Source organism: Streptomyces sp. URMC 127 (assembly GCF_051386535.1).
GTDB lineage: Bacteria > Actinomycetota > Actinomycetes > Streptomycetales > Streptomycetaceae > Streptomyces.
On sequence record NZ_JBPQTW010000006.1, the window covers coordinates 1 to 88,869 of the forward strand.

Sequence of the window (88,869 nt, forward strand, 5' to 3'; positions counted from 1 at the left end):
GTCCCCGGCCGCCCCGGCCGCGTGCTGCTCGCCCTGGAGTTCCTCCAGCACACCGGGTCCTTCAAGGCGCGCGGCGCCTGGAACTTCCTCGCCGCCCACCGCGAGGCCGGCACCCTGCCGGAGGCCGGCGTCGCCATCGCCTCCGGCGGCAACGCCGGGCTGGCCTGCGCCTGGGCCGCCCGGCAGCAGGGCCTGCCCGCGACCGTCTTCCTGCCCCGGAACGCCCCGCGGGTGAAGGCCGACCGGCTGCGCGGCTACGGCGCCGACGTCCGCCTCACCGGCACGGAGTACGCCGAGGCGCTCGCCGCCTGCGAGGAGTTCACGCGCGCCACCGGCGCCCTCGCGAGCCACGCCTACGACCACCCGCTGATCGCCGCGGGCGCGGGCACCCTCCTCGGCGAGCTCCGCGCCGCCGTCCCCGGCCTGGACACCGTCGTCGTCGCGGTCGGCGGCGGCGGGCTCTTCGCGGGCGTCGCCACCGCCGCCCGGCAGCACGGCATCCGCACGGTCGCCGTCGAGCCCGCCGGCAGCCGGGCCCTCCACGGCGCCCTGGAAGCCGGGCGGGTCGTCGACGTCACCGTCGACTCGGTCGCGGCGGACGCCCTCGGCGCCCGGCGCGTCTCCGGGACGGCCCTGGCCGCGGCCCGCCACGCGGATGTCACCTCCCTCCTCGTACAGGACGAGGCGATCACCGCCGCGCGGCAGGCCCTGTGGGACGAGCGCCGCATCGTGGTCGAGCCTGCCGGCGCGACGGCCCTCGCCGCACTCGCGCCGGGAGGCCCGTACGTGCCTGCGGAGGACGAAACGGTCGCAGTCGTCCTGTGCGGCGCGAACACGGACCCGGCGGACCTGGCCTCCTGACGGCACCTGACGGCGGCGGGCGGGCGCGCGGGCCCTCCAGGCGGCGGGGCCGGAGGGAGCCGCGTCCGTTCCCGGCTCCACGCGTGCGCTTCCGCCGCCGTGAGCCACCTTCCGGCGGTGCCGCACCTACTCCCGCCCGAGGTATCCCGATCCGCCCGCAGGGCCACCGCGGCGCACCTGGGGCGACAGCAGCGCGGCCGCCGTCGCCGTGGTCACCACGGCCGCGCAGCACAGCAGCCCCGCGCGGGGGCCGGCCGCCGCGGCGAGCGGGCCCGCCGCCAGCGTGCCGAGCGGGGCGCAGGCCAGGGAGCCGAACCAGTCGTAGGCGCTGACGCGCGAGAGCGCTTCGGCCGGCACGTCGCGCTGCAGGGCCGTCGCCCACAGCACCCCGAAGACGTCCCCCGCGACGCCCGCGGCGAACGCCGCCGCCACGGTCGGCCACACCGGCGCGTGTATCCCCAGCAGCACCATCGGCAGGGCCGCGGGGAAGGTCGCCAGCACGGCGACGAGGACGGGCCGCCGCGGCCGGAGCCGCGCCGCCAGCCCCGCGCCCGCGACCGTCCCCACCGCCTGCGCGGCGACGACGCAGGACCACTCCCGCACCCCGCCGGAGTCCTCCTCGCTCGCCAGCGGCCCGAGGACGCCCACCGCCGCGCTCTGGGCCGCGACCACGAAGGCGTACTGCAGCACTACCGCCCACAGCCACTGGCGGGAGGCGAACTCCCGCCAGCCCTCGCGCAGATCGCGCAGCCCCGGACCGCCGCCGCGCGGGTGCGCCCGCACCGGCCGGATGCCGGCGATCAGAGCGGCGCTCGCCAGGAAGGTGAGGGCGTCGAGGGCCAGCGCCCAGCCCGCGCCGAGCCCGGCGACGACCACGCCGGACAGCGAGAGCCCGAGCACCATGGCGACGTTCATGCCCATCCGCAGCGCGGCGTTCGCCTCGGTGAGCCGCTCGCGGGCGACGATCTCCGGGACCACGGCCGTCATCGCCGGCGCGAACAGGGCGGTGGCGGTTCCGGCCGCCGTGGCGAGCAGGGCCACCGCGGCGATCGGCGCGTGCCCGGTCAGGCTCATGGCGGCGAGGGCCCCGTAGGCCGCGGCGCCGGCCAGCTCCGCCGCGACCATCAGCCGTATCCGCGGTATTCGGTCCGCTATCACCCCGCCCACGAGCACGAACAGCACCTGCGGGACCACCTGGCAGGCCAGCACCAGGGACAACTGCCCCGGTGCGGACCCCGGCAGGTCGAGGACGGCGAAGGCCAGGGCCACGCGCGCGAACCCGTTGCCCAGGACGGAGACCGCCCGGGCCCACGAGAGCAGGACGAAGTTGCGGTCGCGCAGCGGGGGAGGGGCGGCCGCAGTTGCAGGCGGAACAGGAGGCGACGGCAAGGGCGTTGACGGCCGTTCGGCGGGAGGGCTCACCCTTTCAGTGTCCGGTACACCGAGGAACAGAGCCGCCGAATACGGGGCAGAGCGGCGCTTTCCGGCCATTCGCGACTGACGCGTCCGTACCTGCCGGAAGCGGCATCCGGCCTCTACGATGGGGAATCGCGCATGCGGAACGACGATCCGGAAGGCCGGTGCCGCACGACCGGCCCACGGAAGGGGGGCCGATGGGAGCGCGCGGCACAGTGGTGCAGGACCATGCGATCGCCGCCTACTACGAGCGCGTCCAGGAAGCGCTCGACCACCTGGCAGCCGGCCGTCGCCACCCACCGGAAGGCTTCTCTCCGGGTCCCCGGCTGCCTCCCCTCACCGACCGGCTCCGCGCCTTCCTGTCCGTATCCGGCCTCGCGGCGACGGACCTCGGCGCGCACCACGGCACCCGGCTCCTCCTCCTCGACCTCATGCGCAACCCGGGCACCCGGACCACCAAGACCATGGCCTCGCTCGTCATCGTCGCGCGCGCCGTCCACCACGTGCACGAGACCGGCGAGCCCCTGATGCTCCTCACCCCCTCCTCCGCGAACAAGGCCACCGCCCTGCGCGACGCCGTCGAACGCGCCCTCGCCCACGGCCTCGTCACCGCTGATCAACTGGCCGTCACGTGCGTGGTCCCCGAGGACTCGGCCGCCAAGGTGTGGCGGACCGCGCTGGCCGGCGATCCCGGGCTGCGGCGCCGCAACCCGGTCCTGGTGCACGCCGGTTCCGGCGCTGCCGTGAAGGCCCTGGCGAGAGAGGGAGCGGCGCGGTACGCGGCGGAGGCCGAGCGCCTGACCGGGGTCCGCGTCTGGCACACCCTCGGCCTCGACAACTACCGGGCCGCCGACACCGTGCGCGCCTGCTTCGAGGACGCGCACCTGCCCCGGGCCGCGGGCAGCACGCGGTGGCACGCCCACGCCGTCTCCAGCGCCTTCGGGCTGCTCGGCCACCACCTCGGCACCACCCTCCTCGGGGAGCGCGCCGGCAGGCCCTGCGGCTATCTGCTTATCCAGCACCTCGCCACCCCCGACATGGTCCTCGACCTGCACCACGCCACCGTCCCCGGCTACCGGCGCGACGCGTCCACCGGCCTGTTCACCCAGGACGCCGACCCGCGCTTCCCGGCCGTCACCCACGACCCGGCGGAGGTGCTCGACCCCACCTTCTACACGAGCTCACCCGCCACGGCGCCCGCGATGAGCGAGCTGATCCGGTCCCACGGGGGCGACGGCCTGGTGGTCTCCCGGCACGAGTGCCTCGCCCGGTACGACGAGGTGCGCGCCGTGGTGGCGCCCGCGGGGATCGACCTGCCGGCCGACCCCGGGCGGCTGCGCGAGTGGTCGCTGGTCATGGTGGTCACCGGCACGCTCCTCGCCGCGGAACGGGGCCTGGTGAAGGCCGACGAGGTCGTCGTGCACGCCTCCGGCTCCTACACGTGCGACGACTACAACCCCCTGCCGCCCGCCGCGCAGCAGCCCGTGGCCGGTGCCGGCGACGTCGCCGGGGCCCTCCGCGCGGCCGTACGCCGGGAGGCGGCCTGATGCGTACGGGCCTCGTCCTCCTCCCCGAGCACCCCTGGCCGCAGGCCCGCCGGCACTGGCAGCGCGCCGAGGAGCTCGGCTTCCACCACGCCTGGACCTACGACCACCTCGCCTGGCGCTCCCTGCGCGACGCACCGTGGTTCGGCGCGCTCCCCCTCCTCGCCGCGGCCGCCGCCGTCACCCGCCGCATCCGGCTGGGCCCCCTCGTGGCCACCCCCGTCCTCCGGCACCCGGTGGTGCTGGCCAAGGAGCTGATGACGCTCGACCACATCGCGGACGGCAGGGTCACCGCGGGCCTGGGAGCCGGCGCGCGGGGCTACGACGAGCACACCCTGGGCGGTCCGCCGCTCTCCCCGGCCGCGCACCACCGGCGCTTCGCGGAGTTCGCCGCCCTCGTCGACCGCCTGCTCCGGCAGGAGGTCACCGACCACGACGGCCCCGCGTACACCGCCCGCGGCGCCCGGATGATCCCCGGCTGCGTACAGCGCCCGCGCCTCCCGCTGGCCGTCGCGGCCACCGGCCCGCGCGGCATGCGCCTGGCGGCGCGCCTCGGGCAGGCGTGGGTGACGCACGGCGCGGCCGCCGCCCCGCCCGGCGCGCACACCGAAGCCGGCGCGCTCGCCCTGCTCAAGCGCCAGGCCCACGCCTTCGAGGAGGCGTGCGAGGAGGCGGGCCGGGCGCCGGACGGCATCGACCGCATGGTGCTGGCCACCCGGCTGGTGCCCGGCCTCGCGGCCTCGCCCGGGCGCCTGCTCGCCTTCGCCGGCGCCTGCGCGGCCCTGGGCTTCACCGACCTGATCCTCCACCGGCCCCGGCCCTCCGGCGTCTTCGGCGGGGACGCCGCCGCGTTCGAGGACGTCGTGGCCGGTGCGATCCCGGAGATCGAGCGGCTGTGACGGGCGGCGGGGAGAGCACGCGGCCCGGCTCCGGGCAGGCCCCGGACGCCTACGGGAGCACCTTCGGTGCCGTCTACGACGACTGGTACCCCCCGGAGTTCGCCCACGGAGCGGAAGCCGTCGCGGCCCTGGCCCGGTACGCGGGCCGCGGCGAGGCCCTCGAACTGGGCGTCGGCACCGGCCGCATCGCCATCCCCCTCGCCCGGCGCGGCGTGCGCGTCCACGGCGTCGACATCTCCCCGGACATGCTGGAGCGGCTGCGGGCCAAGCCCGGCGGGCACCTGGTCCGCACCGTCCTCGCCGACATGGCCGACCCCGGCGGCTGCGACCTGGGCCGCCGCTTCGCCCTCGTCTACTCCGTCTTCAACAGCCTCTTCTGCATCCCCGGCCAGGCCCGGCAGGCCGCGAGCCTCGCCGTCGCCGCCCGGCACCTGGCCCCCGGCGGCCGCCTCGTCGTCGACCACCAGATGCCTTCGCACGTCGCGCCCGGCCTCTCCGTACGGCACTTCCACGCCACGGACGACGAGGTGCGCTTCACCCTCGTCGACTGCGACCCCGTCACCCAGGTCATGAAGCGGCGCACCGTGGCCGTCACCGACGACGGCGTCACCTCGTACCCCTCGGTCATCCGCTACGTCTGGCCCGCGGAGCTCGACCTCATGGCGGCCGCCGCGGGCCTGGTCCTGGCCTCGCGCACGGCCGACTGGGCGGGCACGCCCATGCGCCCCGGCAGCCCGGGCTGCGTGTCCGTCTACCGCCACCGCACCGACCGAGGAGAGGTGCCGCATTGACAGCCCGTGCCTTCCCCGGCGACCGCCGCGCCCCGGCCAGGGCGGCGGCACCCCGCCGCGCGGCCCTGCGGACGCGGTACGCGTGGGACACCGACCCCCGCCTGGCGCCCCTGCGCCTGCGGTGGGACGCCGCCGTGCACACCGCGCGCCCCCTCACCGCCTGGTCACCGCCCGGCAGCCCGCTGCGGCTGCGCTACACCGGGCTGCACGACGGCGCCCGCCACGTCCTGCCCTTCCTCGCCCGCCAAGGCGTGGCGGCCACGACGGCACCGGCCGGAGCACCGGGGGAGCCGCCGGACATCGAGCTGTCCGGTGTCCCCGCCCGGCAGGCCGGCCCGCCCGGCCCCGCCACCGTCGTCCTGCCCTTCCGCATCCAGCTCGCCGTCCCGGTCGGGGACGGCCCCGAGGCGCTGCGCGCCCGCATCTCCGAGCGCGAGCGCCGCGCCTTCAAGGCCCGCCGGACCGCGGCGCGGTGGACCTGGCAGACCGGCACCGGCCCGCACGCCTTCGACCACTTCTACGAGCAGATGCACCTGCCCACCATGCGCCGCCGGCACGGCGCCGCCGCCCGCAGCCTCCCGCCCGGCCTCGCCTACGAGTGCCTCTTCCGGCGGGGGATCCTCTTCTTCCTCGTCCAGGACGGGGTCCGCGTCGCCGGGGTGCTGTGCGCCCTGCCGCGCGACGGCCGCGTCCTGACGATGCGGCTCCTCGGCGTCCTCGACGGGGCCGTGCAGTACTACACCGGCGGCGCGGTACGGGCCCTCACGCACTTCGCCCTGGAGTGGGCCTGCGAGAACGGCTGCGCGTCCGTCGGCCTCTCCGGCTGCGAACCGTTCCTGAGCAAAGGCATCTTCCAGTTCAAACAGCGCTTCCACCCCGAGTGCCGGCTGCCGGACGACCACTTCGGCGGCAAGCGCCTCGTCCTGCGCGTCCTGCGGGACACCCCGGCCGTACGGGACTTCCTCACGGCCAACCCCCTGATCGCGCTCGGCGACGGCGGCCTCGAAGCCCTCTACTTCCACGACGAGGACCGGCCGCCCCGCACCGACCTGGCCTGGCGGTGCCCGGGCATACGCCGCGCCCGCCACGTCCCGCTCGACACCTTCGCCCGGGGCCTGCCCCGGGCGGACGGCCCACCCCGCGGAGGCAGGCCATGACGACGCACGCCCGGCCGCAGCACCACCCCTGGTTCGGCTCCCACGCCCTCTCCCGGCCGCCCCGGCTCGGCGCCGCCGGAGTCCGCGACGTCCTCCTCCGGGAGATGGACGACATCGGCTTCCACGGCGGCCTCGTCTCCGCCCGGCCCCTGCTCGTGCCCCCGCACAGCGCCGCCGAGCTCTACGGCGCGGCCGCCCGGCTCCTCGCCCTGCTCCGCAAGGCCCTGCTCGCGAGCGGCCCCACGGCCCGGCACCGGATGGCCGCGCTGGGAGCCGACGAGTCCCTGCACCCGCTGTTCACCGACGACCGGACCGAAGAGCGCTACTGCGCCTGCATGGCCCGCCCGGACGCCGTCATCGGGGAGCACGGCCCGCAGTTCCTGGAGTTCAACGTCGGCGGCGCGGTAGGCGGCGCCGTCCACACGCACATGCTGACCCGCGCCTGGCGGCAGGTGCACGCGGACGGGGACCGGCTGCCCTTCGACGCGCCCTCGCTGTTCGCCGCCCGCCGCCGCCTCTTCGCCGCCGTCCGCGACGAACTGCGCGTGGCCCCCGGCGTCGCCCTGCTCGGCACCCTCCGCGACCTGCCCGGCGTACGGACCAGCCGCTACTTCGACGCCGAGGTCCGCCACCTGCGCCGGCACGGCTTCGCCGCCGAGTTCTTCGAACCGGAGGAGCTCGACCGCGGCCACGGCCCCGGCGGCCGCTTCCGCTACCCCCTCGGGCTGCGCCACTTCACGATCAGCGAATGGCGCGCCCACGGCATCGACCTCGCCCCCGTCCGCCGGGCCCTCGACGCAGGATGCACCTTCCTCGCCCCGCAGACCGCCTTCCTCGTCTCCAACAAGAAGGTCCTCGGCTGGGTCTCGGAGGGCCTGCCCTGGATGACCTCCGCCGAACGCGCGCTCGTGCGCCGCTACCTGCCCTGGACCAGGGTCGTCCGCGACCGCCGCGTCACCTGGCGCGGCCGCGGCACCGGCCTCGGCGAGCTGCTGCTGCGCCGGCAGCGGCAGTTCGTCCTGAAGAAGGCCGTCGGCATGTGCGGCGACGGCGTGCTCCTCGGCCCCTCCACCCGCCCCGCCGAGTGGCGGCGCGCCGTCGAGGCGGCCCTGCGGGACGAGGACAGCATCGCCCAGGAGTACGTCGAGCCCGGCCGCTGCGCCGCGGAGGTCACCGACGGGACGGAGGCCGGCACCCGCCCCGTCACCATCGCCCCGCTCCTCGGCCCGTACCTCATGCGCGGCGAGCCGGCGGGGTGCCTGGTGCGCTACTTCGCCGACGGCAGCAGCGGCATCATCAGCATGTACGGGCACGGAGCCCTCATCAACACCCTGATGGCCGCCCGCTAGCCGCCTCCGGCCCGGCCGCGGCCGGCGCCCGCCGCCCCGCACGGGCTCTCCGCACGGATGTGCGCCGGCTTGGGACGTTCCGCCTTCCCGCGCGGGGCGGAGCCACTAGGGTCGGCCGGGTGCGCAGTCGCCTGTACGTCGCAGCGTTCCTGGCCGCCCTCGCCCTGACGGCCTGCAGCAGCTCCGAGGCCCCGCGCCCGCCCGGCCCGTCCGGCGGGCGGACGGACAGCCGGCCCGACGGCGCGCAGCTGCTCTACCGGGGCGAGGGGCGGGCCAGCGCGCAGAACCCCGCCTTTTCCCCGGACGGCACGTCCGTGCTCTTCACGCTCTTCGAGGACGGCTACAACGAGGGCGCCGCCGCCCTGCGCGTGCTCCCGTTGAACGGCGGCGGGGCCTCCGGCCGCCCGAAGACCCTGCTCGACGAGGCCGACAAGGCCGCGGTCAACCTGCCCGGCTCCAGCTGGCACCCCTCGGCCGGGGTGGCCTTCGCCTCGGACCGGGCGGGCGGGGGCCGCGACGAGGTGTGGGTGATGCCGCCCGGCGGGCGGCCCTCCCGCGTCACCGAGCACGGCGGCGACTCCGGCTACCTGGAGCCCAGCTTCTCGCCCGACGGGTCGTGGATCGTCTTCCAGGAGATCCGCGAGAAGGGGGCGGGGGACGGCGGCGGCGCGCTCGGCTCCCTGTGGAAGGTCCGGCGCGACGGCACCGGCCGCACCCGCCTCCTGGACGGCCCCGGCACCGGCACGGACAACCGCCAGCCCAACTGGTCGCCCAAGGGCGACCGGCTGGTCTTCCAGCGCCGCGAGCGGGGCGCGCGCGAGTGGGCGCTGTACGTGATGAACGCCGACGGCAGCGGCCTGCGGCGGCTCACCGGCGGCCCCGGGGAGCACACCGACCCCAGCTGGTCGCCCGACGGCAGGTCGGTGGTCTTCTCCTCCACCGCCGGCGGCCTGGAGGTGCCGCAGATCTTCGTGATCCCGGCCGCCGGCGGCCGCCCCGTCCGGGTGACCACGCGCGACGGCGACTACGACGGCGCGCCGAGCTGGTCACCGGACGGGCGGTGGATCGCCTTCGAGTCCCACCCGGGGGACGAGGACCGGCCGGCCTCGCTGTGGCGGATCCCCGCCCCCGGAACCGACGGCCCCTGAAGGGGCCGGCCGGCGCCGGGGTCAGCCGGTGGTGACGGTGACCAGCGAGTACTGGGACACCGTCAGGGACAGCGTGGCGGTGTCGCCCGCCGTCTGCCAGGTGACCGGCTGCGGAGCCGGCGAGGCCCCGTCCGGCGAGCTCACCGTGGCCGCCAGCACCTGCTTGCCCGCGGGCAGCTTCAGGGCGACCGAACACGCGGCCGGTTTGGTGCTGAAGGCCGCCGGAGTGTCACCGAAGCAGGTGAAGTTGACCAGCTGGACGATCGTGTCGGCACCGAGCCTGCTGACCTCCATGTGGATGCGCCGGTCGCCCGTGAGCTCCACCGCCGGCGGCGCCGCCGCCCGTACGGGCGCGAGCAGCCGGTCGGCGCTCGCCTGGTCCGTCCGGGCGAGGTAGCTGTGGCCGGGCAGGTCCTTGACGTACCAGCACGTCCCTTGGCCGAAACGATTCTGCTTGCTGGCGGGCAGCGCATCGCCCTTGCGGAAGCCGAGCACGTCGGCGAGGGCGTACTCGCCGCGGGGCGTGCCCAGCTCGTCGAGGCCGGTCGGCGCGGGGCCCGTCACGACGACCGTCCCGCCGCCCGACACGTACTCCCGCAGGACCGCCGCCTCGGCGTCGGAGACCGCCTGGAGGTTCGGCAGCATCAGCACGCGGTACGGGGCGAGGTCGGCGGCGGACAGGTGCGGGCTCGGGACGGTGGCGAACGGTATGTGGGCGTACACCAGCGCCTTGACCGTGCCGCGGAACTCGCCCAGCCAGGCCTGGGTCGTGCAGCTCTCCTCCGCGCTGCCCGACGCCCACCAGTCCTTGACCCCCGACGGCGCCTTCGCGTTGGCGTACATGCCCGTGCCGGCGGAGGGGCTGACGTAGTCCCGGGAGGCCGAGGAGTGGTAGACGCCCACCTCGGCCGCCGGCACCGCGTCGTAGAGCTTGTGCTGGTTGGCGGCGACGAAGGCGTACATGCGTGTACGCATCGCCTTGTCGGTGGTCTCGTTCTTGAACGGGCTCTTGACCTCGTACGGATTGCAGCCGGCCGCCAGCAGCTCGGCCATCACCAGCGACGCGTCGTCGGCCTTCCAGCCGTAGGAGAACGCCCACGCGGGCTTCGTGCCGCTCGCGGCGCGCGCGTACTTGTACATCGAGATCAGACAGGTCCAGTCCGTCGCCGTGGCGTGGCGCATCCCGTCGTAGTTGCCGAGGATGTCCACCTCCCAGACGTGGCTCACGCCCTCGGCCCGCCGCAGGTACGCCCCGTCGAGGCCGACCAGCGTGGCGTACTGGTAGTCCATGCTCACCGTCTCGGCGAAGGTGACCAGGTCCGGGTTGACCGACCGGCCGGCGGCGGCGATGTCGAGCTGCCACTGGTTGAGGTTGCGGTGCCGCCACTCCACGTAGCGGCGGAAGGGCAGGCTGGAGAAGTCGGCCTTCGCGGGCAGCGCCAGACCCGTGTCGGCCTTGAAGGCGTCCGCCGCCCAGGTGGAGGCGTCGCACCAGCTCAGCGCCCCGTCGAAGTAGATCGGCACGTCCGGCCAGATGGCGTCCACACCCGTGGCGGCCAGGGCCTTGACGCGGCCGAGGTAGTAGTCGCGCCAGGGGGAGTTGGGGCTGAGCCAGCAGCTCTCGTCGCCCGGGTCGACCCAGACGACCAGGCTGCCGTAGAAGACGTTGGGCTTGCCGTCGAGGGAGCGCTGCACCCAGGACTTCCCCTCGCCGTTCTTGTAGAACGACGGGCCGTTCTCGCCGCCGACGCTGATGAGCTCCAGCGACGGGTAGTACATGACCACGCGGATCCCGGCGGCGTGCGCCAGCTCCACGAAGCTCTTGACCTTGCCCATGTGCTCGGTGAACTCCGCGGGCGTCAGCCAGTTCGACAGGACGGTGTCGAGCTCGATGACGCTGACGTTCTGCGCCTTGAGCGCCGTGATCACGGGCTTCATGTCGCGCAGCGGGTCGGCGTCCTCGTCGAAGGTGCCGTCTGCCAGCCGGGCGAAGCGGCTCCACTCGGGGAAGAGCCCCTGCCGGACCGCGGCCGGCGCCCACGCGGGCTCGGCGCCGGGGAGGCGGGGGAGGAGCTGCGCGGCGAGCGCTGCGCCGCCGGCCCCCAGGCCGGTGCGTAACAGGGCTCTGCGGCTGAATCTTCGCATGGTGCTCATGGATGTCCCCTCGGTTTCACAGCGGTGTGACGGGGTCTGCACGGTGCCCGCAAAGTCTGCCCGATCGGCCTCGCGGGGGCGGAGGGATTCCGGATACCGCGGTGCGGTGGCGCGGCGAGGACCCGCGCCCGGCCCGGGGCGTCCGCCATCAGCCGGTGCGTCTGCCATCAGAAGGAAAACCGGCCGATATCGCTCCCGTACGGAGTAGCCGCGGGGGCACCTTTCCGGCCCGCGGTTAACACATCTCCAGAACGACCGAACCGCGAGGAGTGCTGGCATGGCCGAAGTGAAGCTGACCGCCGAGAAGCGCACCGACTTCGGCAAGGGCGCCGCCCGCCGCATCCGCAGGCAGGACAAGGTCCCCTGCGTCATCTACGGCCACGGCGCCGACCCGCGGCACGTGTCGGTGGACGGGCACGCCCTGCTGATGGCCCTGCGGACGCCGAACGTCCTGATCAACCTGGACATCGACGGCAAGAGCGAGCTCGTCATCCCCAAGGCCGTCCAGCGCGAGGCCATCCGCGGCTTCCTGGTCCACGTGGACCTGCTGATCGTCAAGAAGGGCGAGAAGGTCACCGTGGAGATCCCGATCCACACCGAGGGCGAGCTCGCCCCCGGCGGCAACCTGCTGGAGTACATCCTCAGCGCCCTCCCGGTCGAGGCCGAGGCCACGCACATCCCCGAGGGCGTCACGATCTCCATCGAGGGTCTGGAGGCGGGCCACACCGTCCACGCCAAGGACATCCCGCTGCCGCGCGGCACCACCCTCGCGGTCGACGGCGAGGACGCCGTCCTGCAGATCGTCGCGGCCCAGACCGAGCCGGTCGAGGAGGAAGCCGCGGAGGAGGAAGCCGCGCCGGCCGAGGCCGCTCCGGCGGCCGCCCCCGAGGGCGAGGGCGGCGGCTGAGCCGTACGGACGGAGGAGCGACGCTGGGCCCACCCGGGGGCACGGGCACCCGCCCGCGCCCCCGGGCGGCGGTATCAGGCGGCGCGCGGCAGCGGCTTGAGGACGCCGAAGACGGCGCCGAACCGGTCGGCGGCCCAGGCGATCCGGCCCACGTCGGGCACGTCGGCGGCCGGTGCGACGACCGAGCCGCCGCTCTCCCGCACCCGGGTGAGCGTGGCATCGGTGTCCGTGACCAGGAAGTACGGGATCCAGCGGGACGGCCCGGCCGCCTCGCCCCCGCCGGGCGCCGGCGCGATGCCGCCGAACGCGGCGTCGTCGCCGCTCGCGCCGGCCGTGGAGATCAGGGTGTACGTGCCGACGGAGAACTCCCTCTCCTGCGTGCCCCAGCCGAACAGGGCGCGGTAGAAGGCCCCGGCCGCAGCCGGGTCCGCGGTGTGCAGCTCGACCCACAGCAGGGTGTCCGGCTCGCAGACCTTCTCCAGGCCCTTGACGGCGCCGGGCTGCCAGAGCGCGAACTCCGCGCCGCCGGGGTCGGTGAGACACGCCAGCCGGCCCGCGTCCATGACGTCGGTGGGCGCGACCCGTACGGCGCCCCCGGCCTGCTCGGCCGCCTTGACCGTGGCGTCGGCGTCGGGCGTCTGGAAGTACACGGTCCACGCGGGGCTCGCGCCCTCCTCGGTCAGCGGGCCGAGCGCCGCGACGTCCTTGCCGTCCTCCTGGAAGAAGGCGTAGCCGCCGGTGTCGGGCCCGGCGGACTGCACGTCCCAGCCGAAGACCGCCCCGTAGAACTCGGCGGACCCCGCGGTGTCCGGGGTGCCGAGGTCGAGCCAGTTGGGCGATCCGGTCACGAAATCTGTGCTGAGCATGGTGGGTGCTCCTCCGGCGGATGCACGCGGGGGCAACGGATGCGCACGAGCCCCGCCGCCGCGGGCGCGGTGCCCGGCGTCCCCCGACGCGTCTCAGTCTTCCACCGCTCCCGGGGCGGCGCGCGACGCGTCGGCCGGGGGAACACCGGCGTGCGGAGTCGTTACCGGCGCGGGGCGGGGGGGCCGGAGGACGCGCCTCCGGCCGCCCGGCCGGGCGCGGGTGCCCCGCGCGGCGCGGAGCCTCTCCGCGCGGGCCCGCTCAGATCGTCGCGGCGTCGATGACGAAGCGGTAGCGGACGTCGCTGGCCAGCACCCGCTCGTACGCCTCGTTGATCTGGTCGGCCCGGATCAGCTCGATGTCGGCGCCGATGCCGTGCTCGCCGCAGAAGTCGAGCATCGCCTGGGTCTCCGGAATGCCGCCGATCATCGAGCCGGCCAGGGACCGGCGCCGGGTGATCAGGGCGAACGAGGCGACCGGCTGCGGGTTCTCCGGGGCGCCGACCTGCACGAGCGTGCCGTCGGTCTTCAGCAGGCCCAGGTAGGCGCCCAGGTCGACGTCGGCCGAGACGGTGTTGACGATCAGGTCGAAGCTGCCCGCCAGCCGCTCGAAGGTCGCCGGGTCGGAGGTGGCGTGGAAGTGGGCGGCGCCCAGGCGCAGGCCGTCCTCCTGCTTGCGCAGCGACTGGCTGAGGACGGTGACCTCCGCGCCCATCGCGTGCGCGATCTTCACGCCCATGTGGCCGAGGCCGCCGAGGCCGACGATCGCGACCTTCTTGCCCGGCCCCGCCTGCCAGCGGGCGAGGGGGGAGTAGAGGGTGATGCCGGCGCACAGCAGCGGTGCCGCCTGATCCAGCGGAATGCTGCCGGGGATGCGCAGGACGTAGTTCTCGTCCACGACGATGTGCGTGGAGTAGCCGCCCTGGGTGACCTCCCCGTCACGGCCGGTCGCGCCGTAGGTGCCGACCATGCCGAGCTCGCCGGTGCAGTACTGCTGCAGGCCTGCCTTGCAGTTGCCGCACTCGCGGCAGGAGTCCACGAAGCAGCCGACGCCGACGCGGTCGCCGACGCGGTAGCGGGTGACGCCGGAGCCGGTCGCGGTCACGACGCCGGCGATCTCGTGGCCCGGGGCGAGCGGGAAGTGGCCGTCGTCGCCCCACTCGCCGCGGACGGTGTGGATGTCGGAGTGGCAGATGCCGGCGTACTTGATCTCGATGAGGACGTCGTGCTCACCCGGCTCCCGGCGCTGGACGGTGATCCGCTCCAGGGGAGCCTTGGCCGAAGGGGCCGCGTATGCGGGAACAGTGGTGCGGTTCATGCCCGCCATCGTGCGCCCGTGCCGCGGAACCAGCCAGAACCCGGCCGAACGTACGCTTGCGTTTCCTACCACTGGCAGTGTCACCCTGGCCCCGCCCGCGGCCCCCGCGGCCTGCGCATACTGGTGGAATGGACCAGCGCACCGAACTGAGCGAGTTCCTCCGCAGCAGGCGGGCCCGGCTGCAGCCCGCGGAAGTGGGGCTCACGCCCTACGGCGGGCGGCGCCGGGTGCCCGGCCTGCGGCGCGAGGAGCTGGCCCAGCTCGCGGGCGTCAGCGTCGCCTACTACACGCGCCTGGAGCAGGGGCACGGCCAGAACGTCTCCACCGCCGTGCTGGAGGCGATCGCCGACGCCCTGCGGCTCACCCGCGCCGAGCGCGACCACCTCACCCACCTCGTGCGCCCGAGCGTGAAGAAGACGCGGCCGTGCCGCCCCGCCCGGCCGCAGCGCGTGCGCCCCTCGGTGCAGCACCTCATGGACAGCATGGAGAACACCCCCGCCTACGTGGTCGGGCGCCGGCTGGACATCCTCGCCTGGAACCGGCTGGCCTGCGCCCTGCTGGGCGACTTCGGCAAGATGCCCGCCGGGCAGCGCAACCTGGCCTGGCAGCTCTTCCTGGAGCCGGCCACCCGCGAGCTGTACGTGGAGTGGGAGAAGAAGGCCGCCGACGTCGTCGCCTTCCTGCGGCTCGACGCCGGCCGCTGCCCCGAGGACCCGCACCTCGCCGCCCTCGTCGGCGAGCTGTCCGTCAAGAGCCCGGAGTTCCGCACGCTGTGGGCCGCGCACAACGTGGAGGACAAGGGCTTCGGCGTCAAGGAGCTGCACCACCCCGTGGTGGGCCCGCTGACCCTGTCCTACGAGACGCTCGTGCTCCCCGCCGACCAGAACCAGCAGCTGATCACGTACCACGCCGAGCCCGGTTCGCCCTCCGCCGAGTCCCTGCGCATCCTGGCCAGCTGGGCGATGGAGAGCGCGGACGCGTAGCCGGCGCCGCGCCGGGGCGTCACGGGCGCGGCGCCCCCATGGGGTTGGGCACCGGCAGGACGCCGCTGTCGACGAGGTGCCGGCTCAGCGGGACGGCGAGGCGGATCGCCTCCTCGGTCCCCTCCGCGCCCAGGGCGGCCAGGGGCGGGGCGGCCAGCCGGTCGGTGTCCTCCTCCAGCCGGCGGCGCAGCGCCCCGCCGGCCCCGGTCAGCCGCCCTTCGCCGTCGAGCACGCCGCGCTCGGTGAGCCTGCGGCGGCTCTCCTCCCACTCCGCCTCCGTCCAGCCCCGGTTGTCGCGGACGGCCTCCAGCGGCACGCCGCCGGCGGCCACGTGCGTGAGCGTGGTGTCCAGCCCGCCGAGGCCGGCGTGGACGGCGGCCAGGACGTGGCCGTCGCCGCGGTGCTCGCGCAGCACGGTGGCCGCCAGCCACACGCGCGCGGCGGCGCCGGCGGGCCGGGGCACCCGGGACCAGGCGGCGGCCAGCGGCCTGCCCTCGAAGCCGCAGCCCGCCACGGCCGTCTCCAGGAGCTCGGAGAGCCGTGCGAGGGAGCGGCCGGATCCCGCCGGCAGCGTACGGGCCAGCGTGGCGCGTACGGCTTCGGTGCGGCTCTCCAGGACCGCCTCCGGCGAGGCGTACGCCCAGGCGTCGGGCAGCGAGCGGGCCACCATGGACGGCGCGAAGACGTGGAACATCGCCGCGACGGGCGCCGGCCCGAGCGCCCCGAGCGGGGCCGCACGGCCCGCGAAGTACCCCATCCACCAGCTCGGCAGGCCCAGCGCGCGGGCCGCGGCGGCGGGTTCGGGCGCGAAGTAGACGACGGCGTGCAGGGGTTCGACGGCCTCCCACAGCCGGCGGGCGGGCGAGGGCTGCTGCACGGTGGACTCCTCCGTCGAACGGCGTCGAACCGACCCGTCAGTGTCGAACCGACCCGTCGGTGTCGAACTGACCCGTCAGTGCTGTGCGTTGGCGAATCCTATGCCGACCGCGCCCCACCAGCACACCTGCGAGACGAAGGCCGTGGCCCCGCCCCAGGCCGCCAGCCGCCGCCCGGGCGGGGCGGGGGAGCGCTGCGCCAGGCGCCGGGTGAGCACCCCGGCCTGGAGGCCGTTGAGGGTGAGGACGACGATCAGCACGAGCTTGGTGCGGGTGAGCGGCGAGGCCGGGTCCGGGTGCAGGAAGGCGCCGCTGGCCAGCAGCCCGGCCAGCCCGGCCCAGACCGGCACGTGCAGCCGGCCGACGGCGCCGAGGGCGTCGGCGAGCGCGATCCGCCGCGTGACCCACAGCAGCCCGAACCAGTCGGCGGCCAGCACCGCGCCGAAGCCGAGCACCAGGGAGGCGAGGTGGACGAAGAGCGCCCCGGTGTGCAGGGCCTGGTCGGCGCGGACGTGGAGGGAGACCCAGAGGCAGCAGGCCAGCCCCGCGCACGCCAGGAGCGCGCCGGCCGCGACGGTCCACCACGAGTCGTACAGGCGGAGCGGCCGCGGCTGGGCGGGCGGCGGGGGAACGGGCACGGAACCTCCAGGACGGGTGAAGAATTAGGGAAGGCTTACCTAAATCGATCGAGCTTCGTCAAAGCCCCTCGGCGGCTTTGTCCCGATCCGGGGAGAAGCGTGACCGCCCCGAGACCGCGCCGAGACCGGCCGTCCGCCCGCTCACCCGTCCGGGGGGCGCCGGCGCGGGGCGAGGCCGCGCCCACCGACGGGTGATTCCGCCGGACGGAGCAGCGTCCGTGGATAGCTGGAGGCACCGCACAGCTGCACCACCACTCCACCACCGCGAAAGGAATCCCGTGCGCATCCGCCACGCCCTCGGCACCGCCGTCTCCGTGCTCCTGCTGTCCACCGTCGCCTCCGCCCCCGCGGCGCACGCCGCGAACGGCACCCTGACCGTGGACTACTCGCGCTGCAGAGCGGGCACCGGCATCCCCGGGGTGGCCTGCTACCGCGAGGACGTGAGCAGGACCGAGAAGGACCCGCAGGACGGCAAGTGCTTCAGCCTCCTCACCGAGAACCGCGCGAAGATCCGCAAACTCACCAACGGCACCAACCGGACCGCCGTCTACTACACGGACCGCCACTGCACCCGCGGCGCCCGCGCCCTCGCCCCCGGCCGCTCCCTGACCAACCCCCCGGTCCGCAGCGTGCGCTACCCGATCTGACGCCGCCCCTCCTGCCCCGGCCGCAGGGGAACGGGGGAGGATGGTCCCCATGACCATGATCACTCTCGTCCGGGGCGACATCACCGAACAGCACGTCGACGCCGTCGTCAACGCCGCGAACTCCTCCCTCCTCGGAGGCGGCGGCGTCGACGGCGCCATCCACCGCAAGGGCGGCCCCGCGATCCTCTCCGCCTGCCGCGACCTGCGCGCCTCCCACTACGGCAAGGGCCTCCCCACAGGCAAGGCCGTCGCCACCCCGGCGGGCAACCTCCCGGCCCGGTGGGTGATTCACACGGTGGGCCCGGTGTGGTCGGCGGAGGAGGACCGCTCGGAGCTGCTGGCGTCCTGCCACCGCGAGTCGCTGAGGGTCGCGGACGAACTGGGCGCGAAGACGGTCGCGTTCCCGGCCATCTCGACGGGCGTCTACAGGTGGCCCGTCGAGGACGCGGCCCGCATCGCCGTCGAGACGGTGAGGCGGACGGAGACGAACGTGCAGGAGGTCCGCTTCGTCCTCTTCGACGACGTAGCGTACGAAGCCTTCGTGTCGCAGGCGCGCTGACGCACCCCTCCGTCCGGAGCGTTTACTGACGCCCGGGAAACACGTCTGCGTCTGCTGCCCGACGCCCTGGCCCCGATCCGCTCAGCGTGACCGGAACGGACGTGACGGTGTTCCGCCAACGCGCCTGCCCTGGCGGTAAGTTCAAAGGCGGAGGCGCACCGTGAACTCTCAGATTGCCGCGTTCATTCACGATCTCACCTTCACGGACCTGCCCGAGAAGGTGGTACACCAAGCCCGGCGCTGCCTGCTCGACCTCGTGGGCGTCGCCGCGTCGGGCGCGCAGACGGTGCTGTCGGCGAAGATCTACCACCACGCCGCCCGGTATCACCGCACGGACGGCCCCCAGGCGCGTCTCCTCTTCGACGGTCGCGGGGTCGGACCGCCGGGGGCGGCGCTCGCCAACGCCGCCACCATAGACAGCGTCGACGGGCACGATGGGCACCGGCTCACCAAGGGCCACGCCGGTGCCGCCGTCCTGCCCGCCGCACTCGCCTTCCTCGACTCCGGCGCCACCGCCACTGCCACTGCCCGCGAGCTGACCACCAGCCTTGCACTCGGCTACGAGATCGCGACACGAGCCGGGATCCACCTGCACGCCTGCGCGGCCGACTACCACAGCTCGGGAGCCTGGAACGCCCTGGGAGCCGCCGCAATCGGCGCCCGGATCCTCCGTCTCGGCGGGGACGCCACCGCGCACGCGCTCGGAATCGCCGAATATCACGCCCCCAGGTCTCCGATGATGCGGTGCATCGACCACCCCACCATGGTCAAGGACGGCTCCGCGTGGGGAGCCCTCGCCGGGGTCTCGGCGGCCCTGCTGGCCCACGACGGTTTCACCGGAGCACCGGCGGCACTGGCCGCCTCGGGCACTGAGGACGGAACCGATGTCTGGGCTGACCTGGGCCGCAGATGGCTGATCCTCGATCAGTACTTCAAACCCTTCCCGGTCTGCCGATGGGCGCACCCGGCCGTACAGGCCACCCTCGACATAGTGAGGGAGTACGGCACCAAACCCGGACAGATCGACCGGGTTGTCGTGACCACTTTCCATCCGGCCACGAGGCTGACGTCCAGGACACCCCGCACCACCGAGGAAGCCCAGTACAGCCTCCCCTATGCCGTCGCGGCCGCTGCCGTTCACAGGGAAGTGACCCCGCACATGGTGATGCAGCCGCACCACGCCGACGAGCACATGCACAGGCTGGCTTCCAGCATGCGAATCCGCGAATCGGCCGCCATGACGAGGGCCTTCCCCGCAACGCGCCAAGCCGATGTCTGTCTGATCCTTACTGACGGGAACCGCCTGCGGTCGGGGCCGACGGCCGCGACCGGAGACCGCGAAGAACCCCTGTCCGACGCTGCCCTGGAGGCCAAGTTCCTCACCTCGGTCGTGCCGGTGACCGGCAAGGAGCACGCCACCGGACTCCTGGCGGCTTTACGTGACGTCGAGAATCACGACCTCCGTGAGGTCCTCGATGCGCTGTTCCTGCCTGCCGCGCCGACTGCGACTGGATGACGAAGACCACCGGGCCGAGGGCACCTGCGTCGTGCGCTGAGGTTCCGCAGCGAGGCCGTGCCGGCCCGGCGCCGGGCCCGGGCCGGCAGCGCGGCCCTGCGCGGCGTGCCCCGGCGGGACTCGGGGGTGCGGTCGGCAGGTGCCGGCTCGTAGGCTGCGGGTATGAACGAGATCCAGGCCCTGACGCCTTCCGAAGCCTTCGAGCTGCTGCTGGCCGGTAACCGGCGCTTCGTCGCGGGCACCCCCGAACACCCGAACCAGGACGCCGTCCGCCGCGCCGAGATCGCGCCGGGCCAGCAGCCCTTCGCGGTGCTGTTCGGGTGCTCCGACTCCCGCCTGGCCGCCGAGATCATCTTCGACCGGGGCCTGGGCGACCTGTTCGTGGTGCGCACCGCCGGGCATGTCGCCGGTGCGGAAGTGCTCGGATCCATCGAGTTCGGCGTGAGCGTCCTCGATGCGCCGCTGGTCGTCGTCCTCGGCCACGACTCGTGCGGCGCCGTCGCCGCGGCCTGCTCCGCCCTGGAGAACGGGAAGACGCCGGGCGGTTTCGTCCGTGACGTCGTCGAACGGGTGACCCCGAGCGTGCTGGCAGCCCGTGCCGCCGGACGCGACCAGGCCGACGAGATCCTGGCCGAGCACATAGAGCACACCGTGGACCTGCTGCTCGAACGCTCCCGCGTCCTGGCCGAGCGGGTGGCCGCCGGACAGGCCGCCGTGGTGGGCCTGTCCTACCGCCTGGCCGACGGCAGCGCGCAGCTCATAGCGTCCCGCGGCCTCGACGTGGCGGCCCCCACCGCATCCTGACCGCTTCGACCGCCGGCGGTCACGGGGAGAGCCGGGGGCCCGCGGCGCGGCGGAGCCGGTTGGCGATCGCGAGGCCCAGGCCCTCTTCGGCTGGCAGGGAGGCGACGATGAGGTCGCATCCTTGCTGGTCGAGCTCGCGCAGGAACCCGTACAGCCCGCGCGCGTAGGCGTCCGGCGCAGCGGGGACAGGCACGACGGCGTGCGCCTTGACCGGAGCGTCGGCGAAGGCGGGGGGAAGAAGGATGCCCACCCGGTGTCCGAGCTGCTGCGCGCGCTCGGCTTCGGCGACGGCCTGCTCAGGCTCGGCCAGGACGACCCGTGCGCGGGGCGCGTAGTGGGAGGGGTGCTGGCCCGGCACCCGGACGTGGCTGGTGGAGGGGAGGGCGACCGGGCGGCCCAGTACCGCTTCGATCTCCTCGCGGGTGACTCCGCCGGGCCGCAGGATGCCCGGGGCGTCGCCCGTGACATCGACGATGGTCGACTCGACGCCGACGCCGCAGGGGCCGCCGTCCAGCACGAAGTCGACGGTGTCACCGAGCTCCGCCCGGACGTGCTCTGCCGTGGTGGGGCTGACCGAGCCGAAACGGTTCGCGGAAGGAGCCGTGATGCCGCCGCCGAAGGCCGCGAGCAGAGCGAGCGCGGCGGGGTGGTCGGGCACGCGCACCGCCACCGTCTCCAGCCCACCCGTGGCTTCCAGGGGCACCCGCCGTCCGCGGCGCAGGACCAGCGTCAGCGGTCCCGGCCAGAAGTGTCCGGCCAGCAGGCGCGCGGTCGCGGGCACCTCCTCGACCCAGTCGTCCAGCTGGTCCGCGCCGCCGATGTGGACGATCAGCGGGTGGGTGGGCGGCCGCCCCTTTACCTGGAAGATCCGCGCGACCGCCGCAGGATCCTCGGCGTTGGCGCCCAGACCGTAGACGGTTTCCGTCGGCAGGGCCACCAGGCCCCCGGCGCGCAGCACCTCGGCCGCCTTCTCAATGACACGGGTTACTACCATCACTCTCGCGATTCTCCCACTGCCGCGGGTGCCGCCACCTCCGCAGGTCCGTCGCGGTGGGGTGCGCGCCCGGTCAGGTGGGCGGTGATGCGGCGGGCGGCGAAGGCGGTGCCGGCGACGAAGCGGAGCATGGGGCCGAAGGTGGGGGCTGCCAGTGAGCCGGTGAAGTACAGGGCCGGGAAGGAAGACTCGAACGCGCCGGTCAGGCGGGGGGCCTGCGAGCCGGGGACGCGGTCGAGCCGGTGGCGCAGGTCCGGCGAGAGGAACGTGAGGGCTTTCAGGTCGAGGCGGTAGCCGGTGGCGGCCAGGAGATGGTCGACGCACAGCTTCTGCGGGCCTTCCCCCGCGCCCGCCAGCGTCAGATGCGCCTGCCCGCCGCGGAGGTGGGCGTGGGTGATGCGGCGGGAGCAGTGCACGGGCAGGACGCCTTCGACGCGTTCGCGCAGCCACCATCCACCCGACGGTCCCAGGGCACGCCGGTGGAGCAGGAGCCGGGCAGGAGCCGGCAAGCGGCGTACCGCGTGGGGCGCGTGGCAGACGGTCGCCAGGGCCCAGCCGGTGCCGAGGGGTGATGACGGCTTGATGAGCCGCTGCAGCACAGGGCGGTGGAGGACCGGGGTGTCGCCCCAGCGAATCCGGGGACCGCGGACCAGGACACGGACGTCGGCGCCTGCTTCGTGCAGAAGTGCCGCGCTTTCCAGGGCGGACTGCCCGCCGCCGAGCACGGCCACGCGCCGTCCCGCGTAGCGCGAGAGGTCGGTGTGCTGGCTGGTGTGCGACAGCACGGCATCGGGCCCGGGTCCGTCCGGTGCCAGATGACGGAGCCCGGGAGGAACGTGGGCGAGGGCGCCCAGCCCCGTGGCCACGACCACGGCCGCCGCGTCGATCTCCTCGCCACCCTCCAGACAGACCCGGTAGCCGGTGCGGGAGCGCTCGACGGTCCGCACGGGGGTGTTCTCCACCTCGCCGACGTATCGCTCGGTGAACCACAGGCCGTACCGGACGAAGGTCGTGCACGGGATGGGCGTCAGCTCCGTCAGCACGCTCTCACCCACCGCCCGGCAGAAGTCGGCCAGCGTCCCCCCGGGCACCGGCGCGGACAGGTCCGTCGCCTGCGGTGTCGACTTCAGAAACATGCCCGTGGCCATGGCGTGCCGCCAACTGCCCATGACCTCACCGAAGACGCGTACCTCCACCCCCACGGCACGCAGATGCGCGGTGACCGACAGGCCGTACGGCCCCGCACCGATCACCACCACAGGACCATGCCGCCCCGGCCCGCGCAGCGCACGGCGCGACGAAACCACCTGCGTCATCCAACCCCCCGACCCTTTGACTCACGCTCTCCCCGGACGTGGACAGACCGGGTTGGACGCATACGCTCAGAATGCCGCATACGCCCTCTCCCGAAGGTCCAGTGTGCCCTCGGACGGGAGCGCTCTGCCGGACTATCGGCAGACGCGCACCGACTTTCCGGACCGGGCAGGAACCAAGGGCCCGGTGACCGCACAGGCGGCGCCCACGACGCAGGCTCGGCCTCCCGCCGGTCAAGCAGCCGGCCGGCGTCCCGTCAGCTTCGGCGTACAGCCAACCGCTCGATACCGGGGCGCAGCGGGCAATCAGCGCAACCGGCCATGATCCCCCCTTGAGCGCTCTTACCAATCCTGTGCGCCAACCTCAACTGCTGTTCCAGGAATTGGCTGGTTATGATCGGCACCCACTCCGGAACGGCAGGGCGTCACCGTCGCTGCTGCGTGTGACGAGGACTGATGACCCCCACAGGATCCGAAGACCCGGGCGAGCCGGTACGAAGAAGCCGACGACGGCCCGTGCGCCTGCGCACCCTCCTCGTCTGGCTCGCGGTGGTGCCCGCCGTGGCGATGGGCGTTCAGGTCCTCATCAGCTCCGACCGGTCCGTGCAGGAGTTCCGGCACCTGCGCAAGGACGTGGCGGCAGGCCGGCAGACCGGCGTACCTCTGTATCAGCTCATGACCAGCCTCCAGGCCGAGCGCGCGATCACCGCCGCATGGTGGGCGGGCATGCCCGTCTCCGGCGCCGAGCTGCACGACCGCCGGGCCGGCACGGACCGGGCCGTGGCCGTCTTCATGAAGTCGTCGGACCCCGCTCAGCTCCACTCCGACCGGGCCCAGGACCGCCTCCGCGACGTCGCGGGGCGGCTGGCCGAGCTGGGCGCCCAGCGCGAACGCGCCGACGCACGCCACGGCAGCCCGGACCGTACCGTCGACTACTACACCGACCTGATCAGCGGAACGATCCGGTGCTACGGAGACTTCAGCCACGTCGACGACGGCGGGCTCACGCAGGAGACGACATCGCTCGTGGCCCTGTTCTCGGCAGCGGAGGCGGTGGCCCGCGAGGACTCCATCCTCGCGCTGGCGGGACCTTCCGGAAAGCTGACGCCCACCAGGTTCCGTGAATTCGTCGAGGCCGTCGGCGCGAGCGACTACCTGTACGACACGGTCAGCCGCGATCTCCCCCTCGACGACCAGGACGCCCTCCAGCGGATCCTCACCTCGACCGCCTGGCAGACCAAGTCCCGCATCGAGAAGGCGGTCATCTCCGAGCACCAAGACGTCCTCTCCGGTGTCGTGCTGCCGCCGGAGGTCAGCGACTGGCGGGCTGCCCACACCACCTTCTCCGCCCAGCTGAACACCCTGGACGAGAGCGAGCTGCAGGAGCTGCTCGCCCACGCCGACGACCGGGCGGCGCAGCTGGAGGACGAGGTCGTCGTGCTGGTGGCCGCCAGTGGTGCCGCCCTCCTGCTGGTCGTCGCCGTCGTGGTCTTCACCACCCGTTCGGTCCTGCGCCGCCTGCGCTCCCTCCACGACCGCACGGTGGTGGTCGCCGAGCAGACCCTGCCGGAGATCGTGGACCGCCTCCAGCGCGGAGAGGCCGCCGGCACCGGCGCACTGCCGCAGCCCGGGGGCGAACAGGACGAGGTCGGACGGATCAGCGACGCCTTCGCCCGCGTCGTCGCCGTCTCCGTCGAGGGCCACCGGACGCTCGCCGACGAGCGCCACGGCTTCGGCGTGTTCGCCTCCGGCATCGCCGCACGCACCGGGAACCTGGTCAGCCGGCAGCTCGCCCTCACCGAGCACATCCAGGACACGTTCGGGCAGGACGAGGCGCTCCTCGCCGAGCTCATGAGGTCCGATCAGCTCACGGTGGGCATGCGGAGGCAGATCGAGAACCTGCTCATCCTGGCGGGCGGCGAGATTCCCGACCCCCACATGGAGCCCATGCGCATCGCCGACCTGCTGCGGGAGGCGGCCGCCGAGGTCGAGGACTTCCGGCGCATCGACCGGCACGCCATGGACGAGGCCTGTGTGGAGGCCGGCGTGATCAGCCAGCTCAGCCACCTCCTGGCGGAGCTGCTGGACAACGCCACGCGCTTCTCTCCGCCGACGGCGAGGGTCGCGATCCGCTCGGAACTGGTGGGCGACGGCCTCTGCATCGAGATCGAGGACCGCGGCCCGCGGGTGACCGCCGAGAGGTACGAGGAGATGAACGGCCGGCTGCACTCGGCCCCGCCGTACTCCGTACTGGCCCGGAACGCGCACCGGCTCGGCCTCTTCGTGGTCGGCCACCTCGCCGACCAGCTGGGGGCGACGGTCACGCTGCGCCGGTCGGCGTTCGGCGGGACGTCCGCCGTGGTGATCGTCCCGGGCGAGCACCTCGTCCCGGCCCGGGAGGGCAAGGAGGGCAAGGAGGACACGGTGGTGCGCGGGCCGGCGAAGGAGCCCGCGCCCGTACTGCAGCCCGTACCGCCGCGGTCCGTGCCGCAGTCCGCCGAGGAGCGGTGGCCGAGGCTCGTCCCGCAGAAACGATCCGGCGATCCGGCGGACGCCTCTGCCTCCGCCTCACCCTCCGCCCCCGCCTCCGGCACGCCGGCCCTGCCGCGCCGCCCGCGCAAGGAGCAGGCGCACAAGGAGCAGGCAGGACAGGCCGGGACCAGCGCGGCGGAGGCACCGCCCCCGTCCGGCTCCGCTGACCTCCCCGGCCGGCCGGCCCTCCCCGAGCGCGTCCCGCAGACCCACCTGACCCGGCGGCTCCGCGAGCCGCGTGAGGCCGAACCGGTGGGCCGGGACGCCGCCACGCCCGAAGAGGTGGCCGACGCCTGGGCGGACTACGAAGACGGCACCAGGCAAGTGGAACTCGAACTCGGACAGGACCAGCCATGACGACGACACAGAACGATGCGATCTACAGCATCCTGGACAACAACCTGAGCAGGATCGCGGGGATCCAGGGGGCCGTCCTCCTCTCCAACGACGGCATCAAACTCAGCGCCTACATGCTGGAGCGCGACCAGGCCGAACGCGTGGCCGCGGCGGCCTCCGGCATCGCGTCCACCATGAAGGCCGTCTCGCGGGAGATCGACGGCGGCGGAGTGGTCCGCCAGCTCGTCGAGATGGAAGAGCGGTACCTGTGCCTCGTCGGCTGCGGATCGGGCAGCACGCTGATCGTGGTGGCCTCCCGCAAGGCACGGCTCGGGGAACTGGGCGGCGAGACCGTCCGCGCCGCGCAGGCGCTCGGCGAATGGCTGGACACCCCCGAACGCTCCCAGGCGCCCGCCTCGTCATGATGGCCGACCCCCGGCCCGGACGGCGCCGGCCGCGGCTGTACGCCCTCACCGACGGGCGTACAGCCGCCTCCCGCCACGGCCTGACGATGGACACCGTGATCACGGCGGACGCCGGCGCCGGCGACGGTCACGGCAGCCTGCCCACGGAGTGGCGGGAGATCCTCGCCATGTGCCCGCCGCCGGGCGGACGGGCGGTCGCCGAGATCGCCGCCCGGATGCGGATGCGCCTGACTCCCATGGTGGTCCTGCTCGGCGAGATGCTGGAGCGCGGTCTGATCCGCCACCGGCCACCGCTGGACGCCTCCGAGACCTCCAATGTCCACTTGCTCATGAAAATCAGGGACAACCTTGCCCGCCTCTGACACCACCGGCACCTCCGGCACTGCCGCCACTGCCGACACCTCCGCGCCGGAAGCGTCCCCCGTCAAGATCCTCATCGCCGGGGGGTTCGGAGTCGGCAAGACGACTCTGGTGGAAGCGATCTCCGAGATCGATCCGCTGCGCACCGAGGAGCGCCTGACGTCCGCGGGCGTCGGGGTCGACGACCTCGACGGCATCGAGGGCAAGACGGCCACCACGGTCGCGATGGACTTCGGCCGCATCACCCTCACCGACGCCGGAGTGGTCCTCTACCTCTTCGGCACACCGGGCCAGGAACGCTTCTGGTTCATGTGGGACGACCTGCTCTCCGGGGCGCTCGGGGCGGTCGTCCTGGCCGACACCCGGAGGCTGGACCGCAGCTTCCCCGCGATCGACTTCTTCGAGAGCCGCGGACTGCCGTTCATCGTCGGCGCGAACTGCTTCAACGGCGAGCAGCCGTACACCGTCGAGGAGATCAGGGCGGCCCTGCACCTGAAGGATCCGGACACCCCGGTCCTCCTGCTCGACGCCCGCTCCCGGGAGGATGTCCGCGGCTGCCTGCTCGCGCTGCTGGACCGGCTCATCACCCGGGCGCGCGTCACCGCGCCCGCCGGCCTTCCCGACCGGGCCCGGAGCTGACAGCGGCTGCCGCCACCCTCGCCGTCGCCTGAGCAGGGGACCGCCCGCGCCGCAACTTCGGGCCGCTTCGCGCCGTTTGCCGGGCATGAAGGAAGTGCGACGGCCCCGGGCCCACACAGCGGCGCAGCGGATCACGACGGACACGAAGGATGCGAAGGACGCGAAGGACAAGGGGAACACGGAGAGCGCCGCGCCCGCGCCGGCCGGGGGCGGTGCCTGATGCCCGAGCCCTCGGACCCGCAGGACGCCGCCGCGGAACAACCGCTCGTCTCGCCGGTCAGCTCGCACAACGAGTGGGACCCGCTGGAGGAAGTCATCGTCGGGCGCCTCGAAGGCGCGACGATCCCCTCCGGCCATCCGGTCGTGGGCTGCAACCTCCCGCCCTGGGCGGCGCGGCTGCAGGGACTCGCCGCCGGCCGCAGGTATCCGCGGATGCTGGTGGAGCGCGCGCAGCAGGAGCTCGACCAGTTCGTCGCGCTCCTGCAGTCCCTCGGGGTCACGGTCACCCGCCCGCAGGCGGTCGACAACAGGCGCCGCTTCGGCACGCCGGACTGGTCGTCGCAGGGCTTCTGCAACGCTTGCCCGCGCGACAGCATGCTCGTGGTCGGTGACGAGATCATCGAGACCCCGATGGCATGGCCGTGCCGGTACTTCGAGACGCATCCCTACCGCGAGGTCCTCAAGGACTACTTCCGGCGGGGTGCGCGCTGGACGGCCGCGCCGAAGCCGCAGCTGACCGACGACCTGTTCGTCGCGGACTTCCGTGTCCCCGGGCCCGGTGAGCCGGTGCGCCGCATCCTCACCGAGTTCGAGCCGGTCTTCGACGCCGCGGACTTCATGCGCGCCGGACGCGACCTGTTCGTCACGCGCAGCAACGTCACCAACCGCATGGGCATCGACTGGCTGCGCCGCCATCTCGGGCCGCGGTACCGCGTCCACGAGATCGAGAGCCGCTGCCGTACGCCCATGCACATCGACACGACGTTCGTCCTGCTCGCCCCCGGCAAGGTGATGGTCAACCCCGAGTACGTCGACGCCGACCGCCTGCCCGCGGTGCTGCGGTCCTGGGACGTCCTCGTCGCGCCCGAGCCCGACCCGATCGAGGATCGCCTGCTCAAGTTCGCCTCGATGTGCGGCAAGTGGCTCAGCATGAACGTGCTCATGATCGACGAGGAGCGGGTGATCGCGGACCGGCACCACACCGGCATGCTCCGCGCGCTCAAGAAGTGGGGATTCGAGCCGATCCCGTGCGACCTGCTGCACTACGCACCGTTCGGCGGGTCCTTCCACTGCGCGACGCTCGACGTCCGGCGCCGCGGCACGCTCGAATCGTACGCCGGCTGACGGGGCGAATGGGGCGCGGTGCCGCCGGAGGACGCCGGTTCACCTGACGCGTCAGCTGCCGGTGCGGCGGAGTCCGAGCCGTGGCTGGAGGGTGAGGCACAGTCCGGCGACGGCCCGGTCCGGGGTGATGGGCCACGGGCACGGCTGGTTCTGGGCGATCCCCCTGCACGACCGCACCCTCAGCGTGGGCCTGGTGACCGACAAGGCGTCGTTCGCCGCCGCGCACGCCACGGCGGGAGGCACGGACGCGCTCTACGCCGGCCGGATCGGTGGCCGGGCAGGGAGAACACGCCGATCGCGCCGTCGGGCGCGCCCTCGATCGCCCGGGCGCCCCGCCAGTACTCCCACGACGCCTCCACCGCGCGGCCTTCCCGGAAGGCGATCCGCCGGACGCCGGCGCCCTCCCGCACCCGCGCGCCCTGCTCCCGCGCGTGGTCCAGCAGTGCCGCGTCGAAGCCGGCGCGCGGCACCTGGAAGCTGTACGGAGCCTGCTGCCCCAGCCCCTGGAAGGCCAGGGACCACTGCTGCCCGCCCCAGTCGTAGTACGCGCCCCGCTTGCGCACGAACCCCAGGGCCTCGACACGCTCGCGTGCGCCGAGGAGGTCCAGGAGCGGCAGCAGCGACGGCAGCAAGGACTCGCCGATGTGGTAGCGGGGAAAGCGCGCCCGCTCCAGCAGGACGACGTCCAGCCCCTGCCGCGCCAGCAGGGCCGCGGCCGTCGCCCCGGCCGGGCCGCCGCCCACCACCAGGACCTCCGCCGAAGCGGCGGGCTGCTCGTGCATGGAACCTCCCCGGTCACGGAGGCGAACGCGGCCGCGTCCAGTGAAACGCACCGCGCCGCGGCCCGGACAGACCGCATCCGGACCGCCGGTGCCGCCGCGGGTCACAGCGCGGTGCCCGGGGCGGGTGCGGACGCGTGTTCCTTTACCCTCGTGCAGTCGGGTCGTCCCACGCCTTACGGAGCACGATGGAATCTCGTACCGCCTCGGCCGGCGGGGCCGCCGGCCTCCTGCTGGAGGACTTCTCCCTCGAAATGACCGGCAAGGACGTCCCGGCCCTGCGGGAAGCCGCGCACCTCCTCCCCGCGGGCACGCGCGTCAACGTCACCTTCCTGGGCAACGAGGACCTGTCGATGCGGCTCACTGCCGCCCGCGCGGTGAAGACGCTCGGCTTCGAGCCCGTCCCGCACCTGTCGGCCCGCCGGATGCCCTCCCGCGCGGCGTTCGAAGAATTCCTCTCCCGGCTCCGGGCGGACGGCACGTCCGGGCAGGTGTTCGCGGTGGGCGGCGACCCGGCCGTGCCGGAGGGGCCGTACGAGGACGCCCTGGCGCTGATCCGGTCGGGGCTGCTGGAGCGCTACGGCGTCCGGCAGGCCGGCATCTGCGGCTACCCGGAGGGGCACCCGGCCATCACCGGCCCGCGGCTGTGGTCGGCGCTGGAGCAGAAGGCCGCCGCGCTCGCCGAGCGCGGCATACCCGGCCACATCATCACGCAGTTCGGCTTCGACCCGGATCCGGTCCTCGGATGGATCGAGGAGGCGCGGGAGCGCGGCATCCACCTGCCCGTCAGGATCGGTGTGCCCGGGCCTGCCGGGGTCCGCAGGCTGCTGGGCTACGCGGCCCGGTTCGGCGTCGGGACCAGCGCGGGCATCGCCCGCAAGTACGGCCTCTCCCTCACCCACCTCATGGGAACGGCCGGCCCGGACCGCTTCCTCCACGCCCTCGCCGAGGCCTACGACCCGCACCGGCACGGCGCCGTCAAGCTGCACTTCTACACTTTCGGCGGCCTGCGGGCCACCGCGGAGTGGGTGACAGGCTTCCGCGAGGCGAGCACGCCGGTCGCGTAGCGCAGCCCCGGCCCGGCGACCGGGGCCGAGCGCCTCGTCACACCCGGGTGATCGTCACGGTCGTCGGGCCGGAGGCGGAGGTGAGGCCCTGGGGGGTCAGGCAGGCGGTTTGCCGGGAGGCGAGCAGGGTCACCTCGGTGACGACTGCCGCCCCCTTGAACGCGCCGCCGGTGATGGTTCCCGTGCTCACGGTGACGATGTTTCCGTTCGGGCGTACGGCTGCCACGCTGCGGATCGAAGCGGTCGACGTCGCGCCGCCGGGGTGCCCGTGACGGGGGGACGCCTTCGCGGCCCCCTCGTCCTTCTTGCCGCCCCAGTGGAACGTAAGGGTGCCGCTCGCGGGCCCCAGGAGACAGGACAAGGTGCCGGCGGAGTCTCCGCCGAAGGTCGCGGAGGCGAACCTGCTGTCCGTCGAGAGAGGGCATCCGACGACCGCCCGGGACGTGATGGCGGTGGCTTTCGGTGCCAGGGTCAGCCCCGGTGCGTAGGAGGCGGCTACGGTGCCGGCGCACGTCAGGAGGACGCCGGCCGGCTCGTCGTCGGCATGTGCCGTCTGCGTCGTGGGCGTGAGCGCCGCCGCCATGACGGCGACCGCCGCGGCAAGTCTGCGGGCTTTGCGCGGTCCTGCGGTGTTCATGCAGTCCATGCGGTTCATGCGGTTCATGCGGTCCCCTTCTTCCTCGGGCCCTGGTTGTCAGGTGCGGTGAACGGTGACGGTGACGGTGCTCTGCTGCTGGTCCGCCGCCGTGTAGACACAGCCTTCGTTGCCGGCTCCGAAGGGGGTCAGGTCCACCAGGCTGCGGGTCAGGTGGGCCCCCTCGACGCGGACCTCTGCGAGGTCCGGGCAGGCGTCCAGCACGGCGGCGCCCAGGTGGTGGAAGGTGTGCTGACCGGAGCGGCTTGTGTGCTCGCTGAAGGCCTTGACGACGGCCTGTTCTGCGCGGGCACGGCACTTGCCGTGGCCGGTGTCCGTCCCGGAGTGCCGCCAGGTCACGTTCATCCGCGCGCCGAAGACCCGGTCGGTGAAGGTCTGCGTGGTGGTGTAGGCGTTGCGGGCGAAGCCCGCGAACGTCGCGCCGCCGGTCGTGAAGAGTTCCATGTTCAGCAGGCCGCTGCGTACGACGGGTTCGCCGTGGCGGGGGAGCGTGAGGTGCGTGTGATCCTGGTGGCGGGCGAGTGCGGAGAAGTGCTGGGCCGCGGACGGCGGCCGGTCGGAGGCGAGCGGGGCGAACTCGGTGGCGGTCAGCCGCACATCGGCGGTCAGGACGCACCGGTCGGCGGTGAGGAAGTGCTCGGCGAGCGCGAGCGCATAGGTTTCCGGCTCTGACGCGGTGTGCCGGGCGCCGAGCGCCAGTACGGAGTTGCTGATCGAACTCACGGGGATGAGACGGGTGTTGTCCCCGTCCCGGTAGACCTCGGGATGGTCCATCAGCAGGCGGATGTCCGCCCGGAACCGGCGTACCCGCTGCTGCGGCCCGGACCGGTCCACGAGGAGGAATTCGATTCCGCGTTCGCCGTAGGCGTGATCACCGATGGAATGGCCCATCGTTCTCCGTTCGGCTGGACGAGGCGTGCGCGAACGTGCCGCGGTCACCTTGGCAGGAGCCGCACGGGTGGTCAACGGGTCAGATGTAATGATGAAAATCCTATGAATCGTGATCCCGTTGGCCGGGCCGAGCCGGTCTGGACACCCGCGGAGCCGGCTGTCAGCCTGGACCGGTCAACGGGAGGACGGACGAAGGAATTCGCCGGATGACCGACGTCACGCCCTTGCCCGATGCGGTTCAGGTCGCCGTGGTCGGAGGCGGCCCGGTCGGTCTGCAATTGGCCGGGGAACTGGGCCTTCGGGGTATCAGCTGTGTCGTGCTCGAACGGGATGTCCGGCCGCCGCAGGCGACACGTGCACTTGTCCTGCATTCCCGTACCCTGGAATTCCTCGACATGCGCGGAAACGCCGAGCCGTTTGTCGCCCAAGGCCACCGCTACCGGCACTACCCCCTGGGTTCCGAAGGATCAGTCGCGCCTTTCTCCGGACTGAACAGCTCCTTTCCGTATGCACTCGCTCTGCCTCAGCACCGGACCACGGAGCTCCTGGAGGAGTACGCCCTCAAGAACGGCGCACTCATCGCGCGCGGCACGGAAGTCATCGGAATGCGGCAGGACGAGGAATGTGCCGAGCTGACCGTCCGGCGTCCGGGCGGCACGCGGCGGATACGCGCCGCCTACATCGCCGGATGCGACGGCGCCCGGAGCGCCGTGCGCCGGCTGTCGGGCATAGCCGCGTCGCGCACCGTGCACCCCTACGACGTCATCTCGGTCGACGCGCGGCTCGACTTCGAGCCGCAACAGCCGTGGAGCCGCTGGGGGCTGGACGGCATGGTGCTGCTCCTGCCGTTCGGCGACGGACGCTGGCGCGTCATCCTCTACCCCTACCGCGACCCCGGGGCCCGCGACGCCCGGGCCGGCGCCTTCGGCACACAGGCCGGCGCTTCCAGCACACGGGCCAACACCTTCGGCACACAGGCCGGCGCCTCCAGCACACAGGCCGGCTTCCGCGACGCGGCCCCGGTCCAGGAGCTGCTGTGCCGGATCGCGGGCCGCGAGCTCGCGCTGCGCGAGATCGAGTGGCTCAGCCGCTATCGCTGCGAGCACCGCCACGCGGCCCGGTACCGGCACCACCGCGTCGTGCTGGTGGGCGACGCCGCCCACGTTCACCCACCCACCGGCGGGCAGGGCCTCAATACGGGCCTGGCCGACGCCATGAGCCTGGGGTGGCGCCTCGCAGCGGCAGTCACGGAGCCTCGTCACGAGGTACTGCTGGACGCCTACGCCGAGGAACGGCGCCGCTCCGCCGCCCACGTCATGCGGCTCACCGCCGCCATGCTCCACTTCAACGCGCTGCCCTCGCCCTGGGGGCACGCACTGCGCGCCACCGTCCTCACCGCCCTTCGCCCACGCCTCCCGCGACGACGCCTCGCCGCGCTCCTGGCCGGTCTGCCGGAAAGCGCCACGCGGCGCGGAACGTGCATCCGCAGTGGCGCGGCAGCCCCTGACGTGCCGCTCCTGGTCACGGCAACCACCGCCCCCGGAAGGCTGTTCGAGGCGCTCAGGGCGGGCCACCACGTGCACCTGACCCCCGTCCACGGCACGCCGGACGCCCGGGCACCCGGCATCACGCTGCCCATGGTGACCGTCCGGTCCGCGGCCCGGCGGCAGCCGTGCATCGTCCGTCCGGACGGGCACTACCTGTGAGTCCCGGCGCACCGGACGGCGGCCGGGCCCCGGCAGAGGCGCCCGGCCGCGTACGGTACCTCGCCCCCTTCGCCTGCTACGCGGCGCTGCTCTGCGGGGCGCTCGCCATCGCCTCGGTCACGGCGGCCGTGCCCGCAGTCGCGGCCGACCTGGAGATGGGCGCCGTCCGGACCCAGTGGTTCGCCGCCGCCTATCAACTCACCTGCGGCCCCCTGCAGCTCGGGGTGAGCCACCTCGCCGACCAGTACGGTGCCCGCCGTATCCTGCTCGTCGCCTTGACCGCCTTCGCCGCGGCAAGCCTGCTGGCCGCCGCGGCCACCACCGCCGCCGTCCTCATTGCGGCCCGGCTGGTCCAGGGCATCGGTGGCGCTGCCCTCTCGCCCGTCAGCCTCGCCCTCCTGCTCACCCTGCGCCGGAGAACGGAACACGAGCCGCATGCCGTTGCGGGGTGGGTCTCCACCGCCGCCGCGGCCTCCTGCCTCGGGCCGGTAGCCGGTGGCCTGCTCACCGGCCTGCTGGACTGGCGGGCGGTTTTCGGTGCCCTCGCCCTCCTCGCGACCGTCAGTGCGGGCTGCGCCCTTCACGCACTCGGCGAAGCCGGACCCTCGGCAACACCGCCTCGGCAGCCTGTGGACATCGCCGGCATCACCCTGTGCACCGCGGCCGCCGTCACTGCGCTGATCGCGCTGACCGCTCCCACGGTCACCGCTTCCGCACCGGCACGGGCGTCGACGGGGCTGCTGACCGCCGCACTGACCGGTCTTCTCGTCTTCCGAACGCGACGTGGCCCTCAGAGCCCTCGGGGCGCCCTGGACGCCGGGTTGCTGCGACAGGCGACCACGCGCCGGGCGTTGCTCGTCCTGCTGGTGCTCTTCGGCGCGAACTCGGCCTTCACGTTCCTCACCTACTTCACCCTCACCCGCGCACACGGTCTGAGCCCGCTCTCGGCAGCGCTCATCGCCCTGCCTGCCGCGGTCCCCGCCGTCTTCACCGCCCGCCTGGCCGCCCAGCGGACCGGTGAACACCGCGACGGCTCACGCCTCATGCGAACCGGGCTTGTGTGCATCGCGGCCGGAATGCTCATCAGCGGCTGCGGACAGGGGCACCCCGCGCCGCTGTGGTTGCTCAGTGCCGCCTGCGCTTGCGTGGGATGCGGCCTGGGCCTGGCCAACGGCTCTGCCATGACCGTCGTCAGCCGCAGTCACGCGTCCCACCGCACCGCGCAATCGGCCGCAACGGCGACGACGTTCGCCATGCTCGGTGGCGCGACGGGGCCGGCGGCAGCAGGAGCCGCACTCGTCCTGGCCGGGCATCCTCCCCGCACCTGCGGGGCATCGGTCTGCGATGCGCTCGGCACGCCACCGGGCACCCAGCCGGCGGTTTCTCTCCTGGGACTGCTCACTGCGGCCGCGGCTTTCGCGCTGACGGGACGGCGACACGAAGGGAGGAGGAGGCAAGGTGACGAACCGCTTGCGTGAGCACTTCTGCGAGAACCGGCGGCGCCGGTTCCGTGCCGGGAGGGACGCGGTCGGGCCGGGGCGTGTTGACGGGCTTCCGCGCCGCCCGGGGGCGCCGTGCTGCTGCTCGTCACCGGCTTCCGCGTCGTGCGCCGGACGTGCTGCGGGCCGGAGCGGAAGGATGCTGCCGTCGGTACGTGACGGCTTTGCGGGAGGGGCTGGGCGGATATGGGCGGACGGTTCTCGTGGGGCAGGAGGCTCGGGTGCGTGGTGGCGGCGTCGCTCGCCGCACTGGTGCACGTGGCGCCTGATGCGCTGGCGCATCCCTCGCACGCTGCTGCTACCCCTGCCGTGAGCTGCGCGGGGAGCAACACCATCTCGTTCTCGCCCGGTCTGTCGTTGGCCGCGCAGCGGACCCGGATCGGCGGCAGCGGTGCGTACAGCTGTCTTTCCACGGACCCGGCGCTGCGGTCGGGGACGTCCTCAATCAGCGGTGGCGGGCGGAACGGCTGCTTCTTCTCCGATGCGACCACCGTGGAGCGGATCGTCTGGAACACCGGGGAGCGGACGACGGTCGTCTACCACGTGGGGAACGTCCAGCAGGTCGCCGGCCAGGCGGTCGTCCTGGTCGCGGGCCGGGCGGTGGAGGGGAGGTTCAAGGGACGGACGGTGGCTTCGCCCGGGGTCCAGGCCACGCTCGATCCGCTGAAGTGCGCGTCGAAGGGCGGGGTGGAGCTGATCACCGGGCCGTCGACGCTGGTGATCGCCTGAGCGGCCGACCGAGCGGCCCGGCCCCTCCCGTCCGGGGGCCGCATCGCGTCAGAGGTCGCGGCCGTAGCGGATGACCAGGTCCAGCACGTACGCGGCGTCGGCACGCGTGCTGGTGGGGTTGATCGTGCACATGCGCAGCACAGTGGCCCCGCGCACCGTCGTGGTGAGCAGGACCGCCCCGCCGTCGGCGCACACCCTCCGGCTGATGCGCGCCTGCGCCGCGTCGGCGTCCCACGTCGCGGGCGCGTCGCGAGGCCGGTAGCGGAAGGTGAGGATGGCGAGACCGGGCGGCGTGACCAGCTCCAGCTCCGGGTGGGCCTCCACGAGCCCGGCGGCGTACTCGGCGAGCTCCGCGCCCTGCTCGACGGCCCGGCGGAAGGCTCCGGCGCCGAAGGTCTTCAGGGAGAGCCAGAGCTTCAGGGCGCGCAGACCGCGGCTCTGCTGCGGGCCGTGGTCGGAGAGGCGGACCTCCTCGCATGCCGGGGCGGCGGGGTGGGCCGGCCGGAGATACCCCTGGTCCAGGGCGTGGCGCGTGACACCGAAGGTCTTCGGGAGCAGTTCGGGACGCCGCAGCAGCACGCAGCCGATCTCGTAGGGCTGGAACAGCCATTTGTGCGGGTCGACGGTGAGGGAGTCGGCCCGGCCGAGGGCGTTGCGCAGATGGTGACCGCGCGGGGTGCCGGCGACGGCCGCGCCGTGGGCGCCGTCGACGTGCAGCCACAGGCCTTCCTCCCGGCACAGACCGGCCACGCGGTCGAGCGGGTCGACGGCCCCGGTGCCGGTCGTGCCGAGCGTGGCGACGACGGCGAAGGGACGCAGTCCCGCGCGGCGGTCACGGCCGATGCGCTCGGCCAGGGCACCGGCGTCCAGGCGCAGGTCGTCGTCCGGGGGCAGGACGGTGAGCTGCTCGCGGGTGAGGCCCAGGAGGTGCGCCGCCTGTGCGACGGAGGGGTGGGCCTGGGTGGAACAGTACAGACGGGCGTACGGCTGCGGGCCGTCGAGCCGGTGGTCGCGGGCTACGGCCAGGCAGGTCAGGTTGGCGACGGAACCGCCGCTGACGAACAGGCCGCCGTGGCTGTCCGGCAGGCCCAGGAACGTCTTCAGCCAGCGCAGCGTGGTCAGTTCGATCTGGGTGGGGCCCGCTCCGACGAGCCAGGCGCCGGGGACGGAGAGGTACGCGGAGGCCAGCGCGTCGGCGAGCACGGCCGGGAAGTTGCCGGTGGAGGGCACGAAGGCGAAGCAGCGCGGGTGGTCCAGCCGGGTCGCCTCGGCGAGCGCCCGCTCGGTGACGTGGTCGAGGAGGCCGGGCAGGTCGCGGGTGCCGTGTTCGGGGAGGGGTTCGTCGAGGGCGGCCCGCAGAGCGCCGGGGGAGGGGGCGTGGCAGGGCGGCCGGGAGCCGTGGGTGGTCATCCGGTCGATGACAAGGTCGACGGCGTGGCGTCCGGCCTCGCGCATCTCCCGTGCGTTCATCCGCAGCAGAGGCGGCTCCGCTTCACTGCTCGTGTCCTGGCCCCCGGTGCCCCGCTCGCCCTTCCCGGCACGCCCGCCCGCTCCGGCGTGCTCGTCCCCCTCGTCCGCGTCTTCCTCCGCGTCCTGCGCCGCGTCCGGCAGGAGGCTCGCGATCCAGGCAGCCGCGCCGGGCCGCAGGCGCGGACGGGGCCGCAGCTCCGCGACCGGCCCCGGGAACTGGACCAGCGCCAGCTCCTGGCCCGCGGCGACCGGCCCGGAGCGGGCGACGGCCCACCACAGGGCCTCGTCGCCGGCCGGCCGGGACATCACGGGCGGCCCGTGAAGCGGCCCGCTCACCGCGCGGCCGTCCCTGCGGTAGCGCCCCGCCGGAGGAAGGCGGCGCACCACGGTATCCGTACGGGCGTGCACCACGAGCTGACTGGGGCGCACGCCGCGAGGCAACTGCCGGGCCGCCGGCGGGGGCAGGGCGGGACGGAGGAAGGACAGGACGTGCAGGCCCAGGGCCGGCAGAAGTCCTGCCGCGCTCTCGGCTGCCTGGACCAGGGACACCACCGTCTGGAAGCGCGGATTGACCTCGACGGCGCGCAGCAGGCCGCCCTCCCCCACCAGGTCCAGGCCGAAGACACCGCGGAAACCACGTCTCCGCAGGACCTCGCCCACGCGGTACGCGGCCGCCCGGGCCTGTCCGTACAGCCCCTCGGGCAGGTCGTCCGGGCCGACGAGCTGGTTGCCGCAGTGCGCGCCCCAGGAGGCGCCCAGCTCGGGCAGCCCGACGAGCTGGTGGGAGACGGCCGAGACGACGGTGCGGTCCGGCCCGGCGCACGCGGTGACGGTCAGGGAGATCCCGGGAGCGAAGCGGCTGAGCTTGACGGGCTCGTCCGGCCAGGCGTCCAGGCAGGCCCGCAAGCCGGGCGGCCCGTCGACGAGGACGGTCCCGCGGCCGATGAGGTTGTTCGCCGCCCGCTGGGCGACGGCCCGCGGCCACCGGCCGCTCCAGTACGCCTCCGCCGGCTCGCGGTCCGCCGCGGGGATCACCAGGAAGGGCGGGACGGGGACCCTGGCTTCGGCGAACAGCCGGGTGGCCCTGATCTTGTCGGCGGCCCACGCCGTGACACTGGCCTCCGGGGCCAGCAGCCGGTAGCCGTGCGTGCGGGCCCACGTACGGGCGTTGTCCCCGTGCTCCGGAGCGAAGGACACACAGACGCGGCGTGGATCGGGCGGGCACGGCAGCAGGCCGGGCGGGAGGTCCGGCAACGGCTGCCAGGCCGAGACGGGCTCGTGCCGCAGCCAGGCGGGCGCCGGCTGGAAGGACGCGCTTACGGCGGGGCAGTGGTCGAGCCACACGACCTCGTCCACGAGACCGGCCAGCAGCCGCAGACCGGCCTCCGCGTCCACGCCATCGATGTCCTCCACGTCCTCCGCGTTTCTCACGGCCCGCGACGCGGCGCTCACCCCCTCACTCACATGCTGCACGGCCGCTCCTCTGCCGGGTGGTGTGCTGACGCAGGAGCGAGGCGCCGTCCGGCACGCAGCGCTCGCAGATCGCCGCGTGGGCCTTCCTGTTCCGTCGCTGCGCCGCCCGCAGCAGGGCCGCCTCGTGGTGGATCGCGGCGAGGGGAGGTGCCGGCGGTGACGGGCGTGACAGGTCTGCGAGCGCGGCCCTGAGGGCGTGCATCCGCTCGGTCATGACGTGGTGCTCCCGATTGAGCGTTCCCGAGAAGCCCGGTGCGGTGAACGGCGGCTCCATCGTGGGCCGTACGTCGTGCGCGTAGACGGAGGCGGGGAAGTCCGAGGCGTAGGCCATGGCGGCGGTGGCCGCGTCGTACAGCGTCCGCAGCCGCTCCAGGCCGTGGCCGGCGGACGTCCACCGTGCCGCGCCCACTGCGGCCAAGGTGTCGTCGAGGGTGCTGTTCATGGTGGTCAGCAGGAGGTGGAAGAGCTGGTGGCCGAGTTTCCAGCGGCGCAGCGCGTCGCCCGGGCCGTCGGCGGGACCGTCCGCCGAGGATCCCGCAGCGGATCGCGCCCACGCGGCGAGGGTGGCGTGCGAGGCGTGCAACAGACCGGTCAGGACCGCGGCACGCTGGGAGTCGTCCAGGCCGGTGTGCGGAAGGTCGGCGAGGACGGCTGCCTGGAGCGCCAGCACATCGCGCGTCCAGACTGTCAGGTCCGGCGCCCGACGCGCGATGTGGAAGTAGCGGTCGTAGTCGGCGGTCGTGGCACCGGCCGCCGCCCGCGCGGGGATGCGCGCGTCGGTGGCCAGGGTCAGCGGCGTCAGCGGTGCCGGCGGCGTGTCGCCGTTCATCCGCCGCACTCCCGGGCAGCGTGCCACGACGTCTTGGCCAGCCGCTCCACCCGCTGGTGCAGGCGCTCCAGATACGGCTCGCTCTCCGGTTTCATCAGCACGCTGCGCAGCACGTGGGTGTCGCCGGCGTCCGCGACGGCACCGGCGTGGCGGGCGGTGAACGCCCCGGCGGTGACACGGGCGACGCTGAGGAAGACGGGGTCCTCCTTGGCGTTCATTCCCCGGTGCATCACCTCCTTGCTCGCCGCGCCGACACGGGACAGGCAGGGCGGTGAACTGCCCGGGGGAGCCGGGTAGTACGTCACGATGTCGAGTTCGGGAGGCTGGTACGGCTCCAGGTACGGGGAGTCGCTGATCAGCCCGGCCCAGCGGACGGCGGCCCGCCGCCCGGCGGCGAGCACCGCTCCGAGCCCGCCGGGGGTGAGCGGCAGCAGCTTCAGCGTCAGCCACAGGGCGGCGGCGGCCGCGCCGGAGCGGGAGCATTCGAGGCTGATCTCCCCCAGGTGGGGCCGGCGGGAGGTGAAGTAGGTGTAGGGCGAGTCGTGCCGGAAGAACCGGGCGACGTCCGGGTCCGCGAACAGCACCGCCCCGCACCCGTACGGCTGGAGGCCGTGCTTGTGCGGATCGATCGCCACCGAGTCGCACTGCGCGAGCGCGCGCAGAGCCTCGCGGGTCTCCGGCGCGACGGGCGCCTGCTCCCCGTCGGCCAGCAGCCGGAAGAAGCCGCCGTAAGCGGCGTCCGCATGGACGCGCACCCCGTACCGGCGCGCCAGCGGGACGATGCGGTGCAGTGGATCGACGGCTCCCAGCGCGGTCGTGCCCGTGGTGGCGACGACCGTCCCGGCGGCCCCGGTGGACAGCAGCCGCTCCAGCCCGCCCATGTCCATGCGCCCGCGAGCGTCCACCGGCACGGTGAGGACGGGGACGCCCAGCAGATGGCACATCCGCGCGTGCGTGTAGTGCGCCTCGGCGCTGACGGCGACCCCCGTACCGGGGCGGCTCTCGCGGGCGACGAACAGCGCTTCGAGGTTCGCCTGGGTGCCGCTGCTGGTCAGGTGCCCCACGTGGGCCTCGAAACCGGCCATCTCCGCGAGCTGCTCCACCACCTCCTCCTCCATGACGGAGGTCGCCGGACCGCCGTCCAGCGCGTGGTTGTTGGAGTTGACCAGCATGGCGGCCGCATAGCCGGCGACCGCCACCGGGTGCGGCGGCTTGAGCATCTGACCCGCGTAGCAGGGGTGGAAGAACGGGTAACTGCCGCGCAGCCGGGCGATCAGCTCCTCGAACGCCACCTCACAGGCCGCTTCGTCGACCGCCGTCGCGGCATGCGGCGCGAACTCGTCGTACGTGCGCGCCCACTCCCGGAAAGCCTCGGCTCCCCGCCCGAGCCAGTACGCCAGCTCCATGCCCACCCCCGGTCCCGGCCTCCCATGACCCGATCACCATAGCGGCGGAAAATAACCCCATCACGACAATCGGCGGCAATCGCCTGAACGAGGCAAGTGGGCCGTTTGGTTGCTCGGGACGGAGCGCGCCCGCCCCCGGGTTTGTCTGTTTAGAGATTGTTGACCGTTTATACAGTGCTGCCCACGATGGTCGAGACCACTCGGTAAAGGACGCACCACCCCACCGGAAAGGTCCCGCCATGTCGATGCAAACCAACCGCCCGCTCAAGACCCGCGCCGCAGCCCTCACGGCCGCCGCATTACTCGCGGCCGGCGGGCTCCTGACCGCCGGCGGCACGGCACACGCCGCGCCCACCGCGTCCGACACCCTCGTCAACGGCGGCACCCTGACCCCGGGCGCCGGCCTGGAGAGCGGCAACGCCCACCTCGTCATGCAGGACGACGGAGACCTCGCCCTCTACACCTCCGGCGCCGACGGCACCGGCCGGCAGCTGCGCTGGCACTCCGGCACCACCGGCGAGGGGAACAGAGCGGAGCTGCGCGCCGACGGCAACCTCGTCGTCACCGCGCAGGACGGCACCGAGCTCTGGCAGAGCCGGACCGGCAGCGCGGACTGCCCGCACATGCCCTGGACCAAGCTCATGGTCCGTTCCCACGGCGACATGGCGATCGTGGCGGGGCAGGACAGCGAGGCCCCGTACTACATACCGCTCTGGTCGGCGTCCTTCGGCCTCCAGCCCCCCTGCGGCTCCTTCACCCGGTGAACGCCCCCGCCCCGGGACTGAGATTCGCCCTGCTCGGCCCGGTGCGGGCCTGGTGCGACGGCGTGCCGGTGGAACTCGGCCAGTCCAGGTCGCACGAGGTGCTCGCGGTCCTGCTGGCCGCCGCCGGCCGGACCGTGGCCCTGCCGCTGCTCGTGGAAGGGGTGTGGGACGAGGGCGACCGCCCCTCCCGGGCGGAGCACTCCGTCCGCACCCACGTGTGGCGGCTGCGCCGGGCCCTCGCCCGGCACACCGCCGAGCCGCTGCTCGCCACCGTCGGCAACGGCTACGCGCTCCGGGTGCCCGCCCCCGCCGTGGACACCTGGGCCTTCGAACGAGCCCTGGCGCGGGCCCGGGAGATCCGGGCCTCGGGCGGCACCCCCGGGCAGGCCCGCGACATCCTGGCCGGCGCCCTGGAGCTGTGGACCGGCGAACCGCTGGCCGGACTCCACGGCCCCCACGCCAGAGCCCTGCGCGCCCGCTGCGCGCAGGTGCGCAGGGCTCTGCTGGAGGCCCGGCTCGAACTCGACGCCGAGCTCGGCGACCGGCCCCACCTCGTGGCCGAGGCGGGCGCCCTGGTCATGGAACACCCGTCGAGCCAGCGGCTGCGCGCGGTGCAGATGCTGGCGCTGTACCGCTCCGGCCGCCAGGCCGAGGCCCTGGGCGTGTACGAGGACACCCGGCGCCACCTCGCCACCGAACTCGGCCACCTGCCGCCCGCGGAACGCGCCCCCGGCGCCGAACTCACCGCGCTGCACCAGCGGATCCTGCGCTCGGACCCCACCCTGCGCCGCCCCGGGACGGACCGCCGGCCGCAGCCCCCGGGCGGAGCCTCCCCTTCGCCGGGCAGCGCCTTTCCTTCCCCCGTCACCGGCTTCACCGGACGCGACGAGCAGCTCCGGGAGCTCACCGGCATGCTCACCGGCCCGGACACCTCGGCCGTCGTCGTCTCGGCGGTCAACGGCATGGCGGGCGTCGGCAAGACCACCCTCGCCGTCCACACCGCCCACGCACTCGGCGAGGACGCCTTCCCCGACGGACGCCTCTACGCCGACCTGCGCGGCGCCGACGCCGCACCCCTCGACCCCCATGCCGTACTGGCCACCCTGCTCGGCGGGCTGGGCATCGCCGACGAGGACATCCCGGAGGACGCCGGCGAGCGCACGGCCCTCTACCGCTCCCTGCTGGCCGACCGCCGGATGCTCCTGCTGCTGGACAACGCGGCCTCCTGCGAGCAGCTCAGACCGCTGATCCCCGGCACCGCCGACTGCGCCGTCCTGGTCACCAGCCGCGCCTGGCTCACCGGGCTGGCCGGGGCGCGGCACCTGCGGCTGGACGTCATGCCGCAGGCCGAGGCCCTCGACCTGCTGCGGCGGACCGCCGGCCGGCGCGCCGTGGACGCCGAGCCCGAGGCCGCCGCCGCGCTCGTGGCCGCCTGCGGCCACCTGCCGCTGGCCCTGCGGATCGTCGCCTCCCGCCTGGCGGCGGAACCCGGCCGGTCCCTCGCCGGCATGGTCCGCCGCCTCGCCGACGAACGCGGCCGCCTGGACGAACTGCGCACCGGTGACGCCGCCGTGGACGCCGCCTTCGAGCTCTCCTACGCCACGCTCACCACCGAACAGGCCCGCGCCTTCCGGCTGCTGTCCGTCCTGGACGTACCCGACCTCGCCCTGCCGAGCGCCGCCGCCCTGCTGGGACTCGGCACCGAGGAGACCGAGGAGCTCCTCGAATCCCTCGTCGAACTCAGCCTCCTGGAGACCCACCGCCTGGACCGCTACCACTTCCACGACCTCGTCCGCGCCTTCGCCCGGTCCCGGAACACCCGCGAGGACCCTCCCGCGACGACCTCCCGCGCCCTCGCCGGCCTCCTCGACTTCTGCCTGGCCACCGCCCGCAACGCCGACGCCGTCGCCCACGCGGCCGGACCCGACGAACGCACGCTCATCGACGCCGCGCCCGCCTCGCCCGGCCTCGCCTTCGCCACCGCGCAGGAGGCCACCGACTGGATGCGCGAGGAAACCGCCCTGCAACGCGCCCTGATCGCCCGCGCCTGCGCCGACGACGTCCTGCCGCTGGCCCAGGCCGCCGATCTCGCCGACCGGCTGAACACCGTGCTCTCCGGCATCACCCACCTGACCGCGGTGTCCGAACTGGCCCGCCGGGTCGCCGAGGTCGCCGCCGGACGCGGCGACAGGCCCTCCGAGGCCCTCGCCCGCTACGTACGAGGGAACGCCCTGTGGCACGCCAACTCCTTCCCCGAGGCGCACAAGGAGCTCCATCGCAGCCTCGGACTCTGCGAGGGCGACGCCGGCCTGCGGCTGCGCGCCTCGGCCCACCTCACCCTGTGCGCCCACGCCCGGGTCCGCGGCCGCTTCGACGACGCGCTCGTGCACGGCGAGGCGTCGGTGCGGCTCTTCCGCACGCTGGGCGCGGCGACCGCCGAGGGCACCGCGCTGGGCGAGCTCGCCTTCAACTACGCCCGTCAGGGCCGCCTCACAGAGGCGCGGGCGGCGGCCGAGCGCGGAGCGGAGCTGCTCGGCGGCCGGGAGTCGGTGTCCACGGCCATCGGCCTGTACTACCTGGCCCGGGTCCTGCGGCTGTGCGGCGACCGGGACGAGGCCCTGCGCCGGGCCGGTGCCGGCCTGGCCCTCTTCCGCACCCTGAACGTGTCCTCCTTCGAGGCCGCGTCCGGCAACCTGATCGCCGAACTCCACGCGGAGCAGGAGGGCGAGGAGGGGTACGCGCTCGCGGCGCAGACCGCCGAGACGTTCCTGCCGCTGGCCCGCAAGGTCAGCGCGATGCTGGAAGGCGGTCTGCTCAGGACCCTCGGCCGCAGCCTCGTCCACCTGGGGCAGCAGGCCCGCGCCGACGCCTGCCTGCGGGCCGCCCTGGCCCTCTTCGAGGGCCTGCGGGCCGAGCAGGACGCCGAACAGATCCGCGGGCTGCTCGCAACAGCTCCGTTTATCGCGCGGTGAACGGCGGGCGGCAGTCTCCGTGACACAGCAAGAACCGCCACTCCCACCGATCTCCAGGAGGAACCCGATGAAGTCCGCTCGCACCCTCGCCGCCCTCGGCCTCGGCACCCTGGCCACCGTGGCCGCCCTCGCCTCCCCCGCCTTCGCGCAGGAGTCCGGGCCCGCGCGCAGCACGGCGAACCAGCACTGCGTGGTCAACACCGACGACGGCGACAAGGCGTGCTTCGCCACCTACAGAGAGGCCGTCGCCTACGGTACGAAGGGCCGCGTCACCGACGCCCCGAACGACGCCCGGGCCGCGGTCAAGGACCAGAAGTTCCAGGAGCGCCTGAGCGGTCCGCGCAGCGAGCACGGCATCAAGCTCGCGAAGAGCGCCCGGTCCGCCGCCCCCGAGAACCGGGCTCTCGCCACGGTCTACCGCGACAAGGACTTCGGCGGCGGCTCGGTCACCTTCACGGGCAGCCTCGGCTGCGGCTTCCGCTACCCGGAGTTCGCCACCATGGGGTCCGACTGGAACGACGCGATCAGCTCCACCGCCTCCGGCCAGTGCGACATCACCCTCTACCAGCACGACAACTTCCGCGGCTTCAGCCAGACCTTCCGCGGCAACGTCCCCTACGTCGGCGACGCCATGAACGACCAGGCCAGCTCGGTCAGCTTCACCGGCTGACCCGTACCGCCCGGGCGGTAGCCCTGCCCCCGCACCGGCGGGGCCGGCCGCCGTCAACCCGTAGCGTTCCGGTGCCCTCAGCGGGCAGCCGTGGCTAGCGTTCCCCTCGCCGGTTCGCGCGAGCCGTCGCCCGACGAGCCGCGACGCACCCCACCCGTCCCGTTCCGATTTGACCCGAGGGGGAAGGACGCCACGTGCTCCACGGTCTCTCCGGACGCGCACTGCGCTTCGTTCTCGCCGCGGCAGTCACCGCACTGCCCGCGCTGGTGACGACGCCCCCGGCCGCCGCGCAAGCCCGAGCCGCCGGATTCGCCGCCTCGTGCCCGGCGGCAGGCTTCATCTCCGACCCCTACGGCGGAGCCCGCAACCACGACGGCATCGACATCGCCAACGACTACGGCACACCGATCTACGCCGTCGGCGACGGCGAGGTCATCAACTCCGGTCCCGCCCAGGGCTACGGCCAGTGGATCCGCATCCTGCACCCCGACGGGACGGTGACCGAGTACGGGCACATGTTCCAGCGGGACGTGGCCGTGGGGGACCGGGTGACGGCCGGGCAGCGCATCGCGCTCATGGGCGCCGAGGGCGAAGCCTCCGGCCCCCACCTGCACCTGCGGGTACGGCGCGACACCAGCATGAACCGCGGCATCGACCCCGTCCCCTACCTCGAGGAACGCGGCGTGGGCATGCCGTGCACGCCGGGCCGGCGGCCCGCGCCGGCGCCGCTCGTGTATCCGGTGGAGCCGGGCCGGGTGGTGTCGGCACGGTCGGCCGACGGCCGGCTGGAGATCTTCGCGGCCGGGGCCGACGGGGTGCACCACGCCTGGCAGACCCGGGCCAACGGCGGCTGGTCGGAGTGGGAACGGACGGGCGGCCCCGGCAACGCGCAGCTCGCGATCGCCCCCAACGCCGACGGCCGCCTGGAGGCGTTCGCGGTCAACGCAGACACCGTCCGGCACCGCTACCAGCTGTCGCCGTCCGGGGCCTGGTCGGACTGGGAGGAATTCGGTACCGGCGGAAGCACGGTCGCAGCCGGGGTCAATGCCGACGGCCGCATCGAGGTGTTCGCCTCCGGTCCGGGAGGCGTCTTCCACCGGTATCAGACCGCGCCCAACGGCGGCTGGTCGGGCTGGGAACCCACGGGTGGTGGCCCCGCGGCCGGCCGGGTGAAGATGGAGAAGGCTCCCGACGGCCGTCTTGAGGTGTTCGTGCTCAACGGAAGCGTCTTCCAGCACCAGTACCAGACCGCCGTCAACGGCGGCTGGTCGCAGTGGGAGGACTTCGGCGGCGGAGGCCACGACCTGACGGTCGACCACAATGCCGACGGCCGGCTCGAAGTGTTCGCCTCTGGCCCTGTCGGGGTGTTCCACAAGTACCAGACGAACCCCACCAGCTGGTCGGAGTGGGAGCCCGTGCGAGGCCCCGCCGACTCCCGGCTCACGAGCGACCGCACCGCCGACGGGCGCGTGGAGGTCTTCGCCGTCAACGGTGACACCGCCGCGCACATCTGGCAGAAGGGCCTGAACGCCGCCTACAGCGACTGGGACGACTTCGGCGCCGGCGGAACCGGGATCACCGCCGCTGCCAACGCCGACGGCCGCATCGAGGTCTTCGGCACCGGCCGGGACGGGGTCACCCACAAGTGGCAGACCGGGTTCAGCACCTGGTCGCAGTGGGCCCGGGTGAACAGCACCTCCGGCCCGCCGATCACGTGACCCGGCACCGTCCACGGCCGGCCGGACCGACGAGGCCCGGCCGGCCGCGGTACACCTGCCGCGCTGCCCGGACGTAAGCGGGAGGGTCACCGCTCCCCGTGGTGCCGGTGCCGCCCGGGATGCCGCAGGTGCATCCACACGTTCCGGGCCCGGCGGCCCGCCTCGGCGCGGCTGCGGGCGACCAGCTGGTGGGCCTGTTCCGGTGTTTCCACCATCGGGCCCGAGCCGCGCAGCGGCTTGCCCGCCGTCTCGTGGAGGAAGAAGGCCGAGAAGAAGCCGATGACACCCGCGCCCATCAGGTAGTAGGCGGGGATCATCTTGTTGCCGGTGCTCTCCAGCAGCGCCGAGACGACCAGCGGTGTCGTGCCGCCGAAGAGCGAGACGGAGATGTTGTACGAGACCGACAGCGCGCCGTAGCGCATACGCGTCGGGAAGAGCGCCGGAAGGGTGGCCGCGGAGGTGCCGGCGAAGACCACGAGCAGCAGGCCGAGCATGAAGCAGCCGAGGGCCGGCAGCAGCGCGCCGCCGGCCCGGATCAGCAGCAATGCCGGCACGGCCAGGGCGACCAGGGCGGCGCTGCCGGTCATGAACAGCGGGCGGCGCCCCCAGGTGTCCGAGCGGCGGCCCACGGTGGTGATGGTCAGGGCGACGAGGACCATCGTCGCCAGGACGAGCAGTTGCGCGGTCGTCGGGTTCTGACCGAGCGTCTCGGTCATGAACGTCGGCAGGTAGGACGTCACGACGTAGTTGGTGACGTTGTAGACCACGACCAGGCCCATGCAGATCAGCACGGCCTGCCAGTGCCCGGTGAAGATCTCCTTGAGCCGGCCGTGCCCGGACTGGCGGCCCTCCTCGGCGTGGGCCAGATCCGCCTCGCTCTCCGCCTCCGCGCGGAAGGCGGGCGTCTCCTCCAGGCGCATGCGCATGTAGAGGCCGATCAGCCCGAGCGGCCCGGCCACCAGGAACGGCAGCCGCCAGCCCCAGTCGGTCAGGCCGTCGGTGCCCAGGGCCGCGGTGAGCACGGTCACCAGGCCCGAGCCGAGCGCGTAGCCGACGAAGGTGCCGAAGTCGAGCCAGCTGCCGAGGAACCCCCGGCGCTCGTCCGGGGCGTACTCGGCGATGTACGTGGTGGCCCCCGCGTACTCGCCGCCCGTGGAGAAGCCCTGCACCAGCCGGCACACGAGCAGCAGGACGGGCGCGGCGACGCCGACCGTGGCGTACCCGGGCAGCAGGCCGACCGCGAACGTGCTGACCGCCATCATGATCATGGTGGCGGCGAGCACCCGCTGCCGCCCGATGCGGTCGCCCAGCGGGCCGAAGACCAGGCCGCCGAGCGGCCGCACCACGAACGCCGCGGCGAAGGTGGCGAAGGCGGCGATCACCTGTGCGCCGGACGAGCCGGAGGGGAAGAAGACCTTGCCGAGCGTGGCCGCCATATAGGCGTACACCCCGAAGTCGAACCACTCCATCATGTTGCCGAGCGCCGCGGCGGAGACGGCGCGGTGGACCTCGGGGCGGTCCGTGACGGTGACGTCCTCGATGGTCAGCATCTTCTTGCGGCGCCGCAGCAGCGTCCTGAGCATCCGGTCGGTGGCCGACGTCCCGCCGCGCTGCGGGGCGCCGCGCCCGGATGCGGGCTGCTTGCCCGGGAACCTTCTGCGATCGGCGCTCACTGCTCCACCTGCGGGGTCGGCTACGCCCTAAGTCTTCACACACGACGCGCGGTGCGGGCTGCGCCACACCAGTACTCCCCCGTTTACCCCGGATTACCCCGGAACGCGGTAACGGCCAGGCGCGGCTTCAGGCCGCCAGCACCTCCGGGTTGGCGCAGTGCGCCAGGGGCTTGCCGCTCAGGAAGCGGCCGACCTCCGCGGCGACGATCCGGGCGGCCTTGTGGGCGACCTGCCGGCTGCCGCCCGCGATGTGCGGGGTGAGCACCACGCCCGGAGCGGACAGCAGGCGGGCGCCGGCGGGCACCGGTTCGGCGGGGAAGACGTCGAACCCGGCGCCGGCCAGGTGCCCGGACTCCAGGGCGTCGCAGACGGCGTCGTAGTCGACCAGGGCGCCGCGCGCGCAGTTGACGAGCACGGAGCCGCGCGGCATGGCCGCGATCTGCGCGCGGCCGATCAGGCCGCGGGTCTCGTCCGTCACGCGCGCGTGCAGCGAGACGATGCGGGAGCGGCCGAGCAGCTCCTCCAGGGTGACCTGCTCGGCCAGGCCGGCGAGCGCCTCGGCCGGCACGTACGGGTCGTGCACCAGGACGCGCGCGCCCATGGCGACCAGAACACGGGCCACGCGGGAGCCGATGGCACCGAAGCCGACCAGTCCGACGACGCAGCCCTCTATCTCGATGCCGCAGGCGTCGTAGTCGTAGTAGTCGCCGCGCCACGTGCCCCGCTTGAGGTCGGTGTGGACGTCGCCGACGCCGCGGGCGGCGGCCAGCAGCAGGGCCAGGGTGTGCTCGGCGGTGGCGGTGGCGTTGCGGCCGGGCGCGTAGCTGACGGCCACGCCGTGGCGGGTGGCGGCGGCCAGGTTGGCGTTGACCGGGCCGCCGCGGCTCACGCAGAACAGCTCCAGGTCGGGGCAGGCCTTGAGGACCCGTTCGGTGAGCGGCGCCATCTGGGTGACGCACACGCGCACCCCGCGCAGCGCCTCGATCAGCTCGTCCTCCGTGCCCGACGCCTCGTCGACCTCGCCGACCGGCCCGAACGGCGTGTGCGGCCAGGGCAGGGTCAGCTCGCGCACGTCGAGCGCGGCCTGCGGCGCTGCGGCGCGGAGTTCGCCGGTCAGCAGACGGGGGAGGACGAAGTGGTCGCCCGCGGCGAGGACGGTGGTGGTCACGGTGGTGCTCCTGGAGACGGTGGGAAGGGTCAGACGTGGCTGGGGTTGCCGGCGGTGACCGGCGCGTTGAGCCGCAGCAGGGACGCCTGCCCCTCGCGCAGCCGCAGCTCGGTGAGGGCCCCGTTCTCCAGGGCCGGGAAGACGGCGCGGTAGCGGGAGAGGGGGATGCCGAGCAGCGCGCACAGGGCGAGGCGCAGCAGGGTGGAGTGCGCCACCACGAGGACGCGGCCGCCGGGGAGGTCGCGTGCGGTCTCCGTCAGGCAGGCGACGGCGCGGGCGGCGGCCGCCGCGGGGTCCTCGCCGCCGGGCAGGTGATGGGTCACCGGGTCGTCCAGGAAGGCGGCCAGTTCGGCGGGGAACGCCTCGGCCATCTCCCGGCGCGTCAGCCCCTCGCCGCGCCCGAAGTCGACCTCGGTCAGCCGCTCGTCCACGCGCAGGGGCAGCCCCAGCGCCGTCGCGGCGGGCTGCGCGGTGAGGCCGGCGCGCGACAGCGGCGAGCACATCACGGCGTCCAGCTCCTGCCCGGCCGCCCAGGCGGCGAGCGCCTCGCCCTGCCGGCGGCCGCGCTCGGTGAGGGCCACGTCGGTCCGGCCCGCGTAGCGGTTCTCGGCGTGCCAGGCGGTCTCGCCGTGGCGTACGAGGAGGAAGTCGGTCACTGCTCGGCCTTTCTGCGGGCGTGCGCCGCCACGGCGGGGTCCAGCCAGCCGCGGCGGGTCAGTTCGTCGGCGAAGTCGAGGTAGCGGGGGAGCAGGCGGGCGGTGCGCGCCGGGTCGGGGTGCAGCTCCGCGCGCATCCGGACCATGGCGGCCGCCGCGTCCTCCAGCGTGGCGCCCGAGGCGGTCGCGGCGAGCACCGCCATGCCGGTGGCGCTCCCGGACCGCTCGGGCAGCCGGACCGCGCGGCCCAGCACGTCGGCCCGCAGCTGCGACCAGTAGGCGTTGCGGGCCCCGCCGCCGGTGAGCGCGACCGGGCCGTCCACCGGGGCGCCGAGGAGCTCCAGGTAGTCGAAGCAGAGCCGTTCGAGGCAGGCCACGCCGAGGAGCAGGGCGTGGAAGCGCTCGGCGTCGCCGGAGGGCTCGCCCAGGACGAAGGGCGTGGCTTCGGGGGCGCGGAAGGGGAAGCGCTCCCCGCCCCCGCCGGTCAGCGGATAGGCGATGTCCGTGGAACCGGACGCGGCGGCCTGCCGGGTGAGGGCGCCGAGATCGGCCCCGGGGAAGTGCCGGGCGATCACCCCGGCGCCGCTGCTGGACGCCCCGCCGGGCAGCCACCGGCCGCCGGGTCCGCGGTGGCAGTAGACGACGCCCGCCGGGTCCCGCACCAGGCCGCGGCTCACGCCCTTGAGGACGAGGGTGGTTCCCAGGACGGAGTTCCAGGCGCCCGGTGCGAGCGCCCCCGCCCCGATCTGCGCGGCACAGCCGTCGGTCATGCCCGCGACGACCGGAGTGCCGGCGGGGATGCCGGTCTCGCGCGCGGCGCCGGCGCACACGGTGCCGAGGACGGTTCCGGGGCGCACGACGTCGGGCAGCAGCCCGTCCGGGACGCCGAGGGCCGACAGCTCCGCCTCCGGCCAGCGTTCCCCGGCAAGGTCGTAGCCGGTCTTGAGGGCGTGGCTGGCGTCCGTGGCGGTCTGCTGTCCGGTGAGCCGCCAGGTGATCAGGTCCGGCTGGTGCAGCAGTCGCGCACCGGCGGGCAGCGGCCCCTGGTCCAGCAGCCACAGCAGCTTCGGCAGTGCCCAGGACGCCTGCATGGAGCGGTAGCCGGATGCCTCCCACGCCGCGCGGCCGGTGGTGTTGACGCGTCCGGTGTACGCGTGGGCCCGTCCGTCGTCGTACATCAGGCCGGGGGTGAGCGGCGTGCCCCGGCTGCCGGCCAGCAGGATCGTGCCGGACGTGGCGTCGACCGCCAGGCCGCGCACCCGCTCGGGAGCGATGCCGGCGAGGGCTTCGCGGCAGGCGGAGGCGAGTGCCGTCCACCACTGCTCGGGGTCCTGCTCGTGGCGTACGCCCTCGCGCCGGCTGCTCAGCGGCCGGGAGGCGGGGATCGGGGAATCAGGCATGTGCGGCTTTCGCTACGGGTGCGGGGGCCGACGCCTGCGCCGGTACGTGCGCGGGCGTGGCTGCGGACGCCCAGCCCAGGGAGCGGGCGGCGTCGCGCCAGGTCAGGAAGCCGGCGTAGAGCTCGTCGTAGAAGGCGCTGCGTTCGGGGCGGGGTTCCCATCCGGCGCGCATCCGCACGTACTTGGCGGCTGCTTCGCCCATGCTGCTCTCCGCTCCGGTGAGCACCAGCCCGGTCAGGAACGCGCCTTTGGCTCCCAGTTCGGTGTCGGTGCTGCGGGCCGTGGGCACCCCGGTGACGTCGGCGATCAGGCGGCACCAGTCGTCGCTGGCCGATCCGCCGCCGCACAGGCGCAGTTCGCGGACCTCGGTGCGGGAGGCGTACAGGCAGTCGCGCACCACGAGGGACAGGCCCTCGAAGACGGCGCGGGCCAGATGGGCGGGGGTGTGCTCCAGCGACAGGCCCCAGAACGTGCCGCGGGCGCGCGGGTCGAGGAAGGGGGCGCGTTCCCCGGCGGGGGAGAGGTACGGCAGGAAGGCGAGCCCTCCGGCGCCGGGCCCGACGGCGGGTCCTGCAGTCGATCCCGCACTTGATCCGGCACTTGATCCGGCATCCGGTCCGGTGCCCCGCCCGCGGCCCGGCCCTCCGCCGAACGCCAGCTCCCCCAGCGCGGCGGGCCCCGCGACGCCGAGGGTCCGCGCCGCCCAGTCCAGGACCTCCGTGCCCGAGAGGGTGGGGAACGCGCGCAGGACGCGATCGCGGCCCCCGTAGGCGATGTTGATGCCGCAGGGCTCGCCCGCGGTGTCGACGCGCGTGGTGACGATCTCCGTGCACAAGGTGGTGCCGAGGATGCCGCAGGCCTGCCCCGGGTCGACCACGCCGGCGCCGCGTGCGGTCGCGGCGATGTCGTACGGGGCCATGACCATGGGCAGTCCGGCCGGCAGGCCCAGCTCGCCGGCCGTGCGCGCGGTGATCTCGGCGACGCGCTCGTGCTCGCCCAGGACGCGCGGCAGGAGGCGGCGCGCCCAGGTGAGGCCGAACAGCTCCAGGACCTGCGGGTCGTAGTCGCCGGTGGCGTGGTCGAGGAAGGGCGCCGACGCGTCGGACTCGTCGATCGCGGTGACGCCCGTGAGCTTCAGGAACAGCCAGCCGGCCGCCGTGAGCGCCGTCGCGGAGCGGTCGAGCCGCTCCGGGTCGTGCTCCGCCAGCCAGCTGATCACCGCGTTGGGCATGCCGCCGCACGTGAGGGAGCCGTTGCGGCGGTAGGCCTCCGCGAGGACGCCCGCGGACTCCCAGCGCCGCAGCAGCCCGCCCGCGCGGCCGTCGGACCACAGCACCGCCGGACCGGTGGGGCGGCCCCGGTCGTCGACCAGCCAGCAGCCGTCGCCCTGCGCGGTGAGGCTCACGAGCCGCACGGGGCCGGCGTCCGGGCCGAGCCCGGACAGGGCGCTGCGCACGGTGCGGACCACGCCGTCCCACACCGCGTCCATGTCCTGCTCCGCCCAGCCGGGGCGGGGCCGCAGGACCTCGGTGGCGACGCGCGCGACCGCGATCTCCTGCCCCTGGTCGTCGAAGACGACCGACTTGATCACCGACGTGCCGGCGTCGATGGTGAGAACCGACATGACTTCGGATACCTGCCTCTTCGCAGTGGCCGCGTCACCGCGGAGGGCCCTGCCCCCGGGGACGACGGCCGGTTCGCGGACGTAGCGAAACCTGCCGCCGGACGGGGCGTCAATCGGCCACGGCCCATTTCCCGCGCGGCAGGACGCGTGCGGTGTGAGGTCCCGCGCGGGACCGCCGCCGACGGGAGACGCCCGCCGACCGTCGTGTTAGGTTCATGTGAGTTTCACACGACGGAGGAGGGGCGGCGTGACCCGCGAGGACGGCCAGGAGGAACGGCGCCGGCAGCTGCGCGACCTGGTCGCGGACAGGGGATTCGTCCGGACGTCCGCGCTGGCCGAGGAGTTCGGCGTCAGCGTGATGACCGTGCACCGCGACCTCGACGCCCTGCAGGCCCAGGGATGGCTGCGCAAGGTGCGCGGCGGCGCGAGCTGCCTGCCGTCGGCACAGTTCCACGGCAGCGTCGGCGAACGCATGACGACGATGGCGCAGACCAAGCAGCGGCTGGCGCGCGCCGCGGCCGAGCTGCTCGCGCCGGGCCGGGTCGTCATGATCGACGACTCCACGACCTGCCTGGGCCTGACCGGGCAGATGGCCGCCCGCACACCGCTGACCGTCATCACCAACGCCCTGCCCGTCGTCTCCGCGCTGGCCCGGGAGCCGGGGATCTCGCTGATCGCGCTCGGCGGCACGTACTTCCCGGCCTACGACGCCTTCATGGGGCTGCACGCCGCGCAGAGCGCGCAGGCGTACCGCGCCGACGTGCTGTTCATGTCGACCACCGCCGTCACCGGCGGTCGCTGCTACCACATGTCGCCGGAGACGGTGCAGGTCAAGCGGGCGATGATGGCGTCCGCGAGCCGGCGCGTGCTGCTCGTCGACCACACCAAGTTCGCCAACCAGGGGCTGTACGCGCTGGCCCCGCTCACCGACTTCGACCTGGTCCTCGTGGACGACGCCGCCCCGGCCTCGGAAGTGCGGCGGCTGCGCGAGCAGGGCGTCGAGGTCCGCGTCGTCCCTGCGCGCTGACGGGGCGGCGGCCTGTGTGAGGTCTGCGCGCTGACGCCGCGCGACCCGTGTGAACTTCACGCACACTTCACGCGCGGGAGGGTGTGTACGGCCCTGCCGGCAGCCCTGCCGGCACCTTCCTGAGCAGGGCCGACGGCCTCCGGCCAGGCCTGCGTGTTGCTCTCCCGGCAGCGATTTCACGCCACCGCCCGGAGCCGCCGCGGGGGCTTTGCGTCACCGCGTTGACGCCCGCACCGCCCCGCTCCATCGTGGCGCTTCGTCGCGGCGCACCCCGATACGCCCACCCCCCGTGCGCCGCTCTCCTCCCACTCCGCACAGCCTCCGGAAGAGGTGGTTGCCGTGACCGCAGTCATGGACCCCGCATCGTCGGCCGACCGCGCCGCAGACCGCGCCGGCCGCGCGCCCCGAAGACACCGGCTGGACCGCGCCGGCCTCCCTCCGGCCCTCGCCTGGGGCTACCTCGGCGTCCTCGTCTTCATGATCGGCGACGGCGTCGAGTCCGGCTACCTCTCGCCGTACCTGCTGGACGAGGGCCTGTCCGAGCAGCAAGTGGCCCTGCTGTTCAGCGTCTACGGCGTGACCGCCGGCATCGCCGCCTGGTTCTCCGGCGCGCTGTGCGACCTGTGGGGGCCGCGCCGCGTCATGGCACTCGGCCTCGGCATCTGGCTCGCTTTCCAGACCGTCCTGCTGCTCTTCGCCCTCCCCACGACCGACTTCCCCCTCCTGCTGGCCGGCTACGGCCTGCGGGGCCTGGGCTACCCCCTCTTCGCCTACGGCTTCCTCATCTGGGTGACGGCCGTGACGCCCCGGCAGCGGCTCGGCTCGGCGGTCGGCTGGTTCTGGTTCGCCTTCACCGGCGGCCTTCCCACCCTCGGCTCCCTGGTCGCCGGCCTCGCCGTACCGCGCATCGGCGCCTACCCCACGCTCTGGCTCGCCCTCGGGCTGGTCGCGGCGGGCGGCGCCCTCGCCCTGCTGCTCGTCCGCGAGCCCACCGGCCGCCGGCGCCTGGCCCCCGAGGGCGAACGCCCCGTCGCCACCCTCCTCGGCTCGCTCGCCATCATGTGGCGCAGGCCCCGCATCGGTGCGGGCGCGGTCGTACGGGCCATCAACACCGCGCCCCAGTTCGGCTTCCTGGTCTTCCTGCCGGTGTTCTTCACCGAGACGCTCGGCTTCACGCTCAGCGAGTGGCTGCGCCTGCTCTCCGCGATGTTCGCCACCAACATCTTCTTCAACCTGATCTTCGGCGTGGTCGGCGACCGCATCGGCTGGCAGCGCACCGTCGCCTGGTGCGGCGGCGCCGGCTGCGCGGTGACCACCCTGCTGCTGTACTACGGCACCGTCGCGGCCGGTGACGACTTTCCCGTGGCCGTGGTGCTGGTGAGCCTCTTCGGCGCCACGCTCGCCGGATACGTGCCGCTGTCCGCCCTGATGCCGTCCCTGGCACCCGACCACAAGGGCCAGGCGATGTCGGCCCTGAACCTCGGCGCGGGCGCCAGCACCTTCCTCGGCCCCGCCCTCGTGGGTCTCCTCCTCGGCCCCCTGGGCGTCGAAGGACTCATGTGGGTGTTCGCCGCCCTCTACCTCGCCAGCGCCTTCCTGACGGCGTTCCTGCGCCTGCCGGCCCCGGAAGCAGGCACGGACGGCCCGACCGGGCCGGCGAACGCAACCGCACACACCGCCGCCGTGGAGCGACAATCCGGCGCGGGCGCGTGATCCTGAAGCGGTGAACCCCTGCCGTCCCGAGGAGCCGCCCACGGTCGGAGTGGAGGAGGAGTACTTCCTCGTCCACCCCGGCAGCCGCGCCGTGGTGCCGGCCAGCGCGCGGGTGGTCGCGCGGGCCTCGGCAGCGCTGGGCGAAGACGTCGCCGGGGAGTTCACGGAATTCCAGGTCGAGGGCAGGACGCAGCCCTGCTCCGGCGCGCGGGAACTCCGCGCGGAGCTGTGCCGGGTCCGGACGGCCCTGGCGGACGCGGCGCGAGCCGAAGGCCTGCGCCTGTGCGCGTCCGGAACACCGGTCATCGCAGACGCAGACGCAGACGTATCCGGGGACAGAAGCGGTGACAGCACGCTCACGTACATCAGCGACCACCCCCGCTACCGCGCCGGAGTGCTGCAGTACCGCAGCATGCTCGACGACTTCGCCGTGTGCGCCTTCCACGCGCACGTGCACCTGCCCGACCGGGAGACGGCCGTGCTGACCTGCAATCACCTGCGGCCCTGGCTGCCGCTGCTGGTGGCCATGAGCGCGAACTCGCCGTACCACCGCGGCCGGGACACCGGCTACGCCGGCTGGCGCGCGGTGATCCGCAGCCGTTTCCCCTGCCTGGGCCCGCCGCCGTACGCCGCCTCCCTGGCCGAACACGAACGCCTCGCCACCGCGATGGCCGCGACCGAGGCCATGCTGGACCCCGGCATGCCGTTCTGGGACGTGCGGCCGAACCCGCACCTGCCCACCCTGGAAGTGCGTGCCATGGACGTCCTGCCCGACGTGGCCGACACCGTGGCGCTCACCCTGCTCATCCGGGCCCTCGTCGCGACGGCGGCCTCGCGCGCGGCCGCCGGCGACCCCGGCCCCCGCACGGGCGCGGAGCTGCTGCGCGCCGCCTACTGGCGCGCCGCGCGGGACGGCTGGCCGGGCCACGGCGCGGACCCGCTCACCGGTCGCGTGCTGCCGTACGCCGTGCAGGCGCAGAAGCTCGTCGGCCACGTACGCCCCGCACTGCGCGCGTACGGCGACGAGGACGAGGTCACGGCCTTCCTGGACCGCCTCGCCTCGCGCGGCCCGGGCGCCGAGCGTCAGCGCGCACGGATGGCCGCCGAGGGGCGGCTGAGCGCGGTGGTGGACGGCCTGGTACGGGAGACGTGCCCGGACCGGTGAGCGCGCTGCGCACGAGGCGGCGGCCGCCCGTGCCGGTTCAGCGCGGCAGGAGCGTCGTCACGAGGACGTCCCGGCGGGCGTGCCGTGCCGGATCGAGCGGGCGGATCGGTGAGACCTCGTGCAGGGTGCGCCGGTCGTCACCGAGCAGCAGGCTGCCCGGCTCGCTCAGCGTCGTCGTCAGCAGGTGCGCACCGTCCGCGTCGTACACCGAGCTGTCGCCGCCGGTGGCGTTCTCGCGGCCGATCAGCAGCGAGGAGACCAGCGTGACGCCGTCGCGGTGGCGGCCCTCCGGGGTGGGCTGCCCGGTCCGCCCGGCCGAGGCGATCACCCGGAACGGGTGCACCTGCACGACCCACTCGTCGCGGTCCTCCAGGTGCGCGGCGACCCGCCCCAGGAGCCCGATCAGGGACGCCAGCAGGGGATCGGCGGCGCAGGCGCCGGTCAGCGGCTCGAAGTGCCGGTCCACCCCGACGTACATCGGGTTGCTGGCCTCCGGCTGGACGAACGCGTCGTTCGGCCGGGCGGTCAGGCGCCCGTCCCGGGCCAGGGTGAAGATCCCGTAGCGGCGCAGGCGGCACGTGCCGTTCTCCGCCGCGTACGGATCGGCCACCAGGTCGTCCCAGTGGGCGGCGAACCTCGCCCAGTCCGCCGCGCCGGCACCGAGGCACGCCGAGACCTCGTCCGGCGGCATGGGATGGGCCCCGGCCGACGCCAGGGCCCGCCGGGCCGCGTCGACCGCCGGTTCCGCGCGTGTCGTCCTCCGGGTCACCACGTCTTCATGTTCCGCCGACCGCCCGCCCGCCGCATCCGAACGCCGCGCGGACGGACCGGTCCGGGTCACGTGACCACCGGCCCGTCCTTGGCGCGGCAGGGCTCCGGGGCCTGCGTTGTTGCCCTCGCGGAAACTGTGCCAGCCTGATGGGTGGGGGAGCAGTCGGGCGAATTCATGCGCGGGGGCGAGAGGCAAGCGCCATGAGTTTTTCCTCCCATGAATCCCATGAATCCAACGCGTCCCGTCAAGCCGGTCAGGGCCGTCAGGCTCACGAAGTCCATGAGACTCACGAGGTCCATGAGGCCGCCGGTGAACCGCACGCCGGGATCCCCACCGACATCCCCGCCGGTCTGAGCATGCTGGCCGACGCCGGCTGGCAGGTGATGGTCAGTGCGGGCGTGGCCTCGGTCGCCCTCGGAGCCGTCGTACTGGCCTGGCCGGGGGCGAGTCTGACGGTGGTCGGCGTGCTCTTCGGCATCTATCTGCTGGCCATGGGCGTCTTCCAGCTGGCGGGGGCCTTCGGCACCCACATACCCGGGCACATGCGCGTCCTGGGGTTCGTCAGCGGCGGCATCTGCGTGCTGCTGGGGCTGGTGGCCTTCCGGGGGCCCGCGCAGTCGCTGCTCCTGCTCGCGCTGTGGATCGGCTTCGGCTGGCTGCTGCGCGGTGTGATGCTGACGGGCGTGGCCCTGTCCGCCCCGGCGCTCCCCGCCCGTGGCTGGCAGGCCTTCCTCGGCATCGTCAGCGTGCTGGCCGGGATCGTGGTGATCACCTCGCCCTTCGCGTCGATCGCCGTCCTGACCCTGGTCGTCGGCATCTTGCTGATCGTCATGGGCGTGATCGAGGTCGGGCACGGCATCGGCCTGCGCACCCGTCTCGGGAAGCTCACCGAGCGCGGCGCGCACCGGGGCGGCCGCGGCGACCGGTGGCACCTCCATCCGCAGCACTGAAGGCGGCCGTTGAGACCGCAGTCGCTATTCCGGCTGCAGTTCCGGCACGTGCGCCGCCTCCGCGGCCAGCCGTGCGAGCGCCGCCGCGTCCGGGCTGTCCGCCTCCGGTGTGAAGACGTGCATCACCAGCCCCGTCTCGCCGGGCGCGGCGGGCACGTGCAGCGTCTGGTAGTCGAGGCTGAGCAGCCCGGCCCGCGGGTGGCGGACCCGCTTGCGGCCCGCCGCGCACATCACGACCTCGCCCGTGGCCCAGATGCGCCGGAAGTCGGCGCTGCGCGCGGACAGCCCGGTCACCAGGGAGGTCAGTTCGCCGTCGCCGGGGTAACGGCCCGCGGCGACCCGCAGCTGGCCCACGGCCTCCACCGCCCTGTCCTCCCATTCGGGGAAGAGGTCCCGTGCGGCGGGGTCGAGGAAGAGGTACGCGGCCTGGTTGCGGTTCCGCCGGCCGGGGTCGGCGAGGCCGCCTGCGAGCTCGGAGCCCAGGTGGTTCCAGGCCACGGCGTCCAGGCGGTGGGTGGTGACGAAGACCGGCAGGCCGGCCATCGCGTCCACGATGCGCAGCAGGGCGGGGTCGACCCGCGTCCCGGGAGCGGGGGTCGCCGGGGCGCACGCGAGGGTGGTGAGGTGCCGTCGCTCCGCCGCTCCGAGGCCGAGCGCCGTCGCGAGGGCGTCGAGCACTTCGGGGGAGGGCTGGGTGGCCCGGCCCTGTTCGAGGCGCACGTAGTAGTCGACGCTGATGCCGGCCAGCTGGGCCAGTTCCTCGCGCCGCAGCCCTTGTACGCGCCGGCGGCGTCCGCCGGGGAGCCCGGCCTCCTCGGGCGAGACGCGGCCGCGGCGGGCACGGAGGAAGCTTCCGAGCGCGCGCCGCGCGTCACCGACACCGTCGATGCTGCTGGTGCCGGCCGGGCCGGTACCGGCCGGGTCGCCGCCGGTGCCCTGTTCTACGTGGTGCATGTCCTGCATGTCGCGCATGCCGACAGTATGAGTGGCCCTGCCAGTACCAGGATCAGCGGTCCTCCGGTTGAAGAGGGTTCTGGCTGCCCCGTGGCGTCCGGGAGAACGTGGCGTCATGAACGGAACCACACCGCAGCAGCAGAAGAAGAACGTCCTCATCGTCAGTGCCCACCCCGATCCCCGCTCGCTCAACGCGTCGCTCACCGCCTTCGCGGCCGGCCACCTGCGTGCCGCGGGTCACGAGGTGCAGGTCTCCGACCTGTACGCGATGAAGTGGAAGGCGACGGTGGACGCCGACGACTTCCCCGACCACCCCGGTGACCGGCGGCTGGCCGTGATGGCCGCCTCGGAACAGGCCACTCTGGCCGGACGGCTGACGCCGGACGTCGCCGCGGAGCAGGAGAAGGTGCGGTGGGCGGACGCGGTGATCCTGCAGTTCCCCATGTGGTGGTTCTCGGCGCCCGCGATCCTCAAGGGCTGGATCGACCGCGTGTTCACCGCCGGGTTCGGCTACGGGCTCTCCGTGCCGCCGCCTTACAGCGAGGGCATCCTGGGAGGCCGCCGGGCGCTGGTGTCGGTGACGGCCGGCGCGAGGGAGACGTCGTTCTCCGACCGCGGCATCCACGGGGAGCTCGCCGACGTTCTCTACCCGCTCCAGCACGGGCTGTTCTGGTTCACCGGCATGGCGCCGGTGGATCCGTTTGTGGTGTACGACGCGAACGAGCTGCCGGCGGAGCGGGCCGAGGCGGCGCAACGCGCGTACGCACGACGGCTCGACGGGCTCTTCACCGACGCGCCGGTGCCCTTCCGCACGCTGACCGGAGGCGACTACGACCACGACATGCGCCTGCTGCCGGGGAAGGAGACGCCGGGGGCGAGCGGTCTGGCGCTCCACTCCCGCCCGCGCCCGTGAGCACCGGCCCGCACGCGGACGCGGCCGCCGCCCCGCCGAGGGGTGACGGCCGCGCCGCGGCTTGAACGGACCGGACCGAGGGCCGGACCGGGGACCGGGCCGGAGAACCCGGTCAGGCGACCGGATCAGGCGACCGGCGCCGGGAAGGTCGGGTACTCCACGCCGGAGACGTGCTGGACGACGCGGATGACCTGGCACGAGTAGCCGAACTCGTTGTCGTACCACAGGTAGAGGATCGCGTTGTCGCCGTCGACCTTCGTGGCGCCGGCGTCGACGATCGACGCGTGGCGCGAGCCGATGAAGTCGCTGGAGACCGCGTCGGGGGCGGTGGTGAAGTCGATCTGGCGCTTGAGCGGCGAGGTCAGCGACACGTTGCGCAGATAGTCGAGGACCTCCTCGCGGCTGGTCTCGCGCCCGAGCCGCAGGCTGAGGATCGCGATCGAGACGTCCGGCACCGGGACGCGGATCGAGCTGCCGGTGATCGGCGCCTTGAGGCCGGGCAGGGCCTTGGCGACGGCCGAGGCGGCGCCGGTCTCCGTGATGACCATGTTGAGCGGCGCGGAGCGGCCGCGGCGGTCGGCCTTGTGGTAGTTGTCCAGCAGGTTCTGGTCGTTGGTGAACGAGTGGACGGTCTCCACGTGGCCGCGCAGCACGCCGTACTCGTCGTCCATGGCCTTCAGCGGCGGGACGATCGCGTTGGTGGTGCAGGAGGCGCAGGACAGGATCCGCTCGTCCGGCTTGATCATGTCGTGGTTGACGCCGTGCACGATGTTGGGGACGTCGCCCTTGCCCGGCGCGGTCAGGACGACCTTGTCGATGCCGGGGCGCAGGTGCTTGGACAGGCCCTCGCGGTCGCGCCACTTGCCCGTGTTGTCGATGAGGATGGCGTCCCGGATGCCGTACGCCGTGTAGTCGACCTCGGACGGGTCGTTGGCGTAGATCACCTTGATGGCGTTGCCGTTGGCGACGATCGTGCTGTTCGCCTCGTCGACGGTGATCGTGCCCTGGAACTGGCCGTGGATCGAGTCGCGCCGCAGCAGCGAGGCGCGCTTGACGATGTCCTGCTCGCCGCCCTGGCGGACGACGATGGCGCGCAGCCGCAGGCCGTTGCCCGAGCCCGCCTTCTCGATGAGGAGCCGGGCCACGAGGCGGCCGATGCGGCCGAAGCCGTAGAGGACGACGTCGCGGCCCTCACAGCGCTCGGTCTTGTTCGCGCCCGTGGCGCCGGCGACGGCCTCGGCGGTGAATTCCGCCACCGGCAGGCCGCGGTCGTCGGCCTTGTAGGTGGCGGCGAGCATGCCGATGTCGATCTGGGAAGGGCCGAGGTCGAGCGCGGTCAGAGCCTGCAGGAACGGGAGCGTCTCGGTGACCGAGAGCTCCTCGCCGGCTATCTGCCGGGCGAATCGGTGGGTCTTCAGGATGCTGACCACCGACTTGTTCACCAGGGAGCGGCTGTGGAGGAGGACCGTGACGTCCCGCTCGCGGTGCAGCTTCCCGATGATCGGGATCATCGACTCCGCGATCTCCTCGCGGTTCTTCCAGTCAGTGAACGAGTCGTCGTTGACAGTCACAGGCTTTTCTCTTTCGAGCTAGGCAGCGCTCACATGCTAACCCCACCTGATTTTGATCGTTCAAGGGGTGCCGCCGGGAGGTGCCGGGGCGGCTTCGCGCGCACGCCGTCCGCCTGCGTCAGGGAGCGTTGTGATGCCGCTCGTCACATTTCCTCCGCGCCGCGAGTCATAGAGGTAACAGCATTCGACGGAAGGCACGGAAGGTACCGCCCGATGACCGAGAAGTCCCTCGCACGCGTCGCCGTTCCCCTGGCGGCGGCCCTGCTCGCCCTGACCGCTTCGGCGGCCCCCGCGGCGCCCGCAGCCCCCGCGGCCCGGGCAGCTCACGGCGCCCCGGTCCCGGACCGGGAGCAGCAGCGGCCGTGGACCGCCGCCTGGGCGGCCGCTCCCCAGGCCCCCGGACACACCGACTGGTATCCCAACTGGTCGGAGGCGGGTTTCGAGGACCGGACCGTGCGCCAGGTGATCCGGGCCGGCGCCGCGGGAAGCGCAGTGCGCATACGGCTCTCCAATGCCTACGGCAAGACCCCGCTGCGGCTGGCCGGCGCCACCGTCGGCCTGTCGGACGGGGAAGCGGCGCTGCGGCCCGGGACGGTGCGCCCGCTGCGCTTCGCAGGCGCGGGCACCGCGGCGGTCCCGGCCGGCGGGGAGCTGGTGAGCGATCCGGCGGCCCTTCCCGTCAAGGCCTTCGAGAAGCTCGCCGTCACCTTGTACTTCCGGGCCCCGAGCGGCCCGGCCACGTTCCACAACCTCGCCCTGACCAGCTCGTACCGGGCCGCCGGGGATCACAGCGCGGATGTCTCCGGGGCTGCCTTCACCGACCCGCCGAGCCGGTCCTGGTACTACCTGGCCGGGGTGGACGTGCAGGGCGGCCCGCACAGCAGGCCGCACGGCCGGGGCAACACCGTCGTCGCCTTCGGGGTCACCGACGGCTACGGCTCGGACCCCGGCGCCGACAACCGCTACCCCGACGTGCTGGCCGAGCGGCTTGCCGCGGCCGGCAGCCCGCGCACCGTCGTCAACGCAGGCATCGGCGGCAACAAGATCCTCAACGACTCCGTCTGTTTCGGCGAGAGCGCCCTGGCCCGCTTCCGGCGCGATGCCCTCGACCGCACCGACACGGGCACGGTCATCCTCCTGGAGGGCACCAACGACATCACCCAGCCCGACGACCCCGGCCGCTGCACGACGCCCGCCCCGAAGGTCACCGCCGGGGAGATCACGGACGGCCTCCGGCAGCTGATCCGTGAGGCCCGCGCACGCGGCGTCCGGGTCCTCGGCGTGACCATCCCGCCGTACCGGGGCTACGCGCACTGGACGGAGCGCGGCGAGCGCGTGCGCAACGAGGTCAACCAGTGGATACGCACCAGCGGCGCCTACGACGGCGTCGTGGACGCCGACCGCGCGGTGGCCGACGGCCCGGCCATCAGGAAGGAGTTCGCCTTCGCCGACGGCATCCACCTCAACAGCGCGGGCTACCGGGCCCTGGCCGAAGCCGTGGACCTCGGCCGGCTGTGACCTCCGGCGCTGCGGGCCGCCCCGGCGCGGCCTTCCCACCGGTGCGAGGCTTGGGGGCATGCACAACGAACCCCCCGCCGCCCGTGTCCTCGTCGTCGACGACGACCCGACCGTCTCCGAGGTCGTCTCCGGCTACCTCGTCCGGGCCGGTTTCGCGGTCGACCGGGCAGCCGACGGCCCGGCGGCGCTGGAGCTGGCCGCCGCCGTCTGCCCGGACCTCGTGCTGCTCGACCTGATGCTGCCGGGCATGGACGGCCTGGAAGTCTGCCGCAGGCTGCGGGCCGGAGGCCCCGTACCGGTGATCATGCTGACGGCGCGGGGCGACGAGGAGGACCGCATCCTCGGGCTGGAGGTCGGAGCCGACGACTACGTCACCAAGCCCTTCAGCTCGCGGGAGCTGGTGCTGCGCGCGGAGGCCGTCCTGCGCCGGTCCCGGGCCGGAGCGCCGGCGGCGCCCGCGCCGGAGCTGCGGGCCGCCGGGATCGTCCTGGACCCGGTGGCGCGGCAGGCCACCAAGGACGGGGCGGCGCTCGCCCTCACCCTCCGCGAATTCGACCTCCTCGCCTTCCTGCTGCGGCACCCGGGACGCGCCTGCGGACGCGAAGAGCTGATGCAGAAGGTGTGGGGGTGGGAGTTCGGCGACCTGTCCACCGTGACCGTGCACGTCCGCCGGCTACGCGCCAAGATCGAGGACGACCCTGCCCGGCCGCGCCTCATCCGGACGGTGTGGGGCGTGGGCTACCGCTTTGACGCCGATGCCGATGCAGGTGCCGATGCAGGTGCCGGCGCCGCCACCGGCGCGGGAGACGGCACCGGCACCGATGCCGCAGACGGCACCGCCACCGGCGCCGGGGGCGGCCCCGATGCGTGACATCGTGCTCATCGCCCTCTACGCCCTCGCCGGAGCGGCCGCGGCCGGAGCGGCCGGAGCGCTCGCCCTGCGGCTGCTGCGCCACCGCTCCGTGGCCGTGTCCCTGACGGTGGTGGCCGCCGTGCCGGTGACGGCCATGCTGGCCGGCACGCTGAGCGTGGCCCGGGCGATGTTCCTGTCCTCGCACGACCTGACCGTCGTGACGACGGTGTGCGCCATGGCCGCCGTGGTCTCCCTCGCCACCGCGCTGCTGCTCGGCCGCTGGGTCGTGGCCCGCAGCAATGCCCTGACCCGGGCCGCCCGGGACTTCGGCCGCAGCGGCAGCTTCGCGGCCCCGGCCGGCAACGCCACGGCCGAACTCGCGGCGCTCGGCCGGGAGCTGGCCGCCACGAGCGCGAAGCTGGAGCGGTCCCGGGAGCGGGAGCGCGCCCTCGACGCCTCGCGCCGGGAACTCGTCGCCTGGATCTCGCACGACCTGCGCACCCCGCTGGCGGGGCTGCGCGCCATGGCGGAGGCCCTGGAGGACGGCGTCGCCGAGGACCCGGCGCGCTACCACCGGCAGATCCGCACGGAGACCGACCGGCTCAACGCGATGGTGGGCGACCTCTTCGAGCTCTCCCGGATCCACGCGGGCGCGCTGTCCCTGAGCCCGAGCCGGATGTCCGTCGACGACCTGCTGGAGGACGCGCTCGCCGGGGCCGGGCCGCTGGCCCGCGAGCTCGGCGTCCGGCTGGCCGGGGAGCGGGTGGGCGGCGTGCCCGTCGAGGTCGACGGCCGGCAGATGTCCCGGGCCTTGGGCAACCTCCTCGTCAACGCCATCCGGCACACCCCCGCCGGCGGCACTGTCGCGGTCGCGGCGCGGCACGAGGAGGCGGCGGGCACGGTCGTCCTGTCCGTCACCGACGCGTGCGGCGGCATCCCCGAGGAGGACCTGCCCCGCGTCTTCGACACGGGCTGGCGGGGCTCCGAAGCCCGTACGCCGCCCGCGGGCGCGGGTCTGGGCCTGGCGATCGTGCGCGGCATCGCCGAGGCCCACGCGGGACGGGCGACGGTGTGCAACGCGGGCGACGGCTGCCGGTTCGAGGTGGTCCTGCCGGTGGCGTAGGCGCCGGCAGCCGGGACCTGGAGCTGCCGGGCCGGCCGGCAGCTCAGGGTCGGCTCAGGTCCGGCTCCGGGTCAGCTCCCGGTCAGTACCTCCCGCAGGACGGCCGCCGCGCTGATGTCGCGGTCCTTCGTCGCGGTCAGCAGGGTGAGCGTGCCGTGGAGGGACAGTTCCCGCAGGTGCCGGACGGCCGCCGCGTGGGGTTCGTCGCGCAGTTCGGTGCGGTAGCGGCGGGCGAACTCCTCGAAGAGGCCGGGGTCGTGGCCGTACCACTTGCGCAGCCCGGTGGAGGGCGCGACATCCTTGCACCACTCGTCCAGCGCGGCCGTCTCTTTGCTCAGGCCGCGCGGCCAGATGCGGTCGACGAGCACCCGGCTGCCGTCCGCCTCCTCGGCCGGATCGTAGATCCTCCGCACCCGCACCCGCCGTGAACGCGTCATGAGCCCATCCTCGGCGCCGGGCGGCCCGGACGCACCCGGAGCGGCGCCGGAGCGCACCCGGACCGGCATGCCGATGTGCCGGCAATTCCTTGCGGGCGATGCGGGCGATGTGGGCAATTCCTTTGCCCGCCCGCCGCATCGGGTGAATGATCAGCTCCGAGGACCGGGACCGTTGCCCGACGACGCGACAAGGAGTGAGAGACGCATGCCGGAAGCCTCGTTCGTGGGCCAGGACGTCGACACCGCACCGGCCTCCGCCGCCTATCTCGTCATCGGCATCCCGGGATCCGGGAAGAGTTCCGTGTCGGCGGGGCTCGCCCGCCGGTTCGCCTTCGGCGCGCACATCGAGGGCGACCACCTCCAGGAGCTGATCGTCGCGGGAGGCCGCCTGCCCTCGCCGGAGCAGGACCGCGAAGCCGACCGTCAGCTGCTGCTGAGGGCCCGCAACGCGGCGGTGCTGGCACGCAGCTTCCACGCCGCCGGCGTCGTCCCGGTCATCGACGACGTCGTCGTCCGCCGCGCCCACCTCGACTTCTACCTGGAGCACCTGAAGGACCTGCCGCTGCGCCTGATCGTCCTCGCCCCGTCGCCGCAGGCCGTCGCCCGGCGGCTCGCCGGGCGGGACAAGGTCCTGGCGGACGACTGGTCGTTCCTGGACACGGCGCTGCGCACCGAGCTCGGCGGCCGGGGGACGTGGCTGGACACCTCCGCGATGACGGTGGAGCAGACGATCGACGCCGTCCTCGCGGAGGGCTGACGGAACGACGGCCTCACGGGCTGATCCGCCGGACCGGTCCCCGCCGGCAGTGCGCTCGGCCCGCCGTCCTCACCAGTCCGCCATCCTCACCAGCCCACCATCCCGCCCCGCAAGACGATCGGACATCTCACAGAGACTCAGGGATATTCATCAGCTCATCCGATCTTCCTAATGTTGAGCGCGCAACCCACACCACCAGGGAGAGAACCACCATGCGCGCCGTCATCCAGAAGTCCTTCGGAGGCCCCGAGGTCCTTGAGGTCGCCGAGGTCGACCGCCCCGTCCCCCTCCCGGGGGAAGTCCTCGTCCGCGTCCGTGCCGCCGCCGTCAACCCGGTGGACGTCGGCGTGCGGTCCGGTGCCTACCCGCTGCTCGGCGAGCCGCCCTTCGGCGTCGGCTGGGACGTCTCCGGTGTCGTCGAGGAGGCCGGCCCCGGGGCCCGCTTCAGGCCGGGGGACGAGGTGTACGGCATGCCGTTCTTCCCGCGCGCCGCCACGGCCTACGCGGAGTACGTCGCCGTGCCCTCCCGCCAGGTGGCCCGCAAGCCCGCCACCCTCGACCACGTGCACTCCGCCGCCCTCCCGCTCGCCGCACTCACCGCCTGGCAGGGCCTCGTGGACGCCGCCCGGCTCGGCGAGGGGCAGCGGGTGCTGATCCACCGCGCGGCAGGCGGCGTCGGGCACCTCGCCGTCCAGATCGCCAAGGCCCGCGGCGCCCACGTGACCGCCCTGGCGAGCGCCCCCAAGCACGACTTCGTCCGCAGCCTGGGCGCCGACGAGGTCATCGACTACCGGACCACCGACTACACCGAGGCCGTCAAGGACGCCGACGTCGTCTTCGACTCCTCCTCCGAGGGCGTGCGCGCTCTCGACGTCCTGCGCCCCGGCGGCACGCTCGTCAGCATCATGGAGCACGGGGACCAGGAACTCGCCGCCCGGATCGAGGCCGCGGGCCGCCGCTTCGCCGGCATCGCCGTCGAGCCGGACTACGCCTCGCTGGAAGCGATCGCCGCGCTCGTGGACGCCGGCCGCATCCGCCCCCACGTCGCCGAGATGTTCCCGCTCGCCGAGGCCGCCGAGGCCCACCGGCGGATCGCGTCGGGCCGGACCCAGGGCAAGATCGTCCTGACCGTGGACTGACGGCAAGAACCCCGGAAGACCGGGGAGGAAGAGGGGGACGGCGTGGACATCCTGACCGAGGCGCTGAGCTCGATGAGGACCGGCCTGCCCAGGTCCGTGCGCACCCAGGGCCGCGCGCCCTGGGGTCTGCGCCTCTCCCCGGTCGCCGGCGCCGGCTTCCACGTGGTGCTGTACGGCACCTGCTGGCTCGTCCCCGAGGGGGACGAGCCGCACCTGCGGCCGATCGCCCTCAGCCCGGGGGACGTGGTCTTCCTGCGCGACGGGCGCGGGCACGTCCTCGCCGACCACCCCTCGACGCCGCCCCAGGAGGCCCGGCCCGCGGAGTTCAGCCTGGGCGCGCCCCTCGGCACGGTCACGATCGGCGGCGACGGCCCCGGCACCAGCCTCCTGTGCGGGCACTACCACCTCGACCAGGGGCGCCCGCACCCCCTGGTGCGCCAACTCCCCGAGATCATCCACCTGCCCACCCGGCACGGCCGCCACGCCGAGCTGTGCGCCGCCGTCCAACTCCTCGGCTCGGAGCTGGAGAACCCCCGCATCGGATCGGCGGGCATCGTCCCCGCCCTGATCGACTCGCTGCTCCTCTACATCCTGCGCGCCTGGATCGAGGACCAGCCGCAGACGGCGGCCAAGGGCTGGGCCGCCGCCCTCGGCGACCCGGCGGTGGCGCCGGCCCTCGCCGCCGTGCACGGTGACCCGGCGGCCCCGTGGACGGTCGAGTCGCTGGCCGGCCGGGCGGGCCTGTCCCGCGCGGCCTTCGCGCGGCGGTTCACCGCCCTCGTCGGCGAACCGCCCATGGCCTATCTGACCCGCTGGCGCATGACCACGGCCGCCAGGCTGCTGCGCGAGTCCGACGCCCCGCTGACGACCGTCGCGGCGCGCACCGGATACGGCTCCGAGTACGCCTTCGCCAAGGCGTTCAAGCGCGAGTACGGCCAGGCCCCCGGCGGCTACCGCCGCGCCTCACGCGCCGCCTGAGCCCCGCCGCCTGACGGGCCACTACCAGCCACCTCGGTCGCGCCCTCGCATCGCGGCACAGCGCCCTCCGCCCGCCCTCTTCCCGCCACGGGCCCGGCATCGGCCCGTGCCGGCCCCTTCCCGTGCGATGGCGCAAAACCGCCGCTGCGGCCCCGGTCGTTTCGACCAACATCATGACGCGCTGCTTCACTTGCGCGGCGGAGCTCCGTAGCCCGGACGGGCTACTTCAGGAGCTCCTTCTTGACGTACGCCCCCAGACGGACCAGACGGAAGGGACCGGGATGCCGACCGCAGCGCACCGGCAGCAGCCGCAGCACCCCGAGCAGCAGGCGGGCCGGGCACAGCTCAGCCTGGGCATCGCCGCTGCGCGGAACCTGGCGACCACCACCAAGACCGCCCCGCAGATGCAGGGCGTCAGCTCGCGGTGGCTCCTGCGCACCCTGCCCTGGGTGGAGGTCAAGGGCGGCACGTACCGCGTCAACCGGCGCCTGGTCTACGAGGTCGGCGACGGCCGGGTCACGTTCGTCCAGGAAGGGACCGCGGTCAAGGTCGTCCCGGCCGAGCTCGGCGAACTGCCGCTCCTCCGCGGCTTCGAGGACGCCGGGGCGCTGCGGGCGCTGGCCGAGCGGTGCCGGCAGGAGGAGTACGAGCCCGGCGAGCTGATCGCCGAGCAGGGCGATCCGGTCGGCCACGTCTACCTGATAGCGCGCGGCAAGGTCGAGAAGGCCGCCACCGGCAAGTACGGCGAGGAGATCCGGCGCGGCGTGCTCGCCGACGGCGGGTTCTTCGGCGGGCAGGCCGTCGCGGAGGCCCCGGGCACCTGGGAGTTCACGGCCCGCGCGCTGACGGCGTGCACCGTCCTGGTCCTGTCCCGGGCCGCGTACGAGGAGGTGGCGGGCCGCAACGAGCGGCTGCGCGCCCACGTCCGCCGGCGCCAGGAGGAGAAGGCCCGCCCGCAGAACAAGAAGGGCGAGGCGGACATCGCCCTCGCCTCCGGCCACACCGGCGAGCCGGTGCTGCCGGGCACCTTCGTCGACTACGAGCTCTCCCCGCGGGAGTACGAGCTGAGCGTGGCGCAGACGATCCTGCGGGTGCACAGCCGGGTCGCCGACCTCTACAACGACCCGATGGACCAGATCGAGCAGCAGCTGCGGCTGACCATCGAGGCGCTGCGCGAGCGCCAGGAGTCCGAGCTGGTCAACAACCCCGAGTTCGGCCTGCTGCACAACGCCGACCACAGCCAGCGCATCTCCACCCACTCCGGCCCGCCCACGCCCGACGACATGGACGAGCTGCTGAGCATGCGGCGCGGCACCAAGGCGTTCTTCGCCCACCCCCGGGCGATCTCCGCCTTCGCCCGCGAGTGCAACAAGCGCGGCCTGTCCTTCGACAGCGCCGACGTGGGCGGCCACGCCGTGCCCGCCTGGCGCGGCGTGCCGATCCTTCCCTGCGGGAAGATCCCCGTCTCGGAGGAGGGCACCTCCTCCATCCTCGCCATGCGCCTGGGCGAGGCCGAGGAGGGCGTGGTCGGCCTGCGGCAGACCGGCATCCCCGACGAGTACGAGCCCGGCCTGAACGTGCGGTTCATGGGCATCAACGACCAGGCCCTCATCTCCTACCTGGTCAGCACGTACTACTCGGCGGCCGTCCTCGTGCCCGACGCGCTCGGCGTCCTCGAGAACGCCGAGGTCTTCCACGCCCCGTCCTGACGGGCACCGCCGACCGCCACCCCCGGAACAGAGAGAAGAACCGGTGTCACTGCTGTCCCGGCTCACCGCCCCCGCGGCCCGTCACGACGCGGCGCGGCTCGCGGCGGCGCTCCTTGCCCACCAGGGCGTCCCGGCCGCGCCCCGGGCCCTCCGCCCGCCCGCCGGGCCGGCGGGCCCGCTCACCGGGCCGACCGGCCTCGGCACCTCCGCGGCCCGCGTCGCGCCCCGGCGGCCGGCCGCGGCCCCGTCCTCGCCCGCCGCCTCCGGCGTCCCCGAGCTGTACTGCCCGCCCGCGCTCCGCGACGACCCGGCCCTCGGCCGGGAAGTCAACGACCGGCTGCTGGCCTGGGCCGGCGAGACCGGCATCTACGCCGGGCGGCTCGACCGCGTGCGCGCCGCTGACTTCGGGCGCCTGATGATGCTGGCCCACCCCGACACCGACGACCCGGACCGGCTGCTCGCGGCGGCCAAGTGCGCGCTCGCCGAGTGGGCCACCGACGACTACTACTGCGACGACGGGGCCGGACCCGAGCTCCTCGGCTCGCACCTGGGCCCCGCCTACGCGGCCCTCGACCCCGCGCACCTGCCCGCCCGCTACGCGATCGCCTGGGAGCGGGAGATGCGCGCGGACCCCGTACGGGCCGCCCTGCGCTCCGCGTTCGCGCACCTCGCCCGGTACGCGGAACCCTCCCAGCTGGCCCGGCTCCGCCACGAGGTGGCCGTCCTCTTCGTCGGCTACGGGCAGGAGGGCTCCTGGCGCTCGCGGGAACACCTGCCCACCGTCCCCGAATACCTGGCACACCGTCAGATCAACAGCTTCCTGCCCTGCATCGCGCTGACCGACGCGGTCGGCGGCTACACGCTCCCCGCGGCCGAGTACGCCGAGCCGCGCGTGCGCCGCGCCGTGACCATGGCGGCCACCGCCGCCACCCTCGTCAACGACCTGTACTCGATGACCAAGGAACACCACGCCGCCGGCGTCGAGTTCAACCTGCCGACCGTGATCGCCGAACAGGAGCGGTGCTCGCCCCGCGAGGCGATCGAGCGCAGCGCCGGGATCCACGACGAGCTCGTGCGCACCTACGAGGCCGAGGCCGCGGCCCTCGCCCTCACCGGCTCGCCGCAGCTGCGCCGCTTCCTCGCGGGAGTGTGGGCCTGGCTCGGCGGCAACCGCGCGTGGCACAGCGGCAGCCCTCGCTACCACCACGCCTGAACAAGTCCTTAAGGAGCACGTCCATGACCACCGCCCCCGCCCCCGTGCTGCGCACCGCCTACCAGAAGGCCGTCGCCGAGTACTGGAACAACGAGAAGGACCCCGTCAACCTGCAGCTGGGCGACGTCGACGGGCTCTACCACCACCACTACGGGCTCGGCGACTACGACCCCTCCGTCCTGGAGGGTCCCGAGGCCGGCCGCGACGCGCGCATCACCGAGGAGCTCCACCGGCTGGAGTCGGCCCAGGCCGACGTCCTCCTCGACCACCTCGGCCCCATCGCCCCCGGGCACCGCCTGCTCGACGCCGGCTGCGGCCGCGGCGGCACCAGCATCATGGCCAACGCCCGCTTCGGCTGCCGCACCGACGGCGTCTCCATCTCCCAGGCCCAGGTCGACTTCGCCAACGAGCAGGCCCGCAAGCGCGGAGTGGACGACAAGGTCCGCTACCACTTCGCCAACATGCTGGACACCGGTCTGCCCACCGGCGCCTTCCAGGGCATCTGGAACAACGAGTCCACCATGTACGTGGACCTGTTCGAGCTCTTCGCCGAGCACGCCCGGCAGCTGGCCTTCGGCGGCCGCTACGTCGTCATCACCGGCTGCTCCAACGACGTCACGGGCGGCCGCTCCAAGGCGGTCAGCCGCATCGACGAGCACTACACGTGCAACATCCACCCGCGCAGCGCGTACTTCAAGGCCATGGCGGCCAGCGGTCTCGTGCCCATCAACGTCGTCGACCTGACGACCGCGGCGATCCCGTACTGGGAGCTGCGGGCCCGGTCGTCGCTGGCGACGGGCGTCGAGGAGCCGTTCCTGACCGCGTACAAGGAGGGCAGCTTCCACTACCTCCTGATCGCGGCCGACCGCATCTGACCACCACGCCCGGGCGCCTTGTATCCGCCGCGGCGGTTCCCGGCGGTGCCGTACGCGCTCGGGCCGTTCCGGCACCGCCGGGGGCCGCCGTTGCGGCGGAGGGGCGGGCGCGCCCGCATCTGACCGGCGCGGGAGTGCCCCCGGGCGGAGGTTCAAGGGCGTCTGCGCCCTTGTATCCGCCGCGGCGGCGGGCAACCCCCGCGGCGGTTCCCGGCGGTGCCGTACGTGCTCAGGCCGCTCCGGCACCGCCGGAGAGCGTCGTCTCGGCTGGTCGCCGTCGCGGCGGATTCAAGGGCGGGCGGGCCCTCTGCTGGCCTCGCGTCTGGCCGACGCGGTCGCGTCGTCGGCGCGAGTGCCCCCGGCGCAGGTTCAAGGGCGTCTGCGCCCTTGTATCCGCCGCGGCGGCGGGCAACCCCCGCGGTGGTTTCCGGCGGTGCCGTACGCGCTCGGGCCGGTCCGGCACCGCCGGGGACCGTCGTCTCGGCTGGTCGCCGTTGCGGCGGATTGAAGGGCGGGCGGGCCCTCTGCTGGCCTCGCGTCTGGCCGACGCGGTCGCGTCGTCGGCGCGAGTGCCCCCGGGCTGAGGTTCAAGGGCGTCTGCGCCCTTGAACCCGCCGCGGCGGCGGGCAACCCCCGCGGTGGTTTCCGGCGGTGCCGTACGTGCTCGGGCCGGTCCGGCGCCGCCGGAGAGCGTCGTCTCGGCTGGTCACCGCCGCGGCGGAGAGTCGTGCGCACCCCAGATTCTCCGGTACGCCGCGCGGTAGCCCGGTGGGTCCCAGGAGGCGGCGCCGCCCGTGTTGGCGGCGGTGGCGATGTGTACGGGGGCCACGTACCCGCTGGCGGGCGCGCCGGCGAAGGCGCGGTTGAACTCGTCGACGATCTGCCACCCCTGCTCGGAGAGCGCCTCCGGCACCGTCGCCGCCTGGAACTGCCGGCTGTTGATGCGCTGGAAGGCCGAGGGGTCGCCGTCGCCCGCGCCGATGTTGAAGGGCGCGCCGGCGCCCTTCCTGCGGGCCGCCCGGAGGGCCGGTGCGGCGTCGGCGAAGTACACGTCGTTGATGGCGACGGAGTGGGTCCACGCCCGGGGGAAGCGGGAGAGGAGCGAGGAGACCTCCTGGGGCGTCCGGCTGCTCGTGTCCGGCAGCGGGATGTTCTCCTCCGCCAGGACCCGCACGCCCGCACAGGTGCCGAGCTCCTTCGTGATCAGGCCGGACTTGTGCCGGGCGAAGGGGATCGAGGCGTCGGTGAAGACGACGACCCCGGCGGAGCCGTGCGCGTGCGCGATGACCCAGTCCGCGCTGATCCGCGCGACGTCGCCGACCTCCGTGGTGACGTTGGTGAACAGCGCGGGATCCCTGCTCGGACCGGGGGAGCCGACCGCGTGCCAGCCGATGAGCGGGATGTGCGCCGCTCCCGCCCGGGCGACCTGCTGCGACGTCAGGTGCGGGTCGAAGCCGGCGACGACGATGCCGGCGGGGTGCAGGGCGATGGCCTGGCCGAACGCCGCCTGGATGCCCGCCGGTGTGCCCTGGCCGTCGATCACCCGGACGCGCCAGCCGATGGCCCGCGCCGCCTCCTGCACCCCGCCGGCGACCCCCGCCACCCCGGGGTTGGTCATGGACTGCGCGACGAGGGCGACGCTCTTGCCGGGAACAGCCCGGGGCCCGGTGACGGGGCCGTTCCACGCGGCGTCGGTCCGCTCGGCCCGCCGGACGGCCGCCTCCGCCCTGGCCAGGACGGAAGGGCAGCCGTTCCTCGCAGGCGTGGCCGGAGACGGGGCGGGGCCGGCCGACGAGCCGCGCTCGCAACCGGCGGTGAGCACGGCGACGGCCATGAGGGCCGCGCTCACCGCAACGGCCGCACGGTTCACGGGACGGCCCGGTGGCGCAGCTGCCGGCGCGCGGCGTAGCCGGCCAGGCCGACGGCGATGAGCAGGGTGGCGCCGTTGAACAGGGGCGTGACCCAGAACGGGGCGCCGAGCTGGCCGATGCCGGCGAGGCCGACGGCCAGGACCGTGACGGCGACGAGCGTGCCGAGGGCGTTGGCGCGGCCGGGCCGGATCGCGGTGGAGCCGAGCAGCGCCCCGACGAACGCGGGCAGCAGGTAGTCCATGCCGACGCTGGGGTTGCCGGTCTGCTGCTGCGCGGCGAGCAGGACCCCGGCGATGCCGGTGACCAGGCCGGACGCGGTGAAGGCGCCGGTGACATGACGCCGCGTGGGGATGCCCACCAGCTCGGCGGCGCGCGGGTTGGAGCCGATGACGTACAGGTACCGGCCCAGCGGCAGCCGCTCCAGCAGCAGCCACAGGACGGCGGTGAGGGCGAGTACGTAGAAGGCGGAGACCGGCAGGCCGAGGAACCGGGAGTCGTAGAGCGCGGTGAAGCCGGCCGGCAGGCCGCCGGGGCCGGGGACGATCCGGGCCCCGCCGGTGATCCAGCCGGTCAGGGCGTACATGATGCTGCCGGTGCCGAGCGTGGCGATGAAGGAGTCGATCCGCGCGAAGACGACGACGGCGCCGTTGAGGGCGCCGACGGCGGCCCCGCCGAGGACGACCAGGAGGCAGGCGGCGGGCCAGGGCCAGTGGCCGGTGACGAGGAGCCGCATCGTCACGACGTGCGCGAGCCCGAGGCCGTAGCCGATGGACAGGTCGAACTTGCCGGTGGCGATGGGGATCGTCGCGCCCAGCGCGAGCACGGCGGGGACCGACTGGTTGGACAGGACGGCGGAGATGTTGTCCAGGGTGGGGAACGTGTCCGGCAGGGCGAGGGAGAAGGCCAGGAACAGCAGGACGGTGAGGGCCGGGAGGCCGTACGCGCCGACGAGGTGCCCGACCCGGTGCCGGAGCGCGTGAGGGGGCGGGGGCGGCATCGTCACGGCGTCCCGGTGAGGGGGGCCGTGGCCGAGGCCGCGTGGGTGAGCGCGGTGACGGTGAGGGCTTCGCCGCTCAGCTCCGCGGCCGGGTTCCCGCGGACGAACACCAGGGCGCGGTGGCACACGGCGGCGACCTCCTCGAAGTCGGTGGAGACGAGCAGCACGGCGAGGCCTTCGGCCAGCGCGTGCTGCAGCAGGTGGTAGACGGCCGCCTTGGCGCCGACGTCCACCCCGGCGGTCGGCTCCTCCAGGATCAGCAGGCTGCGCTCCGGCCCCAGCCAGCGGCCGATCATGACCTTCTGCTGGTTGCCCCCGGAGAGGGTGGCGATCGGCACCTCGCTGTCCCGGGGGCGCACGGCGAACCGCTCCATGAGCAGGCCGGCCTGGGCGCGCTCGCGCCACGGGCTGATCCAGTGGGCGCTGCGCAGCCCGCCGGCCCGCGGGTTGGCCAGGAAGTTCTCCCGTACGGTCAGCTCGGCCGCGCAGCCCTCCTCCAGCCGGTTGCTCGTCACGAAGCCGACGCCGGCGTCCACCGCGGCGGTGACCGTGCCGGGCCGGTAGGGCCTGCCGTCGAGCAGGGCGCGCCCGCCGAGCAGGGGACGGGCTCCGGCGAGGGCCCGGCCCAGCTCCATGTGCCCGGCGCCGGTGAGGCCGGCCATGCCGAGGATCTCGCCGGCGCGCAGCTCCAGGCTGACCGGCCCGCCGGCTTCGGTCCGCACCCGGTCCAGGCTGAGGACGGGCGGCCCGGAGGCGGGGGCGGTGAAGGCGTAGCCGCGCGGTTCGTGGCCGACGATGTCCTGCACGAGGCGGGCCGGGGCGTATCCAGCGACCGGCCCCTGGCTGACGACGCGTCCGTCGCGCAGCACGGCGAAGGCGTCGGCGACCTTGAACACCTCGTCGATCCGGTGGGTGACGAAGACGATCGCGTGGCCGCGGTCGCGCAGGGCGTGCAGGACGCCGAAGAGCCGGGCGCAGTCGGCCGCCGGGAGGCTCGCGGTCGGCTCGTCCAGGACGATCAGCTCCGCCCGGGTGCACAGGGCGCGGGCGATGGCCACCAGGGAGCGCTCGGCGCGGGAGAGGCCGGAGACGACGTCGTCCGGGCCGAGGTGGGCGGCGACGACGCCCAGGGCCCCGGCGCCCTGCCGGCGGGTGCGCCGCCAGGAGATCAGGCCCGCGCGGCGGGCGTATCCGGTGCCCAGCGCGATGTTCTCGGCGACCGTCATCCACCCGACCAGTCCGAGGTCCTGGTGGATGAACGACATGGCGCGGGAGGCCGCTTCGGTGCCGAGCGGGTGCCCGGCGACGGTCACCTCGCCCGCGTCCGCGCGGTGGACGCCCGCGAGCACCTTGATGAGCGTGGACTTCCCCGCGCCGTTGGCGCCGAGGAGGGCCAGGACGCTGCCGCGGCCGATGTCGAGGTCGACGGCGTCGAGCGCGAGCGTGCCGCCGAACCGCTTGCCGAGACCGCGGATGCGGACGAGGGGCTGGGAGTTCCGCACGTTCGTCATGCTACGGCCCCTTTCGCCCCGTATCCCGGATGGGCCGTCAGATGGCGGGGATGTCGTCGAGGTCGATCCGCAGCGCGGCGGGGCCCGCCTTGCCGCCCGGCACCTCCAGCGCGCACTCCGCCCAGATGACCTTCCCCTCCGGGGTGTAGCGGGTCCCCCAGGCCTGGGAGAGCTGCGCGACGAGGAACAGCCCGCGGCCGCCCTCGTCGGTGGCCGCCGCATGGCGCAGGTGCGGGGAGGTGCTGCTGGTGTCGGCGACCTCGCAGGTCAGCGCGCGGTCGTAGAGCAGGCGCACCCGGACGGGACCGGAGCCGTACCGGATCGCGTTGGTGACCAGCTCGCTGAGCAGCAGCTCGGCGGCGTAGGCGGTCTCTTCCAGCCCCCACTCGGCCAGCCGGCGGGTGACGGCGGCGCGGACGGAGCAGACCAGCGCCGGGTCGGCGGGCAGGTCCCAGGCGGCGATCCGGTCGCGGTCCAGGACGTGGGTGCGGGCGACGAGCAGGGCGATGTCGTCGTCGGGCCGGCCGGGTGCCACGGTTTCCATGACAGCCCGGCAGGTGTCCTCGGGCGGGCGGTCGGGGTGCGACAGCGCCCGGCGCAGGTCCTCCAGGGCCGTGTCGAAGTCCCGCCGGCGGTCCTCGATCAGCCCGTCGGTGTAGAGAACCAGGCTGCTGCCTTCCGGGAGCAGGAACTGCGCCGTCTCGAAGGGGAGGCCGCCGAGCCCCAGCGGCGGCCCGGCGGGCAGCTCGGGGAAGGTGACGGCGCCGTCGGGGAGCACCAGCGCGGGCGGCGGGTGCCCGGCCCGGGCCATGGCGCACTCCTGCGTGGTGGGGTCGTAGATGACGTACAGGCAGGTCGCGCCGATGATGCCGGGGATGCCGGCGCCCGGGTCGCCGCCGCCCTCCTCGCGGTCGAGGCGCCCGACCAGGTTGTCGAGGTGGGTGAGGACCTCGTCCGCGGGCAGGTCCAGCTCGGCGAAGGTGCGCGCGGCGGTGCGCAGCCGGCCCATGGTGGCGGCGGCGTGCAGCCCGTGGCCGACGACGTCGCCGACCACGAGGGCGACGCGGGTGCCGGAGAGGGGGATGACGTCGAACCAGTCGCCGCCGACGCCGGACTCGGCGGGCAGGTAGCGGTGCGCGACCTCCACGGCGTTCTGCTCGGGGAAGCCGTGCGGCAGCAGGCTGTGCTGCAGGGCGAGCACCATCGCGTGCTCGCGCGTGTAGCGGCGGGCGTTGTCGATGCACAGGGCGGCCCGCGTGGCGAGCTCCTGGGCCAGCGAGCGGTCGTCGTCCCCGAACGGGGCGGGGTCGCGGGCGCGGTAGAAGCTCGCGATGCCCAGGGCGACGCCGCGGGCGAGCAGCGGCACGGCGATGAGGGAGTGGACGTTGTGGGCGAGGATGCGCTGGGCGGCCGCGGGGTCCTGGCGGACCCAGCCCGGGGCGTCCCTCAGGTCGGGCTCCAGTACGGTCCGCCCGCTGGTCAGGCAGCGGAGCTGGGGCGTGGTCGGCTGCAGCTCGACCCGCTCGCCGGCGGGGTAGAAGGGGCAGTCCCCGCGGAAGCCGTGCACCACGGTGCGCTGCAGGTTCCGGGTGGGTTCGGCCGGCTCGTCGCCGCGCAGGACCTCCTCGCAGAGGTCGATGGTGACGAAGTCGGCCAGGCGCGGGACGGCCATCTCGGCGAGCTCGCGGGCGGTGCGGGTCACGTCCAGGGTCGTGCCGATCCGGGTGCTGGCCTCGGACAGCAGCTCCAGGCGGCGCCGCGCCGCCACGGCGTGCTTGCCCACGCCCGGCTCGCCGACCAGCAGCAGGCCGCCGGGCGTGCCGCCGGGGGAGCGCCCGCCGTCGCGGGGCCCCGCCGGGCCCGGCGCGCGGGCCGTCGCGGCGGGGCCGGCGGGTGCGGTGACGGGCGTACGGCCGGGGAGCGGGGTGAAGCGGGCGAGGGCCTGCTCGGCCAGGAGACCGGGCGGCGCGACGGCTGCGGTCGCGGCGGGGGAGACGGCCGTGGTCCTGCTCTCCCCGCTCTCCGGGACGGCTTCCGTGGGGGAGGCGGTGGCGACGGCGAGGGGCTCATGCCGTGCGGCGAGGACCGCTTCGACGACGACGCCCTCCACTCCCGAGGCGGTGGTCACCGGGCGGCTGAGCAGGGTCACGCGCCGGCCGCCGGGCAGCGGCACCTCGACGGCGGCCCGCTGGGCCGAGGCGATCAGCTCGGCGGCCCGCTCCTCCAGGATCATCCGGTCCCGCCAGTCCAGGGCGGCCGCGGCCGGCCCCTCCGGCCCGCCGTCGACGGCCCCGGCGCCGGCCGGTGCGAGACTCCTGGCGTCGAGGTACGCCTGGAGCAGGGCGCGCTCGCGCGCCGAACTCTGCTCCAGCAGCCGCTGTTCGATGGCGCCGGCCGCCTTGCGGATCACGATGTCCAGCGACGCGTCGGCGTCGGTACGGGGGAAGCCGAAGCAGAGCACTCCCTCGATGCGGCCGTTGAGCAGGTCCCGGATGGGGATGGCCGCGCACGCGTTCGACTGGGAGCGCTCGGCGAAGTGCTCGGCGCCGTAGACGCTGACCAGCCGCCGGTCCGCGAGGGCCAGGCCGATGCCGTTGGTCCCGGCGTACTTCTCGGCGAAGACGAAGCCGGGGACGCTCTGGATCGGGGCCAGCCGCCGGACCATGGAAGCGTCGCCGAAGCGGCGCTGCAGCACCGCCCCGCGCGCGTCGGCCAGCGCCACGTTCATGTTCCCGCCCGCGAACCGGGCCTGCAGGCGGTCCAGCACGGGCGTGGCCGCGCGGACGAGACGGCCGTCGAAGTCGAGGTCCTGTACGAACGGGAGCTCGCAGCCGTCCGGGGACAGGCCCAGCGACCGGCTCCGCTGCCACGAATCGAAGATCGGGCCGCGTACGGCGTCCACGACCGGCGCGCCGGCGAAGAACTGCTCGCGGGCGAGCGCGGGGCCGAAGTCGTCCGCCACGAGCCCCATCCGGATCACTTCCCGTACGGTAGGCGCCCTGCACTGATGTTCCATTTTAGAACTAACGGGGAATAAGGGGCTGGACCCGCGGTCACAGGACGGCCACCGGGCTGACGGGCGAGCCCGTACCGCCCGGGATGTTCAGGGGGGCCACGATGAGCAGGAAGTCGTGACGGTCCGTGGCGGCGCAGGCGGCCGCCAGCTCCTCGACGTCCAGGTTGTCCAGCAGCGGTACGCCCATCGCCGCGACGGCGAGCGCGTGGACCGGCGAGTGGAGGCCCTCCACCGGCGACGGCCGCACGTCGCTGTCGCCGTCGCCGCCCAGCAGGGCGATGCCTCGCTCGGCCAGCAGCGGCACGGCGTCCACGTGGAAGCCCGCGCAGAACGCGTCCGCGTCCCAGGGGCCCAGCTCCCGGCGGCGCCGGAAGCGACCGGTCCGCAGGAGTACGGCGTCGCCCTCGCCGATCTGTGCGCCCAGCGCCTCCTCGGCGGCGGTGACGTCCTCGGCGTGCACGGCCCGTCCCGGCTCCAGCCACGGGAGCCCGAGCGCGGCGGGCACGTCGAGGAGCACCCCTCTGGTCACCAGGGGACCGAGCGCCGCGACGCTGCCGAAGCGGGCGCCCGCGGCGCCGACGAGCTCCCGCGCGGCGCCGCCTCCGTAGAGCCGCCCGCGGTAGGCGATGTGGGACAGGGCGTCCAGATGGCTGATGCCCTTGCCGTGGTAGTCGGCGCCCACGAAGTCCTTGTGCGCGGAGGGCTCGGGCGCCTCGACGTCACCCAGGTCCGACATGTAGTGGAGGGCGGGCCTGCGGTTGTCCGGGCCGGACACGGTGTCCCACGGCCGGCCCAGCGGGACGGCCGTCCCGGACCGCACCAGGGCGGCGGCCCGCCGTACGTGGTCCGCGCCCACCCGGTTCCAGGCGCCGCGCTCGGCGGGCTCCCAGCGGCCCCACGTGCGGACCCTCTCGAACAGCGCGTCGAACTCCTCCCGGGAGACGGCCGGGCCGTTGCTCGTCGCGCTGCTCATTCCCCCATTCTTGGACGGCCCGGCCGGTAGCGCGCGCGGACAGGCGGCACCTCCCGGGCCTCTTCACGCCGTCATACGGTGACCACGATCTTGCCTGTGTGGGTGCCGGACTCCATCAGGCGGTGCGCGCTCGCCGCGCGTGGTGGCGATCGGGATCGCGCCCGTCCGCGGGGCCGTCTGGATCGCGGCCGTCCCCGCACTGCTGGAGGCGGCCGTGATGATCACATGGTCGCCGGGGGCCGGTCCGCCGGTTTCGACCATGCCGCCGTACACCGTCGAGTACGTCAGCCGCACCGCCGCGGACGTGACCGCGTCCACGCCCCGAGGCCGGTGCACCAGCGACGCCTCGGGCAGCACGACCCGCTCGCCGTAGACCCCGTCGACGCCGAAGTCGAAGTCGGCCGCGGCCATCGCCGCGTCGCCCGGCCGGAAGGCGGTCACGCCCTCGCCGACGGAGGACGCCGAGCCCGTCCGGCTCGGCCCCGGCGACGTCGTCTTCCTGGCCCACCGGTACGGTCACGCCCTCGCCGACCCCCCTCGACCCCTTGGAGGACGCGCAGCTGGAGCCGGACGGCTCGTGGCCGGCGCTCCGCCACCGCGGCCCCGTCCGCTCCGGCGAGACCCTGATGCTCTGCGGCGCGTACGGGCTGGACCGGGCGCGGGCCCATCCGCTGCTCACCGGCCTGCCGCCGTTCATCCACATCCCGGCCCGCGTCGGCGCGGGCGGGAAGGGGCCGCCCGCCCGGCCCGAGCGGGAGGAGGCCGGGGCGAGGACGGCGTCGCGCGGGACGCCGCCGGGGTCATCGCGGCGGTGCGAAGCGGTCGATGAGTGCCGTGACGCCGGCGGCGAGCTGTTCCTCGCCGCCGCGGGCGGCCAGCCCGGGCCCGAGGGCCCTCAGCCGGGGGAACTCCCTGACCGGCAGCCGGTGCAGCCCGAGCCGGAAGGAGGGATCGGGCTCCTCCGGATTGTCCACGAACTCCCGGAGCTCGGTGACGATGTACCCCAGCACCCAGGAGATCCACGCGCGGTACAGCTCCAGGGTGGCGCGCTCGCCCAGCTCGGCCCGCTCCAGGCGGGTCAGCAGGCGCTCGTGGGCGCGGAGCACCGCCGGCGGCCGCCGGCTCAGGGGGACGGTGAGCGGCCGGAGCGTCATCAGCGGCACGACGTGCGGGTGGGCGAGCGCGACGCGGTACATCGCCCGGGCGACGGCGACGAGCGCCTCGCGCCACGGGGGAGCGGTGTCGGCGTCCCCCGCGGCGAGGGCGGCCGGGCCGAACGGCGTGGCGCTCAGGCTCTGCTCCAGCTCGATGAACAGCCGCTCGACGAGGCCGTCGAGCAGCTCGTCCTTGCTGGGGGTGTAGCGGTAGAGGGCCATCGTCTCGACGCCGAGCTCGTCGGCGACCCGGCGCATGCTCAGGGCGTCGAGCCCCTCGGCGTCCACGACGCGCAGCGCCGCGTCGATGACCCGGTCCCTGGTGAGACGGGTGCGGGCAGCCATGGCGACGGCCTCCCTCTGCGGAGGGTTCTGCCTTGACAGGGGACGGACCCCGGGCTGAACCTGTACATATACAGCATAAACGGACACCACATATTTACGCGGTAAGTATGCGCAGAATCGTGTGATCGAACGACTCCGGTGAGTGATCACCATGCGACACGCCTGCACGACCTTGCGGCCCTGCGCGATGACGCGGCCCTGCCCGGTGCCGCTGTCCCCCGACGCGCTGGCCCGCCTCTACACCCGCTACCTCGACCTGGTGGAACTGGGCCGGCTCCCGCAAGGCACCACCTTCGAGGACTACTACTCGGTCTGGCGCTCCTCCCGCCGCGGCGAGAGGCGCGTCGGCCTCGACGACGGCGCCTCCGGGGTCGGCCCGGCCTTCGCCGGCCGCGAGCTCATCACCCGCCCCGCCAAGAAACTGAAGGGAGTCGTCCGCACCCTCGTGCTGCTGGTGGACTTCCCCGACCACCCGCACGACGCGTCCCACCGCCCCGGCCACTACGAGCAGTTGCTGTTCAGCGCGAACGCCCTGCCGACCGGCAGCATGCGCGACTACTACCGAACCGTGAGCGGGTTCCAGACGTTCGGCGAGAACGGCATCGACATCCAGGGAGAGGTCCGCGGCTGGTTCCGTCTGCCGCAGCCGCTCTCCTTCTACGCGGACGGCAACTCCGGCCTGAACGAGAACGGCTTCCCCCGCAACTCGCAGGGCATGGCGCGCGACGCGGTCCGCATCGCCCTGGAGGAGGGCGTCGACTTCACGCCCTTCGACGTGCTCGACGAGAAGACGGTCACCGCGCTCTTCATCGTCCACGCGAGCCGCGGAGCGGAGGAGATCGACGGCCCGGAGGGCGTCAACGAGCTCTGGAGCCTCAAGTGGGGCATCCCCGGCGGCATGAAGGTCGCTCCCAACCTGAAGGTGGAGACCTTCCTCACCGTGCCGGAGGACTGCGCCATGGGCGTCTGCGCCCACGAGTGGGGCCACCTCGCCGCCCGCTACGCCGACTACTACGACACGGGCCAGCTGGAGGCGACCAAGTCCAACGGCCTCGGAAACTACTGCCTGATGGCTTCGGGCAACTGGGGCAACCACGGCCTCACGCCGACGCTCCCCAACGGCATGCTCCGCATGTTCCACAGCTGGGTCGCGCCGCAGAGCATCACCGGCACCACCAAGGACGTCGTGCTGCGGCCGGCGGCGGAGAGCGGCGACCTGCTCTTCGTCCAGAACCCCGACACCATGACGGACCTGCAGTACCTCATCGTCGAGTACCGGCGCCGCCGCGGGCAGGACGCCGCCCTCCCCGACGAGGGCGTGGCCGTCTACGTCGTCGACGAGGCCATCAGGGACGTCAACCGCGAGGACCGGCTGGCGATCGAGCTGATGCAGGCCGACGGCAAGCGCGACCTCGGCGCGATCTTCGGTCGCGGCAACCGGGGCGACGCCGACGACCTCTACCCCTCCCTGGGCAACGCCACCCTCGGCGAGACGACGAGGCCCCCGCTCAACCTGCCCGGCGGCGCGTTCTCCGGAGTCACCATCGAGGTGCAGGGGAACCCCGGGGACAAGGAGATGGGTGTCGACATTCACATGGAGTGAGGCTTGGAGTGAGGCTTAGCCGGCGGATCCCGGGCAACGCGGAGTGGAGAGAGGGGGGCCGCTGATGCGATCGAAGGGAATGACCACATGGATCGCCCCATGGACTGGCGACAGTACGCCGCGTGCCTCCACGAGGACCCCGAACTCTTCTTCCCCGTCGGGAGCCGGGGTCCCGCGCTCACCCAGACCGAGGACGCCAAGTCGGTCTGCCGCCGCTGCCCGGTGCGGGAGGCCTGCCTGCGCTGGGCACTGGAGTCCGGGCAGGAAAGCGGCGTGTGGGGCGGGACGAGCGAGTCCGAGCGGCGGTCGCTGCGCCGGGCCGGGAGGGCCCGGCGCAGGACGTCGCCCGCGGGGCGGGTTCAGCCGAAGAACTCCAGGAGGGCGCGCGTGACGGCCTCCGGCTGCTCCTCGACCAGGTAGTTGCGGGTGCCCTCGATCTCCGCCATGCGGACGTCGGTGCCCTGCTGGGGGAAGACCTCCCGCATGTACTCGAAGAACGTCCCGTAGGCGAGGCCGAGCATCGGCACGGAGATCTTGTCGTACGACTCGAAGTCCGCGATGTCCTGCTGGTAGGACTGGAACCAGCCCTTGCTCGCCCGGATCGCCTCGGCCGAGGAGTACGCCTTGGCGTAGACGTCCCGGTCCCGGTCGGTGATGGACTCCGGGTTCACCAGGCTCAGGCCGAACATGTAGTCGATGATGTGGCGGTAGCGGCCGGTGAGGACCTGCTCCGGGAAGCCGGCCACCTGGTTGAAGGCGAGCCACCAGCGGTGCGGGCCCTTGTCGCCGGGGTTCGGCAGCATGGGGAACTTGTAGTAGCTGCGGTCCGCGTGCGTGGTGTTGAGGATCGCCACCTTCTCGGTGGCCTCCGGGTGGTTCGCGGCGTAGGCGAAGGCGACCATCGCACCGATGCCGTGCCCGGCGATGTTCACCTTCTCGTGTCCGAGGTGGCGGACGAGCTCCAGGATGTCCCGCGCCATCGACTTCTTCTCGAAGCCGGACTGCGGCTTGCTGGAGCCGCCCATGCCGCGGATGTCGACGGTGATCACGCGGAAGCGGGCCGCGAGCGCGGGCATGACCTTGCGGTACTCCCACCACGTCTCGGGCCAGCCGGGCAGCAGCACCAGCGGATCGCCCTCGCCGCCGGTCACGTAGTGCAGCCGGATGCCGTTGACGTCGGCGTACTCGCTGGTGAAACCGCCGTCGAGGGACGCCGCGAGCTCCGCGTTCAGAACCTTCAGCTCCTCGGCGTCCGTGACCGCCGCTGTGTTGACCGCGTTCTCTGCGTTCTCCGCGTTCTCCGCGTGTGCCGGCACTTGCTCCCCCTTGTCGTCGGCCAGTGCGCGTTGGGTGGGTTTGAAGGCCCAACTCTCTGGTGGCGTCGACCATAACAACATCCACTTCGCCGGGCCATGGGTTGTGGATCACACGTCGGCCGGCCGGCTCCCCGGGTGCGCGCCGCGCGGGGGAACCGGCCGGCCGGGCAGCAGAACGCAAGCCCCGGCGCCGTCAGCGCTTGACGGCCGGGCCCTCCTTGGGCGTGTTGGCGGCGGTGACGTTCACGCCGGCCCAGGCGGCATCGACCGCCTTGTGCTCGGCGCTCCCCTCGCCGTACATGTCCGCGGCGGCCTGCAGCGTGGCGGTGCGGGCCTCGTGGAAGTCGGTGGTCGAGACCATGTAGCGGGTGAGCGCGCGGTAGAAGATCTGCTGCGCCTTCTCCCGGCCGATGCCGGTGACCGCCTTGCCGTCGTACGTGGGCGAGTCGTACTCCACGCCGCCGATGGTCTTCTTGCCGCTGCCCTCGGCCAGCAGGTAGAAGGCGTGCGAGGAGACACCGGAGCCGGCGTGCACCTCGCGGTCGTAGGACTGCGCGTCCCAGTAGTCGACCGTGCCCTCCAGGACGTCCAGCGACGGCTTGTCCATGCGGCGCAGGAACTTCTGCTCCAGGCCGAGCTTCTCGCCGAGCAGGTAGTTCGGCGGGTTGCCGGCGTTGTTCGTACGGAACTCCACGCCCGCGCCGAAGATGTCCGCGAGCGACTCGTTGAGCGAGCCCGCCTCGCCGAACTGGTTCTGGCTCGCGTCCACGCGCGTCGGCTGGAAGTCGGCGGTGGCCTCGATCACGCCGTGGCTGAGCTCGTGACCGGTGACGTCCAGGGCCACCAGCGGCTGCTTGAACGTTTCTCCATCGCCGTCGCCGTAGAGCATGCACCCGCACTCGGGCGACCAGAAGGCGTTGCCGACCTTGTCGCCGAAGTGCACCAGGGCGCGCGGGCCGGTGCCGTCGTTCTTGATGCCGTTCCGGCCGAACGCGGCCTTGTAGTAGTCGTACGTGCTGGTGATGCCGTACTGCGCGTCGACGGCGGCGGTGGCGGCGTCCGTGACGGTGCCGTTGCCCCAGCGGTTGTCGGAGTCGGTGAAGGCCTTGCCGGAGGCGAAGGCGTCGAGCTCCTTGCCCCCGGCGTCGCGGGTCTCGCCGCCGCCGCGGCTCGGGTCCTTGAGGACGAAGGTGTCCTTGGCGGTCTGCGTCGTCGTCAGCGGGACGTTGCCGGCGAAGAAGGAGGCGCCGGTGCCGCTCGCCTGGACCGGGAACCCGGCGCCGGGCTGCACCTTGGCCGGCGGCGTGGACTTCGCGTTCGTGCGCGGCTTCGCCGTCCGGCCCTGGTCGCGGAGCGTGGCCTTCAGGCGGGGGGATATGAAGCCGTCGCTGAGCGGCGTGCTGCTGATGACCTTGCCGTTGCCGGCGTCCACGACGACGCTGTGGCCGACACCGCCCTCGGCCTTGCCGCTGCCGGTCACGGTCACGCGGTAGGCGAGGACCGGCTCGGCGCTCCGCGCGTCGACCACCAGCTCGGTCTTCGCGGCCTTCCCGGCCACGGACTTCGCGGCCTTTGCCGCGGCCTGCGGCGCGGTGAGCTTCGGGGCGACCGAGGGCACGGCGACGCGGTGCTTGATGGCCCGGGTGACGCCCAGGTAGTTCTTCTTGGCGTCGAGGTGGACGACGAGGTCGCCGCCGACCACGGGAACGCCCTGGTAGGCCCGGAGGAAGCGGACGTGGCGCTTGCCCTCGGGGTCGACGAGGGTGTCCTTGACCCGGAGCGTCTCGTTCTTGCCGACGCCCGTGGCGTCCGCGTGGGCGAGGGCCGCGGCGGTGGCCGCCTTCACGGTCTCGGCGTTGGCGGCCAGAGCGGCTGCGTTGAACGAAGAGTCGGCGGCCGACTCGCGGGCCCGGTCCCGGGTGGCGTCGCTGACGGACGGAGCGGCGGACGCGGTGCCCGCCATGGTGGCCGCGGCGACGACGGCCACGGCGGCGGCGAGTATTCGGTGGTGCGTTGTGGGGGTTGTACGCAAGTTCAGCGCCCTTTGCGTCGAGGGCGGTTCGGGACGCGCCCGGCCGCCTGCATGCACGCGGTGCCGTCACTCGCGCACCGCGGGAACCTGTGGTCCCGCGGAGGACTCTGCCTGCCCTGGCATGGGCATGAAAAGATCAGATAGGCGTGATGTCCGGACAGTTGATCAACTGTTAACAATGCGTCGACGCAGGGTGGCCGGTAGGTGACGTGCGGTCCAACTGGCCATCAAGTCGTGCTCGCCCGTGAGGGGTTGCCGGCGCAGGACGGGGTCCCGGCATGTGAGACGCGCACCGGTCGGGCCGCGGCCCCGGCGGAGCCGCCGGAACAGGGCGCCCCGCGCCGCCGGACGCCCCGCAGAGGCACGTGGGAGCAGCCTGATGCGGCGGCCCTACATCCCGGGCCAGCTGCCGCCCCGTACGCGCGTCCCCGCCGACCGCAGCCGCCGCGCCGTCGGCTCCGCCGCCAGGTACACCCAGGCGCGGACCGGGCCCTCCCCGCCGTCCGGCAGCACCGCCCGCACCACCCGTACGTACAGCTCGCCGCTGCCGTCCCGGGCGCAGCCCTCCAGCTCGTCCAGGGACGCGAGCACCGCCGCGTACACATCCGGCGCCGGACGCACCAGCTCGCCCCGGACCTCGCCGCCCGGCTCCGCCACCGCGTACGGGTATCCGGGGCCCTCGTACAGCACCGCGCCCCGCAGCAGCGCCGGCTCCTCGGCGACCGTGCGGCCCCGCAGGAAGCGGCCGTGATTGGCCTGCCCGGGACGCAGCGTCCCGTAGACGAACACCGGAAGCCGCTCCTGCTCCGCCGCCATCCCCGGCTCCCTCCGCCGTCCATGCCTTGCCCCCGCCGTCCCCGCCG

The 88,869-nt window shown here is 73.9% G+C and carries 74 protein-coding genes and 2 pseudogenes; 43 read left to right on the top strand and 33 right to left on the bottom strand.

Annotated features, from left to right (window positions below; translation table 11 throughout):
• Positions 1–861: serine/threonine dehydratase (locus ACSNOH_RS03050; protein ID WP_436719588.1), on the top strand; the 861-nt coding region annotated here is incomplete at its 5' end.
• 126 nt (positions 862–987) lie between these two features.
• On the opposite strand, the gene ACSNOH_RS03055 is transcribed toward ACSNOH_RS03050, so the two are convergent.
• Complete coding sequence (locus ACSNOH_RS03055; RefSeq protein WP_436719589.1) at positions 988–2,283, bottom strand: MFS transporter; 1,296 nt, start codon at positions 2,281–2,283, stop codon at positions 988–990.
• 191 nt (positions 2,284–2,474) lie between these two features.
• Between ACSNOH_RS03055 and ACSNOH_RS03060 the strand changes: the two genes are divergently transcribed.
• The 6 genes from ACSNOH_RS03060 (at position 2,475) to ACSNOH_RS03085 (ending at position 9,165) form a co-directional block, all read left to right on the top strand.
• Positions 2,475–3,824, top strand: a complete 1,350-nt coding sequence (locus ACSNOH_RS03060; protein ID WP_436719590.1) for a DUF6002 family protein — start codon at positions 2,475–2,477, stop codon at positions 3,822–3,824.
• Positions 3,824–4,720, top strand: coding sequence for an LLM class flavin-dependent oxidoreductase (locus tag ACSNOH_RS03065; protein ID WP_436719591.1), 897 nt, complete (start codon positions 3,824–3,826; stop codon positions 4,718–4,720). Before ACSNOH_RS03060 ends, ACSNOH_RS03065 begins: the two co-directional genes overlap by 1 nt.
• Entirely contained in the window at positions 4,717–5,511 is a 795-nt protein-coding gene (locus ACSNOH_RS03070) for a class I SAM-dependent methyltransferase (protein WP_436719592.1), read from the top strand. Before ACSNOH_RS03065 ends, ACSNOH_RS03070 begins: the two co-directional genes overlap by 4 nt.
• Positions 5,508–6,668, top strand: coding sequence for a hypothetical protein (locus tag ACSNOH_RS03075; protein WP_436719593.1), 1,161 nt, complete (start codon positions 5,508–5,510; stop codon positions 6,666–6,668). Before ACSNOH_RS03070 ends, ACSNOH_RS03075 begins: the two co-directional genes overlap by 4 nt.
• On the top strand, positions 6,665–8,017 hold the full coding sequence (locus ACSNOH_RS03080) for a hypothetical protein (protein ID WP_436719594.1): 1,353 nt from the start codon (positions 6,665–6,667) through the stop codon (positions 8,015–8,017). Before ACSNOH_RS03075 ends, ACSNOH_RS03080 begins: the two co-directional genes overlap by 4 nt.
• Positions 8,018–8,136: 119 nt before the next feature.
• A complete protein-coding gene (locus ACSNOH_RS03085) occupies positions 8,137–9,165 on the top strand; it encodes a TolB family protein (protein WP_436719595.1) in 1,029 nt (342 codons plus the stop codon).
• Positions 9,166–9,186: 21 nt separating this feature from the next.
• On the opposite strand, the gene ACSNOH_RS03090 is transcribed toward ACSNOH_RS03085, so the two are convergent.
• Positions 9,187–11,319, bottom strand: coding sequence for a hypothetical protein (locus tag ACSNOH_RS03090; RefSeq protein ID WP_436719596.1), 2,133 nt, complete (start codon positions 11,317–11,319; stop codon positions 9,187–9,189).
• A gap of 277 nt (positions 11,320–11,596) precedes the next feature.
• Here ACSNOH_RS03090 and ACSNOH_RS03095 point away from each other — a divergent pair, with 277 nt between their 5' ends.
• A complete protein-coding gene (locus ACSNOH_RS03095) occupies positions 11,597–12,226 on the top strand; it encodes a 50S ribosomal protein L25/general stress protein Ctc (protein ID WP_436719597.1) in 630 nt (209 codons plus the stop codon).
• A gap of 74 nt (positions 12,227–12,300) precedes the next feature.
• Here ACSNOH_RS03095 and ACSNOH_RS03100 read toward each other — a convergent pair whose 3' ends face one another.
• A complete protein-coding gene (locus ACSNOH_RS03100; RefSeq protein WP_436719598.1) occupies positions 12,301–13,092 on the bottom strand; it encodes a VOC family protein in 792 nt (263 codons plus the stop codon).
• Between the two features lie 259 nt (positions 13,093–13,351).
• Positions 13,352–14,407: an NAD(P)-dependent alcohol dehydrogenase gene (locus tag ACSNOH_RS03105; protein ID WP_436719599.1), complete on the bottom strand. Its 1,056-nt coding sequence runs from the start codon at positions 14,405–14,407 to the stop codon at positions 13,352–13,354.
• Between the two features lie 128 nt (positions 14,408–14,535).
• Between ACSNOH_RS03105 and ACSNOH_RS03110 the strand changes: the two genes are divergently transcribed.
• Positions 14,536–15,390: a helix-turn-helix transcriptional regulator gene (locus ACSNOH_RS03110; protein ID WP_436719600.1), complete on the top strand. Its 855-nt coding sequence runs from the start codon at positions 14,536–14,538 to the stop codon at positions 15,388–15,390.
• A 19-nt stretch (positions 15,391–15,409) separates the two neighbouring features.
• On the opposite strand, the gene ACSNOH_RS03115 is transcribed toward ACSNOH_RS03110, so the two are convergent.
• Both ACSNOH_RS03115 and ACSNOH_RS03120 read right to left on the bottom strand, forming a co-directional pair.
• Positions 15,410–16,267 (bottom strand): SCO6745 family protein, encoded by an 858-nt coding sequence (locus ACSNOH_RS03115; protein ID WP_436719601.1) that lies wholly within the window; start codon positions 16,265–16,267, stop codon positions 15,410–15,412.
• Positions 16,268–16,342: 75 nt separating this feature from the next.
• Positions 16,343–16,903 (bottom strand): hypothetical protein, encoded by a 561-nt coding sequence (locus tag ACSNOH_RS03120; protein ID WP_436719602.1) that lies wholly within the window; start codon positions 16,901–16,903, stop codon positions 16,343–16,345.
• Positions 16,904–17,181: 278 nt separating this feature from the next.
• Between ACSNOH_RS03120 and ACSNOH_RS03125 the strand changes: the two genes are divergently transcribed.
• From ACSNOH_RS03125 to ACSNOH_RS03140, 4 genes are all read left to right on the top strand, one after another.
• A complete protein-coding gene (locus ACSNOH_RS03125; RefSeq protein ID WP_436719603.1) occupies positions 17,182–17,550 on the top strand; it encodes a hypothetical protein in 369 nt (122 codons plus the stop codon).
• Positions 17,551–17,599: 49 nt separating this feature from the next.
• Entirely contained in the window at positions 17,600–18,109 is a 510-nt protein-coding gene (locus tag ACSNOH_RS03130) for an O-acetyl-ADP-ribose deacetylase (protein WP_436719604.1), read from the top strand.
• A gap of 160 nt (positions 18,110–18,269) precedes the next feature.
• Positions 18,270–19,625, top strand: a complete 1,356-nt coding sequence (locus ACSNOH_RS03135) for an MmgE/PrpD family protein (protein WP_436719605.1) — start codon at positions 18,270–18,272, stop codon at positions 19,623–19,625.
• A 162-nt stretch (positions 19,626–19,787) separates the two neighbouring features.
• Positions 19,788–20,429: a carbonic anhydrase gene (locus ACSNOH_RS03140; protein WP_436719606.1), complete on the top strand. Its 642-nt coding sequence runs from the start codon at positions 19,788–19,790 to the stop codon at positions 20,427–20,429.
• Between the two features lie 19 nt (positions 20,430–20,448).
• On the opposite strand, the gene ACSNOH_RS03145 is transcribed toward ACSNOH_RS03140, so the two are convergent.
• Positions 20,449–21,423 (bottom strand): L-threonylcarbamoyladenylate synthase, encoded by a 975-nt coding sequence (locus ACSNOH_RS03145; protein ID WP_436719607.1) that lies wholly within the window; start codon positions 21,421–21,423, stop codon positions 20,449–20,451.
• On the bottom strand, positions 21,423–22,679 hold the full coding sequence (locus ACSNOH_RS03150; RefSeq protein WP_436719608.1) for an NAD(P)-binding domain-containing protein: 1,257 nt from the start codon (positions 22,677–22,679) through the stop codon (positions 21,423–21,425). The genes ACSNOH_RS03145 and ACSNOH_RS03150 overlap by 1 nt, the downstream gene beginning before the upstream one ends.
• A gap of 573 nt (positions 22,680–23,252) precedes the next feature.
• Here ACSNOH_RS03150 and ACSNOH_RS03155 point away from each other — a divergent pair.
• The 5 genes from ACSNOH_RS03155 to ACSNOH_RS03175 all read left to right on the top strand — a co-directional run bounded on the left by ACSNOH_RS03155 (position 23,253) and on the right by ACSNOH_RS03175 (position 28,372).
• Positions 23,253–25,625, top strand: a complete 2,373-nt coding sequence (locus ACSNOH_RS03155) for a nitrate- and nitrite sensing domain-containing protein (protein WP_436719609.1) — start codon at positions 23,253–23,255, stop codon at positions 25,623–25,625.
• Entirely contained in the window at positions 25,622–26,029 is a 408-nt protein-coding gene (locus ACSNOH_RS03160; protein WP_436719610.1) for a roadblock/LC7 domain-containing protein, read from the top strand. The genes ACSNOH_RS03155 and ACSNOH_RS03160 overlap by 4 nt, the downstream gene beginning before the upstream one ends.
• On the top strand, positions 26,026–26,391 hold the full coding sequence (locus ACSNOH_RS03165; RefSeq protein ID WP_436719611.1) for a DUF742 domain-containing protein: 366 nt from the start codon (positions 26,026–26,028) through the stop codon (positions 26,389–26,391). Before ACSNOH_RS03160 ends, ACSNOH_RS03165 begins: the two co-directional genes overlap by 4 nt.
• On the top strand, positions 26,378–27,028 hold the full coding sequence (locus ACSNOH_RS03170) for a GTP-binding protein (RefSeq protein WP_436719612.1): 651 nt from the start codon (positions 26,378–26,380) through the stop codon (positions 27,026–27,028). The genes ACSNOH_RS03165 and ACSNOH_RS03170 overlap by 14 nt, the downstream gene beginning before the upstream one ends.
• Before the next feature lie 219 nt (positions 27,029–27,247).
• Positions 27,248–28,372, top strand: a complete 1,125-nt coding sequence (locus tag ACSNOH_RS03175; RefSeq protein WP_436719613.1) for an amidinotransferase — start codon at positions 27,248–27,250, stop codon at positions 28,370–28,372.
• A gap of 179 nt (positions 28,373–28,551) precedes the next feature.
• On the opposite strand, the gene ACSNOH_RS03180 is transcribed toward ACSNOH_RS03175, so the two are convergent.
• Positions 28,552–29,154 (bottom strand): NAD(P)/FAD-dependent oxidoreductase, encoded by a 603-nt coding sequence (locus ACSNOH_RS03180; RefSeq protein ID WP_436719614.1) that lies wholly within the window; start codon positions 29,152–29,154, stop codon positions 28,552–28,554.
• 185 nt (positions 29,155–29,339) lie between these two features.
• On the opposite strand from ACSNOH_RS03180, the gene ACSNOH_RS03185 reads away from it, so the two are divergent.
• The gene (locus tag ACSNOH_RS03185; RefSeq protein WP_436719615.1) at positions 29,340–30,218 is read left to right on the top strand and encodes a methylenetetrahydrofolate reductase; all 879 of its coding nucleotides are present in this window, start codon (positions 29,340–29,342) and stop codon (positions 30,216–30,218) included.
• Positions 30,219–30,255: 37 nt separating this feature from the next.
• Here the strand turns inward: ACSNOH_RS03185 and ACSNOH_RS03190 are convergent, their stop codons facing one another.
• Both ACSNOH_RS03190 and ACSNOH_RS03195 read right to left on the bottom strand, forming a co-directional pair.
• On the bottom strand, positions 30,256–30,882 hold the full coding sequence (locus tag ACSNOH_RS03190; protein WP_436719616.1) for a hypothetical protein: 627 nt from the start codon (positions 30,880–30,882) through the stop codon (positions 30,256–30,258).
• Between the two features lie 30 nt (positions 30,883–30,912).
• Entirely contained in the window at positions 30,913–31,764 is an 852-nt protein-coding gene (locus ACSNOH_RS03195; RefSeq protein ID WP_436719617.1) for a hypothetical protein, read from the bottom strand.
• A gap of 206 nt (positions 31,765–31,970) precedes the next feature.
• On the opposite strand from ACSNOH_RS03195, the gene ACSNOH_RS03200 reads away from it, so the two are divergent.
• The 3 genes from ACSNOH_RS03200 (at position 31,971) to ACSNOH_RS03210 (ending at position 35,698) form a co-directional block, all read left to right on the top strand.
• Positions 31,971–33,470 (top strand): FAD-dependent monooxygenase, encoded by a 1,500-nt coding sequence (locus tag ACSNOH_RS03200; protein WP_436719618.1) that lies wholly within the window; start codon positions 31,971–31,973, stop codon positions 33,468–33,470.
• Complete coding sequence (locus tag ACSNOH_RS03205; RefSeq protein ID WP_436719619.1) at positions 33,467–34,948, top strand: MFS transporter; 1,482 nt, start codon at positions 33,467–33,469, stop codon at positions 34,946–34,948. The genes ACSNOH_RS03200 and ACSNOH_RS03205 overlap by 4 nt, the downstream gene beginning before the upstream one ends.
• 246 nt (positions 34,949–35,194) lie before the next feature.
• Positions 35,195–35,698 (top strand): hypothetical protein, encoded by a 504-nt coding sequence (locus ACSNOH_RS03210; protein ID WP_436719620.1) that lies wholly within the window; start codon positions 35,195–35,197, stop codon positions 35,696–35,698.
• 48 nt (positions 35,699–35,746) lie between these two features.
• Here the strand turns inward: ACSNOH_RS03210 and ACSNOH_RS03215 are convergent, their stop codons facing one another.
• Genes ACSNOH_RS03215 through ACSNOH_RS03225 form a run of 3 tightly spaced genes read right to left on the bottom strand, consistent with a single transcriptional unit; the run spans position 35,747 to position 40,876 of the window.
• Positions 35,747–38,581 (bottom strand): pyridoxal-dependent decarboxylase, encoded by a 2,835-nt coding sequence (locus tag ACSNOH_RS03215; RefSeq protein WP_436719621.1) that lies wholly within the window; start codon positions 38,579–38,581, stop codon positions 35,747–35,749.
• 43 nt (positions 38,582–38,624) lie between these two features.
• Positions 38,625–39,470 (bottom strand): hypothetical protein, encoded by an 846-nt coding sequence (locus ACSNOH_RS03220; protein ID WP_436719622.1) that lies wholly within the window; start codon positions 39,468–39,470, stop codon positions 38,625–38,627.
• Positions 39,467–40,876: a pyridoxal phosphate-dependent decarboxylase family protein gene (locus ACSNOH_RS03225; protein WP_436719623.1), complete on the bottom strand. Its 1,410-nt coding sequence runs from the start codon at positions 40,874–40,876 to the stop codon at positions 39,467–39,469. The genes ACSNOH_RS03220 and ACSNOH_RS03225 overlap by 4 nt, the downstream gene beginning before the upstream one ends.
• Positions 40,877–41,115: 239 nt before the next feature.
• Here ACSNOH_RS03225 and ACSNOH_RS03230 point away from each other — a divergent pair, with 239 nt between their 5' ends.
• The 4 genes from ACSNOH_RS03230 (at position 41,116) to ACSNOH_RS03245 (ending at position 47,000) form a co-directional block, all read left to right on the top strand.
• Positions 41,116–41,640, top strand: a complete 525-nt coding sequence (locus ACSNOH_RS03230) for a hypothetical protein (RefSeq protein WP_436719624.1) — start codon at positions 41,116–41,118, stop codon at positions 41,638–41,640.
• Positions 41,637–44,612, top strand: a complete 2,976-nt coding sequence (locus ACSNOH_RS03235) for an AfsR/SARP family transcriptional regulator (RefSeq protein ID WP_436719625.1) — start codon at positions 41,637–41,639, stop codon at positions 44,610–44,612. Before ACSNOH_RS03230 ends, ACSNOH_RS03235 begins: the two co-directional genes overlap by 4 nt.
• A 67-nt stretch (positions 44,613–44,679) precedes the next feature.
• The gene (locus tag ACSNOH_RS03240) at positions 44,680–45,282 is read left to right on the top strand and encodes a hypothetical protein (RefSeq protein WP_436719626.1); all 603 of its coding nucleotides are present in this window, start codon (positions 44,680–44,682) and stop codon (positions 45,280–45,282) included.
• A 194-nt stretch (positions 45,283–45,476) separates the two neighbouring features.
• A complete protein-coding gene (locus ACSNOH_RS03245; protein ID WP_436719627.1) occupies positions 45,477–47,000 on the top strand; it encodes a peptidoglycan DD-metalloendopeptidase family protein in 1,524 nt (507 codons plus the stop codon).
• An 86-nt stretch (positions 47,001–47,086) separates the two neighbouring features.
• Here the strand turns inward: ACSNOH_RS03245 and proP are convergent, their stop codons facing one another.
• From proP to ACSNOH_RS03270, 5 genes are all read right to left on the bottom strand, one after another.
• Positions 47,087–48,583 carry a glycine betaine/L-proline transporter ProP gene (gene proP / locus ACSNOH_RS03250; protein ID WP_436719656.1) on the bottom strand — a complete coding sequence of 499 codons (1,497 nt, stop codon included), beginning with the start codon at positions 48,581–48,583 and terminating at the stop codon, positions 47,087–47,089.
• Between the two features lie 217 nt (positions 48,584–48,800).
• Positions 48,801–49,841, bottom strand: a complete 1,041-nt coding sequence (locus ACSNOH_RS03255) for a 2-hydroxyacid dehydrogenase (RefSeq protein WP_436719628.1) — start codon at positions 49,839–49,841, stop codon at positions 48,801–48,803.
• Positions 49,842–49,870: 29 nt separating this feature from the next.
• Positions 49,871–50,497 carry a histidine phosphatase family protein gene (locus ACSNOH_RS03260; protein WP_436719629.1) on the bottom strand — a complete coding sequence of 209 codons (627 nt, stop codon included), beginning with the start codon at positions 50,495–50,497 and terminating at the stop codon, positions 49,871–49,873.
• Entirely contained in the window at positions 50,494–51,897 is a 1,404-nt protein-coding gene (locus ACSNOH_RS03265; protein WP_436719630.1) for an FGGY-family carbohydrate kinase, read from the bottom strand. The genes ACSNOH_RS03260 and ACSNOH_RS03265 overlap by 4 nt, the downstream gene beginning before the upstream one ends.
• Positions 51,890–53,521, bottom strand: a complete 1,632-nt coding sequence (locus tag ACSNOH_RS03270; RefSeq protein WP_436719631.1) for an FGGY family carbohydrate kinase — start codon at positions 53,519–53,521, stop codon at positions 51,890–51,892. Before ACSNOH_RS03270 ends, ACSNOH_RS03265 begins: the two co-directional genes overlap by 8 nt.
• Before the next feature lie 247 nt (positions 53,522–53,768).
• Between ACSNOH_RS03270 and ACSNOH_RS03275 the strand changes: the two genes are divergently transcribed.
• The 3 genes from ACSNOH_RS03275 (at position 53,769) to ACSNOH_RS03285 (ending at position 57,426) form a co-directional block, all read left to right on the top strand.
• Complete coding sequence (locus ACSNOH_RS03275) at positions 53,769–54,548, top strand: DeoR/GlpR family DNA-binding transcription regulator (RefSeq protein WP_436719632.1); 780 nt, start codon at positions 53,769–53,771, stop codon at positions 54,546–54,548.
• A 339-nt stretch (positions 54,549–54,887) separates the two neighbouring features.
• Positions 54,888–56,261, top strand: coding sequence for an MFS transporter (locus ACSNOH_RS03280; RefSeq protein WP_436719633.1), 1,374 nt, complete (start codon positions 54,888–54,890; stop codon positions 56,259–56,261).
• 10 nt (positions 56,262–56,271) lie between these two features.
• Positions 56,272–57,426 (top strand): carboxylate-amine ligase, encoded by a 1,155-nt coding sequence (locus ACSNOH_RS03285; protein ID WP_436719634.1) that lies wholly within the window; start codon positions 56,272–56,274, stop codon positions 57,424–57,426.
• A gap of 37 nt (positions 57,427–57,463) precedes the next feature.
• Here the strand turns inward: ACSNOH_RS03285 and ACSNOH_RS03290 are convergent, their stop codons facing one another.
• The gene (locus ACSNOH_RS03290; RefSeq protein WP_436719635.1) at positions 57,464–58,198 is read right to left on the bottom strand and encodes a 2OG-Fe dioxygenase family protein; all 735 of its coding nucleotides are present in this window, start codon (positions 58,196–58,198) and stop codon (positions 57,464–57,466) included.
• A 356-nt stretch (positions 58,199–58,554) separates the two neighbouring features.
• On the opposite strand from ACSNOH_RS03290, the gene ACSNOH_RS03295 reads away from it, so the two are divergent.
• The gene (locus ACSNOH_RS03295; protein ID WP_436719636.1) at positions 58,555–59,148 is read left to right on the top strand and encodes an HdeD family acid-resistance protein; all 594 of its coding nucleotides are present in this window, start codon (positions 58,555–58,557) and stop codon (positions 59,146–59,148) included.
• A 24-nt stretch (positions 59,149–59,172) separates the two neighbouring features.
• On the opposite strand, the gene ACSNOH_RS03300 is transcribed toward ACSNOH_RS03295, so the two are convergent.
• Positions 59,173–60,120, bottom strand: coding sequence for a helix-turn-helix transcriptional regulator (locus tag ACSNOH_RS03300; protein ID WP_436719637.1), 948 nt, complete (start codon positions 60,118–60,120; stop codon positions 59,173–59,175).
• A 97-nt stretch (positions 60,121–60,217) separates the two neighbouring features.
• Here ACSNOH_RS03300 and ACSNOH_RS03305 point away from each other — a divergent pair, with 97 nt between their 5' ends.
• A complete protein-coding gene (locus ACSNOH_RS03305) occupies positions 60,218–61,015 on the top strand; it encodes an NAD(P)H-dependent oxidoreductase (protein ID WP_436719638.1) in 798 nt (265 codons plus the stop codon).
• A 125-nt stretch (positions 61,016–61,140) separates the two neighbouring features.
• On the opposite strand, the gene ACSNOH_RS03310 is transcribed toward ACSNOH_RS03305, so the two are convergent.
• Positions 61,141–62,586 (bottom strand): glyceraldehyde-3-phosphate dehydrogenase, encoded by a 1,446-nt coding sequence (locus ACSNOH_RS03310; protein ID WP_436719639.1) that lies wholly within the window; start codon positions 62,584–62,586, stop codon positions 61,141–61,143.
• Between the two features lie 213 nt (positions 62,587–62,799).
• Between ACSNOH_RS03310 and ACSNOH_RS03315 the strand changes: the two genes are divergently transcribed.
• From ACSNOH_RS03315 to ACSNOH_RS03325, 3 genes are read left to right on the top strand one after another with little or no spacing between them, the layout of a single operon-like run.
• The gene (locus ACSNOH_RS03315) at positions 62,800–64,104 is read left to right on the top strand and encodes an SGNH/GDSL hydrolase family protein (RefSeq protein WP_436719640.1); all 1,305 of its coding nucleotides are present in this window, start codon (positions 62,800–62,802) and stop codon (positions 64,102–64,104) included.
• A gap of 58 nt (positions 64,105–64,162) precedes the next feature.
• On the top strand, positions 64,163–64,975 hold the full coding sequence (locus ACSNOH_RS03320; protein WP_436719641.1) for a response regulator transcription factor: 813 nt from the start codon (positions 64,163–64,165) through the stop codon (positions 64,973–64,975).
• Positions 64,968–66,080, top strand: coding sequence for a sensor histidine kinase (locus tag ACSNOH_RS03325; protein ID WP_436719642.1), 1,113 nt, complete (start codon positions 64,968–64,970; stop codon positions 66,078–66,080). The genes ACSNOH_RS03320 and ACSNOH_RS03325 overlap by 8 nt, the downstream gene beginning before the upstream one ends.
• 71 nt (positions 66,081–66,151) lie before the next feature.
• Here the strand turns inward: ACSNOH_RS03325 and ACSNOH_RS03330 are convergent, their stop codons facing one another.
• Positions 66,152–66,517: a DUF488 domain-containing protein gene (locus ACSNOH_RS03330; protein ID WP_436719643.1), complete on the bottom strand. Its 366-nt coding sequence runs from the start codon at positions 66,515–66,517 to the stop codon at positions 66,152–66,154.
• A gap of 205 nt (positions 66,518–66,722) precedes the next feature.
• On the opposite strand from ACSNOH_RS03330, the gene ACSNOH_RS03335 reads away from it, so the two are divergent.
• The 6 genes from ACSNOH_RS03335 to ACSNOH_RS03360 all read left to right on the top strand — a co-directional run bounded on the left by ACSNOH_RS03335 (position 66,723) and on the right by ACSNOH_RS03360 (position 73,188).
• Positions 66,723–67,274 carry an AAA family ATPase gene (locus ACSNOH_RS03335; protein ID WP_436719644.1) on the top strand — a complete coding sequence of 184 codons (552 nt, stop codon included), beginning with the start codon at positions 66,723–66,725 and terminating at the stop codon, positions 67,272–67,274.
• Between the two features lie 212 nt (positions 67,275–67,486).
• Positions 67,487–68,413: an NADP-dependent oxidoreductase gene (locus ACSNOH_RS03340; RefSeq protein WP_436719645.1), complete on the top strand. Its 927-nt coding sequence runs from the start codon at positions 67,487–67,489 to the stop codon at positions 68,411–68,413.
• 42 nt (positions 68,414–68,455) lie between these two features.
• Positions 68,456–69,391 (top strand): AraC family transcriptional regulator, encoded by a 936-nt coding sequence (locus ACSNOH_RS03345; protein WP_436719646.1) that lies wholly within the window; start codon positions 68,456–68,458, stop codon positions 69,389–69,391.
• A 281-nt stretch (positions 69,392–69,672) separates the two neighbouring features.
• On the top strand, positions 69,673–71,100 hold the full coding sequence (locus ACSNOH_RS03350) for a family 2B encapsulin nanocompartment shell protein (RefSeq protein ID WP_436719647.1): 1,428 nt from the start codon (positions 69,673–69,675) through the stop codon (positions 71,098–71,100).
• 43 nt (positions 71,101–71,143) lie between these two features.
• Positions 71,144–72,313: a family 2 encapsulin nanocompartment cargo protein terpene cyclase gene (locus tag ACSNOH_RS03355; protein WP_436719648.1), complete on the top strand. Its 1,170-nt coding sequence runs from the start codon at positions 71,144–71,146 to the stop codon at positions 72,311–72,313.
• A gap of 23 nt (positions 72,314–72,336) precedes the next feature.
• Complete coding sequence (locus ACSNOH_RS03360; protein WP_436719649.1) at positions 72,337–73,188, top strand: geranyl diphosphate 2-C-methyltransferase; 852 nt, start codon at positions 72,337–72,339, stop codon at positions 73,186–73,188.
• A 706-nt stretch (positions 73,189–73,894) separates the two neighbouring features.
• Here the strand turns inward: ACSNOH_RS03360 and ACSNOH_RS03365 are convergent.
• The 6 genes from ACSNOH_RS03365 to ACSNOH_RS03390 form a co-directional block, all read right to left on the bottom strand.
• Positions 73,895–75,022, bottom strand: coding sequence for a substrate-binding domain-containing protein (locus ACSNOH_RS03365; RefSeq protein WP_436719657.1), 1,128 nt, complete (start codon positions 75,020–75,022; stop codon positions 73,895–73,897).
• 32 nt (positions 75,023–75,054) lie between these two features.
• A complete protein-coding gene (locus ACSNOH_RS03370; RefSeq protein ID WP_436719658.1) occupies positions 75,055–76,056 on the bottom strand; it encodes an ABC transporter permease in 1,002 nt (333 codons plus the stop codon).
• 2 nt (positions 76,057–76,058) lie between these two features.
• Entirely contained in the window at positions 76,059–77,567 is a 1,509-nt protein-coding gene (locus ACSNOH_RS03375; RefSeq protein WP_436719650.1) for a sugar ABC transporter ATP-binding protein, read from the bottom strand.
• Between the two features lie 37 nt (positions 77,568–77,604).
• The gene (locus ACSNOH_RS03380; RefSeq protein ID WP_436719659.1) at positions 77,605–80,538 is read right to left on the bottom strand and encodes a SpoIIE family protein phosphatase; all 2,934 of its coding nucleotides are present in this window, start codon (positions 80,536–80,538) and stop codon (positions 77,605–77,607) included.
• An 82-nt stretch (positions 80,539–80,620) separates the two neighbouring features.
• Complete coding sequence (locus ACSNOH_RS03385) at positions 80,621–81,556, bottom strand: cyclase family protein (RefSeq protein ID WP_436719651.1); 936 nt, start codon at positions 81,554–81,556, stop codon at positions 80,621–80,623.
• A gap of 63 nt (positions 81,557–81,619) precedes the next feature.
• The gene (locus ACSNOH_RS03390) at positions 81,620–81,997 is read right to left on the bottom strand and encodes a hypothetical protein (RefSeq protein ID WP_436719652.1); all 378 of its coding nucleotides are present in this window, start codon (positions 81,995–81,997) and stop codon (positions 81,620–81,622) included.
• Positions 81,998–82,101: 104 nt separating this feature from the next.
• On the opposite strand from ACSNOH_RS03390, the pseudogene ACSNOH_RS03395 reads away from it, so the two are divergent.
• A pseudogene (locus ACSNOH_RS03395) lies at positions 82,102–82,215 on the top strand (AraC family transcriptional regulator); the annotation flags it as partial.
• 141 nt (positions 82,216–82,356) lie between these two features.
• Here ACSNOH_RS03395 and ACSNOH_RS03400 read toward each other — a convergent pair.
• The gene (locus ACSNOH_RS03400) at positions 82,357–83,055 is read right to left on the bottom strand and encodes a TetR/AcrR family transcriptional regulator (RefSeq protein WP_436719653.1); all 699 of its coding nucleotides are present in this window, start codon (positions 83,053–83,055) and stop codon (positions 82,357–82,359) included.
• 151 nt (positions 83,056–83,206) lie between these two features.
• On the opposite strand from ACSNOH_RS03400, the gene ACSNOH_RS03405 reads away from it, so the two are divergent.
• Both ACSNOH_RS03405 and ACSNOH_RS03410 read left to right on the top strand, forming a co-directional pair.
• The gene (locus ACSNOH_RS03405) at positions 83,207–84,658 is read left to right on the top strand and encodes a M6 family metalloprotease domain-containing protein (RefSeq protein WP_436719660.1); all 1,452 of its coding nucleotides are present in this window, start codon (positions 83,207–83,209) and stop codon (positions 84,656–84,658) included.
• A 99-nt stretch (positions 84,659–84,757) separates the two neighbouring features.
• Positions 84,758–85,009, top strand: a pseudogene (locus ACSNOH_RS03410) (WhiB family transcriptional regulator); the annotation flags it as partial.
• A gap of 8 nt (positions 85,010–85,017) precedes the next feature.
• Here the strand turns inward: ACSNOH_RS03410 and ACSNOH_RS03415 are convergent.
• The 3 genes from ACSNOH_RS03415 to ACSNOH_RS03425 form a co-directional block, all read right to left on the bottom strand.
• A complete protein-coding gene (locus ACSNOH_RS03415; protein WP_436719654.1) occupies positions 85,018–85,974 on the bottom strand; it encodes an alpha/beta fold hydrolase in 957 nt (318 codons plus the stop codon).
• Between the two features lie 193 nt (positions 85,975–86,167).
• Entirely contained in the window at positions 86,168–87,937 is a 1,770-nt protein-coding gene (locus ACSNOH_RS03420) for a M4 family metallopeptidase (RefSeq protein ID WP_436719661.1), read from the bottom strand.
• A 459-nt stretch (positions 87,938–88,396) separates the two neighbouring features.
• Positions 88,397–88,822 carry a gamma-glutamylcyclotransferase family protein gene (locus tag ACSNOH_RS03425; RefSeq protein WP_436719655.1) on the bottom strand — a complete coding sequence of 142 codons (426 nt, stop codon included), beginning with the start codon at positions 88,820–88,822 and terminating at the stop codon, positions 88,397–88,399.
• Positions 88,823–88,869 lie beyond the last annotated feature (47 nt).

Excerpts from the sequence above, each read along its gene's own strand:
- ACSNOH_RS03180 (WP_436719614.1), bottom strand. The coding sequence starts at position 29,154 with ATGCACGAGCAGCCCGCCGCTTCGGCGGAGGTCCTGGTGGTGGGCGGC.
- ACSNOH_RS03300 (WP_436719637.1), bottom strand. The coding sequence starts at position 60,120 with ATGCGCGACATGCAGGACATGCACCACGTAGAACAGGGCACCGGCGGC.
- ACSNOH_RS03090 (WP_436719596.1), bottom strand. The coding sequence starts at position 11,319 with ATGAGCACCATGCGAAGATTCAGCCGCAGAGCCCTGTTACGCACCGGC.
- ACSNOH_RS03225 (WP_436719623.1), bottom strand. The coding sequence starts at position 40,876 with ATGGAGCTGGCGTACTGGCTCGGGCGGGGAGCCGAGGCTTTCCGGGAG.
- ACSNOH_RS03110 (WP_436719600.1), top strand. The coding sequence starts at position 14,536 with ATGGACCAGCGCACCGAACTGAGCGAGTTCCTCCGCAGCAGGCGGGCC.
- ACSNOH_RS03145 (WP_436719607.1), bottom strand. The coding sequence starts at position 21,423 with ATGGTAGTAACCCGTGTCATTGAGAAGGCGGCCGAGGTGCTGCGCGCC.
- ACSNOH_RS03100 (WP_436719598.1), bottom strand. The coding sequence starts at position 13,092 with ATGCTCAGCACAGATTTCGTGACCGGATCGCCCAACTGGCTCGACCTC.
- ACSNOH_RS03375 (WP_436719650.1), bottom strand. The coding sequence starts at position 77,567 with ATGACGAACGTGCGGAACTCCCAGCCCCTCGTCCGCATCCGCGGTCTC.
- ACSNOH_RS03380 (WP_436719659.1), bottom strand. The coding sequence starts at position 80,538 with ATGGGGCTCGTGGCGGACGACTTCGGCCCCGCGCTCGCCCGCGAGCAG.
- ACSNOH_RS03190 (WP_436719616.1), bottom strand. The coding sequence starts at position 30,882 with ATGAACCGCATGAACCGCATGGACTGCATGAACACCGCAGGACCGCGC.
- ACSNOH_RS03400 (WP_436719653.1), bottom strand. The coding sequence starts at position 83,055 with ATGGCTGCCCGCACCCGTCTCACCAGGGACCGGGTCATCGACGCGGCG.
- ACSNOH_RS03320 (WP_436719641.1), top strand. The coding sequence starts at position 64,163 with ATGCACAACGAACCCCCCGCCGCCCGTGTCCTCGTCGTCGACGACGAC.
- ACSNOH_RS03330 (WP_436719643.1), bottom strand. The coding sequence starts at position 66,517 with ATGACGCGTTCACGGCGGGTGCGGGTGCGGAGGATCTACGATCCGGCC.
- ACSNOH_RS03425 (WP_436719655.1), bottom strand. The coding sequence starts at position 88,822 with ATGGCGGCGGAGCAGGAGCGGCTTCCGGTGTTCGTCTACGGGACGCTG.
- ACSNOH_RS03420 (WP_436719661.1), bottom strand. The coding sequence starts at position 87,937 with ATGGCGGGCACCGCGTCCGCCGCTCCGTCCGTCAGCGACGCCACCCGG.
- ACSNOH_RS03295 (WP_436719636.1), top strand. The coding sequence starts at position 58,555 with ATGCTGGCCGACGCCGGCTGGCAGGTGATGGTCAGTGCGGGCGTGGCC.
- ACSNOH_RS03165 (WP_436719611.1), top strand. The coding sequence starts at position 26,026 with ATGATGGCCGACCCCCGGCCCGGACGGCGCCGGCCGCGGCTGTACGCC.
- ACSNOH_RS03220 (WP_436719622.1), bottom strand. The coding sequence starts at position 39,470 with ATGAACGGCGACACGCCGCCGGCACCGCTGACGCCGCTGACCCTGGCC.
- proP (WP_436719656.1), bottom strand. The coding sequence starts at position 48,583 with ATGCTCAGGACGCTGCTGCGGCGCCGCAAGAAGATGCTGACCATCGAG.
- ACSNOH_RS03325 (WP_436719642.1), top strand. The coding sequence starts at position 64,968 with ATGCGTGACATCGTGCTCATCGCCCTCTACGCCCTCGCCGGAGCGGCC.
- ACSNOH_RS03360 (WP_436719649.1), top strand. The coding sequence starts at position 72,337 with ATGACCACCGCCCCCGCCCCCGTGCTGCGCACCGCCTACCAGAAGGCC.
- ACSNOH_RS03335 (WP_436719644.1), top strand. The coding sequence starts at position 66,723 with ATGCCGGAAGCCTCGTTCGTGGGCCAGGACGTCGACACCGCACCGGCC.
- ACSNOH_RS03065 (WP_436719591.1), top strand. The coding sequence starts at position 3,824 with ATGCGTACGGGCCTCGTCCTCCTCCCCGAGCACCCCTGGCCGCAGGCC.
- ACSNOH_RS03305 (WP_436719638.1), top strand. The coding sequence starts at position 60,218 with ATGAACGGAACCACACCGCAGCAGCAGAAGAAGAACGTCCTCATCGTC.
- ACSNOH_RS03230 (WP_436719624.1), top strand. The coding sequence starts at position 41,116 with ATGTCGATGCAAACCAACCGCCCGCTCAAGACCCGCGCCGCAGCCCTC.
- ACSNOH_RS03370 (WP_436719658.1), bottom strand. The coding sequence starts at position 76,056 with ATGCCGCCCCCGCCCCCTCACGCGCTCCGGCACCGGGTCGGGCACCTC.
- ACSNOH_RS03105 (WP_436719599.1), bottom strand. The coding sequence starts at position 14,407 with ATGAACCGCACCACTGTTCCCGCATACGCGGCCCCTTCGGCCAAGGCT.
- ACSNOH_RS03240 (WP_436719626.1), top strand. The coding sequence starts at position 44,680 with ATGAAGTCCGCTCGCACCCTCGCCGCCCTCGGCCTCGGCACCCTGGCC.
- ACSNOH_RS03365 (WP_436719657.1), bottom strand. The coding sequence starts at position 75,022 with ATGGCCGTCGCCGTGCTCACCGCCGGTTGCGAGCGCGGCTCGTCGGCC.
- ACSNOH_RS03080 (WP_436719594.1), top strand. The coding sequence starts at position 6,665 with ATGACGACGCACGCCCGGCCGCAGCACCACCCCTGGTTCGGCTCCCAC.
- ACSNOH_RS03270 (WP_436719631.1), bottom strand. The coding sequence starts at position 53,521 with ATGTCGGTTCTCACCATCGACGCCGGCACGTCGGTGATCAAGTCGGTC.
- ACSNOH_RS03160 (WP_436719610.1), top strand. The coding sequence starts at position 25,622 with ATGACGACGACACAGAACGATGCGATCTACAGCATCCTGGACAACAAC.
- ACSNOH_RS03095 (WP_436719597.1), top strand. The coding sequence starts at position 11,597 with ATGGCCGAAGTGAAGCTGACCGCCGAGAAGCGCACCGACTTCGGCAAG.
- ACSNOH_RS03185 (WP_436719615.1), top strand. The coding sequence starts at position 29,340 with ATGGAATCTCGTACCGCCTCGGCCGGCGGGGCCGCCGGCCTCCTGCTG.
- ACSNOH_RS03315 (WP_436719640.1), top strand. The coding sequence starts at position 62,800 with ATGACCGAGAAGTCCCTCGCACGCGTCGCCGTTCCCCTGGCGGCGGCC.
- ACSNOH_RS03200 (WP_436719618.1), top strand. The coding sequence starts at position 31,971 with ATGACCGACGTCACGCCCTTGCCCGATGCGGTTCAGGTCGCCGTGGTC.
- ACSNOH_RS03340 (WP_436719645.1), top strand. The coding sequence starts at position 67,487 with ATGCGCGCCGTCATCCAGAAGTCCTTCGGAGGCCCCGAGGTCCTTGAG.
- ACSNOH_RS03060 (WP_436719590.1), top strand. The coding sequence starts at position 2,475 with ATGGGAGCGCGCGGCACAGTGGTGCAGGACCATGCGATCGCCGCCTAC.
- ACSNOH_RS03140 (WP_436719606.1), top strand. The coding sequence starts at position 19,788 with ATGAACGAGATCCAGGCCCTGACGCCTTCCGAAGCCTTCGAGCTGCTG.
- ACSNOH_RS03385 (WP_436719651.1), bottom strand. The coding sequence starts at position 81,556 with ATGAGCAGCGCGACGAGCAACGGCCCGGCCGTCTCCCGGGAGGAGTTC.
- ACSNOH_RS03265 (WP_436719630.1), bottom strand. The coding sequence starts at position 51,897 with ATGCCTGATTCCCCGATCCCCGCCTCCCGGCCGCTGAGCAGCCGGCGC.
- ACSNOH_RS03350 (WP_436719647.1), top strand. The coding sequence starts at position 69,673 with ATGCCGACCGCAGCGCACCGGCAGCAGCCGCAGCACCCCGAGCAGCAG.
- ACSNOH_RS03130 (WP_436719604.1), top strand. The coding sequence starts at position 17,600 with ATGACCATGATCACTCTCGTCCGGGGCGACATCACCGAACAGCACGTC.
- ACSNOH_RS03175 (WP_436719613.1), top strand. The coding sequence starts at position 27,248 with ATGCCCGAGCCCTCGGACCCGCAGGACGCCGCCGCGGAACAACCGCTC.
- ACSNOH_RS03405 (WP_436719660.1), top strand. The coding sequence starts at position 83,207 with ATGCGACACGCCTGCACGACCTTGCGGCCCTGCGCGATGACGCGGCCC.
- ACSNOH_RS03195 (WP_436719617.1), bottom strand. The coding sequence starts at position 31,764 with ATGGGCCATTCCATCGGTGATCACGCCTACGGCGAACGCGGAATCGAA.